Raw genomic sequence first — 113,115 nt, 5'->3', positions numbered from 1 at the left:
GAGGCGATCATCGAGGGCGTGCTCGATGCCTTCACCTTCGCCGCCATCGATCCCTACCGCGCGGCCACGCACAACAAGGGCATCATGAACGGCATCGACCCCGTCATCGTGGCCACGGGCAACGACTGGCGCGCGGTCGAGGCCGGAGCCCATGCCTATGCCAGCCGCAGCGGCCGCTACACCGCGCTGACGCGCTGGGAAAAGGACGGCACGGGCGCCCTGGTCGGCAGCATCGAGCTGCCCATGCCGGTCGGCCTGGTCGGCGGTGCCACCAAGACCCACCCGCTGGCGCGCCTGGCGCTGAAGATGATGCAGGTGCAGTCGGCCGGCGAGCTGGGCGAGATCGCCGCCGCCGTGGGCCTGGCGCAGAACCTGGGCGCCCTGCGCGCCCTGGCCACCGAGGGCATACAGCGCGGCCACATGGCGCTGCATGCGCGCAACATCGCCCTGGTGGCCGGTGCCATCGGGGACGAGGTGGATGCGGTCGCCAAAATGCTGGCCGCCGAGCACGACGTGCGCACCGACCGGGCGCTGGAGATCCTGGCCGCGCTGCGCGCCGCAGGCTGAAGGCGCCCAGCAGCGCAACGGCGCAGCGGCTTGCGGGTAAGCCGGGGTGGGCCATGCGCCGGGCGATGGGTACAGTCTGCGCAGCCTCCTGTGCCTTGCTCGCTGGGCCCGCTACAACGTGCACTGCGTGCAGCACGAGCGCTTTCGCGCGGCGCTCGAAGGACTGCAGGCGCGTTGAGCCGGTGCACGGCCCCCAGGAAAACCCCTGCCGGCCCCGCCACTGTCCTCGCAAACTGTACCCCCTGCGACAGGTACAGCCCACCTACAGTCTGCACAGCGCCCACCGAGGCGCCCGGCCGGGACCGGCCCCGGCCAGGCACGCGACAGGAGACAAGCACATGCGCACATTCATTCTCGGGAAATGCAAGGCCCTGGCCCTGGCCACCGTGCTGGCCGCGGCGGCCTTCCAGGCACGGGCCCAGGACATCAGGATCGGCTTCAATGCCGACCTGTCGGCCAGCGGCGTGGCCGAGCTGGGCCTGGCCGCGCGCTGGGGGTTCGAGGCAGCCATCGAGGACATCAACCAGTCCGGCGGCGTGCTGGGCCGCAAGCTGGTCGCCGTGGTCCGCGACGACCTGGGCACGCCGCCCAAGTCGATCCAGAACATGACCGAGCTGATCGACAACGAAAAGGTCAGCGCCGTCGTGGGTCCGGCCAACTCGGGCAATGCCCTGGCCTGGCTGCACATTCCCCAGCAAAAGAAGATTCCCGTGGTGGTGCCCATCGCCACCGGCACCGAGATCACCACGCGCTATGCCGGCCAGGCGCAGAACTACCTGTTCCGCGTCTCCATGGTGGACCGCGAGCAGGTGGCCCTGCTGGGCGCCTATGCGGTCAAGTCGTCCAAGGCCGGCAAGATCGCCATCCTCGCCGACTCCACGGGCTATGGCCAGGGCGGCATCAAGGACGCCACCGAGGTGCTGGCGCTGCACGGCGTCAAGCCCGTGGCGGTCGAGAAATACGGCCCCAAGGACACGGACATCACCTCGCAGCTGTCCAAGATCAAGGCCGCCGGCGCCGACACGGTCATCGTCTACGGCATCGCCGACGGCACGGCCCAGGTGCTGCGCAGCATGGAAAAGATCAACTACCTGCCCACCACCCTGGGCACCTGGGGCAACCTCAGCGGCCTGCTGCCCAAGATGGCGGGCGCCAGGCTGTCCGAGCACCTGATCCTGGCCGCCTCCACCACCGAGGACACCAATGCCAGGACGCGCGCGCTGGGCGAGCGCGTGCGCAGGAAATTCCCCGAGATGACCACCTTCCCCTGCGCGGCCCAGGCCTATGACGCGGTGATGCTGATCGCCGCCGCCATGAAGCAGGCCAACAGCACCGACGGCGAGAAGGTGGCCGCCGCGCTGGAGAGCGTCAGCGGCGTGCAGGGCGTGATCAAGACCTATGACAGGCCTTTCAGCAAGACCCGGCACGAAGGCCTGTCCGTCTCGGACTTCTACCTGGCGCGCTGGAAGAACGGCGCCCCCGCGCGCTACGAGGATGCGGTGACCCAGGCGCTGACTGCCGCCGACCTCAAGCGCTGAATCCCCGGACCGACAGCACATGACGGCAAGCATTCTCCAGGCGCTGTTCAGCGGACTGGCCCTGGGCAGCATCTATGCGCTGGTGGCCCTGGGCTTCAACATCACGCACAGCACCACGCGCACCTTCAACTTCGGCCAGGGCGAGTTCCTGGTGGCGGGCGCCTTCGTCGGCGTGACGGCCGTGATGCTGCTGGCCGGCAAGGGCCTGGGCGCCACGCTGCAGCCGCAGGACGTGGGCATGGCCCGCTACGTTGCGGCGCTGCTTCTGACGGTGGTGGTGCTCGGCGCGCTGGGCGTGCTGCTGTACCACGCGGCCGTGCGGCCCTTCATCGGCCAGGGCGGGCTGGCCTGGGTGATGAGCACCATCGGCTTCGGCATCATCATCCAGAACACGGCGCTGGCCATCTGGGGGCCCTCGCCGCTGGTCCTGCCTTCGCCGCTGGGCAACGAGGTGATCCGCATCGGCGGCGCGGGCGTGCTGCCGCAGGAGATCCTGGTGCTGTGCGCCAGCATCGCCATCATGGTGGCGCTGGACTGGGTCATGCGCAAAACGCGCCTGGGCAAGGCCGTGCGCGCCGTGGCCCACAGCGGCGCCGCCGCCACGCTGATGGGCATCAACGTCACGGCCATCGTGGTGCTGGCCTTCGTGGTCAGCTCGGCCCTGGCGGGAATGGCGGGCCTGCTGATCGCGCCCATCACCACGGCATCGGTGTTCATGGGCCTGACGCTGGCGCTCAAGGCCTTTTCGGCCGCCATCTTCGGCGGCCTGGGCAGTCCGCGCGGCTGCATGCTGGGCGGCTTCATCCTGGGCCTCATCGAGGCGCTGGTCGGCCTGTGGCATGCGGAGCTGCGCGAGATCAGCATCTTCGTCCTCATCATCCTGGTGCTGGCCATCAAGCCCGAAGGGCTGCTGGGCCGGCGCATCGCCGAGAAGGTGTAAGCCATGGGAATGCGCCATGCACATCTGGCGGGCGTGCTCGCCTGCGCCCTGCTCATCGCCGTGCTGCCGCTGGCCACGGACAACGGCTTCTACCTGAAGATCGTCTTCCTCATCGCCGTCAACTACCTGGCCGCGTCGGGCCTGAACGTGCTGGTGGGCTATACGGGCCAGAAGTCCCTGGGCCATGCGGGACTGTTCGCCGTCGGCGCCTATACCGTGGCCCTGCTCACCACCCGCGCCGGCTGGAACCCCTGGCCGGCCTTCGCGGCGGCGGGCGCCATGGCCGGCCTGTTCGGCGTGGTCATCGCCTTGCCGGCCCTGCGCGCCAAGGGGCCCGCGCTGGCCATGATCACCATCGGCTTCGGCATCGTGGTGGAGAAGGTGGTGTCGGAGTGGCAGGACGTGTTCGCGGGCCAGCAGGGCATCTATGGCGTGGTGCCGCCCTCCATGGCCGGGGCGCCATTCGAGATGCGCCACTGGGTCTGGTTCGCGGGCGCGCTGGGCCTGGCGGCCCACCTCATGCTGCGCGCACTGCTGCGCGGCAAGTTCGGCCGGGCCTTCATGGCGGTGAACACCGGCGAGATCGCCGCCGAGAGCGTGGGCGTGTCGGTCTACCGCTTCAAGCTGCTGGCCTTCGTGATCAGCGCCGTCACCTGCGGCCTGGCGGGAGCGCTGATTGCCCAGCAGAACCAGTACATCAACTCCGACTTCATCCACTTCAACCTGTCCATCTTCTTCCTGCTGATCGTGCTGTTCGGCGGCAGCTCGGTCTACGGCCCCCTGGTGGGCGCCATCGTGCTGACGCTGCTGGACGCCTTCCTGGCACGCTGGCCCGAGGTGCAGCACTTCACCTACGGCGCCTTGCTGCTGTTCGCGCTGTACGCCATGCGCGACGGCCTGGCCGGCGCCCCGGGCCGGGCCGCCCGGGCGCTGCTGCCCGCGCTGCGCCGCAGGCCTGCGCTGTCCGCGCCGGTGGCCGCATGGCGCCTGCAGGCGCAGCAGGCCGCGGTGGCCGACAGCCCGCTGCTGGAGGCACGCCAGCTCTACAAGGCCTTCGGCGGCGTGGTGCCCACCAACGGCGTGGACCTGAGCCTGCGCAGCGGCCATGTGCATTCGCTGATCGGGCCCAATGGCGCGGGCAAGACCACGCTGCTCAACATCCTGTCCGGCGTGATCGCGCCGGACCGGGGCGGCATGGACTTCAACGGCCGCAGCACGGCCGGCATGGCGCCGCACCGCATCTGCCGCCTGGGCATGGGGCGCACCTTCCAGAACCTGCGCCTGTTCGCCGACATGTCGGTGCTGGACAACGTCATGCTGGGCCTGCACACGCGGCTGCGCCAGGGCTTCTTCAGCTGCCTGCTGGGCCTGCCCGGCGCACGGCGCGAGGAAGACGCCGCGCGCGGCGAAGCCTTGCAGATCCTCGCCTTCCTGGGTATGGACGACAAGGCCCATGAGACGGCGGGCAGCCTGCCCTACGGACTGCAGCGCCGCCTGGAGCTGGCACGCGCACTGGCCACCCATCCGCGCCTGCTGCTGCTGGACGAGCCGGCCGCGGGCCTGAACCCGCAGGAGACGCACGACCTGGCCGGCGTGATCCAGCGCATCCGCGACCTGGGCATCACGGTGCTGCTGATCGAGCACCACATGGACCTGGTGATGGCGATTTCCGACCATGTCATCGTGCTGGACTACGGCGAAAAAATCGCGGAAGGCGCGCCACAGGACGTGCAGCGCAACCCCCGCGTCATCGCCGCCTACCTGGGCAGCGATGAGCAAGAAGACGAAACTGCCCTGCCCCTGGAGGCCCGCCATGCATGAGGCCACACCCATGCTGCAGATCGAAGGCCTGCAGGTGCGCTACGGCGCCGTCGAGGCGCTCAAGGGCATCAGCCTGCAGGTGCATGCCGGCGAAGTGGTCACCCTCATCGGGGGCAACGGCGCGGGCAAGAGCACGCTGATGAAGGCCATCTCGGGGCTGGAGCCCGTGGCCGCCGGCCGCATCCTGTTCGAGGGGCAGGACATCACGCGCCTGCCGGGCCACCGCCGCGTGGCCCTGGGCATCGCCCAGTCGCCCGAAGGCCGCCAGGTCTTCGCCGACCAGAGCGTGCGCGACAACCTGGTGCTGGGCGCCTACCACCGCAGCGCAAGCCATGCCGAGATCGAGGCCGATATCGAGGCCCGGTTCCAGGCCTTCCCCCGGCTGCGCGAGCGCCAGCACCAGGCCTCGGGCACGCTGTCCGGCGGCGAGCAGCAGATGCTGGCCATCGCCCGCGCGCTGATGGCCAGGCCCCGGCTGCTGCTGCTGGACGAGCCCTCGCTGGGGCTGGCGCCGCTGATCGTCAAGGAGATCTTCGGCATCGTGCGCGGCCTCAGGCGCCAGGGCATGACCGTGCTGCTGGTCGAGCAGATGGCCAACCAGGCCCTGGCCGTGGCCGACCGTGCCTATGTGCTGGAGACGGGCCGCATCACGCTGCAGGGCGCGGGGGCCGAGCTGCGGCGCGATCCGAAGGTGCGCTCCGCGTATCTTGGGTAGCCCCCTGGGGCGCTGCGCGCCTTCTCCTGTGGCAAGCGATTCGATACTTCATGGATCAGCGCATGGAAAGCTTTGACTACGTCATCATCGGCAGCGGTGCCGGGGGTTCCATCGTGGCCAGCCGGCTGGCGCAGGAGCCGGGGGTCAGCGTGTGCGTGCTGGAGGCGGGGCCACCCGACCGGCATCCGTTCCTGCACCTGCCGGCCGGGTTCATCAAGGTGGTCTTCCACCCGCGCTACGCCTGGCAGTTCAGCAGCGAGCCGACGCCGTGGACCGATGGCCGGCGCATTCCCATTCCCCAGGGGCGCACGCTGGGGGGCTCCACCGCTGTCAACGGCCTGGTCTACAACCGGGGCCAGCCGGCCGACTATGACGGCTGGGCCGCGCGCGGCAATCCGGGCTGGAGCTTTGCCGAGCTGCTGCCCTATTTCCAGCGCACCGAGCGCCGCATCGGCCCGGCCGACGAGGACTTTGCCGGTCGCCACGGGCCGCTGCCGGTGACCCTGCCGGACTGGACGCATGCGCTCAACGAGGCCTTCATCGCGGGCGCGGCGGAACTGGGCATGCCGCGCAATCCCGACTACAACGGAGCCACCCAGGCCGGCGCCGGCTATTTCCAGCGCACCATCCACCAGGGGCGGCGCATGAGCACGGCCACCGCCTTCCTGCACCCCGCGCTGCGGCGCGGCCAGGGCCTGGAGGTGCGCACCGGCGCACGCGCCACGGCCATCCTGCTGGAGGGCCGTCGGGCCACGGGCGTGGCCTATCTGCAAGGCGCAACGCAGCGCACGGTGCGGGCGCGCCGCGAGGTGGTGCTGTGTGCCGGCGCCATCAACACGCCCCACCTGCTGCAACTGTCCGGCATCGGCCCGCCGGCCTTGCTGCAGCGCCACGGCATGGCCGTCGCCCATGCGCTGGCGGGCGTGGGCGAGCATCTCAAGGACCATTTCAGCATCCGCCTGGTGGCCCGCACGCGCGGCACCGTCACCATCAACGAGCTGGCGCGCATGCCGCGCCTGGCCGGGCAGCTCGCGGCCTGGGCCCTGGGACGGCCCAATGTGCTGTCGCTGAGCCCGTCCATGGTGCACTGGTTCTGGCACTCCCGGCCGGGGCTTCAGCGGCCCGACCTGCAGGGGGTCTTCACCCCGGCCAGCTACCGGGCCGGCTACGTGGGGCAGCTGGACCGCTTTCCCGGCATGACCTGCGGCGTCTGGCAGCACCGGCCGCAGAGCATGGGCAGCGTGCGCCTGGCCTCGGCGGACCCGATGCAGGCCCCGCTGATCCAGCCTTGCTACCTGGAGCACGAGGAAGACGGCCGCGTGCTGCTGGACGGCACCCGGCTGGCACGCCGGCTGCTGCAGACCGAGGCCCTGCGGCCCTTCGTCGAGGCCGAAACCCTGCCCGGCGTGGCCGTGCAGCGCGATGACGAGCTGCTGGACTACATCCGCCGCTTCGGCGTCTCGTCCTACCATGTCAACGGCACGGCGCGCATGGGGCCGGCCGATGATGCAGGCGCGGTCGTGGATGCGCGGCTCAGGGTCCATGGCCTGCAGGGCCTGCGCATCGCCGACGCCTCGGTCATGCCCGACATCCCGTCCGCCAACACCTGCGCCGCCACCATGATGATCGGCGAGAAGGCCGCCGATCTCCTCCTCGAAGATGCACGCCGAGCCTCGGCGGCATGACCCCATGACCCAGCGACATGATTGAACTCGACCCCCACACCACCATCGGCCAGGCCCTGGAGCGGGCCGCCGAACGCTATGGCGACCGCCCGCTGCTGGCCGTTCCCGCCCACCCGCAGCGTGACTACGACGGCGAAGGCCGCGAGATCTCGTTCACGCAGGCGGCCGAAACCGTGCGCGCGCTGGCCCGGCGCTATGCCGCCGCAGGCTACGGACTGGGCCACCGCGTCGGCCTGCTGCTGGAAAACCGCCCCGAGCACCTGCTGCACAAGCTGGCGCTCAACAGCCTGGGCGCCTGCTGCGTGCCCATCAACCCCGACTACCGCCCGCCCGAAACCGCCTACCTGGTGGACCACGCCCGGCCCGACCTGCTGCTGGTGCTGCACAGCCGCCGCGCCGATGTGGACGCGGCCCTGCAACTGAGCGCGCACCGCCCTGCCGTGGCCGGGCTGCAGGCGCTGGACACGACCCCCCTGCCCCGCTGCGCCACGCCGGCCCAGGCCGGCGCCGTGCAGGCCGACACGCCGGCCAGCATCCTCTACACCAGCGGCACCACGGGCCGGCCCAAGGGCTGCGTGCTGTCGCACCGCTACGAGCTGGCCTCGGGCCTGGCCTACGCCACGCGCGGCGGCCTGGCCACGCTGCAGGAGGGACAGGAGCGCATCTACAACCCGCTGCCGCTGTTCCACGTCAACGCCTCCATCCTGTCCTTTTTCTGCGTGCTGCTCACGGGCGGCTGCCAGGTGCAGTCCGACCGCTTCCATCCGCTGCGTTTCTGGCAGGAGGTGCGCCAGACACGCGCCACGGTCGTGCACTACCTGGGCGTGATCGTGCAGATGCTGATGGCCCAGCCGCCGTCCGCCCAGGACCGCGCGCATGCGGTGCGCTTCGGCTTCGGCGCCGGGGTCGAGCCGCAGCTGCATGCGGCTTTCGAAGCGCGCTTCGGCTTCCCGCTGCTGGAGCTGTGGGGCATGACCGAGATGGTCCGCGCCCTGGTCGACTGCCATGCGCCGCGCCAGGTGGGCACGCGCGCCTTCGGCCGCCCGCTGCCCGAGGCCGGCGTGCAGGCGATGGTGGTGGACGAGGCCGGCGAGGAGGTGCCGCGCGGCACGGTCGGCGAGCTGGTCATCCGCCACTCGGCCGAGACACCGCGCCAGGACTTCTTCAGCGGCTACCTGGACGACCCCGAGGCCACCGAGGACGCCTGGCGCGGCGGCTGGTTCCACACCGGCGACCTGGTCACGCAGGACGGCGGGGGCATGCTGCATTTCGTGGACCGGCGCAAGAACATCATCCGCCGCTCGGGCGAGAACATCGCCGCCGCCGAGGTCGAGGCCACCCTGCTCACCCACCCCTGGGTGCAGCAGGCCGCCGTGATGGCCGTGCCCGACGACATCCGCGAAGAGGAAGTCCTGGCCTGCGTGGTACTGCAGCCCGGCCTGGACCCGGGCCTGCACGCGGACGCGGCCCGGGCGCTGTTCGCCCACTGCGATTCCCAGCTGGCCTACTACAAGCCGCCGGGCTGGATCTGCTTCGTGGAACGCATCCCGACCACGGGCACGCAGAAGATCCAGAAGCACGCCATCTTCCCTGGTGGCACCGATCCTCGCCAGGCGCCGGGCGCGGTGGATCTGCGCGACCTGAAGAAAAAGCGCCGGTGAGAAGAAGCTGTGCCAAGGTCTCCTGCGGCATGGTGTCGCTGGCCTGCAGTGCCCCAGGGATTCCCTTTCTCCGGCGAACGCAGCCCTCCGGTACCGCGTCAGTACTTCAATCCCGTGTCGCACTTACGTGCCCGCGAAAGCCGGGAAAGGGGCCCGAGACGCCGATGGCGGTCAGAGGCTCTGCGCGGCCCGATGAAGAAGCCGACGATGCGCATGCCCATGGCGACATTCGCGGCGGATGGAACCCGCGCTCAACCGGCCATCTGTCTGATTTTCAGGTCACGAAGGTCAGAATAGTCTGAAATTGAGCGCCGATGCATTTCAAACCGCCAGACCCTGCCCATACTGGCCGATGGGCCGCGACACAGCTTGCGGCCTCTTTGTCTGTCTGCCGTTCCTGCGAGGTGCCCATGGGTCTGGCCCTGGTTCAAAGTCGTGCGCTGCTGGGGCTGGCCGCCCCGCGCGTCACCGTGGAAGTGCATCTGGCCAACGGCCTGCCGTCGTTCACGCTGGTGGGCCTGGCCGATGTCGAGGTCAAGGAGGCACGCGAGCGCGTGCGCTCGGCGCTGCTGAATTCGGGGCTGGAATTCCCGAGCAACAAGCGCATCATCGTCAACCTCGCGCCGGCCGACCTGCCCAAGGACTCGGGGCGCTTCGACCTTCCTATCGCGCTGGGCATCCTCGCGGCCAGCGGCCAGATCGACGGACAGGCCCTGGAGCGCTACGAATTCGCGGGCGAGCTGTCGCTGTCGGGTGCGCTGCGGCCGGTGCGCGGCGCGCTGGCCACGGCCCTGGCCCTGCACCGCCAGCAGGATGGCGCCTGCCTGGTGCTGCCGCCGGGCAGCGCGCAGGAGGCGGCCTTCGTGCCCTCGGCCCAGGTGTTCTGCGCCCACCACCTGCTCGACGTGGTGCGCCGCTTCATCGCACGCGCGGCCCATGCCCCGGAGCCGGCGGCGGAGAGCGAAAACGCCGCAGGCCAGGGCACCGGGGAGGAGCCGGCAGATGAGGCCGCCGCCGGGCCCCCCCGGCCTTGCACGGGACCGGGCTGGCACGCGGTGCAACCGCAGCCCGCCACAGCCGTGCGCAGCGGGCTCGACCTGGCCGAGGTGCGCGGCCAGGCCCAGGCACGGCGCGCGCTGGAGATCGCGGCGGCCGGGGGCCACGGCCTGCTGCTGGTGGGACCGCCGGGCTCGGGCAAGTCCATGCTGGCCCAGCGCTTCGCCGATCTGCTGCCCCCCATGAGCGACGACGAGGCGCTGGAGGCCGCCGCCATCGCCAGCCTGGCCGGCCGCTTCACGCCCGAACGCTGGCGCCAGCGCCCCACGGCCAGCCCGCACCATACGGCCAGCGCCGTGGCCCTGGTGGGCGGAGGCTCTCCGCCGCGCCCCGGCGAGATCTCGCAGTCCCACCATGGCGTGCTCTTCCTCGATGAATTCCCCGAGTTCGCGCGCAGTGCGCTGGAGGCGCTGCGCGAGCCGCTGGAGACGGGCCAGATCACGATCGCCCGGGCAGCCCAGCGCTGCGAGTTTCCCGCGCGCTTCCAGCTCGTGGCGGCCATGAACCCCTGTCCCTGCGGCCACTGGGGTTCGACCGTGCAGCGCTGCCGCTGCACGCCCGACAAGGTGGCGCGCTACCAGGCACGCATCAGCGGCCCGCTGCTGGACCGCATCGACCTGCATGTGGAGGTCGGCGCCCTGCCCCCGCAGGAACTGCTGGCCGCGCGCAGCGGCGAAAGCAGCGAGACCGTGCGCGAGCGCGTGGTCCAGGCCCGCGCGCTGGCCGTGCAGCGCCAGGGCGGCGCCAACCACCAGCTCCAGGGCCAGGCCCTGGACGAGCACCTGGGCCTGTCGCCCGAAGCCCTGGCCTTCGCCCACAAGGCCGCTGCACGCCTGGGCTGGTCGGCACGCAGCACCCACCGCGCGCTCAAGGTGGCGCGCACCATCGCCGACCTGGCCGGCAGCGAGGCCATCGAGGTCGGGCATGTGGCCGAGGCCATGCAGTACCGCAGGGTGTTGCGGTCGCCGTCATGACGTGACTGCGATCTGCTCTTCGGCGCCGGCGCCATCGGCCTGCCCCCCGATCCCCAGCAAGCCCACGCAGGCGTGCAGGGCCGGCGACCAGCCGGTGCGCGCGGGCACGGCGAACCAGGTTTCCACATGGGCCACTTCCCGGGCCAGTGCGCCGGGCAGGGCCGTGATGTGCACGCCGAAGCGGTGCTGCTGGGCCTGGACCACGCTGCGGGGCAGCAGGCCGTAGCCCATGCCGGCGGCCACGCAGCCGAGGATGGCGTCCAGCGATCCCATCTCCATGATGCGCGCCGCCACGCCGCGCGCGGCCAGCAGCAGCTCGATGCGCTGGCGGTAGCTGCAGCCCTGGCGGAAGGCCAGGAAGGGCATGGCGCTGAGCTGGGCGGCATCGGGAAAACGCTGCAGCGCGAAGGCGGTGACCAGGACCAGTTCCTCCTCGAACACCTTCCACCCCTGAAGGCGGGACTGGGGCGGCATGCCCGAGACGAAGGCGCAGTCCAGCCGCCCCGCCAGCAGGTCGGCCAGCAGTTCGGCCGTGGTGGCCGTGCGCAGCTCCAGGTCCAGGCCGGGCTGGGCCTGGTGCAGGCGTGCCAGCAGCGGCGGCAGGCGCAGCGCGGCCGTGGTCTCCATGGAGCCGATGCGCAGCGCGCCGGCCGCCCGGGCGCTGCCCTGCAACAGGGCCAGGGATTCATCATGGTCGGCCAGCATGCGCCGCGCGTAACGCTCCAGCAGGCGCCCGGCGGGCGTGGCATGCACGGGCGCGCTGCGCTCGATCAACTGCACGCCGGCCTCGTCCTCGAGCTTTTTCACATGGGCCGTCACATTGGACTGCACGGTGTGCAACTGCTGGGCGGCGGCGCCGAAGCTGCCGCTGTCGCAGACGGCCAGGAACATGCGCAGGGACTTCAGTTGCATTGCGGCCTCCGGGAACATTGCCATCTTCAATGAAGATCGATCGGATCATTTTGAATCATTGGACATGATGATCCAGCCCGCTTAAGGTATGCCCATTCTTCCGGCATGGCCCGCACTCCCGTGATCCAACGCAACGAACTCTCCCTGCTGCTGACCGGCTTCATGGCCACGCTCAGCGGCGTCGGCCTGGCACGTTTCGCCTATACCGCGCTGATGCCGCAGATGGTGCATGCGGGCTGGTTCAGCGGCGAGCAGGTGGCCTACCTGGGCGCGGCCAACCTGCTGGGCTACCTGATCGGCGCGCTGGCCGCCGCGCCGCTGGCCGAGCGCCTGGGCGCGCTGCGCGTGCTGCGGTGGTGCTGGGCGGCCACGGCGCTGAGCTTCGCGGCCTGCGCCTGGCCGCTGCCCATGCCCTGGTTCTTCACCTGGCGCTGCATCTCGGGCATCGGCGGCGCCATCCTGATGGTGCTGGGCCCGTCGGTGGCCCTGGCGGCCACCCCCTTGCAGCGGCGCGCGGCCCTGGGACCGCTGATGTTCTGCGGCATCGGCGCAGGGGCCCTGCTGTCGGCCACGCTGATCCCGCTGCTGGCGCGCCAGAGCCTGGGCGCCGTCTGGTGGGCGCTGGCCGGCGTCTGCGCCTGGGCAGGCTGGCTGGGCTGGCGACATGTGCGGCGGCTGCCGATAGCCCCCCCCGTCGCCATCACGCCGCATGCCGCGCCGGCGCCCTCCGCCCCCCTGTGGACGCTGCCGGTGGTGCTGGTGATGCTGGCCTACATGACCGACGCCTTCGGTTTCGTTCCGCATACGGTGTTCTGGGTGGACTATCTGGCGCGCGAGCTGCAGCTGGGCGATGCCTACGCCTCCACGCAATGGGCCTTCTTCGGCCTGGGCGCCATCGCCGGGCCGCTGGCGGCCTCGGTGTGCGCCACGCGCTTCGGCTGGTGGGGCACGACCACGGGGGCCTATGCGCTCAAGGCCCTGGCCACTGCCATGCCGCTGTTCTGGGCGGGGTTTGCAGGGCATGCGACCTCGTCCTTCCTGGTGGGCGCACTGTCACCAGGCATGGCAGCCATCACCTCGGGCTATCTGATGCAGCTGATCGGCCCCGCGCAGCACAAGCGCATGTGGGGCTATGCGACGGCGGCCTTCGCGCTGATGCAGGCCGTGTCAGGGTACTTCATGGCCTGGAGCTATGCAGGCCTGGGTTCGTACCAGCGCCTGTTCGTCATCGGCAGCACGTCGCTGCTGCTGGGCACGCTCATGGTGGCCGCCAGCCGTGCCAGCGCGCGCCGGCAGGCCGCCGCATGAGCCACGGGATTCGAGAGCAAGCAAGGAGTCGCATGAGCACCGCAGAAACCGCATGGATGGCCCGCATGGGCATGCGCCATCCCATCATCCAGGCCCCGATGGCCGGCACCTCCACGCCCGCGCTGGCGGCTGCCGTCAGCGATGCGGGCGGCCTGGGCTCGCTGGGCATAGGCGCCAGCACCACGGAACAGGCGCGCCAGCAGATCGTGCAGACGCGCGCGCTGACCTCGGGAGCCTTCAACGTGAACCTGTTCTGCCACCAGCCGGCCCGGACCGATGCGCAGCGCGAGGACGCATGGCTGGCCCGCCTGACGCCCGAGTTCGCGCGCTTCGGTGCCACGCCACCCGCCGCGCTGAACGAGATCTATGCCACCGCCGTCGGCAATGCCGCGCTGCAGGCCATGCTGCTGCAGGAGCGGCCCGCCGTGGTGAGCTTTCATTTCGGGCTGCCGGAGCAAGGCTTCATCGACGCGCTGCGCGCGGCGGGCATCGTGACCCTGGCCAGCGCCACATCGCTGGACGAGGCACGGCAGGTGGAGCAGGCCGGGGTCGATGCCATCGTGGCCCAGGGCGTGGAGGCCGGGGGGCACCGCGGCACGTTCGACCCCGCGCAGGACCGCATGATGGGCACCTTCGCCCTGGTGCGCGTGCTGGCGCGCAACACGGCCCTGCCGGTGATCGCGGCGGGCGGCATCATGGACGGCGAGGGCATTGCGGCCGCGCTGGGCCTGGGCGCCTGCGCGGCGCAGCTGGGCACGGCCTTCATCCTCTGCCCTGAATCGTCCGCCAGCCCGGCCTACCGGGCCGAGCTGCGCAGCGAACGCGCCCACCACACGGGATTGACGGCCGCCATCTCCGGACGGCCTGCGCGCGGCATGGTCAACCGGCTGCATGCGCTGGGCGCCAGCCATGGCCAGCCGCTGCCCGACTATCCGCGTGTGTACGACGCAGGCAAGGCACTGCATCAAGTGGCCTCGGCCCAGGGCTGCTCCGACTACGCGGCGCACTGGGCCGGCCAGGGCGCGCCGCTGGCGCGCGAGATGCCGGCGGCCGCGCTGGTGCGGACGCTGGCCGGCGAACTGGCGCGCGCCCAGGCTGGCCGCTAAAGCGCCGCCAGCCCCTGCTCCAGGTCGGCGATGAGGTCGCGCGGTGACTCCAGGCCGATGTGCAGGCGCACCACGGGGCCCCGCGCGCTCCAGTCGGTGACGCTGCGCGCCTGCGCCATGTGCGCGGCCGTCGCCAGGCTCTCGTAGCCGCCCCAGGAGGCGCCGATGCCGAACAGCCGCAGGCTGTCGATGACGCGGTCCACGGCGGCCTCGGACGTGCCAGGTACAAGCTCCAGCGACACCAGGCCGTTGGTGCCCTGGCAGTCGCGCAGCCACAGCGCATGGCCGGGGTGCGTGGGCAGCGCGGGGCAGAACACGGTAGCCACGGCCGGGTGCTGCTGCAGCCAGCGGGCCACCTCCAGCGCATGGGCCTCGTGCATCCGCAGCCGCGCCGCCAGCGAGCGCATGCCGCGCAGCACCAGCCAGGCATCGTCCGGGCTGACCGCCATGCCCATGGCATCGCAGCGCGCGGCCAGGGGCTCCCAGGCGGCCTCGGTGGTGGACACGGTGCCCATCATCACGTCGGAGTGACCGGCAAGGTACTTGGTGGCCGCCATCACCGAGACATCGGCCCCCAGCGCCAGCGGCCGGTACTGGCAGCCCGAGCCCCAGGTGTTGTCGGCCACCACCAGCGCGCCACGCGCATGGGCCATGGCCGCCAGCGCGGGCAGGTCGCACATCTCGTAGACCAGCGAGCCCGGGCATTCGGCGTAGAGCATGCGGGTGTTGGCGCGCATGCCCGCCTGGGCATCGCTGCCGTCGGCCGCGAAGAAGCTGTACGCGATGCCATAGGGTTCCAGGAACTGGCGCGCCAGGTGTCGCACGGGCTGGTAGGCGCTGTCGGTCAGCAGCACATGGTCGCCGGGACGCAGATAGCTCAGCAGCACCATGGCGATGGCGGCCAGCCCCGTGGGCAGCAGCCGCGTGCGGTGGGCGCCCTCCAGCGCGCTGACGGCATCCTCCAGCGCGAAGCCCGTGGGCGTGCCGCGCGCGCCGTAGCTGAAGATGCGCTCGCCCCCCCGGCGCTCGCGCATCTCGCGCTGCTGGGCCGTGCTCTCGAACAGCACGGTGCTGGCGCGCACCACGGGCGGGTTGACGGCCGTGCCGCCCGCATAGGCCGGGCGCTTGCCCGCATGCAGCAGCCGGGTCTGCAGGTCCAGCGCGGGGGCGCCGGGCTGGGGGGCGTGATCGGCAGCCATCAGTCGATCTTCGCGCCCGAGAGCCTGACCACGCGCGACCAGCGCTCCATGTCCTGGCGCAGCTGGGCGGCGAAGGCCTCGGGGGTGCTGGCCACGACCTCGCTGCCGCCATCGACGATGAGTTTGGTGACCTCGGGCAGGTGCAGGGTGCGCACGATGGCGTCATGCAGGTAGGCCACGCGCTCGGGCGGCGTGCCGGCGGGGGCGAAGAAGCCGTACCAGTCCTCGAAGCGCGCATTGCGCAGGCCCAGTTCCTCCAGCGTGGGCACCTTGCCGAACACGCCGATGCGGCGCGGGCTGGTGACGGCCAGCGCGCGCACCTGGCCCGCCTGGATCATGCCGGCCACGGACGAGGTGGAGGTGATCAGCACATCGACCTGCTGGCCCAGCAGATCGTTGATGGCCGGCCCTGCGCCTTTGTAGGGAACATGGGTCATGGGCACGCCGTTTTCCTTGGACAGCACCACGCCCACCAGATGCGACAGCGTGCCGTTGCCGGGCGTGGCGTAGGTGACGCGGCCCGGCTCGCCCTTGCTGCGCGCCATCAGGTCGGCAAAGCTCTTGAGAGGCGAGGCCGAGGCGACCACGATGGCCAGCGGCGCCGCGTTGATCTGCGTGATGGGCACGAAGTGCTTGAGCGGATCGAAGCCCGGCGCGTTGTACAGCGTGGGGTTGACGGCCATCAGCGAGACCTGGCCCGTGAGCAGGGTGTAGCCGTCGGCCTTGGCGTCGGCCACGGCCTTGGCGCCGATGTTGCCACCCGCACCGCCACGGTTTTCCACCACGGAAGGCTGACCCGTGGCCTCGGTCAGGCGCGTGGTCACCCAGCGCGTGCTGGCGTCATTGCCGCCGCCCGGCGGGAAGGGCGAGATGAAGCGGATCGGCTGGCTGGGGAAGCCGTTGCGCGCAGGCAGCGGCTCGGCCGAGGCCTGCGGGAGCAGGGCCAGGGCCGCGAGGCCGGCGGCCAGCATCCTGGCCAGGCTAGGGATTGCGAACATGTCTTGTCTCCTGTCGTTATGTGTGTTGTGCCGCCAGTGCGCCGATCCGTCAGGACAAGGCGTGCTCCGGAAGGCGGAAGGCGGCCAGTTCCTGCGCATCGAGCTGGGCAACGAGCCCCGTCTCCCAGGCCAGGTAGCGGCGCGCCGCCTCCTTGTTGCCGTCGTGGCGGTCGTGCACGAAGAACAGGTAGTCGATGCACTCGGCATCGGGCGGGCTGTCCGGCGTGGCCTCGGCCGACAGGCGGGCCTCGCGCCAGGCGGCCATGCCGCCGTCGAGCAGCAGCGGTGCCGCCCTGCCCGAAAGCTCCAGCGCGGCCCACTGCGCCATGCCGGGTTCATCCGCGACCAGCACGATCTGGCGCGCCTCGCCCGCGAGGTCCTGCGCCAGGCGCGGACGGATGGACCAGCGCGCGCCGGCGATGTGGCCGGCGCGGTAGGCCATGCCGGCGCGCAGGTCGACCACGGCCACATCGCCCTGGCGCATGCGTTCCTGCAGTTGCGCCACGGAGATGCCGGCCAGCGCAGGGGGCTGCGGCGGCTGCACCGGCTCCAGCGCCAGGCCGCTGTGCAGCCCGCCCTGCAGCACGCTGGCGTCATGGCCCAGCTGGCGCAGCCAGCTCGCCACCACGGGGGCGCGCACGCCGTCGCTGTCGAACAGCACCAGGCGCGCGCCGCGCACGCCCACGTACTGGTCGCCGGCCTGCATGAGCTGGCCGCCCGGCGTGTGCTGGGCGCCGGGCAGGGAGCCGGCCTTGAATTCCTCGGGCGTGCGCACGTCGCACAGGAACAGCGTGCGCGCTGCGTCCTGGCTCCAGGCGCGCACGGTGTCGGCATCGACCTCGGGCACCTCGAAGCGCCGCGCCAGGGCCTGGGCCTGGGCCTTCAGTTGCGTGCTGGCAGAGTCCTCGCCATAGCAGCGCGTGCCGCCGTGCTCCAGCGGCAGGTCGGCCAGGTACCAGCCCTGGGTGCCGTTCTCCAGCGCGTAGACGGGGTTGGGAATGCCCAGGTTGATCAGCGTCTGCGCGCCGATGATGGAGCGCGTGCGGCCCGCGCAGTTGACCACGATGGGCGTGGCCGCGTCGGGCACCAGGCGGCTGACGCGCAGCGCCAGCTCGCCATTGGGGCAGCACAGGGCGCCGGGGATGTTCATCTTGTGGAACTCGGCGACCGGCCGCCCGTCGAGCACGACCAGGGGCAGGCCCGCGGCCTGGCGCGCCGCCAGCTGCCGGGCCGTGATGCGCGGCGTGCCATAGGCGTGCTCGGCCAGTTCGCCGAAGGTCTTGGAAGGCAGGTTCACGCCCGCGAACAAGGTGTAGCCCGCCGCACTCCAGGCCCGGGTGCCACCTTCGAGAACGGCCACCTGGGCGTAGCCCAGGTCCTGCAGGCGCCGGGCGGCGCGTTCGGCCACGCCCGCAGCTTCGCCATCGTCATAGGTCACGACACGCACCTGCCTGCGCGGCACCAGGCGGGGCACGTCCAGCTCCAGCCGGCTGTAGGGCAGGGGCGTGGCGTAGAACAGGTGCGATTCGCCGTACTGGCCGTGCTCGCGCACGTCGAGCAGCGCGATCTCCTGGCCGTCGTGCAGCCAGGATTTGAGGGTGTGGGCGTCAATGAATGCGGTCATTGCAGGGGAGTCCAGGGGAAATTCGGGCAAAGCCTTGCCAGGCGCGCCCGTCGGGCGCGCTGCGGCAGGGATGGAAGAAGCGTCCGGTGGGGGAGCAGGATCAGCGGCGCGTCTGCACGCCGATGGCCATGGTCTGGCAGGTGCCGGTGGCCAGGTCGTAGCTGGTGCGCTCGTTGAGCGTCTCCAGCGCGCGGCCGTACATGTGCAGGTGGCGGATGACCTGCTCGCCCTGGATCTCCACCGAGTGGATGTCCTCGGGCATGAGGGCGATGCCCTGGCCCGGCGCCACGACCACGAGGTCCGTCTCGCGCAGCGTGCCCTTGCCGGGGACCGATCCGTCGTCGGTGCGCTCGTAGACGCGGTTGTGCTCCGTGCCTTCGACGGCGGCGATGCAGGCCCAGGTCGTGTGGTTGTGCGGCACGATGCGCTTGCCGGGGCGCATGACGTTGAGGTACAGCGCATAGCTCTGGTCCGCATCCTCGGCGATCAGGTAGCGCGCCTGGTGCTCGCCCTGCTCGGGGGCCGCGTAGTCGGCCTGCTGCCAGAATTCGCGGCGCGCGGCCAGGCCCAGCAGCTGCTGGAGCACGGTGTCCAGGCTGGCGCGCGTGGCCGGGCCTTCGCCTATCGCCTGCTTCATGGAATCTATGGCGGTCTTGACGGCGGCGCCGCGCTGTTCGGTGGTGGTGTTCAAAGGGGACTCCTTGTCGTCGTTGAGGTCCACTGTAGTCAGGCGCCCTGCCCGCAACAATCCGCGCGGCGCCCGAAAATACTTCAATAAAATTGAAGTATGGAGACGCTGGACCTGGATCTGCTGCGCACGCTGGCCGCCATCGCCAGCCAGGACAGCTTTGCCGCGGCCGCCGTGCAGCTGGGCCGCACGCAGTCGGCCATCACCCAGCAGATGCAGCGGCTGGAAGAGAAGATCGGCCACCCGCTGTTCCAGAAGCAGGGCCGGCAAAAGCGCCTCACCGACCATGGCCAGCGCCTGCTGGGCTATGCGCGCCACATGCTGGCCATCCATGACGAGGCCCTGCGCAACCTGCTGCACCCCCAGGTGCAGGGGCTGGTCCGCATCGGCGCCCCGCACGACGCGGCCGACACCATGCTGCCGCCCGTGCTCCAGGAGATCGCGCTGAACTTCCCCGGCATGCAGATCGACATCCACGTGGGCCGCAGTCCGTTCCTGATGGAGTCGCTGCGCCAGGGCGAACTGGACCTGGCCATCTCCAACCGCGAGGACGAGGGCTTCGAAGGCTTCGCGCTGCGCTCCACGCCCACGGTCTGGCTCTGCGGCGCAGGCTATGCCCACGACCCCGGCAAGCCCGTGCCCCTGGTCATGGCCGACGGCCCCAGCATCTTCCGGCGCCTGGGCTGCGAGGCGCTGGATGCGGCAGGCATTGCCTGGACGCCGCGCCACACCTGCACCAGCCTGGTCGGCATCCGTGCGGCCCTGCGTGCGGGCCTGGGCGTGACGGCGCGCGGCGTGGAGCAGCTGGACCCGGGCCTGCGCGTGCTGGGCGCGGGCGACGGCATGCCGCCGCTGCCGGACCTGGTCTACCGGCTCTGCATCCGCAGCCACGTGGTCAATCCCGTGACACGCCAGGTCTTCGAGAACCTGCGGGCGCGCATGCGGGTGCCGGCCGGCTGACGACAGGGCCTGCCGGCACCTTCTCCGCTTGACAACGTCGCTTGTAATGGGACTTATTCTCAAATAATATGCGACGCCTGCGGCACCCGTGCCCGCAGACCGCCCGGCCCGGGCGGTGTTCTTCCCGAGCCTTTTCCAGGCCCTGCGCCATGCCATCTCCTCACCTTCGCCGCCCCATCGCCTGGGCCCGCAACCATGGTCCGCTGACCTCCCGCATCCTTGCCGCGCTGTTCGGCGGCTACGCCGTGGCCGCGCTGTCCAGCGTGGCCGTGCTGGCCCTGCCCGCGGACCGGGTCCAGGCCGCCATCTCGGGCACCTTGTTGAGCTTTGCCGTCTACGCGGGCGCGGCGGTCTGGGTGTTCGCGGTGCGCAGCGCCTGGCGCGCCTGGGCGGGCCTGCTGGTCGCGGCCCTGGTGCTGGCGCCCGCCGCCTGGTGGACATGGGGCCAGGGGCTGGGAGCGTGACCATGGACAGCAAGAAGAAGGCCAAGGCGCCCGGTATCCGCCAGACCATGTCCGACCTGCACACCTGGGTCGGCCTGCTGCTGGGCTGGTTCCTCTATGCCATGTTCCTCACGGGCACGGTCAGCTATTTCAAGAACGAGATCACGCAGTGGATGCAGCCCGAGCAGCCGCACCATCGCCAGGCCGTCGAGCCTGCCCTGGCGGCCCGGCGTGTGGGCGATGCCATGGCGGCCATGGCGCCGCAAAGCCCGCAGTGGCTGATCAACCTGCCCGATGCGCGCAGCACCACGGCCACGGTGTTCTGGAGTCCGCCGCCAAACGGCGAAGAAGGCCGGCGCCGCTTCGAGACCACCCGCTTCGACCCGGTGACGGGTGCGCGCCTCGAGGGCCCGGTGCGCGAGACGCGCGGCGGCGAATTCTTCTACCGCTTCCATTTCCAGTTCCACTACATGCCGGTGATGTGGGGCCGCTACCTGGCGGGCCTGTGCGCCATGTTCATGCTGGTGGCCATCGTCAGCGGCGTGATCACGCACAAGAAGATCTTTGCGGACTTCTTCACCTTCCGCTGGGGCAAGGGCCAGCGCTCCTGGCTCGATGCCCACAACGCGCTGTCGGTGCTGGGCCTGCCCTTCCATCTGATGATCACGTACACCGGCCTGGTGACCCTGGCCCTGATGTACATGCCCTGGCCCAACATGGCCACCACCATGACGGCCGAGCAGCGCCTGGTGGCCGGCCAGCAGGTCTCGGCCTTCGTCCCGCCGGGCAAGCCCTCGGGCCAGGCCGCGCCGCTGGCCTCGCTGGCCGACATGGTGCGCCAGGCCGAGCAGCGCTGGGGCGCAGGCCAGGTCGCACGCCTGAACGTCAACCTGCCCGGCGACGCCAATGCCCGCGTGACGGCGGTGCGCGGCGAGCAGGGCCGGGTCTCGATCAGCCCGCAGTTCATGCAGTTCGACGGCGTCAGCGGCCAGTTGCTCCAGGCCCAGGACCGCGTGGGCGCGGCGGCCGAGACGCGCGGCGTGCTCTATGCGCTGCACCTGGGCCGCTTCGGCGACCTGGCCACGCGCTGGCTGTACTTTCTCGTCAGCCTGGCGGGCACGGCCATGGTGGGCACGGGCCTGGTGCTGTGGAACGTCAAGCGCCGCGGCAGGCTGCCCGACCCTGACCAGCCCCATTTCGGCTTCCGCCTCGTGGAGCGGCTGAACATCGCCACCATCGCGGGCCTGTCCATCGCCATGGCCGCCATGCTGTGGGCCAACCGCCTGCTGCCCGTGGAGATGGCCCAGCGCGGCGAATGGGAGATCCATGCCATGTTCATCACCTGGGGCGCCACCCTGGTCTGGGCGCTGGGCCGGCCGGCCAGGCGCGCCTGGGTCGAGCTGCTGTGGACCGGCGCCGCCGCGCTGGCCCTGTTGCCGGTGCTCAACGCCGTGACCACGGACCGGGGCCTGGTCGCCAGCCTGCGCGAGGGCGACTGGGTGTTCGCAGGCATGGACCTGATGCTGCTGGCCCTGGCCGCGCTGCACGCCCACCTGGCGCTGCGCACGCAGCGCCACCGGCCCAAGGCCAAGCCGGTGCGCGCGACGCGGCCGGCGCCTTCCTCCACGCAAGAGGCCCAGGCATGAGCGCCGCCCACCTGATCTGCCAGCTCCTGGCCCTGGCCGCCTTCGCCTGCCTGGCCCTGGCCATGGACCGCCACCAGGAAGACGTGCTCGGCAAGGAACTGCCACCCGCACAGACCCGGCGCCTGCGCGCGGGCGGCTGGGCACTGCTGGCGCTGTCGCTGTGGGCCGCACTGCAGGTGCAGCCCTGGTCGCTGGGCCTGGTGGCCTGGTTCGGCCACATCAGCGCCGCCGCCGCCGTGGTGCTGCTGTCCATGGTGGCGCGCGAACGCCTGCGTCGCTGACCCCCCCTCTTTCTCAGAGAAACATTCCGCCCGAGGCCTCGATGCGCTGGCCCTGCACCCAGCCCATGCCGGGCTGCAGCAGCGCCGCCACCACGGGGCCGATGTCATCCGGCCGGCCCACGCGGCCCAGTGCCGTCTGCGCGGCCAGCGCGGCGCCGAGCTGCGCATCGTCGCGCACCCGGCCCCCGCCGAAGTCTGTGGCGATCGCCCCCGGCGCCACCGTGTTGACGCGGATGCCGCGCGGACCCAGCTCCCGCGCCAGATAGCGCGTCAGCACCTCGACCCCGCCTTTCATGGCTGCATAGGCCGCGTACCCGGGCTGGGTGAAGCGTGTCAGCCCGCTGGACAGATGGACGATGCTGCCGCCATCGCGCAGCAGCGGCAGCAGTTGCTGGGTCAGGAAGAACGGCGCCTTCAGGTGGATGGCGAACAGTTCGTCGAGCTGGGCTTCGGTGGTGGTGGCGAACGGTGCATGGATGCCGATGCCCGCGTTGTGCACCAGGGCGTCCAGGCGATCGGCCTGCCAGGCCCCGTCCAGGGCCTGCCGTACGCTGTCGGCGAAATCCGCGAAGCCCGTGCTGCGCGCCACGTCCAGCGGCAGGGCCACCGCCCGCCCGCCCAAGGCCTGGACAGCGCCCACGGCGGCCCGGCCCTCGTCGGCGCGGCTGCGGTAGGTCAGCACCAGATCGAAACCCTGGCGGGCCAGGTGCTCGACGGCATTGCGACCCAGGCCCCGGCTGCCGCCGGTGACCAGGACGATGGGGCGGCGCGCGGCCGATGCGGGAGCGGGTGCAGGGGTGGATGCGGTCATCGGGAACTCCAGGAATGCGGTTGCGATGCCATGCACTGTATTGATCATGATTTCATGGATAAATACGGTATCCGCGATTTATTTGTTCATCACAGGCAAACAATGAAGCTTCTCGAACAGATGCAGATCTTCAGCCGCGTGGCCGAGATGGCCAGCTTCACGCGTGCCGCCGACAGCATGGGCCTGCCCAAGGCGAGCGTCTCCCAGGCCGTGCAGCAACTCGAGGCCCGGCTGGGTACGCGGCTGCTGCACCGCACGACGCGGCGCGTGCAGCTGACCCAGGACGGACAGGCCTGCTACGAACGCTGCCAGGACCTGCTGGCCGAGCTGGACGATTTCCAGGGCCAGTTCCGCCAGGACGCGGACGCACCGCTGCAAGGCAAGGTGCGGCTGGACATGTCCACGGGCCTGGCGCGCCATGTGGTCATGCCGTTGCTGCCGCAATGGCTGCGCAGGCATCCGGGGCTGGAGCTGGAGATCAGCTGCACCGAGCGGCGCGTGGACCTGGTCGGCGAGGGCTTCGACTGCGCGCTGCGCCTGGGCCCGCTGGACGACGACGGCCTGGTCGCCCGTCCTCTGGGCCTGCTGCCCCTGGCCAACTGCGCCAGCCCCGCCTATGCGGCCGCCCACGGCCTGCCCCGGCAACTGGCCGACCTGGGCACCCACCGGCTCGTGCACTACCAGCGCACGCTGGGCACGCGGGCCCAGGGCTTCGAGTACGAGGAAGGTGGCGAGGCGCGCTACCTGCCCATGGCCGGCGCCGTCACGGTGAACAATGCCGAGGCCTACCTGTCGGCCTGCCAGGCCGGCCTGGGCCTGATCCAGGTGCCGCGCCTGGCCGTGCAGCCGCTGCTGGACACGGGCCTGCTGATCGAGGTGCTGCCCGGCCACCCGCCGCCCCCCATGGCCCTGCACCTGGTCTACGCCCACCGTCGCCAGTTGCCGCGGCGCGTGCGCATGCTCATGGACTGGCTGGCCGAGGCCGTGCAACCCTGGGTCCTGGACACTGGCCCGGCCGGGAAGCAATGACCACGGTTTGCGTGGATCGGGCCACCTTCATTCGACTTATCACTAATCCGTATCAAGACAAAGGCCCGGGCCGCACCGTTTTCGGACCATTTACCGGACAATACGCAGCTTGCCCCGGTCACCGGCCGCCACGAAGCAGCGGCATCGCGCCACGCGCCCTGCCCCTGTGCTTCCCCGCCACCGCGTGCCTGCACGGCACGGACCCTCATCGCAACGTCATGGCAGGCCCTGCCTGTCCGAATTCACCGTATTGCCATCATGAGTGCTTTTCTTGAAGAACGCGTGCTGTCCGTCCACCACTGGACCGACCGCCTTTTCTCCTTCACCACCACCCGTGACACCGCGCTGCGCTTTTCCAACGGCCATTTCACGATGATCGGCCTGAAGGTCGACGGCAAGAACCTGCTGCGCGCCTACTCCATCGCCAGCCCCAACTATGAGGAGCACCTCGAGTTCCTGTCGATCAAGGTGCCCGACGGCCCGCTGACCTCGCGCCTGCAGAACATCCAGGTGGGCGACACCATCATCGTCGGCAAGAAGCCCACGGGCACGCTGCTGATCGACTACCTGCTGCCCGGCAAGAATCTGTACCTGATCGGCACCGGCACGGGCCTGGCCCCCTGGCTGGCCGTGGCCCGCGACCCCGAGACCTACGAACGCTTCCAGAAGGTGGTCGTGGTGCACGGCGTGCGCCACGCCAACGAACTGGCCTACCAGGAGCTGTTCGAGAAGGAACTGCCCGAGCACGAGTTCCTGGGCGAGATCGTCAAGGACAAGCTGGTCTACTACCCCACGGTGACGCGCGAGCCCTTCCGCAACCAGGGCCGCATCTCCAACCAGATCACGGCCGGCACCTTCCCGCAGAACATCGGCCTGCCCGAGCTCAATCCCGAGACCGACCGCGTGATGCTGTGCGGCAGCCCCGCCATGCTCAACGAGCTCAAGGAGCTGCTGGAGCACCGCGGCTTCAAGGAAGGCAACACCACCACGCCCGGCGACTTCGTGGTCGAGCGCGCCTTCGTCGAGAAGTAAAGCCCACGACAGCCCGTGGCGGGGCGGCTGCCGATAATCGGCGCATGCCGCCCATCCCCCTCCCCTCAGCCCTGCCCGCCGACGACGACCGCAACTTCATCGTCGCGCTGGCACGCGGGCTGGACGTGCTGTCCTGCTTTCGCTCCGGCGAGAAGCTGCTGGGCAACCAGGACATCGCCAGGCGCTGCGGCCTGCCCAAGTCCACCGTCTCCCGTCTCACCCACACGCTGACCACGCTGGGCTACCTCATCCACGTGCCCGAGGAAGCCAAGTACCGCCTGGGCACGGCCACGCTGGCCCTGGGCAGCGCCATGCTCTCGCGCCTGGACGTGCGCCAGATCGCGCGCCCGCTGATGCGCAAGCTGGCCGCCGCCACCGATGCCGAGGTGGCCCTGGCCGCGCGCGACCGGCACAACATGGTCTACATCGAGCACTGCCCCAGCGCGCGCTTCATGCACCGCGACCTGGACATGGGCTCGCGCATCCCGCTGGCCACCACGGCCGTGGGCCGCGCCTGGCTGGCCGCCAGCCCCGCGCCCGAGCGCCAGCAGGCCCTGGACTACCTGCAGTCCCACGCGCCCGAGCAATGGACCGCCGCCCAGGCCCAGCTGCCGCTGTGGCCCGTGGCCGGCAACCAGCCACAGCCCTGGCTGTCGTGCTCGTTCGGCGACTGGCAGCCCGAGGTCAACGCCATCGCCCTGGCCTTCTCGCCGGGGCGCGGCCTGCCGCTGATGGCGGTCAGCGTGGGCGGGCCTTCGCGCTTCGTCACGGCCGACGCGCTGCGCCAGGATGGCGTGCCCGCGCTGCAGCGCATGGTGCGGCGCCTGCAGCAGGACATCGACCGGGCCTGAGCCCTGCGCGACAGTATCCGAGACGACAGCGCCGGCGCCTGCACCGACCTAGGATGGCGGCCATCGCACCACCACGACAACCAAGGCAGGAGACATTCCATGAGCGTGAAAGCATTGTTCGACCTCGGCGGCAAGACCGCCCTGATCACCGGAGGCTCGCGCGGCCTGGGCCTGCAGATGGCCGAGGCCCTGGGCGAGATGGGCGCCCGGCTGGCCATCACGGCGCGAAAGGCCGACGAGCTGGCCGAGGCCAAGGCCCACCTCCAAGGCCTGGGCTACCAGGTCGAGACCTTCGCCAACGACCTGCAGAAGTTCGACACCATCCCGGCCCTGGTCGACGAGGTGCTGGCACGCTGCGGCGACATCGACATCCTCGTCAACAACGCGGGCGCCACCTGGGGCGCCAAGGCCGAGGAATACCCGGACGAGGCCTGGAACAAGGTCATGAACCTCAATGTCTCGGCCCCCTTCTTCCTGACCCGCGAGGTGGCCCGCCGCGTGATGATCCCCAAGGGCCGGGGCAACGTGATCATCACGGCCTCGGTCGCGGCCTTCAAGGGCACGCCACCCGGCATGAACACCGTGGCCTACAACACCTCCAAGGCGGCAGCCGTGCACCTGGCGCGCACCCTGGCCTCGGAATGGGGCCACTACGGCATCCGCGTCAACTCCATCTGCCCGGGCTTCTTCCCCAGCAAGCTGGCCAACGGCCTGATCGACAAGCTCGGCGACCAGCTCATCGCCCGCGCGCCGCTGCGCCGCATCGGCGGCGAGGAGGACCTCAAGGGCGCCGTGGTCTACCTGGCCTCCGATGCCTCGCGGCACATGACGGGGCAGGCGCTGGTGCTCGATGGGGGGGCAAGCCTCTTGTGAGGCTTCGGTCTCCCAGAAAAAAGGAGCGCTGCCAGCGCTCCTTTTTTCATTAGGCCATACCTGGACCATGACTGCATTGCAGACTACCGCGTCCCCATCGTCTGCACCACCTCGATCTTGCCGTCGCGCACGGCGGCACCGCGTTCGATGGTGAGGGTGCCGCCGCGCTCGTCCACGCCCTTGACGCCGCCGGGGTTCACGTCGGGGCGAAGCGACTTGTAGGCCTCGTCCAGCCTGGCGTGGATGGCCTTGGCGTCGGAGGACGAGCCGGCCAGCTGCATGGCCTTGACGGTGGCGTGCACGGCCGTGTAGTTCCACTGGGCCTCGGAGCCCGGCGTGCGGCCCGGGTAGACCTTGCCGTAGCGCTCGACGAAGGCCTTGTTCTCGGGCTTGGTGTCCTCGGAGACGGGCATCACGCCGATGGCGCCCTCCAGCAGTGCATAGCCGCCGACCACGCGCGCCATCTCGTCGAGCTTGGCCTGGTCCATGACCACGAAGCCGCCCTTGAAACCCAGCTCGCGCGCCTGCTTGACGACCAGGGCCGTGGGCTCGGAGGCCCCGCCCACGAAGAGCACGTCGGGCTTTTCGGCCAGGGCCTTGCTCACGCCGCTGTAGAAGTCGGTGGCGCGGTTGTAGCTCATGGGGTTCTCGGCCACCACGGTGCCGCCCAGCTTTTCCCAGCCCGGCTTGAAGGCCGCCACCCAGGCCTTGGCGTAGTCATGGTCGGCGCCGACCAGGGCCACCCTCTTGCCGAAGCGGCCCATCACGTACTTGGAGAACGGGTCGATGTACGAGGTGAACTCGGGCGGGATGCGCAGCGTCAGCTTGTTGCCCCGGGCCGTGATCTGGGGCACCGAGCTGTAGGCCAGCACGATGAAGTTGCTGCGCTCGTTGGAGGTCTGCAGCGCATAGATGCCGCCCGAATGCGGCACGAGGATGGCGGCTGTCCTGTGCTGCTGCACCAGGCGCTGGGCGTTGATGGCGGTCTCGGACGGGTTGTACTTGTCGTCCAGCGGCACGATCTCGATCTTCACCTTCTTGCCGCCGATCTCGGGCGCTGCGGCATTGATCTCGGAGACGGCCATCTGCATGCCGTCGAGCACGTTCTTGCCGTACTGGGCAGCGCCGCCCGACAGCGGGCCGGAGTAGCCGATCTTGACCACCTCCTGCGCCAGCGCGGGGCCGGCAGCGGCCACGGCGGCGCAGGCCAGGGCCAGCGTGCCCACCCTGCGGCGGGTCAATGGTGCGAATGCTGTCATGTCTGTCTCCTTGGATCGTTGGTGGTGGTGGCTTGGGTAGAGGCAAGAAGCGGCGTCATGCACCGATGTATGCCTTGCGGATGGAGTCGTCGGCCAGCAATTCGGCGGGCCTGCCCTCGCGCACGATGCGGCCGCTTTCCATGACGTAGGCACGGTGCGCGATCTTCAGCGCCGCATAGGCGTTCTGCTCGGCCAGCAGCACGGTGGTGCCGGCCGCGTTGATGCGCTGTATGGCCTCGAACATCTGCTTGATGACCAGGGGCGCCAGGCCCAGCGAGGGCTCGTCCAGCAGCAGGGCCTGGGGCCGGCCCATCATGGCGCGGCCGATGGCCACCATCTGCTGCTGGCCGCCCGACAGCGAGCCGGCCGGGTCGTGCTGCTTCTCGCGCAGGATGGGAAACAGCTCCATCACCTCCTGCAGCGTCTTCTGGCTGGGGCCGGGGTCGCGGCGGTGCACATAGGCGCCCAGCTGCAGGTTGCGCAGCACCGACATCTGGGGGAACAGCTTGCGGCCCTCGGGGCACTGCACCACGCCGGACTGCACGATGGCCGAGGGCTTGCGCCCCGCCAGTTCCTGCCCGTTCCAGACGATGGAGCCGCCCGCAGCCTTGTGGATGCCGCTGGCCGTGAGGAACAGTGAACTCTTGCCCGCGCCGTTGGCGCCCAGCAGCACCACCAGCTCGCCCCGGTCGGCATGCAGGCTGACCCCGTCCAGCGCCAGGAAGCTGCCGTAGCGCAGCGACACGTTCTCAAACTTCAGCATGCTCGCTCCCCAGGTAGGCATCGATGACGGCGGGGTTGCGGCGTATTTCCTCAGGCGTGCCCTCGGCGATCTTCTCGCCGTAGCTGAGCACCAGGATCTTGTCGGCCAGGCTCATGATCATGCCCATCTTGTGCTCGATCAGCGCCACCGTGATGCCGTGGCGCACCAGCTTGCGGATCAGCTCGGCCAGGCCCTCGGTCTCCTCGGGGTTGACGCCGCCGGCGGGCTCGTCGAGCAGCATCAACTTCGGGTCGGTGGCCAGGGCCAGCGCGAAGGCCACGCGCTTGCGTTCCTCCTGCGTGATGTCGCCCGCGATGCGGCCGGCCACATGCGACAGGCCCACGAAGTCCAGCGCGTCGCGCGCCTTCTCGCGGCAGACGCGCTCTTCCTCGCGCAGGCGGCTGGAGCCGCGCAGCACGTCCCACAGGCCTGAGCGCGTGCGCAGCCGGTGGCCCACGATGAGGTTGTCCAGCACCGTGGCGCGGTCGAACAGCGCCGTGGTCTGGAAGGTGCGCGCCACGCCCAGCTTCGCCACCTGGTCGGTGCGCAGCGAGGTCACGTCCTGGCCGTTGAAGGTGATGGTGCCCGAGGTCGGCCGGTGCACGCAGCTGATGAGGTTGAAGAAGGTGGTCTTGCCCGCGCCGTTGGGGCCGATGATGGCGTTGATCCTGCCCTCCTCGATCACGGTGCTGACGTCGTTGACGGCGGCAAGGCCTCCGAATCGCTTGGTCAGGTGGTCAATCTTGAGCATGCGGCTGGCCCTCCCTGGCATTGCGGCGCGCGCGCCATGCGGTGAAGCTGCCCACCACGCCGTAGGGCATGAAGATCACCAGCATCACGAGAATCGGTCCGAAGACGATGAAGCGGTACTCCTGCAGGAATTGCAGGTACTGCGTGATCCAGGGCATGCCGATGGCGCCCAGCAGCGGCCCCAGCACCGTGCCCATGCCACCGACCATGGCGAAGATCATCATGTCGAAGGTGTGGTGCACGCCGGCCATGTCGGGGCCGATGAAGCGCACGAAGCCCGCGTACAGGCCGCCGGCCAGGCCCGCGTAGACCACGCTGAGCATGAAGGCCAGCACCTTGTTGCGCATGAGGTTGATGCCCAGCGCCTCGGCCAGCTCGTCGCTGTTGCGGATAGCGATGAAGGTGCGGCCCAGCAGGGACTTGACGATGCGCCGCATCACCCACACCGACACCACCAGGAAGGCCAGCACCAGGTAGTACAGCGCCAGCGGCGACTCGAAGCTCAGCGAGCCCAGGGCCTCGGGCGCGGGGATGCCCATGATGCCCACGGTGCCGTGGGTCAGGCCCTCCCACTTCTCGATCACCAGGAACATGATGTATCCCACGCACAGCGTGAAGATCGAGAAGTAGTGCCCCTTCAGGCGCAGCGAGACGATGCCGATCAGGTAGCCCAGCACCGCGCACACCACGCCCGACATCACCAGCCCGCCCCAGAACGGCCAGCCATGGTCCACCGTGAGGATGCCCACCGTGTAGGCCCCGGCAGCCATGAAGCCCGCGTGGGCCAGGTTGAGCTGGCCCGTGTAGCCGGTGATCAGGTTCAGGCCCAGCGTGGCGATGGCGAAGATGTAGGCCGTGCTCATCACCGTGAGGTGGTAGTCGTTGCCCGCCAGCCAGGGGAAGGCGATGCCGGCGGCCAAAAGCAGGCCCCAGCCCATGCGCGTATCGATGAATGCCTTCATTCAATGGCCTCTTTTCGCGAACAGGCCTTGCGGGCGCAGCGACAGGATCACCACCAGCAGCACGAAGGCGATGATGTCCTTGTAGTCGGTGGAGAGGTAGTAGGCGCCGAAGCTCTCGGCGAAGCCGATGATCAGCCCGCCCAGCACGGCGCCGGGGATGCTGCCCATGCCGCCCAGGATGATGATCACGAAGGCCTTGGTGATGACCAGGTGGCCCATGGCCGGATAGACCAGGTTGATGGGCGCATACAGCGTGGCTGCCACGGCCGCGAGCACGCCCGAGATGGCGAAGGTCAGCATGGACACGCGGTTGGCGTCGATGCCCACCATGGAGGCGCCCTCGCGGTTCTGGGCCATGGCGATGATGGTCGCGCCCGTGATGGTGCGCGTGAGAAACAGGTGCAGTGCCACCATCAGCGCGAAGGCCGCGGCGATGATGAGCAGGCGCTGCGCGGGCGCCGCGATGCCGCCCATCTCCACGATGGAGGTGTAGGGCGTGGGCATGCGCTGGAAGTCCGCGCCCCACAGCGCCTGCGCACCCGCCTCCAGGAACAGCAGCAGTCCGATGGAGGCGATCTTGGGATGCAGGGGCGAGGCCTTGCGCAGCGGATGGAAGACCAGCCGCTCGCTGGCCACGCCCAGCACGGCCACGGCGATGGCCGCCACCAGCATGGCGGCCCAGTAGCCCCAGCTCCAGGCCACCATGGCCTGGAAGGCCACGAAGGCGCCGATCATGTAGAACCCGCCGTGGGCGAAATTGGGCACATGCAGGATGCCGTACACCAGGGTCAGGCCCAGGGCCACGAGGCCGTAGATGCCGCCCAGGGTCAGGCCGTTGAGCACTTGCTGCAGGAAGACGTCCATTCACGGCCTCCCGCGTGCTGTGGCCGGCGCCCGCCGCCCGGCCAGGATCTGTTCTCGCATTGCCTCGTCTCCTTTGTGCTGTATCGACCCTGCAGCGCATGCAGCGCGCTGCCGGAGGGCCTGGAAACCAGCTTAGGAGCAGGGGTTGAGCGGCATCAACCCGAAGATTCCGCACAGCGGAATTCACCTGGGAAACCCCGAGGCCAGCGCGGCCCCGGCAGTAACCTAGATGACAGGCGCGGGGCGCGGACGGCTAGATCGACAGCGCCGGCAGGTTCGCGGGCAGCCCCTGCATGGAGCGCTGCGTGTGCTCGGCCACGAAGTCCAGGAAGCTGCGCACGCGCGCCGGCATGAACTTGCGCGTGGGCAAGGTGGCGTAAAGCGTGAAGCGGCCCGTGGTCCATTCGGGCAGCACATGGCGCAGCCGGCCCGAGCGCAGGTGGCGCGCGATCAGGTCCAGCGGCTGGGTGCTGATGCCGGCGCCGTCCAGCGTGGCGCGCAGCAGCGTGCCCGTGTGGTTGGCCACCAGCACGGGCTGGACGGCCACCTCGACCTCGCCCGCGTGGCCGTCGAGGCGGCGCATGCGCAGCAGGTCGGAGCGGCCCTGGATGCGCCGGCGCAGCAGGCACTGGTGGCCAGCCAGCTCCTCGGGCACGGCAGGCACGCCATGGGCTTCGAGGTACTCGGGCGAGGCGCAGGCCAGGCCGCAGGTGGTGACGATGGGCCGCGCCACCACGTTGCCGTCATAGCCTTCCTCGGCATTCACGAAGGTGATGTCGTACTCGCCCACGGCCGCCTCGCTGGCCGACTCCACGAAGACCTCGATGCAGATGCGCGGATGCAGGCGGTGGAAATCCGCCACCAGCGGCGCCAGCACATGCTCGGCGAACACCGGCGGCGTGAGCACGCGCACCGGACCCGACAGCTCCAGCGTATGCGCCTGGGCCAGGCTGAAGGCATCCTCCACATCGGCCAGGATGCCGCGCACGCGCTCCAGGTAGGCCTCGCCCGCCTCGGTCAGCGAGACGCTGCGCGTGGTGCGCTGCAACAGGCGCGTGCCCAGGTGCTGCTCCAGGTCGGCCACCAGGCGCGTGACCGTGGGCACGGACAGGTCCAGGCGGCGCGCCGCCGCCGAGAACCCGGCCTCGTCGGCCACGGCCTGGAATACCCGCATGGTCTGCAATCGGTCCATCTTCTTCCCGTTCCTGCGGCCCTTGGCAGCCGCGACTTGTGATGCGTCGGCATCATCACAGGAAACGCAAACGCCAGCACCGCCGTGGGTCAGGCGTCCCTGGGCGGCTGGGCCGCGTCCCAGCGGATGGGATGGGTGAAGCGCACCTTGGCATCGCTGAAGGCCTTGGCCGTTGCGGCCGACAGCAGCAGGATGGCCGACGAGAAATAGATCCACATCAACAGCACCACCAGCGAGCCTGCCGCGCCATAGGCCGAGACCACGGCCGCCGTGGACAGGTACCAAGCCAGGGCCTGCTTGCCCAGCGTGAACAGCAGGGCGCCGACGATGGCGCCGAAGATGAGATAGCGCAGCCGGGGCTTGGGCCCGCCGCCGATGCGCATCAGCCCCACGAAGAGCAGCACGGCGATGCCGAAGGACACGCTTTCGTTGACCAGGCTGATCAACGGCCCCAGCGGCTGCATCTGCAGCCGCGTGCCGGCCCAGTTGGTGATCAGCTGGATGGCGGTGGACAGCGCCATGGACACCAGCAGCAGAAAGCCCAGGGCCAGCACGTAGGTCAGGCCGCGCAGCCGCAGCGCCGCCATGCGCCACCAGACGGCCTTGGGCGGCGGCGGCTCGCCGCCCGAGGTCCACAGCTTCTCCAGCGCCGACTGCAGTTCCACGAACACGCCCGTGGCGCCCGACATCAGCAGGATGAAGCCGAACAGCGAGGCCAGCCGCCCCTCGTCCGGACGCTGGGCGCTTTCCAGCGCGCCGCGCACCACCTGGGCGCCGCGCTCGCCGATCACGTCCTGCACCTGGTCGATCAACTGGTGCTCCACATAGCTGCGGTCCACCCACCAGCCCAGCAGGCCGACCACCAGCAGCAGCAGCGGCGCCAGGCTCAGGATGCCGTAGAAGGACATGGCGGCGCTCATGCGCAGGCCATCGGCGTCCAGCCACAGCTGCACGGCATTCCACATGGCGCGCAGCGGGTTCAGTTCCAGCAGCCGGTGCAGGCGCGCGGACCAGGACGGGGCGGGAGGAGTTTCCGGGGTATCTGAGGGCATGGCCCCCATTGTGCGCAGCGACGCACCGGCGCCCTGTCAGCCTGTGCCGACAGGGGCCTTTGCGCGCCGCGCGCGGCTCAGGTCACGGGCGCTGGATTGAACAGCACCAGGGCGTTGTGCAGCTTCCACTGCTCCGCCCAGGTCTTCTTGCGGCCGCTGGCCACGTCCAGCATCAGGCGGAACATCTCCCAGCCCACGTCCTCGATGCTGGCCTGGCCTTCGGCGATGCGGCCGGCGTTCACGTCCATCAGGTCATGCCAGCGCCGCGCCAGGTCGCTGCGCGTGGCCACCTTGATCACGGGCACCTGGGCCAGGCCGTAGGGCGTGCCCCGGCCCGTGGTGAACACATGCAGGTTCATGCCGGCGGCCAGTTGCAGCGTGCCGCAGATGAAGTCGCTGGCCGGCGTGGCCGCATAGACCAGGCCGCTCTTGATGCCCCGGTCGGCCAGCCGCTGGCCCGGCGACAGCACGCCGGTGATGGGCGCCGTGCCGCTCTTGATGATGGAGCCCATGGCCTTCTCGACGATGTTGGACAGGCCGCCCTTCTTGTTGCCCGGCGTGGTGTTGGCGCTGCGGTCCACGCGGCCCTTGTCCAGGTACGCGTCGTACCAGGCCATCTCCTCGATCATGGCCTCGGCCACCTCGGGGCTGCAGGCGCGCGAGGTGAGCTGGTCGATGCCGTCGCGCACCTCGGTGACCTCGCTGAACATCACCGTGGCGCCTGCGCGCACCAGCAAATCGGTGCAGAAACCCACGGCCGGATTGGCCGTGACGCCGCTGAAGGCATCGCTGCCGCCGCACTGCACGCCCACGACCAGGGCGCTGGCCGGCACGGTCTCGCGCCGGCGCGCATTCAGGCGCTCCAGGTGCGCCCTGGCGCTGTCCATGATGGAGTCCACCATGGACATGAAGCCCACGTGCGCCTCGTCCTGCAGGCAGACCACGTCCAGCGCGGGCTCTCGCTCATCGACGATGGGAAACGAGCCCGGCGGCAGCAGCCGCTCGGGCTGCAGCTTCTCGCAGCCCAGGCTCACCACCATCACCTCGCCGCCGAAATTCGGGTTGTGGCTGATGTTGCGCAGCGTGCGCTGCGGAATCTCGGCGCCCACGGCATCGATGGCCACGCCGCAGCCATAGCTGTGCTCCAGGCCCACCACATCGTCCACGTTCGGATAGCGCGGCAGCAGTTCCGCCTTGATGCGGCCCACCGCGAAATCCAGCACCCCGGCCACGCACTGCACCGTGGTGGTGATGGCCAGGATATTGCGCGTGCCCACCGTGCCATCGGCATTGCGGTAGCCTTCGAAGGTGTAGCCCGTGAGCGGCTCCAGAGCGGGTGGCCTGACCGTGGCCATCGGCAGCCCCTCCAGCGACCGCGCCCCCGGCATGCGCAGCAGCCGCTCATGCACCCAGCTGCCCGCGGCGATGGCCTGCAGCGCATAGCCGATGACCACGTTGTAGCGGCGCACCTCGCCGCCCTCGGCAATGTCCACCAGCGCCACCTTGTGCGCCTGCGGCACCTTGTCGACCAGCACCAGCCCCCCGGGCATCACCGTGCCCGCAGGCAAACCCCCGTCATTGGCCACGATGGCCACGTTATCGGCCGGATGCATGCGGATGGAAAGAGGAAGTGGGGTACTCATGGCAATGTCTTTTCAGTTTCTTGTCGCTGTCTGCTGGGCACAGCCCGCCCAAGCAAGCGGCACAGCCCACGCAACCGGCGCGGCCCAAAGCGAGGGACACCAAGCAAGGGCCGCCCCGCAGCAAGGGTGTCGTCCCCCTCCCTCGCGCAGCGAGTAGAGAGGGGGAAGGCGCGAAGCGCCTCAGGGGGTCAATCAGCTTTTATTCCAGCAGCCTTGATCACCTTCCCCCACTTGACCACCTCGGCCTTCTGGTACTCGCCCAGCTCGGCCGGCGTCATCTGCGAGGGCAGCATGCCGAAGTTCTTCAGCCGCGCCTGCACCTCGGGCGTGGCGACGATCTTCATGATCTCCGCATGCAGCCGGTCCACGATGGGCCCCGGCGTGCCTGCGGGCGCGAACACGGCCTGCCACGATCCCATGTCGAAGCCCTTCTCGCCCGCCTCGGCGATGGTGGGCACATCGGGCAGCGACTCCAGGCGCTTGGCGCTGGTCACGGCAATGGGGCGCAGCTTGCCGGCCTGCACATGGGGGCCGACGACCAGGGCGGTGTCGAACATCATGTCCACCTGGCCGCCGATCACGTCCTGCACGGCCGGGCCGCTGCCCTTGTAGGGCACGTGGGTGAACTTCACGCCCGTCTGGTAGCCCAGCAGTTCCAGCGCCATGTGGTTGGAGGTACCGCTGCCCGGCGAGGCCGAGGTCAGTCCGCCCGCCGCTGCCTTGGCCTTGCTGGCGGCCAGCACATCGGCCAGCGTCTTGTAGGGGCTGGAGGCCGGCACCACCAGCACCAGCGGGCCCGAACCCAGCATGGCGACCGGCGTGAAGGACTTGACCGGGTCGTAGTCCAGCTTGGCGTACAGGCTCACATTGATGGCGTGCGAGCTGATGGTGCCGCCCAGGATGGTGTAGCCATCGGCTGGTGCGCGTGCCGCAATGGCCGAGCCCACGCTGCCGCCCGCGCCGCCCTTGTTCTCGATCACCACGGGCGTGCCCAGGGCCTTGCTCAGCGGTTGGGCGATCACGCGCGCCAGCGTATCGGTATTGCCGCCAGGCGGAAACGGCACCAGGTAGGTGATGGGCTTGCCCGTGGGCCAGTTGCCCTGCGCGGCGGCGGGCATGGCGGTCAGGGCCGTGCCCAGCAGCAGGGCGCTGGCGAGGGAATGCTGGATGAGTGTGCGGCGTTGCATGGTGCTTGTCTCCGGCAAGGGCTTGTCGTTGGAATGGTGTGAAAGCGGGTTCAGAAGCGCGGCTGGTGGCCGGTGAACGCGGGGTCGTACTTGCGCATCTGCCCCAGGTCGTCGCGGTTGCGGATGCCGCAGCGCAGGTAGTTGTCGTGCAGGCGGGCCAGGGCCTCGCGGTCCAGCGTCACACCCAGGCCGGGCGCCGTGGGTACACGCAGGCTGCCCTGCTCGAACTGCAGCCGGCCGCCCTCGACCACTTCCTCGTCCTGCCAGGGGTAGTGCGTGTCGCAGGCATAGGTCAGCAGGGGCACGCTGGCGCACAGGTGCGTCATGGCCACCAAGCTCACGCCCAGGTGGGAATTGCTGTGCATGGACAGGCCCAGGTCGAAGGTGCGGCACAGCGTGGACAGGCGCTGCGTGGCGCGCAGCCCGCCCCAGTAATGGTGGTCGCTGAGCACGATCTTCACGGGGCAGCCCATGTCCGCGTTGCGGCGGAATTCGGCAAAGTCCGTCACCACCATGTTGGTGGCCAGCGGCACATCGCACTCGCGTGCCACGGCGTCCATGCCGTCCAGGCCGGGGGCCGGGTCCTCGTAGTACTCGAGCACGCCCTGCAGCTGCTGCACGATCTTCAGACTGGTCTCCACCGTCCAGTTGCCATTGGGATCGATGCGCAGCGGCGTGCCCGGAAAGGCATCGGCCAGCGCCAGGATGCCGGCCGCCTCCTGCTCGGGCGGCAGCGCGCCGGCTTTGAGCTTGATGCTCTGGAAGCCGTACTGCGCAATCATGCGGCGCGCCTGCTCCACCAGCTGCTGCGGCGCCAGCGCCTCGCCCCAGGCGTCGGGCCCGGAAGATCCATAGGGCTTGTCGATGTGCTCGGCGTACTTGTAGAACAGGTAAGCCGAGAACGGCACGCGATCGCGCGCCGCGCCGCCCAGCAGGTCCACGATGGGCGCCTGCGCCATCTGGCCCTGCAGGTCCAGCATGGCCACCTCGAAGGCGCTGACCACCTTGGCCACGGTCTTGGACACATGGGTGCCCGGCGCCAGCGACACCTGCTGGCCCAGGAACTCGGAAGCCGTCAGCGCAGGCGGAGCCACCAGGGCCGCGACGCGCACCTCCATCTCGTTGAGCGCCCAGGGCGACAGGCCCACCAGGGCGGGCGCGGCCTTGGCCAGCGCATCGAGCATGGGCTGGTCGCCATAGCTTTCGTTGATGCCGACCAGTCCCGAGGCGGTCTCGATCTCGATGATCGAGCGCAGCGCCCAGGGCTCATGGATGCCCGCCGCATTGAGCAGCGGCGGATCGCGGAAGGCAATGGGCGTGATGCGGATGTGGCGGATCGCGTGGGTGGTGCTCATCTGGAAGGCCGGTCTGGGACAGGAAAGGCTGGCTGACTTGGACGTCTTGTGATACGTTGTCGTACAACTTGGAGCGATTATGATCAGCACCATGGAAAGTTCGGCAAAGGGATTTCCCGCATCACCCCCAACGATCGAGCTGCCCCTGCGAGGAAAGTCCGGTCGCAGCGGCCGCAATCTGGCCGCACTGCTATTCGACGAGTTCGCGAGCAAGATCCGCAACGGCCTGCTGGCCGAAGGCGAGAAGCTGCCCACGGAGTCGTCGCTGGTGCAGACCTACGAAGTCAGCCGCACCGTGGTGCGCGAGGCGCTGTCGCGCCTGCAGGCCTCGGGCCTGGTGGAGACGCACCACGGCATAGGCACCTTCGTGCGCGCCGCCCAGCCCGCCTCCACGCTGATGCTCAATGCCGACGAGCTGACGGCCGCCGTGGACGTGATGGCCGTGCTGGAGCTGCGTATCAGCCTGGAGACCGAAAGCGCCGGCCTGGCCGCGCTGCGCCGCAGCCCCGAGCAGTTGCAAGGCATACGCACGGCGCTGCAGGCCTTCGAGATCGCCTTTGCGCGCGGCGAGGACACGGTGGCCCATGACCTGGCCTTCCACACCCAGATCGCCGAGGCCACGGGCAACCGCTACTTCGGCGACATCCTTCGCCACTTCGGCGCACAGCTGATCCCGCGCACGCGCATCGCCTCCATCCACCAGCCCCAGCGCGACCCCGATTACCTGCGCCGCGTCAACCGCGAGCATGAGGAAATCCTCGCCGCCATCGAGCGCCAGGACGCCGACTCGGCCCGCGCGGCCATGCGCATCCACCTGACCAACAGCCGCGAGCGCCTGCGCCTGGCGCAAAAGACCAGCGCCTCCTGAGTGCTCCCACGGGCCTTTCGGGGCCGATGGCGCTGGCCCAGGAATTCAGACAACCAAGGGAAAACCCTTTATCACTGCGTGCAGATCTCGGATAAAAATCGGCTTCAGTTGTACGACAACTGACAACACAAAACCCGGAGACAAGAGCATGACCCTGAGCCGAAAGCAGTTCCTGCGCGCCGCTGGCGCCACCGCCCTCGTGGCCTCCGGCGCCGGTGCGCTGGCCCAGAGCAACTGGCCCACGCGCCCGCTGCGCCTGGTGGTGCCCTACCCGCCGGGCGGCAGCTCGGACATCATTGCGCGCGCCATCGGCCCGCTGCTGTCGGCGGAACTCAAGCAGCCCGTGGTCATCGAGAACAAGCCCGGCGCCAACGGCAACCTGGGCGCAGACATGGTGGCCAAGGCCCAGCCCGACGGTCACACGCTGATGCTGTGCGACCTGGGTGCGCTGGCCATCTCGCCCTCGCTCTACACCAAGCTGTCCTTCGACCTGTCCCGGGACCTGCGCGGCACGGCCATGCTGGCCTACTCGCCCCACCTGCTGGTGGTCCATCCCTCGGTGCCGGCCAACAACCTGCAGGAGCTGGTGGCCCTGTCCAGGAAGGAAGACCTGAGCTTTGCCGTCACCGCCACGGGCAGCGCACCGCACCTGGCCGGCGTGGAACTGGCGCGCGCCACGGGCGCCCGCTGGGAATACGTGCCCTACAAGGGGGGCGTGCAGTCCATCCAGGACACCGTGGCAGGCCAGACCCAGGTGCTGATGAACGGCATGCTGGCCACCTACCCCCATGTGCAAAGCGGCAAGCTCAAGCTGCTGGGCCTGTCCAAGGGCACGCGCATGCCGCTGGCCGCCAACGTGCCCACCATCGCCGAGCAGGGCGTGCCCGGCTTCGAGACCGGCACCTGGCAAGGCGTGGTCGTTCCCGCCAAGACACCCGAGGCCGTGGTCCAGCGCCTGCATGAGGCCCTGATCACCGCCATCCGCTCGCCCGAGGTGCGCGCCCGCCTCACGGGCCAGGGCGCCGAGGTCGTGACCATGAACCCCGCCGAGACCGCGCGCTTCCTGGCCACCGAACGCCAGCGCTGGCAAAAAGTGGTTCAAACAGCCGGCTTGAAGCTCGACTGATTCCACCCTTTTTTCTTTCTTCCCCACCCTTATTCCCTGAGAGCACCATGACCCCCCAAGACCTCAAAGACGTGATGAGTTCCGGCCTGCTGTCCTTCCCCGTGACGGACTTCGACAGCAACGGCAACTTCAATGCCAAGGGCTATGCGGCCCGCCTCGAATGGCTGGCCCCCTACGGCGCCAGCGCGCTGTTCGCGGCAGGCGGCACGGGCGAGTACTTCTCGCTGTACGGCGAGGAATACGGCCAGATCATCCAAACCGCCGTGGACACCTGCCGCGGCAAGGTGCCCATCATCGCGGGCGCCGGAGGCCCCACGCGCACGGCCATCGCCCACGCCCAGGAAGCCGAGCGCCTGGGCGCCCACGGCGTCCTGCTGCTGCCCCACTACCTGACCGAAGCCGGCCAGGAGGGCCTGATCGCCCATGTGGAGCAGGTCTGCAAGAGCGTGAAGTTCGGCGTCATCGTCTACAACCGCGACCGCACCCGCTTCACGCCCGAATCGCTGGCCATCCTGGCCGAGCGCTGCCCCAACCTGGTGGGCTTCAAGGACGGCATGGGCAACATCGAGACCATGTCCTCCATCTTCATGAAGATGGGCGACCGCTTCGCCTACCTGGGCGGCCTGCCCACGGCCGAGGTCTATGCGGCCGCCTACAAGGCCTTGGGCACGCCCGTGTACTCCTCGGCCGTCTTCAACTTCATCCCCAGGACGGCGATGGCGTTCTACGAAGCCGTGCGCACCGACGACATGGCCACGCAGCACAGGCTGCTCAAGGAATTCTTCATGCCCTACCTGAAGATCCGCAACCGCGTCGAAGGCTACGGCGTGAGCATCATCAAGGCCGGCGCCAAGCTGGTGGGCCACGACGCAGGCCCCGTGCGCGCCCCGCTGACGGACCTCAAGCCCTCCGAGCTGGAAGAGCTCAAGGCCCTGATCGACAAGCTCGGCCCCCAATAAGCCGCAAGACCGGGCGCAGGGGCCAGTCCGGCCCTTGCGCCCCCCAGGAGACAAGAACATGAAAAAGATTCTGATCGCGCTGGGTGCCGCACTGGCCCTCACGGCGCAGGCGGCCGGCAGCTTTCCGGACAAGGCCGTCAACATCATCGTGCCCTTCCCGGCTGGCGGCTCCACCGACACCGTGGCGCGCGCCATGGCCCTGAGCATGGGCGAGCAGCTGGGCAAGCCCTTCGTGGTGGAAAACCGCCCTGGCGCCACGGGCACCATCGGCGCAGGCGCCGTCAAGCGCGCTCCGGCCGATGGCTACACACTGCTGGTGGCCTCGCTGGGCCCCTTCGTGGTCACGCCGCACCTGGTCAAGAACGTGCCCTATGACGCGGCCAAGGACTTCGACTACATCACCATCCCCGTGCAGGCGCCCAACGTGCTCGTGGCCAGCCCCGCGCAGAAGGCCCGCACCGTGGCCGAGGTCATCGCCGCGCTCAAGGCCCACCCCGGCAAGATCAGTTTCGCCAGCTCGGGCAACGGCTCCTCGGACCATCTGTCGGCCGAGCTGTTCTGGCAGCAAAGCGGCACCGAAGGCATGCACGTTCCCTACAAGGGCGGCGCCCCGGCCATCACCGACCTGATCGGCGGCCAGGTGGACTTCTCGTTCCAGAACGTCAACGCCGTGCTGCCCCATCTGCGCAGCGGCAAGCTGCATGCGATCGCCGTGACCGGCAGCCAGCGCTCGCCCGTGCTGCCCGATGTGCCCACGCTGGCCGAGGCCGGCGTCAAGGGTGCCGAGGTCTACTCCTGGCAAGGCCTGGCCGCCCCCAAGGGCCTGCCCGCCGATGTGAAGGCCAGGCTGGCCAAGGCCGCCATCGCCTCCGTGCAGCAGCCCGACATCCGCAAGCGCTTCGTGGAGCAGGGCCTGGAGATCGTGGGCAACACGCCCGAGGAATTCACGCGCTACCAGGCCCAGGAATCGGAGCGCTGGAAGCAGCTCATCCAGACAAGAAAGATCACCGCTGATTGAGCTGGAAACAACGGGCCGGCCCCGGGGCCTTTGCCCGCCGGCCTTTGCCCGCTGGCCTGCGCACCGCAGGCCCTTTTCACCGGGGCTTCCAGCCCCTGCAAGTTCCAAGGATTCCAAGGCATGGCGACCTCCCGTCCACGCGTTCTCCAATTCGGCAAGATGCCGCTGCCCCAGCTTGATGCCGAACTGGCCCAGGCCTATGAGGTGACGCTGCTGTCCGAGCAGCCCGACCGCGAGCGCTTCCTCGCCGAGCACGGCGCGCAGTTCGAATACCTGGTCACCTCGGCCGCCATGGGCGTGCCCGCGAGCGTGGTGCAGGCCCTGCCCAGGCTGCGCTTCGTGAGCAGCTTCGGCGTGGGCTTTGACGCGCTTGACCGAGAGTCCCTGCTGCGCCAGGGCGCGCGCGTGGGCTACACGCCCGGTGTGCTGGACGACTGCGTGGCCGACATGGCCTTCGCCCTGCTGCTGGACGCCGCGCGTGGCCTGAGCGAGTCCGATCGCTTCGTGCGCCGGGGCGACTGGAGCAGTGGCCGCTTCGGCATCCGCACGCGTGCCAGCGGCAAGCGCCTGGGCATCTTCGGCATGGGCCGCATCGGCTCCACCGTGGCGCGCCGCGCGGCCGGCTTCGACATGGAGGTGGCCTATCACAACCGCCGCCCGGTCGAGGGATCGCCCCACCTCTACCAGCCCTCGCTGCTGGAGCTGGCGCGCTGGGCCGACTTCCTCGTCATCACGGCCGCAGGCGGCGACGGCACGCAGCACCTGGTCAACGCCGAGGTGCTGGACGCACTGGGCCCGCAGGGCTTTCTGATCAACGTGGCGCGCGGTAGCGTGGTCGATGAGGCCGCCCTGGTCCAGGCCCTGCAGCAGGGCCGCATCGCGGGCGCGGGCCTGGATGTGTTCGAGGACGAGCCCCGCCCCCATGCCGGGCTGCTGTCGCTGGACAACGTGGTGCTTGCGCCCCACATCGCCAGCGGCACGCACGAAACCCGCCGCGCCATGGCCGACCTCGTGCTGCGCAACCTGGCGCAGTTCATCGCCACGGGCCGGCCCGAGGCCGAGGTGCCGTGGTCCGCCGCGCAGCAGGCGGCAGCCGTGCCCGCCTAGTCCTTTTCTTCCGACACCGTTCCAAGAGACCGCCATGTCCTCCACCCCGACCATCACCGAGATCGAAGTCATTCCCGTCGCCGGCCGCGACGGCATGCTCATGAACCTCAGCGGCGCGCATGCGCCCTACTTCACGCGCAACATCGTGCTCGTCCACGACAGCGCGGGCCACACCGGTGTGGGCGAAGTGCCTGGCGGCGAAGGCATACGCCAGGCGCTGGAGGACAGCCGGGCGCTGCTCATCGGCCAGTCCGTGGGCAACCACCTGAAGCTGCTGCAGAACCTGCAGCAGGCCCTGGCCGGCCGCGACACGGGCGGGCGCGGCCTGCAGACCTTCGATCTGCGCATTGCCGTGCATGCCGTCACTGCCGTGGAATCGGCCCTGCTGGACCTGCTGGGCCAGCACCTGGGCGTGCCCGTGGCGGCCCTGCTGGGCGAAGGCCAGCAGCGCGACCGCGTGGAGATGCTCGGCTACCTGTTCTTCACCGGCCCCACCGACAGGACCGACCTGCCCTACGTCCAGCCCGGCGAAGACCAAAGCGGCAACGACGACTGGACCCAGGTGCGCCACATGACCGCCATGGACCCGGCCGCCATCGTGCGCCAGGCCGAGGCGGCGCACGCGCGCTACGGCTTCAACGACTTCAAGCTCAAGGGCGGCGTGCTGGCCGGCGAGCAGGAAGTGGAGGCCGTCACCGCGCTGGCCAGGCGCTTCCCGCAGGCGCGCGTCACGCTGGACCCCAACGGTGGCTGGCTGCTGAAGGATGCCATCCGCCTCATGCGCGACATGCACGGCGTGCTGGCCTATGCCGAAGACCCCTGCGGCGCCGAGAACGGCTTCTCGGGCCGCGAAGTCATGGCCGAATTCCGCCGCGCCACCGGCCTGCCCACGGCCACCAACATGATCGCCACCGACTGGCGCCAGATGGTGCATGCGCTGTCGCTGCAGTCCGTGGACATCCCCCTGGCCGACCCGCATTTCTGGACCATGGCCGGCTCGGTGCGCGTGGGCCAGACCTGCCGCGACTGGGGCCTGACCTGGGGCTCGCACTCCAACAACCACTTCGACATCTCGCTGGCCATGTTCACCCACGTGGCCGCCGCCGTGCCCGGCAAGGTCACGGCCATCGACACGCACTGGATCTGGCAGGACGGCCAGTACCTCACCCGGAACCCGCTGCAGATCAGGGGCGGCTTCGTCGAAGTGCCCAAGACCCCGGGCCTGGGCATCACCGTGGACCGCGCCGCGCTGCAGCGCGCCAATGCCCTGTACCTGGAGCACGGCCTGGGAGCGCGCAATGACGCCATGGCCATGCAGTACCTGATACCCGGCTGGACCTTCGACAACAAGCGCCCCTGCATGGTCAGGTAAGGCTCCCCCTGAGCGGCTGCGCCGCTTCCCCCAAAGGGGGACGGCGCCATCGCCGCGAGGCGGCTCTTGCTCGGCGCCCCTGAGCTGGGCTGCGCCGGTTTCCAACGTCCACCCCCTGAGCGATTGCTCTCGGATTCCCCTTCTCTTTCGGAGCACCTCATGTCCCGCTACGACAACCTCATCAACGGCCAATGGAAGGCCGCCGACGGCTACAGCGCCAACACCAACCCCAGCGACCTGTCCGATGTGATCGGCGAGTACGCCCAGGGCAATGCCGACGATGTGCAAGCCGCCATCGCCGCGGCGGCCGCGGCCTTTCCCGCCTGGAGCACTTCGGGCATCCAGGCCCGCCACGACGCCCTGGACAGGATCGGCAACGAAATCCTGGCCCGCAAGGAAGAGCTGGGCGACCTGCTGGCGCGCGAGGAAGGCAAGACCCGCCCCGAAGCCATTGGCGAAGTCGGCCGCGCAGGCCAGATCTTCAAGTTCTTCGCGGGTGAATGCCTGCGCCTGGCCGGCGAGACCCTGCCCTCCGTGCGCCCCGGCATCGGCGTGGAAATCACGCGCGAGCCTGTCGGCGTGGTGGGACTGATCACGCCGTGGAACTTCCCCATCGCCATTCCCGCCTGGAAGATCGCCCCGGCCCTGGCCTTCGGCAATTGCGTGGTCTTGAAGCCCGCCGACCTCGTGCCCGGCAGCGCCTGGGCGCTGGCCGACATCATCCACCGCAGCGGCATCCCGGCCGGCGTGTTCAACCTGGTCATGGGTCCGGGCCGCGTCATCGGCGAAGCCCTGGTGCGCCACCCCGACATCGCCGCCATCAGCTTCACCGGCTCCGTCGGCGTGGGCCGCGGCATCGCCCAGGCCTGCGTGGAAACCGGCAAGAAGGTGCAGCTGGAGATGGGCGGCAAGAACCCGCAGATCGTGCTGGACGACGCCGACCTCGCCCAGGCGGTGGAGCTGTCCGCGCAAAGCGGCTTCTACTCCACCGGCCAGCGCTGCACGGCATCGAGCCGCCTCATCGTCACCGACAGGATCTACCCCGCCTTCATCGAGGCCCTGCAGGCCCGCATGGCCAGGATCAAGGTGGGCGATGCCCGCGCCGCAGGCACCGACATGGGCCCCGTGGTCAGCCAGGCCCAGCTGGAGCAGGACCTGAGCTACGTGGAAATAGCCAAGGCCGAAGGCGCCGTGCTGGCGGCGGGCGGTGCAGCGGCCGCCTGCCACACCGGCAGCGGCAACCAGGGCTACTACATGGCGCCCACCCTGTTCGTTGACACCCAGGCCGGCATGCGCATCAACCGCGAGGAAGTCTTCGGCCCCGTGGCCAGCGTCATCCGCGTCAAGGACTACGAAGAAGCCCTGGCCGTGGCCAATGACACGCCCTTCGGCCTGGCCGCAGGCATTGCCACCACCAGCCTCAGGCACGCCACCCACTTCAAGCGCCACAGCCAGGCCGGCATGGTCATGGTCAACCTGCCCACGGCCGGCGTGGACTACCACGTGCCCTTCGGCGGCCGCAAGGGCAGCAGCTACGGCCCGCGCGAGCAGGGCCGCTACGCGCAGGAGTTCTATACGACGGTGAAGACGGCGTATACGCTGGCCTGAACGGCATCCGGCTGACGGGGAAAAGCACCTTTCGAGGTGCTTTTTCATTGGGCGAATGCCGGACCGACGAATCAGCGCAGGAACGCCATCGACAAAGCCTCCTGCCGCCGCATCCGCGCCGAATCATCATCCTTGCCATGAAAGACGGGCATGAACAGCGCCCATGCCGGGGTGAGAAGGCCCGGGCAACCTCCCCGCAACCGCCACGGCGCAGGTGGCCCCGTAGCGAAGCGAAGGGGTCGCGGACATCCGGGTCGCCTTCTTTGATCTGACCTTTCTTGGCGAATCAAGAAAGGGCTGTCGGCTGCCGGTCCGAGACCCGGCCTCGAAAAACAACCACCCGGCAGGGTCAAAAAAAGCACCCAGCCCAATACACGCCAGGAGCCCCACGCCCCACACCAACGACAATCACCAGGCCCATGCACCCCAGAAACCGCCCCCCTCTACGCCCGGCCCTGCGCGCCCGGCCCGCCTTCGCCGACCGGCCAGACACCGGCCCCTCACGCCTGCTGTGCTTCAACAAGCCCTACGGCGTGCTCAGCCAGTTCACGTCCGAAGGCCGCTGGCGCGGGCTCAAGGAGTACATCGACGTGCCGGGCGTGCACGCGGCAGGCCGGCTCGATGCCGACAGCGAAGGCCTGCTGCTGCTGACCAACGACGGGCCGCTGCAGGCACGCATCGCCGATCCGCGCTTCAAGATGGAGAAGACCTACTGGGTCCAGGTGGAGGGACTGCCCGACCAGGCCGCGCTGCAGGCGCTGCGCCAGGGCGTGCAGCTCAATGACGGCATGACGCTGCCGGCGCGTGCCCGGCTGCTGGAGCCGCCACCCGCGCTGTGGCCACGCGACCCGCCGATCCGCGTGCGGCAGACCATTCCCGACTGCTGGATCGAGCTGGTCATCCGCGAAGGCCGCAACCGCCAGGTGCGCCGCATGACTGCGGCAGTGGGCTACCCCACGCTGCGCCTGGTACGCGCGGCCATCGGGCCCTACACGCTGGACGGCCTGGAGCCCGGCCAGTGGAAGGACGTGGAGCCTGCCTAGGACTCCTGGTTCTCGGGCGCTGCCGCAGCCTTCCAGCGCTGCAGGCCCAGCCACGGATGAAAGCGCCGCGCCTCGCCCACTTCCACGCGCTCCACACAGCCGGCCAGCAGCGGCCACAGGCGCTGCAATTGCGCCGAGCGTTGCTGCGTGCAGCGCCGCGCGCGGGCCAGCAGCTCGCTGCCCTGGCCCAGCAGGCGCGACAGCTCGCGCCGGTGCGGCGGCGGCAGGCATTGGGCGCTGGCCAGCATCAGCCAGGACGAGGATTGGCCGGCCTGGGCCGGGCCGCTGGCGGCGAATTGCTCCAGCAGTGCCCGCTGGGCGCTCAGCAAAGGTGCGGGCGGCGGGTCGGCCAGCATGATGTGCAGCACGCTGCCTTCGAAGCGGTAGCGGGCCGGCACCAGCGCCTGCTGGACCGAATTGCCGAAGCGCGTGCTCTGGCGATGGCGGACGGCGCGGCCACCCTGCTCCAGCAAGGGCTGCAGCAGGTCGACCAGGGCCTGCTCGCGCTGCGGCGTGGGCGCCTCGTGGAGCACGATGCGCAGCGGCACGGCCTCGTAGCCGCGCAACTGGTCGCGCCAGGCCATCCAGCCCGCCGTGTCGGGGCCACCCAGCAGCACGGCCAGCAGGGCCGCGATCGCACCCACGCCAGCGCCCGCCCACCAGGCCTCGGCCACCGGTCGGCATCCGCACGCCAGCCAACCCGTGCACCACAGCAGCGCCCCGGTCCATGCGGCTGCCAGCAGGCCCAGCCCCAGGGGCAGGAAGGGCGCGCCATCCAGGCGCTCGGGCAGCAGGACCAGCACGGCCACGCAGACCATGCCCGCGCAGACCAGCACGGCCCACCAGCCGGCGACCGGCAAGGGCCGGCCGGCATGCCGCTGCCACAGCCACTGTCCCGCACGGCCCAGCGGCAGGGCCACCAAGGCTGCGGCCACCAGGGCGATGAACAGCGGCGCGAACACCCACAGCGCCAGCAGCCCCAGGACCGCCGAAAACGCGAGCCCCAGCGCCAGCATGCTCAGGCCTTCTTGAGGAACTCCGACTTGAGCAGCATGGAGCCCAGTTCGGTCTTGCAGTCCACGTTGTGGCCATCGGCGCCATCGACCAGGCGGATGCCCTTGATCTTGCTGCCCTTCTTGAGCACCGAGGACGAGCCCTTGACCTTGAGGTCCTTGACCAGGATCACCGCGTCGCCATCGGCCAGCGCATTGCCGTTGGCATCGCGCACGATGCCGTCGCCGGCTTCGCCCGCTTCTTCCTCGGCCTGCATGGGCCATTCGAAGGCGCAATCGGGGCAGATGTAGCTGGCGGCGTCGGGATAGGTGTTTTCAAGGCCGCACTGGGGGCAGGCGGGTGTGGTCTGGGGCATGGGATTGAACAGATTCGGTGAAGACAAAAGGGGCGCGGCGGGCGCGCCGTACCTGGCGATTGTCGCCCCTGCCCCCGCAGGCATGCCCCGGCAAACCCGAGCGGCCTGCTACGCTGCACGCCACTCTTTGCCTTTTCCCCATGGATACGCTGACCCCCTTGCGCGCCTTCCGGCGCATCGTAGAACTGGGCTCCATCGCCAAGGCGGCCGACGCGCTGGACCTGTCCTCGGCCGCGCTGAGCAAGCAGCTGCGCGCGCTCGAAGCCCATCTGGGCGCCGTGCTGATCCAGCGCACCACGCGCCGCATGAGCCTGACCGACACGGGCCAGGCCTATTACGCCGAGTGCTGTCGGCTGCTCGATGAGTTCGATGCGCTGGAGCAGTCGGTGCGCGCGCAGTCGCAGCAGGTGGCCGGGCGGCTGCGCGTGAACGCGCCGCTGTCGTTTGCGCTGAGCACGCTGTCGCCGCTGCTGGCGCGCTTCATGCAGCGCCATCCTCAGCTGCAGATCGACCTGTCCATGGAAGACCGGCTGGTGGATGCGGTGGGCCAGGGCTTCGATGTGTCCATCCGCCTGAGCGCGGAGCTGGCGGACTCCTCGCTGATCGCGCGGCGCCTGGCCTCGCTGTCGCAGGTGCTGTGCGCGGCCCCGTCCTATCTGCAGGCGCATGGCCGCCCGGCCAGTGCCGCCGGGCTGCGCGGCCATGCGCTGCTGAACTACAGCCTGGCGCATGCGCCCCGCGAAGGGGGCGAGAGTCCCCAGGCGCCGTCCGAGGCACGCGCCAACGTCAACAACAGCCTGATGCTGCGCGACCTGCTGGTGGCGGGCCTGGGCATTGGCGCCCTGCCCTCGTTCCTGGCGCGGCCGGCGATTGCGGCAGGCCAGCTGGTCGCGCTGGACCTTGCGGACCAGGCCGCGCAGGCGCGCCATGTCTACGCGGTCTATCCCACGCAGCGCCACCTGCTGCCCAAGGTGCGCGCCTTCGTGGACTTCCTGGCCGAGGAGCTGCCTGCCGCCATGGGCGAGGATTGTTGACGCCGCGTTAAGAGTTCCTCAAGCGCACGCCCCTTTTTCGCGCCGGGCCTGCGGCCTACGCTTGCCGTCCATCACAGCCATGAAGGACACAAGCATGACGCAATGCAATGATCTTTCCTGCGCCCTGCCCGCGCAGGATGCGGCGGCCCTCTCGCCGCAGCAGGCCCTGCAGGCGGCGCCTGCTGCGGCGCCCGCCGTCGCCCCCGCCATCGACTTCTTCCATGACGTGGTCTGCGGCTGGTGCTACGTGATGTCGCCACGCCTGCGCCAGGTGGCGCGCGAGCTGGGCCTGCGCGTGCGCCACCGCAGCTTCGTGCTGCAGGCCTCGCGCGCCGAGATGGTGGCGGCCTTCGGCTCCATGGAGCGCGCCAAGCAGGTCATCCTGGAGCACTGGCAGGCCTGCGCGGAGCATGACGACGAGGACCGCATCGACATCGAGGGCATGCGCCGCGAGTCCTTCGAGTACCCCAGCGGCATGGCCGGCGCACTGGCCTGCCAGGCAGCCCAGATCCTGGGCGGCGATGACGCGCACTGGGATCTGTTCGACGCCATCCAGCACGCCCACATGAGCGAGCACCGCAACATCGGCGACGCCGAAGTGCTGCTGGACATCGCCACGCGCACGGGCTTCGAGCGCAATGCCTTCGCGGGCTGCATGGAAGGCGCCCAGGCGCTGGAGCAGGTGCGCCAGGACCGCGCGCTGGCGCAGCGCATGGGCCTGCGCTCCATTCCCACGCTGATCGCGCCGCGCCTGCCGCCGCTGCAGACCCAGTCGCTGGCTGCGCTGCGCGAACGGCTGCACTTTCTGGCGGCCTGAGCGCCCCCGTCTTTGCTTTTTTCATCGGCGTTTTTTCGCCTTCCCTCGCGCGCGGCATGCGCGCCCTCTTTCAGCAGACCAAGGACTCTTGCATGACTCTCCAACGCTTCGCTCGCCGCATGGCGCTGCCCTCTCTCGTGATCGCCCTGGCCGCCGCCTTCGCTGGCACCGCGGCCCAGGCCCATGGCGGCCACGAGCCCCCGGCCGGCGCACGCCAGGACGTGGGCACCAGCCCCTGGGGGCCGGCCGACGAGATCGGCCGCCTGAACCTGATCACGCCGGCCTCGCGCGCGGCCATCCTGCAGCGCATCACGGGCGGGCAGGTCTATGACCTGGCCACCGAGTACTACGTGGGCATGCCCAGCTGGCAGGATGCGGGCGATCCGCACTACCAGTTCTGGATGACGCACACGCCGCGCGGCACCGTGGTGGACGACCCCATGAACGTGGGCAAGGACATGAACGCCACGCGCAGCTACACGGGCACGGCGTTCTCCATGTACAGCCACACGGGCACGCACATCGACGCGCTCAACCACTTCGGCATCCGTGGCCGCATCTGGAACGGCTTCAGCGCCGACGAGCACCTGGGCGACCGGGGCTGGCAGCGCACGGGCATCGAGAAATTCCCGCCGCTGGTGGCACGCGGCGTGCTGATCGACGTGGCCGCCGCCAAGGGCATGGACATGCTGCCCGACCAGTACCGCATCACGCGCCAGGACCTGAAGGACGCGCTCCAGCGCCAGGGCGTGACCCTGCAAAAGGGCGACATCGTGCTGATCCGCACGGGCCGCATGAAGCTCTACGGCCAGCCCCAGGCCTACATGGCCAGGCCTCCGGGCCTGGGCCTGGACGCAGCACGCTTCCTGGCCGAGGACGGCGGCGCCATGGTCGTCGGCGCCGACAACCTGAGCCTGGAGACCTTCCCCTCGGAGGTGGATGACGACTACGTGCCCCTGCACTCCTACCTGCTGGCCCAGCAGGGCATCCCCATCATGGAGCTGGTGGCGCTGGACGAGCTGTCGCGCGACAAGGTCTACGAGTTCGCCTTCATCGGCGGCCCGCTGAAGATCCGCGGCGGCGACGCCGCGCCGCTGCGGCCGATCGCTATCCCCGTGCGCTGAGCGCCAGCACCCCGCCAAGGTCTCAGAGCGACTGCCCCATCTTGCGCAGAAAGCGTTCGCAGGCCTGCAGTTGCGCCAGCTCGACGAACTCGTCGGGCTTGTGCGCCTGCTCGATGGAGCCGGGGCCGCAGACCACGGTGGGGATGCCGGCGTTGTGGAACAGGCCGGCCTCGGTGCCGTAGGCCACCTTGCGCTTTTCCTGGTCGGCGGTCAAAGCGCGCACCAGTTGGGTGATGGCGGCCTCTTCCGAGGCCTCGAGCGCAGGGGCGCTGGCGCCGGTCTCGATCTCGATGCGGGCGTCGGCGAACTCGGCGCGCATGCGCGGCAGCAGCTCGTCGCGCACATAGGCCTCGACCTGGCTCTGGATGCCGTCCACCGACATGCCGGGCAGGTTGCGGAATTCATAGGCGAACTCGCACAGCTCGGGAATGGTGTTGACCGCGATGCCGCCCTGGATCTGGTTGGTGGTCATGGTGGTGAAGGGCACGTCGAAGAACTCGTCGTAGGGGCCGTGCGCCTTGAAATGGTCGGCGATGTCGCGGATGCGGCAGATCAGCCGCGCCGCGTATTCGATGGCATTGCTGCCGCGCGGCGTGAGCGACGAGTGCGCGGCCTTGCCGTGCACGCGGCAGCGGTAGAGGTTGATGCCCTTGTGCGCCACCACGACCTGCATGCTGGTGGGCTCGCCGACCACGCAGCCATCAAAGCGCGCGCCCTGGGCCTTGAGCTGGTTGATCATCACGGGCGCGCCCGCGCAGCCGATTTCCTCGTCGTACGAGAAGGCCAGGTGCACGGGCCTGGCACGCTCCATGGCCAGGAACTCGGGCACCAGGGCCAGCGAGGCGGCGATGAAGCCCTTCATGTCGCAGCTGCCGCGACCGTAGAGGCGCCCGCCCTTTTCGGTGAGTGCAAAGGGATGGGTGCTCCACTGCTGGCCATCGACCGGCACCACGTCGGTATGGCCGGACAGCACGATGCCGCCCTGCGTTTCGCCGTTGCCGCCCGGCAAAGTGGCGAACAGATTGGCCTTGGCACCGTCCGGAGAGTGGAACAATCGGGCACTCACGCCCAGCGTGGCCAACTCATCGCGTACACACTCGATCAGGGCCAGGTTGGAATTGCGGCTGGTGGTGTCGAATGCGACCAGCGTTTCCAGCCAGTCGCGGGTGTTTTTCCAGGTAGTCATGTGGTTTGATCTGCGCCATGGCCTGCGCCGCCCCCAGGGACGACGCAGGCCATGGCATAGGCATTGCGTATGGCGAAGCAGTGTACGCCCGGGTTGCGGCCCGGGCAGGCACGCCGGCCCATGCCCCGGGCGTGACTGCCGCCTTTTCAATCCTTTCACGGAAATGGACCTGCCTTGACCAAGCAAACCGTCTCGACCCGCAACATCGTGGCCGCCGTCATCGGCAACGCGCTGGAGTGGTATGACTTCCTGGTGTTCGCCTTCATGACGCCCATCGTCGCCAAGCTGTTCTTCCCCAGCAATCCCGACAATCCGGACGACAACATCAACCGCATCCTGATGACCACGGCCGTCTTCGGCGTGGGCTTTTTCATGCGGCCCGTGGGCGGCATCCTGCTGGGCCTGTACGGCGACCGCAAGGGCCGCAAGGCGGCCATGGTGATGGTGACGGGCCTGATGGCGGTGGCGATCGCGCTGATCACGCTGGCGCCCACCTATGCGGCGGTGGGCATCCTGGCACCGCTGTTCATCGTGCTGGCGCGTCTGCTGCAGGGCTTTGCGGCCGGCGGCGAGTTCGGCACCTCCACGGCGCTGCTGATCGAGCTGGCACCGCCCGGCAAGCGCGGCTTCTATGGCTCCTGGCAGATGGCCGGCCAGATGCTGGCCCTGCTGATCGGCGCGGCCACGGGCACGCTGATCACCGAGATCTTCACCGAGGCGGAACTCATGGCCTGGGCCTGGCGCCTGCCCTTCGCCGTGGGCCTGCTGATCGTTCCCGTGGCGCTGTACATCCGCCGCCATGTGGAAGAGCCCGAGGTCTTCAAGGAAATGCAGGCCGCGCAGGAAAGCGGCAAGGCGCGCCAGATCGGCATCATGGAGATGCTGCGCACGCATGCGCGCGAAACCCTGGTGGGCATGGGCCTGGTGGTCACGGCCACGGTGTCCATCTACATCACCTTCACCTACCTGGTGACCTATGCCACGGTGACGCTGAAGCTGCCCATGCGCGATGCCTTCATGGTGCAGATGGCCGGCGCCGCGCTGATGGTGGTGATCATGCCGTTCTTCGGCGCCCTGTCCGACCGCGTGGGCCGCCGTGTGCTGACCATCGGCTCGCTGATCGGCTACCTGGTGGTGCTCTACCCGCTGTACGCCTGGCTGACCGACGGCCCCACGGTCCAGAAGCTGCTGATCACCCAACTGGTGGTCTGCGTGTTCGTGGCCGTATTCTTCGGCGTGTTCAGCACGGTGATGGCCGAGCTGTTCCCGCCCCAGGTGCGTTCGGCCGGCATGTCCATGGCCTACAACGTGGCGGTGATGATCTTCGGCGGCTTTGCGCAGTTCATCGTGACCTGGCTGATCCGCTCCACGGGCTCGCCCATGGCGCCGGCCTTCTACGTCATGTTCGGCGTGACGCTGGGCCTGCTGGCGGCCTTCTTCATCAAGGACCGCGCGCTGCGCTGACCTGCCGGGGCGGTGTGCAACGCACCGCTGCCTCGCACGCCCCGGCAAGGGGCCTGCGAACCGCCCGCGCACCATGCCCGGGCATGCCGGCCACCCGCCCTGCACCACGGCGGGGAGGCCCGCCCGGACATCCCGATTTCATGCAGGAAAAGTCAGGGCTGATGCGCTCGGGAGTGCTGCAAACCTGCAGGGAATACCCTCTGCTGGCACGTCTTTCGCTTGTCTACATTCTTGCATGCAAGTTGTAAATCCACTTGCATACAAGATTCCACAACTTGCGAAAGACGACTATGCGCCGCTTTGCCAGATCCCTGTTCGGACAGGTGGTGATCGCACTCATCCTGGGTGTGCTCGCTGGATTGCTGGCCCCTGAATGGGCCGTGAAACTCAAACCCCTGGGCGATGGCTTCATCAAGCTCATCAAGATGATCATCCCCGTGCTGGTGTTCTGCGTCGTGGTGCACGGCATCGCGGGCGCGGGCGATCTCAGGCGCGTGGGCCGGGTCGGCGTCAAGGCGCTGATCTACTTCGAGGTGCTGACCACCATCGCCCTGGTGCTGGGACTGGTGCTGGCCTTCGTGTTCCAGCCCGGCGCGGGCATGAACGTGGACCCGAGCAAGCTCGACGCCTCGGCCATGAGCGCCTACGCCAGCAACGCCGACAAGCTGACCAGCGGCGGCACGGTGGACTTCCTGATGAAGCTCATCCCCACCACCGTGGTCCAGGCCTTCGCCACGGGCGACGTGCTGCAGGTGCTGCTGTTCGCCGTGCTGTTCGGCTGCGCGCTGACCATGCTGGGCGAGCGCGGCGCGCCCGTGCACGCGCTGATCGACACGCTGTCCAACGTGCTGTTCAAGATCATGGGCATCCTCATCAAGCTGGCGCCGCTTGGCGTGCTGGGCGCGATTTCCTTCACCGTGGGGCAGTACGGCATCGGCTCGCTCAAGCAGTTGGGCATGCTGGTGCTGCTGTTCTACGCGGCGGTGATCTTCTTCGTCTTCGTGGTGCTGGGCCTGGTGATGCGCTTTTCGGGCTTCAGCCTGATCAAGCTGCTGCGCTACCTGCGCGAGGAGCTGATGGTGGTCTTCGCCACCACCTCGTCGGACAGCGTGCTGCCCCAGATCATGGCCAAGCTGCGCAACATGGGCGTGCGCGATTCCACCGTGGGCCTGGTGATTCCCACGGGCTACTCGTTCAACCTGGACGCCTTTTCGATCTACATCACGCTGGCCGCCGTGTTCATCGCCCAGGCCACGAACACGCCCATCGGCATGGCCGACCTGCTGACCATTCTGGCCATCGCGCTGGTGACCTCCAAGGGCGCCCACGGCGTGCCGGGCTCGGCCATCGTGGTGCTGGCGGCCACGCTGCACGCGATTCCCGCCATCCCTGCCATCGGCCTGGTGCTGGTGCTGTCGGTGGACTGGTTCATGGGCATTGCCCGCGCCCTGGGCAACCTGATCGGCAACTGCGTGGCCACCGTGGCCATCGCCGCCTGGGAAGGTGACATCGACCGTGAGCGCGCCCATGCCGTGCTCGACGGCCTGGCCGACAATCGGGAGTCCGCCGCAGCCGCCACCACCCCCGTCCACACACCCCACCAGACCCCGCAATGACACCTGTAAGCCCCCAGCACATCGCCGAGCGCGTCGTCGAAGCCATCCTGGCCCAGAAGCTGGCGCCCGGCGAACGGCTGGGGGAGCAGGAGCTGGCCGACAACTTCGCGGTCAGCCGCACCATGGTGCGCGAGGCGCTGATGCAGCTGCAGGCGCGCGGCTTCGTGCAGGTCCAGCCTCGGCGCGGCTGGTACGTGGTCCAGCCCTCGGCCGAGGAGGCGCAGGACGCCTTCGCGGCGCGCCGCATCATCGAGACCGGCATCCTGGGCGAAGCCGGACGCCCCCTGCAAAGCGTGATCGGCCAACTGCGCCGCCACATCGCCCAGGAGCAGGACGCCATTGCCGGCGCCGACGCGGCCACGCGCGCCTTCCTGCTGGCCGACTTCCATGTCTGCCTGGCCGAGCAGATGGGCCATCGCCTGCTGGCGCAGACGCTGCGCGACCTCACGGCCCGCACCACGCTGGCGGCCACGCTCTACCAGTCCACGCACAGCGCCAGCCAGTCCTGCGCCGAGCACGAGCGCATCGTCGCCGCCCTGGAGGCCGGCGACACCGAGGGCGCCAAGACCCTGCTGCTGGAGCACATCGGCACGGTGGAACGCTCGCTGGAGATCCGCCCGCCCGAGGCGGCGGACGCCGGCGACCGCCTGCGCGCCACGCTGGCACCCGTGCTCAAGGGATAACCCTGTGTCGGAGCGGGCGCAAATGCCCGCCATCCGTGGCGAAAACGCCAATCCGGCCCCTGCGGCATGCACTGTCATGGTGCCGACACGAACCACTGGATAACCTGCTGGGCTGGCGCATTGCGCCGTTCATCAACCCACCAGTGCCTCGGATATGACCCAACGTCCTATGTCCTTCTCCCGTTCTCCCCTCCTCGCGTCCCTGTGCGCGGCCATGGCCCTTTCGGCCTGCGGCGGTGACGGCGGCTCGTTCTACCTCACCCTGGACGGCAAGCCGCCCCAGGTGATCGCCCACCGCGGCTTCTCGGGCAAGTTCCCCGAGCAGACGCGCATGGCCTACGAGGCCGCCGCCGACGCGGGCGCGGACATGCTCGAGCTGGACATGCACATGACCAAGGACTGCCAGCTGGTGGCCCGCCACAACGCCTGGCTCAGCGACAGCACCAACGTCGCCGAGGTGGCCAAGACCAACGCCGAGGTGGCGCGCCGCCAGCGCACCACGGCCGGCGTGCTGGTCAACGTGAAGTACCCGGCCATTCCCGCCAACGGCCCCTCGCAATACCTGAGCGACCAGCTCGACCCCAGCGATCCCAAGTCCGTGCTCAAGGCCCTGGTGGTCGACGGCGAGGACCACCGCAACGACTGGTCCATCAGCGACTTCACGATGCAGGAGCTGCGCAGCTGGCTGGGCGGCACCATCCTGGACAACCGCAACGAGCGCCCCACCCAGTGGAACGGCAAGCTGCCCCTGATCAGCGCCCAGGACGTGATCGACATCGCCGCCGCCAAGGGCAAGTCCCAGGGCCGCACCATCCCCGTCTACGCCGAGACCAAGAACCCCTACTGGAACAACCAGCAGGCGATTGCCAACGGCTGCGGCGCACCGGGTTCACGCCCCTTCGAGGACGCGGTCATCAAGCTGCTTGACCAGAACAAGCTCAATGCCAAGGACTCGCCCATCTACATCCAGAGCTTCGACCCGGCCAGCCTCAAGTACCTGCGCCAGGCCGGCATGAAGGCCAAGGGCGTGCAGCTGATCGACGGCAACGACTTCAACCTGCGCGACGGCTCCATGGTCTACATCACCAACGACGAGTGGACCTTCATCAGCGGCCGCCCCTACAGCTGGACCCTGGCCGGCGACGCGCGCACCTTCGCCACCATGCTCACGCCCGCGGGCCTGGCCGAGATCAAGACCTACGCCGACGGCATCGGCCCCTGGAAGCCCCAGGTCCTGGCCCACTCGGTCGTGCCCTACAAGGACGGCGCCGGCCTCAAGGACGTGAACACGGTCAAGGACACGGGCCTGATCCGCGAGGCGCACAAGGCCGGCCTGATCGTGCACAGCTTCACCTTCCGCAACGAGCCGGGCCGCCTGGCCGGCCTGTACAAGGGTGACCCCGTGCAGGAATACCTGACCTACTACCGCCTGGGCATCGACGGCGTGTTCACCGACTTCACGGACACGGCCGTGGCCGCGCGCAAGGCGTACAACAAGGAAATCGGGCTCTGACACCGTCTTTGCCGCCATGAAACAAGGCGCCTCGGGCGCCTTGTTTTTTGTGGAGCCATGGTCGAATGGCGGCTGCGATTGCGGCGCGATACGGCAGGCATGGAAAACCATGGGAATGCGGCATGCATCCAAAACATCCAATGATGTTCATTTAGTTACAATTGCCACTCCACTCCTTTTCCATTCCCATGTTCCAAAAGATTGCCATTGTTCTGGCATGCACCTCCGTGGTCGGCTGCGCCTCCGTCATCAATGACACCACCCACCCGGTGAAGGTCGAGACAAAGAACGAAAACAATACGCTGATCACCAACGCCGAATGCAAGCTCACCAATGACTACGGCACGGTGTCGGTGAAATCTGGAGAGACAGTGCAAGTGCGCCGCTCCAGCAAGGATCTCGATATCGTCTGCAAGCAGACGGACAATCCGGATGCCACGGCCCGCGCCATTTCCCGGGCCAATGGCGGCATGTTCGGCAACATCATTCTGGGCGGCGGCATTGGCGCCATCATCGACCACAACAAGGGAACGGCATACACCTATCCGACCTGGGTCCAATTGGTGTTTGGCAAGAGCCTGGTGTTCGACCGCACGACCGAAAAGGAAGGCCTGCCCACTCCGCCCGCCGAACTGCCGGTGAAGTCTGCGGAGAAATGATTCCCTCTTGAGTCGGGCCGACACAGCGGCCCGGCCTTGTGCCGGGAGGCCGCCCGACCGGCTCACCTCAGCAGATACCGCTCGGCATAGATCTGCCGCGCCCGCCCCATGTGGCGCAGCGCCAGGTCGTGCAGCACGTCGCGCTCGCCGGCCTGCAGCGCGGCCACCATCTGCGCATGCTCCTGGCGCGCCACCACCAGCGCCTCCTGGTCGGCGATGGCATAGGCCCGCGCGGGAAAGCTCAGCCAGTCGTGCAGGCGGATCGACTCCTCCAGATAGGGGTTGTCGCACAGGCCGTAGAACAGGCGGTGGAAGGCCATGTTGGTGCGGTGGATGGCGATCAGGTCGCCCGACTCCACGGCCAGCGCGTGCGCCTGCGCGGCCTGGGCGACGGGCTCCAGGCGTTCGGGCGGCACGGGCAGGCGCATGGCCTGCACGGCAGCCGCGTGCAGCACGCTGCGCAGGTGGTACAGGTCCTCCAGGCTTTGCGCATCGAAGCGCCGGATGCGCGCGCCCAGGTGGGGCGGCTTGACCACCACGCCCAGGCGCTGCAGCTCGGTCAGCGCGGCGCGCACCACGTGGCGCTTGGCCTCGTAGTCCTCCATCAGATGGTCTTCGATCAGCCGCGTCCTGGGCAGGATGCGGCCCCGGATGATGTCCGTCTCTATGGCGGCGATCACGGCCGCCACCTGCGGCGGCAGCGCCGCATGCGGAAAAGCGGCGTCCTTTTCCCGGCCTGATCGCTGTTGCTTGCTCATGTCTCTTCGTTCTTTCCGGCGGTGCGCCAGGCCTGCATCTTATTGATAGTTTCATCGCCTTTCTTGGTGACAACGTGCTCGTTGAGTTTCGCGCCACGCACTCCTAGACTGCGCCGCAAGTCAACTCAGGAACCCGCTCCATGGCCTCCCCGCACGCCGCCGACATCATCAGCATCGATCCCGCCAACGGGCAGGAGATCGCACGCATCGCCACCACCACGCCCGAACAGCTGGACGCCACCGTGGCCCGGGCCTGGCAGGCCTATCACCACAGCGGCTGGAAGTCGCTGCTGCCGCACAGACGCGCCCTGGTGCTGCAGGCCATCGCCGACGGACTGGCGGCCGAGAAGGAGTCGCTGGCCCGGCTGCAGATGCGCGACAACGGCAAGCCCCTGGGCGAATGCCGGGGCATGGTGGAGTCGGCCATCGGCACCTTCCGCTACTACGCCGGTGTCTGCGAAACGCTGGAGACCGACGTGACGCCCGCGCGCGGCGACTATGTGTCCTTCACCGTGCTGGAGCCCTTTGGCGTGGTGGCGGCCATCACGCCCTGGAACTCGCCCATCATGAATGACGCGACCAAGGTCGCGCCCGCGCTGGCGGCGGGCAATGCCGTCATCCTGAAGCCCTCGGAGGACTCGCCCTTGCTGGCGCCCGAGCTGGCGCGCATCGCGCTGGCGGCCGGCCTGCCGCAGGACCTGCTGCAGGTGGTGCAGGGCCGGGGTGCCGATGTGGGCGCGGCCCTGGTGGCGCATCCGGGCGTGCGCATGATCTCCTTCACGGGCGGCACGGCCTCGGGCCGGGCCATCGCCCGCGTGGCCGGCGACCGGCTGGTGCCCACGGCGCTGGAGCTGGGCGGCAAGTCGCCGCACGTGGTGTTCGCCGATGCCAACCGCGCGCATGCCGTGGCGGCCGTGGTGGCCGGCATCTTCGGCTCGGCAGGCCAGTCCTGCGTAGCCGGTTCGCGCCTGTTCATCGAACAGGACATCTATGACGAGGTGCTGGAGCAGGTGGTGGCGCGCGCCAAAAGCCTGCGCCTGGCCCTGCCCGATGCCGAAGGCGTGGAGATGGGTCCGCTGGCCTCCTTCCACCACCGCGAGCGCGTGGCCGCCTTCGTGGACCGCGCGCGCGCCGAGGGCGGCCGCGTGCTGTGCGGCGGTGCGGCGCCCACGGGCACGGACTTCGACGGCGGGGCCTTCTACCTGCCCACGGTGATCGACGGCCTGCCGGCCAGCGCTGCAGCCTGCCAGGAGGAGGCCTTCGGCCCCGTGCTCGTGGCCCTGCCCTTCCAGGACGAGGCCGACCTGATCGCCCAGGCCAACGGCACGGCCTTCGGCCTGGCCTGCGGCATCTGGACCGAGAACTTCCAGCGCGCCTGGCGCATCGGCCGCGCGCTGGAGGCCGGTTCGGTCTGGATCAACACCTACAAGCAGTCCGTGACCAGCACGCCCTTCGGCGGTTTCAAGAACAGCGGCATCGGCCGCGAAAAGGGCATAGCCGGGCTGCGCCTGTACGCCCAGGTCAAGAGCATGTACTTCGGGCTGCATGCGCAACCGCTGTCCGTCGCCAAGTGAAGCCCTGTCCCACCGCATCGGAGAACACCGTCATGAACCAGAACACACCCGTCGCCATCTACGGCCTGGGCAACATGGGCTACCCGCTGGCCGAGCGCATCGGCCGGCATTTCGCCACCCAGGTCTTCGACCTCGATGCCGTGCAGCTGCAACGCGCGCAGGACAGCTTCGGCGCCATGCCCATCCAGGCCCCCGAGGATCTGTCGGCCACGCAGACCGTGGTGCTGTGCCTGCCCTCGCCGGCCATCTCGCTGTCCGTGCTCGCGCAGATCGCGCCCCGGCTGCCGCGCGGCGCCGTGGTGGTGGAGACCAGCACGGTCAATCCCGAGCACATCCATGCGCAGCAGAAACTGCTGGCGCCGTACGGGGTGGACCTCATCGACGCCTCCATCATGGCCGGCGTGGGCCAGATGGTGGCCGGCACGGCATCACTGGCGCTGGGCGGGTCGCAGGAAGCCATTGCACGCGTGCAGCCGGTGCTGGACGCCATCGCGGGCCGCCAGACCTGGTTCGGCGCGCTGGGCGCGGGCGCGGCGGCCAAGGTCATCAACAACGCCGTGGCCCATGCCGTGATGGTCGTCGTGGCCGAGGCCGGCGCCATGGCCACGGCCGCGGGCGTGCAGTGCGACAAGCTGATCGCCCTGCTGTCGGATGCGCAGATGGGCCTGCACCGCCCGCTGACCTACCGCTATGCCGAGCGCATCGTCCAGGGCGACTACGCGGGCGGCATGCCGCTGGATGCGGCCCGCAAGGACTCGGTGCTGGCCCTGCAATTGGCCCAGACACTGGGCGTGCCGCTGTTCGCCATACAAGGCTCGCACAGCGTCTACGACATGGCCGCTGCTGCCGGCTACGGCCGCGAAGACTATGCCGCCGTGGCCAAGCTCTGGGCCGACTGGGGCTGCCCCACCGTTCCCGCCGCCTGAGCCCCCTGCGCGCACGACCATCCATTCCAACAAGGAGACATATGACCATCCGCAACCACCCCACCCGCCGCCACGCGCTGGGCCTGTGCTTCGCCACGCTGGCCCTGGCGGCCGGCCCGGCCCTGGCCGCCTGGCCCGAAAAACCCATCGAACTTGTCGTGGGCTTTGCCGCCGGCGGCGGCACCGACATCACGGCGCGCACGCTGGCCGTGCACCTGGGCAAACATCTTGGCACCCAGGTCGTGGTGTCCAACAAGCTGGGCGCCTCGGGCGAGCTGGGCCTGGCCTATGTGGCCAAGGCCGCGCCCGACGGCCATGTGATCGGCATGACCAACATGCCGGGCCTGGTCACGCTGCCGATCGAGCGCCGCACCCAATTCAAGCCGGCGGACTTCACCTATATCGCCAACCTGGTGCGCGACCCCAGCGCCTTCAGCGTGCTGGCCGACAGCAAGTACAAAAGCCTGGCTGACCTGATCGCCGATGCCAGGGCACGGCCCGGCGAGATCAGCTACGGCTCCACGGGCGTGGGCACCGACGACCACCTGGCCATGGTGCTGTTCGAGCGCCTGACGGGCACGCGCCTGAACCACGTGCCCTACAACGGCGCGGGCCCGCTGCGCACGGCCGTGCTGGGCGGCCATGTGACCATCGGCGGCATGAACCTGGGCGAGGTCATGCCCTTCGAGAGCAAGGTGCGCATCCTGGCCCAGGCCAGTCCCGCGCGCTCCGGCCTGGCGCCCAACGTGCCCAGCTTCAACGAGCAGGGCGTGAAGCTGGTGTTCAACTCGGAGCGCGGCATCGTGGCCCCGGCCGGCCTGCCAGCCGCCGTGCAGCAGCGCCTGACCGACGCCCTGCGCACCATCGCCGCCGACCCCGAGTTCCACAAGCAGATGCGCCAGCAGTTCACCGAGATGGACTATGTGGAGGGCGCTGCCTGGAAGACGCGCCTGGACAAGGCCACGGCGGATTTCACCGCGCTGTGGAAGTCGGCGCCCTGGACGGACAAGTAGCAGGGCAGTCGGCCTGGACGATCACCCCAGATTCGGCGCCAGCAGCCGGCGCAGTGCCTCGATGTCCATGCCCCGGCGCGCGGCCATGTCGGCCAGCTGGTCCTCGCCGATTTCGCCGACGTTGAAGTAGACGGCCTCGGGGTGGCCGATGTAGAAGCCGCTGACGCTGGAGGCCGGGTTCATGGCCAGGCTTTCGGTCAGCGTCATGCCGATCTCATCGGCCTTGAGCACGGCGAACAGGTCGGTCTTGGCGCTGTGGTCGGGGCAGGCCGGGTAGCCGGGCGCGGGGCGGATGCCCTGGTACTGTTCCTTGATGAGCTGCTCGTTGCCCAGCTGCTCGTCGGGCGCGTAGCCCCACAGGTCCTTGCGCACGCGCTGGTGCAGGCATTCGGCGAAGGCCTCGGCCAGGCGGTCGGCCAGGGCCTTGAACATGATGCCGGAGTAGTCGTCCAGCGCGTCCTGGAACTCCTTGTCCTTCTTCTCGGCGCCGATGCCGGCCGTGACGGCGAACAGGCCCGCGTAGTCCTGGATGCCCGATTCCCTGGTGGCCACGAAGTCGGACAGGCAGCGGCTGGGACGCATGATGGGCCGGCCATCCGGGCCGTCCACGGCCTGTTTTTCGGTCTGCTGGCGCATGCCGTACCAGGTCATCAGCACCTCGCTGCGCGACTCGTCGGTGTAGAACTCGATGTCGTCGCCCACGCGGTTGGCGGGGAACAGGCCGATGGCGCCGTTGGCCTGCAGCCAGCGGCCTTCGATGATCTTCCTGAGCATGGCCTGGCCATCGGCCAGCACCTTGCGCGCCTCGACACCGACGATCTCATCGTCGAGGATGGCCGGATAGGGGCCGGCCAGGTCCCAGGTCTGGAAGAACGGGCCCCAGTCGATGTATTCGGCGATCTCGGCCAGGTCGAAGTTGCGGAACACGCGGCGGCCCAGGGCGCGCGGCACCACGGGCGGCTGGCCGAAGTCCACGGGCGTGGCGTTGGCGCGGGCCTGCTCCAGGGTCCACAGCGGCGTCTTCCTCTTGTTGGCGTGCTGGGTGCGGACCTTGTCGTAGTCGGCCAGGACCTCGTCCAGGTACTGCTGCCGGTTCTCGCCCAGCAGGCTCTGGGCCACGCTGACGCTGCGCGAGGCATCGGGCACGTAGACCACGGGGCCTTCGTACCTGGGCGCGATCTTGACGGCCGTGTGCACGCGCGAGCAGGTGGCACCGCCGATCAGGAGCGGAATCTTCTTGACGCGGAAGTAGTCGTCCTTGTGCATCTCGCCGGCGACGTACTGCATTTCCTCCAGGCTGGGCGTGATCAGGCCCGACAGGCCGATGATGTCCGCGCCCTCGGCCTTGGCCCTGGCCAGGATCTCGTGGCAGGGCACCATCACGCCCATGTTGATGACCTCGAAGTTGTTGCACTGCAGGACCACGGTGACGATGTTCTTGCCGATGTCGTGCACGTCGCCCTTGACGGTGGCGATGACGATCTTGCCCTTGCTGGACACATCGAGGCCCGCCGCCTCCTGCTGGCGCTTTTCCTCTTCGATGTAGGGCACCAGGTGGGCCACGGCCTGCTTCATCACGCGGGCCGACTTGACCACCTGGGGCAGGAACATCTTGCCGGCGCCGAACAGGTCGCCCACGATGTTCATGCCGTCCATCAGCGGGCCTTCGATCACATGCAGCGGGCGGCCGCCGCCCTGCACCACGATCTGCTGGTAGGCCTCTTCGGTGTCGGCGACGATGAAGTCGGTGATGCCGTGCACCAGGGCATGCGAGAGGCGCTCGCCCACGGTCCTGGGATGCTCGGGCGTGCCGCGCCATTCGAGCTTCTTGCTGTCGTCCTTGGCCGCGCCCTTGGCGGCGTCGGCGATCTCCAGCAGGCGCTCGGCCGCATCCGGGCGGCGATTGAGAACCACGTCCTCCACGCGCTGGCGCAGCTCGGGCTCCAGGTCGTCATAGACGCCGACCATGCCCGCGTTGACGATGCCCATGTCCATGCCGGCGGCGATGGCGTGGTAGAGGAACACGGTGTGGATGGCCTCGCGCACGGGGTCGTTGCCGCGGAAGCTGAAGCTCACGTTGGAGACGCCGCCCGAGACCTTGGCGCCGGGCAGGTTCTGCTTGATCCAGCGCACGGCCTCGATGAAGTCCACGGCGTAGTTGTCGTGCTCCTCGATGCCCGTGGCCACGGCGAAGATGTTGGGGTCGAAGACGATGTCCTCGGGCGGGAAGCCCACTTCGTCCACCAGGATGCGGTAGGCGCGCTCGCAGATCTCGATCTTGCGCTCGTAGGTGTCGGCCTGGCCCTTCTCGTCGAAGGCCATGACCACGGCGGCCGCGCCGTAGCGCTTGATCAGCCGGGCCTGGCGCTTGAACTCGTCGAGCCCCTCCTTCATGGAGATGGAGTTGACGATGCCCTTGCCCTGCAGGCAGCGCAGGCCGGCCTCGATGACCTCCCACTTGGAGCTGTCCACCATGACCGGCACCTTGGCGATGTCGGGCTCGGAGGCGATGAGGTTCAGGAAGCGCACCATGGCGGCCTTGCTGTCGAGCATGGCCTCGTCCATGTTGACGTCGATGACCTGGGCGCCGTTCTCCACCTGCTGGCGCGCCACGGACAGGGCCTCCTCGTACTGCTCGTTGAGGATCATGCGCGCAAAGGCCTTGGAGCCCGTGACGTTGGTGCGCTCGCCCACGTTGACGAACAGCGTGCCCTCGCCGATGGTCACCGGCTCCAGGCCGGACAGTTTCATGGGGGGAACGGAAATGACGGACATAGGCTCACCTGCGCGGCACAAGGGGTTCAGGTGAGCGTCGTTGGCATCGTGGGCGCGGTCCGGCGCCTGGCCCAAGCCTGACGCGGCCCGCCATCCATCCACGGGATGGGCGTCGGCCGCGCTGCAACGCTCCTCGGACCAAAGCCCGGCATTTTAAGGCGGCTCGCAATGGCCTGCAGCGCGGGCGGCACGCCCGTTCTGCGGGCATGGCCGCACCAGGCCATGCGGCACTGCACCAAATCGCGGCAACGCGGCCGCCCGCCAGGCCTGGACCGGGGTAAATCTTGCGGTGCCGCGCAGGGATTTCACGACAGGCTCTGGAAGGTCTGCTCCTTTTCTTGAATCTGGCACGCAATTCGCTAGAGGGTCTGGCATGCGGTCTGACCAGTCAGGCCAAAACCTTCGAAACGCGCCGCCCCCAATGCAAAGCATTCCGACATCGATAGCCCAGACGCTGCAGCAGCACATCCTGAGCGGCCACTACGCCAGCGGAAGCCAGTTGCCGCCGCAGCGCGAGCTGGCGCAGCAGCTGGGCATCAGCCGGGCTTCACTGCGCGAGGCGCTGTCCATGCTGGAGACCCTGGGCCTGGTGGAGATCCAGCCGGGCAGGGGCGTGCGCGTCAACGGCCCGCACAGCGGCAGCGCGCGCATGCACCGCGCCTATGCCACGCCCGCGCTGGGCCAGCTGTCCCCACGCCAGCTGATCGAGCTGCGCCTGGTGCTGGAGCCCGGCTGGACCGCGCTGGCCGCCGCACGCGCCGATGACGGCGGCCGGCGCCAGCTGCAATGGACCCAGGACCAGCTGGCGCATGCCCTGGCCCGCAAGGACCTGCTGGCCGCCGCCGAGGCCGACCTGCAATTTCACCTGCTGCTGGCCCGGCTGTCGGGCAATCCGGGCCTGGTGGCCATGGCGCGCCAGCTGGAGCACGCCATCGGCCACAGCCTGCGCCTGCCGTTCGCCTGGTCCGGCGCCGACGACCAGCCCGCGCTGGAGCATGGAGCCATCGCCAGGGCCGTCTGCGACGGCGATGCGCAGGCCGCGGCCGACGCCATGCGCGCCCACCTGCTTTCGGCCGCCCGGCGCAGCGGCGTCGTCCTCGATGCGCCGGCGCCCGCCACCTCCGTTTCCTTTCGTCTCACCCCCCCTCCCGAAGGAGCTTTCGCATGACTTCCTCTTCTCCCGCCCGCCGCGCCTTCATCCGCACCGCCATGGCGGCCGCCGCACTGGCCACCGCCGCACTGGGCACCGCCGCCCATGCCGACATGCTGGCCAACATCCAGAAGGCCGGTGTGCTGCGCGTGGCGATCCCGCAGGATTTCCCGCCGTTCGGTGCGCTGGGCACCGACCTGAAGCTGCAGGGCTACGACATCGACATGGCCTCCCTGGTCGCCCAGGAACTGGGCGTGAAGGTGGAACTGGTGCCCGTGACCAGTACCAACCGCATTCCCTTCCTGACCACGGGCAAGGCCGACATCGTCATCTCCAGCCTGGGCAAGAACGCCGAGCGCGCCAAGGTGATCGACTTCACCCAGGCCTATGCGCCGTTTCCCAAGAGCGTCTACGGACCCAAGGACGTGAGCATCAAGTCGCCCGCGGACCTGGCCGGCAAGACCGTGGGCGTGACGCGCGGCTCCACGGAGGACCTGGCCCTGACGAAGGTGGCACCGGCCTCGGCCACCATCAAGCGCTATGAGGACAACAACGCCACCGCGCAAAGCTATCTGACGGGCCAGGTGCAGCTGGTGACGCTGGGCAACATCGTGGCCAATGCCGTCAACGAACGCACCCGGCTGCGCCAGCTGGACATGAAGTTCGCGGTCGAGGACACGCCCTGCTACATCGGCGTCGCCAAGGGCGAGGAGGCGCTGCTGCACAAGGTGGACGGCATCATCACCCGGCTCAAGGCCGATGGCCGCCTGAGCGCCCTGTCCCAGCGCTGGATGAAGATGCCCCTGCCCGCCACCCTCTGATCGCCCCGCCCGCCGCACCCGACCTCTTTTGCCCGGAAATTCCTCCATGGCCTATCAATTCGACTTCGGCGCCGTGTTCGACTACGGCGGCATGCTGGCGCAGGGCGCGGGCTTCACGCTCGCCCTGACGGCGGCGGGCGCCGTGCTGGGCGGCGCCATCGGCGTGGCCGGCGGCGCCATCCGTGCCTGGCGCATCGCGCCGCTGCACTGGCTGTTCAAGGTATACGTGGAGGCGATACGCAACACCCCCTTCCTGGTGCAGCTGATGTTCGTGTTCTTCGGCCTGCCGTCGCTGGGCGTGCAGATCAACGAATGGCAGGCCTGCCTGCTGACCACGGTGGTCAACCTGGGCGCCTACCTCACCGAGATCGTGCGCGCCGGCATCCAGGAGACGCCGCGCGGCCAGCTCGAGGCCGCCAGCGCGCTGGGCATGGGCCGCTGGGCTGCCTTGCGGCATGTGGTGCTGCGGCCCGCGCTGCAAAGGGTCTGGCCCTCGCTGAGCAGCCAGATCGTGATCGTGATGCTGGGCACCTCGGTGGTCTCGCAGATCGCGGCCCAGGATCTGACCTTCGCCGCCAACTTCATCCAGTCGCGCAACTTCCGCGCCTTCGAAACCTACCTGGTGGTGACGGCGCTGTACTTCGCGCTGGCACTGGCGCTGCGCCAGCTGCTGGCCTGGATCGGCCGGCGCTTCGTGGTGGCGCGCCGCACGCCGCCTGTGCCGCTGGCCACGTCCCTGCCCGCCACCGCCGGAGGTGCCGCATGATCGCCGACATTCCCCTGTGGCCCATCCTGGCCAAGCTGGCCGAGGGCCTGCTGGCCACGCTGGCGCTGTCACTGCTGGCCTTCGTGCTGGGCGGCGCCGCCGGCCTGCTGGTGCTGTTCGCCCGCGTGGGCCGCAGCCTGAACCTGCGCCGCCTGGCACGGGCCTATATCCAGGCCTTCCAGAACACGCCGCTGCTGATGCAGATGTTCATCGTCTTCTTCGGCGCCTCCATGGCCGGACTGGACATCTCGCCCTGGACCGCCGCCGCCATCGGCCTGACGCTGTACACCAGCGCCTACCTGGCCGAGGTCTGGCGCGGCTGCGTGGAGGCGATCCCGCGCGGCCAGTGGGAGGCATCCTCCAGCCTGGCCATGGGCTACCTGCAGCAGATGCGCCACGTGGTGCTGCCGCAGGCGCTGCGCCTGTCGATAGCGCCCACCGTGGGCTTTTCGGTGCAGATCATCAAGGGCACGGCCGTGGCATCGATCATCGGCTTCAGCGAACTGACCAAGCTCGGCTCCATGCTGGCCAACGCCACTTTCCAGCCCTTCCTCATCTACGGCCTGGTCGCCGCAGGCTACTTCCTGCTGTGCTGGCCCCTGTCCCTCTACGCTTCCCACCTGGAGAAAAAGCTCTATGCCGCTCGTTGATGTCCGCGCCGTACACAAGCATTACGGCCCCAACCATGTGCTCAAGGGCGTGGACCTGAGCGTGGACAGCGGCCAGGTGGTCGCCATCATCGGCCGCAGCGGCTCGGGCAAGAGCACGCTGCTGCGCTCGATCAACGGGCTGGAGTCCATCGACTCCGGCCAGATCGCCGTGGACGACGCGGTACTGCAGGGCGAGCAGGGCAGCGCGCCCTCTGCGGCCCAGCTGCGCGCGCTGCGACTGAACGTGGGCATGGTGTTCCAGCAGTTCAACCTGTTCCCGCACCTGACGGCCGGCGAGAACGTGGCCCTGTCGCCCGTGGTGGTCAAGGGCGCGAAGAAGGCCGATGCCGCGGCACTGGCGCGCCAGATGCTGGCCAAGGTCGGCCTGGGCGACAAGTACGACAGCTACCCCGACCAGCTCAGCGGCGGCCAGCAGCAGCGCGTGGCGATTGCACGCGCGCTGGCCATGCAGCCCAAGGTGCTGCTGTGCGACGAGATCACCTCGGCCCTGGACCCGGAGCTGGTCAACGAGGTGCTGGCCGTGGTCAAGCAGCTGGCCGCCGAGGGCATGACGCTGATCATGGTCACGCACGAGATGCGCTTTGCCCGCGACGTGGGCGACCAGCTGGTGTTCATGCACCGGGGTGTGATCCACGAAAGCGGCCCGGCCAAGGCGCTGTTCGCCAACCCGCAGACGCCGGAGCTGGCGGGCTTCATCGGCGCGGTGCATTGAGCGGGACGGCCAGACAGGACAAAGGCCCGCGTCGCGGGCCTTTTTTCATCGCCGGGCCGCCCCAAGATGAAAACGCCCCCTCGGGGGGCAGCGGACCTTGCGCAGCAAGGGGAGCGTGGGGGCCTTTTTTCATCGCCGGGCCGCCCCAAGATGAAAAACGCCCCCATGGGGGGCAGCGGACCTTGCGCAGCAAGGGGAGCGTGGGGGCCTTTTTTCATCGCCGGGCCGCCCCAAGATGAAAAACGCCCCCATGGGGGGCAGCGGACCTTGCGCAGCAAGGGGAGCGTGGGGGCCTTTTTTTGCATTGGTGCGGCGCAGGGGCCGCTGTCAGTGGCTGATCATCCACGGCCGCTTGGTCGGAAAGGTCTTGGCGCCGTTGGGCGCCGTGACGGTGGAGCCACGCTTGCTGGTGCCGCTGCAGCAGCCGCAGCCCGAAGGGTGGCGCATGCGCGCGTAGCTGCCCTCGGCCACATCGCGCGAGCGCCTGGGCTCATGCCGGGCGCGCTCGTTGGTGTCGTGGGCGCGGCGCTGCTCGGGGCTGGTGCAGGCCAGGCGCGGGGCGCTGACGAAGACGCGGGGCGAGGCCGCCTCGCAGGTGGGGCAGGGCGCGGGCTCGTTGCGCTGCGCGAGGCTGCGCAGCGCGTCGAACCCGCCACAGGCGGCGCAATGGTAGTCATAGGTGGGCATGGGCGGCCTTTGGCGGGTGACGGGCTTACTTGTCCTGGGCGATGGGCAGGTCCACGCCGCCCGTGATGATCTTCTGCGGCCCCTCGGCCGTGGGGTTGATGTCGAAGTCGAAGATCTCCGTGGGCAGCCACAGCGTGGCGCAGGCATTGGGCACGTCCACCACGCCGCTGATGTGGCCCTGCACGGGCGCCGTGCCCAGCAGCGAGTAGGCCTGGGCGCCGCTGTAGCCGAACTTCTTCAGGTACTCGATGGCGTTCAGGCAGGCCTGGCGGTAGGCCACGGTCACGTCCAGGTAGTGCTGCTTGCCCTTTTCGTCCACCGAGATGCCTTCGAAGATCAGGTAGTCCTTGTAGTTGGGCGTGACGGGGCTGGGCTTGAAGATGGGGTTCTTGATGCCGTACTTGGCCATGCCGCCCTTGATGAGGTTGACGCGCATGTGCACCCAGCCGGCCATCTCGATGGCGCCGCAGAAGGTGATCTCGCCGTCGCCCTGGCTGAAGTGCAGGTCGCCCACGCTCAGGCCCGCGCCGTCCACGTAGACCGGGAAATACACCTTGGAGCCGCGCGACAGGTCCTTGATGTCGCAGTTGCCGCCATGCTCGCGCGGCGGCACGGTGCGCGCGCCCTCGGCCGCGGCCTTGTCGCGCGCCTCGCCCTGCATCCGGCCCATGTGGGCGGTGTCGGCCTTGGGGGGATTGGCCAGGCCGGGGATGCGGTGCGGGTCGGTGGCGATCAGGCCGGTCTCGCGCTCGTTCCAGGCGGCCAGCATCTTGGGGTCGGGCAGGCAGCCGATCAGGCCCGGGTGGATGAGACCGGCGAAGTTCACGCCGGGGATGTGGCGGCTCTTGGTGAACATGCCGTGGAAGTCCCAGATGGACTTCTGGGCCAGCGGGAAATGCTCGTCCAGGAAGCCGCCGCCGTTCTGCTTGGAGAAAAAGCCGTTGAAGCCCCAGAGGCTGTCGTCGCGCGCGCCGATGTCCAGCAGGTCCACCACCAGCAGGTCGCCGGGCTCGGCGCCCTTGACGCCCACGGGGCCGGACAGGAAGTGGACGGTGGACAGGTCCACATCGCGCACGTCCTCGGCGCTGTCGTCGTTCTTGATGGCGCCGCCGGTCCAGTCGTAGGTCTCCAGCTTGAACTCCGCGCCCGGCTCCACCCAGACCGCCATGGGGATGTCGGGATGCCAGCGGTTGTGCACCTGCGGGTTGTCGTAGGGGGACTGGTTGAGATCGACCTTGATCAGGGTTTCGGCCATGGTGTGCTCCTTGCGATGGCAGTGGGAAAAAACGGATCAGACGGAGAGGTAGGACTTGATGCGCTGCTCGTCGGTATCTGCTCTGGCCGTCTCATGGACCAGGCGGCCGCCCTCGATGACGAACAGCCGGTCGGCCACATCCATTGCGAAGGAAAGCACCTGCTCGCTGACCACGATGGTGATGCGGCGCAGCTTGCGGATCTCGTTGAGCGCCTTGGCGATGTCCTTGATGATGGAAGGCTGTATGCCTTCGGTGGGCTCGTCCAGCAGCAGCACCTTGGGGTCGGTGACCAGGGCGCGCGCAATGGCCAGCTGCTGCTGCTGGCCGCCCGAGAGGTTGCCGCCCTTGCGCCGGCGCATGTCCCACAGCACGGGGAACAGGGCGTAGATGTCGTCGGGCACCTGGCGCGTCTTCGCGTTCTCCAGGCCCGTCTGTATGTTCTCTTCCACGGTCAGCGTGGGGAAGATCATGCGGCCCTGGGGCACGTAGGCAATGCCCTTGGCCACGCGCCGGAAGCTCTCGTCCTTGGTGACGTCCTGGCCGGCCACGGTGATCTGGCCGCTCTTGGCGGGCATGACGCCCATCAGGCTTTTGAACAGCGTGGTCTTGCCCATGCCGTTGCGGCCCATGATGGCCACGGTCTCGTTCTCGCGGCCCTCGAAGCTGATGCCGTGCAGCGCCTCGCTCTGGCCATAGGCCACGTACAGATCCTTGACTTGCAGCATGTGAGCTCCTTGTGCGTGCCTCAGTGGCCGAGGTAGACGTCGATGACCTTGGGATCGGCCTGCACCTTGTCCATGGGGCCCTCGGCGAGGATCTTTCCCTGGTGCATGACGGTGACCTTGTGGGCGATGCGCGCCACGAACTCCATGTCGTGCTCGATGACGATGACGGAGCGGTTCTTGCAGATGCGCTGCAGCAGCTCGGCCGTCAGTTCGCGCTCGCGGGCGCTCATGCCGGCGATGGGCTCGTCCAGCATCAGCAGCTCGGGCTCCTGCATGAGCAGCATGCCGATCTCCAGCCACTGCTTCTGGCCATGGCTGAGCAGGCCGGCCTCGGTGTCCAGCCGGTCGCCCAGGCCGATGTCGGCGGCCACGGCCTGCACGCGCTCGCGCACGGCATCGGTGCACTTGAAGGCCAGGGCGCCGAGCACGGAGCGGCCCTCGGGGTAGGACACCTCCAGGTTCTGGAAGACGGACAGGTTCTCGTAGATGGACGGTGTCTGGAACTTGCGCCCTATTCCCAGGCGCACGCGCTGGTACTCGGCCATGCGCGTCAGCTCCTCGTTCTTGAATTTGATGCTGCCGGCGGTGGCGCGCGTCTTGCCGCAGATCAGGTCCAGCAGCGTGGTCTTGCCCGCGCCGTTGGGGCCGATGATGACGCGCAGCTCGTCGCGGTCGATGTACAGGTTCAGCGCGTCGATGGCCTTGAAGCCGTCGAAGGAGACCGTCAGGTCTTCCACGGCCAGCGTGAAGTCGGTATTGCTCATGGTGTGCTCCGGCGTGGGGTTCAGGCGCCCTGGCGGCCCATGCCTTCGGTCCGGGCGGACGCGGGCTTGGCTGCTGCGGGCAGGGATGCGGGCACTGCGGCGGGCGCGGCCACCTTCGGCGCACCGCCCTTGCGGCGGCCGTTCCACCAGGGAACGATGCGGCTTTCCCACAGCCCGGCCAGGCCCATGGGGAAGGCCATGGTCACGCCGATGAACAGGCCCGCCATGAGGAACAGCCACAGGTCGGGGAAGCTCTCCGAGAAGTAGGTCTTGCCGGCGTTGACCAGCAGCGTGCCGTAGACGGCGCCCACCAGGCTCATGCGCCCGCCCACGGCGGCGTAGATGACCATCTCGATGGAGGGCACGATGCCCACGAAGCTGGGCGACATGAAGCCCACCTGCAGCGTGAACAGCGCACCGCCGATACCCGACAGCGCGGCCGCCAGGCAGAACACGAAGACCTTGAAGTTGGCCACGTCGTAGCCCGAAAAGCGCACGCGGTCTTCCTTGTCGCGCATGGCCAGCAGCAGGGTGCCTACCTTGCCCTTCTGGATCCAGCGGCACAGCAGGATGGCTCCCACCAGCAGGGCCACGCAGACGTAGTAGAGGACGTACTTGGCGCTGTCGGTGCGCGTGTCCCAGCCCCACAGGGTCTTGAGGTCGGTCATGCCGTTGACGCCGCCCGTATAGCCCTGCTGGCCGATGATGAGCACGGTGAGGATCAGCGCCACGGCCTGCGTGATGATGGCGAAGTACACCCCGCCCACGCGGCGCTTGAACATGGCGTAGCTGACCACCCAGGCCAGCAGCGTGGGCACGACGATGACGGCCGCCAGCGAGAACGGCAGGCTCTTGAACGGGATCCAGAACGAGGGCAGTTCGGTCAGCTGGTTCCAGTCCATGAAGTCGGGAATGCCCGGCGTGGACTGGATCTTGGTGCTGACGGGGTCGGACGCCTCCAGCTTGAGGAACATGGCCATGGCGTAGCCGCCCAGGCCGAAGAACACGCCCTGGCCCAGGCTGAGCACGCCGCCATAGCCCCAGACCATGACCAGGCCGATGGCGACGAAGGCATAGGTCAGGTACTTGCCGACCAGGTTGAGGCGGAAGATGTCCAGCGCCAGGGGCAGCACCACCGCCAGCAGGACGGTGAGCAGCACCAGGCTGGCGAGCTGGTAGCGCTGTATCCAGGCTTTGAGGGCTTGCATGGAAAGACTCCGGTGAACTCTGGGGAAATCGAGGGGCGGCGCCGGATCAGCGGCGGACCTTGGAAGCGAACAGCCCTTGCGGACGCACCATCAGGATGAGCACGATCAGGGACAGCGTGATCACCTTGGCCATGGAGCCGGCCATGAAGAACTCGGTGATGGACTGGGTCTGGGCGATGCCGAAGGCCGAGACCACGGTGCCCAGCAGGCTGGCCGCGCCGCCGAAGGTGACGACCAGGAAGGCGTCCACGATGTACAGCGAGCCCGAGGTGGGGCCGGTGGAGCCGATGGTGGTGAAGGCCGCGCCCGCCACGCCTGCGATGCCGCAGCCGATGGCAAAGGTCAGGCGGTCGGTTTTCTTGGTGTCGATGCCGATGGCATTGGCCATCACGCGGTTGCTGACCGTGGCACGCACGCGCAGGCCCCAGCGGCTCTTGTGCAGCGCGATCAGCACGCCGGCCGTGACCACCACGGTCAGCGCCAGCACGAACAGGCCGTTGATGGGGATGTCCAGCCCCTCGGCCGGCGCCCACGAGCCCATCAGCCAGTCCGGCAGGGTGGGGCTGACTTCCTTGGGGCCGATGAAGGTGCGAAAGCACTGCTGCAGCGCCAGGCTCACGCCCCAGGTGGCCAGCAGCGTGTCCAGCGGGCGCTTGTAGAGGTGGCGGATCAGCCCCCACTCCACCAGCCAGCCGGCCGCGAAGGCGAACAGGAAGGCGGCCACGATGGCCAGCGGGAAGTAGTAGGGCATGAACTCGGGCGCGTGCTGCGCCGTGAGCGTGGAGCCCAGGTAGATGGTGTAGGCGCCGATGGTCATGAACTCGCCATGCGCCATGTTGATCACGCCCATCTGGCCAAAGATGATGGCCAGGCCCAGGCCCATCAGCAGCAGCACGGCAAACAGGCTCAGCCCCGCGAAGCCCTGCATCAGGCCGATGTTCATCATGTCGGAAAAACTCATGGTGCTGCTCCTGCGCGCAAGCCAGTCGGGGAAGGGAAAAACGGTCCATGCGGCGGCCCGCCCACCAGGCGGCGGGCCGCTGCGCATCACCGGCCTGGAGGCCAGGCCTTATTGGTAGCCTTTGGGGAAGGGATCGGGTTTGATGAGTTCGGGGGACTCGGAAACCACCTTGAACGTGCCGTCCGGCTGCCCCACGGCGATGCGCGACTTGCTCCACAGGTGGTGGTTGGCATCCACCTTCACGTAGCCTTCGGGCGCGGTCTTGAGCTCCAGCCCCGGCGAGGCGGCGACCACCTTGTCCACGTCGAAGCTCTTGGCCTTTTCCACGGCTGCCTTCCACAGCCAGGGGCCCAGGTAGCCGGCCTGGGTCACGTCGCCGATGACGGCATTGGGGCCGTACTTGGCCTTGAAGGCGGCCACGAACTTCTTGTTGTTCTCGTTGTCCAGCGTCTGGAAGTACTTCATCGAGGAATAGAAGCCCGCGAAGTTCTCGCCGCCCACGCCGGTCATCTCGTCCTCGGTGACCGACAGCGTGACCAGCAATTGCTTGTCGCCCGTGATGCCCGCGGCCTTGAGCGCCTTGTAGAAGGCCACGTTGGAGCCGCCCACCACGGCCACGAAGATGCAGTCCGGCTTTTGCAGCTTGATCTTGTTGACCAGCGAGCCGAAGTTGGTGCTGCCCAGCGGGTAGTACTCCTCGCCGACGACCTTGCCGTTCTGGAAGTTCTCGATGTGCTTGCGCGCGATCTTCATCGAGGTGCGCGGCCAGATGTAGTCCGAGCCGATCAGGAAGAAGGTCTTGGCCTTCTTCTCGGCCTTGGCCCAGTCCAGGCTGTACAGGATCTGCTGGGTGGCTTCCTGGCCCGTGTAGATCACGTTCTTGGACTGCTCCAGGCCCTCGTAGAAGGTGGGGTAGTACAGCAGGCCGTTTTCCTTCTCGAACACCGGCAGCACGGCCTTGCGCGAGGCGCTGGTCCAGCAGCCGAAGACGGCGGCGCAGCGGTCGTTGATCAGCAGCTTCTTGGACTTCTCCGCGAAGGTGGGCCAGTCGGAGGCGCCGTCTTCCTTGATCACGCGGATCTTGCGGCCCAGCACACCGCCCATGGCATTGATCTGGTCGATGGCCAGCTGCTCGGCCTGGATGGAGCCGGTCTCGGAAATCGCCATGGTGCCCGTGGCCGAATGCAGCTGGCCGACGACGACCTCGGTGTCGGTCACGGCCAGCTTGGTGGTGTTGACCTGGGCCGTGGGCTGGGCGAAGGACCAGGCGGGCAGGCCCGCCACCGAGGCGGCGCCAAGCGCCTGCAGGACGCGGCGGCGGCCCAGCTCCGGGGTGGCGGAACCGGGGGCGGGGGTCGGAGGGGTGGCTCATGGTGACTCTCCTGTCAGGATGGCGTTGGGTGATCGGGAAGGGGTCGCTGCGGTTACGGCTTGTTTCCGCCATGGGGTGAAGATTAGGAACAACCCTTGCCGCCGCCCATACGTCAATTGACGTAGCACCCTGCGTACGCACACCGGGCAGCGGGCCCGCAGGCCTCGCCACCATTGGCCCTGCACGTTTCTTGCTAGTGCTGGGCATGCACTCCTCCAGCCCCGCCGACACCCCGACCGCGCCGCAGACCATCTTCCGGTTCAGGCGCGAATACAACGCCTGGGTGGCCGACGAATCCATGGAGGACTACGCGCTGCGCTACACCCCCAGGAGCTTTCGGCGCTGGAGCGAGTGGCGCGTGGCCAACACGGCCTTCGGCTCGCTGTCCTTCCTGGCGCTGGAGGCCATCGGCGGCGCCATCGCGCTGAACTACGGCTTCGCCAACGCCATGTGGGCCATCCTGGCCGTGGGCCTGGTGATCTTTCTCACGGGGCTGCCCATCGCCGTGTGCGCGGCACGCTACGGGCTGGACATGGACCTGCTCACGCGCGGCGCGGGCTTCGGCTACCTGGGCTCGACCATCACCTCGCTGATCTACGCGGTGTTCACCTTCATCCTGTTCGCGCTGGAGGCGGCCATCATGGCGCTGGCCCTGCAGCTGGTGGTGGACTGGCCGCTGGAATGGTGCTACGTGCTGTCGGCGCTGATCATCATCCCGCTGGCCATGCGCGGCATCACGCTGATCTCGCGCCTGCAGGCCTGGACCCAGCCGCTGTGGCTGTTCCTGCTGGTGCTGCCCTTCGTCTGGTTCGCGCTGGCCCAGCCCCAGCTGTACCGCGACTTCGCGGGGCTGTCGGGCCTGCGCTCGGGCAGCAGCCAGTTCGACCCGCTGATGTTCGGCGCGGCGGCGGCCGTGATCTTCGCCCTGGTGGTGCAGATCGGCGAGCAGGTGGATTTCCTGCGCTTTCTGCCGCCGCGCACGCGCGCCAACCGGCTGCGCTGGTGGGGCGCGGTGCTGGTGGCGGGTCCGGGCTGGATCGTCATGGGCATGCTCAAGATGGCCGCGGGCGCCTTCCTGGCCTTCGCGGCCATGCAGCTGGAGGCCGTGGACGCCACGCGCGCGGCCGAGCCCACGCAGATGTTCCTGGCCGGATTTCGCCAGCTGCTGCAGGCCGTGGGCCTGCCGGGCATGGCCGTGGCGGTCACCGTGGTCTTCGTCGTGGTCTCGCAGATCAAGATCAACCTGACCAATGCCTACGCGGGCTCGCTGGCCTGGTCCAACTTCTTCGCGCGCATCACGCGCAGCCATCCGGGCCGCGTGGTCTGGCTGGTGTTCAACGTGGTGATCGCAACCTTGCTGATGAGCCTGGGCGTTTTCGGCGCCCTGGAGAAGGTGCTGGCCATCTACAGCAACGTGGCCATCGCCTGGGTGGGCGCCCTGGTGGCCGACCTGGTCATCAACAAGCCGCTGGGCCTGAGCCCGCCCGGCATCGAGTTCCGCCGCGCCCACCTCTACGACTTCAACCCGGTGGGCCTGGGCGCCATGCTGCTGGCAGCCGTCGTGGCCAGCTGCGCCTACGCGGGCCTGCTGGGGGAGGTGGCGGCCGCCTTCTCGCCCTTCATCGCGCTGGCCCTGTCCCTGCTGCTGTCGCCGCTGCTGGCCTGGGCCACGCGGGGCCGCTACTACATCGCCCGGCCCGCCCACGCGGGCTGGCAGCCTGGCGAGATGGTGCAGTGCGCGGTCTGCCAGAAGCGCTTCGAGTCCGAGGACATGGCGCGCTGCCCGGCCTATGGCGCGCCCATCTGCTCGCTGTGCTGCACGCTGGAGTCGCGCTGCCACGACCGCTGCAAGAGCGGCTCGCGCGCGGGCGAGCAGCTGCGCGCCCTGGCCTCGGCCCTGCTGCCGCCGCGCTGGGCCACCAAGGTCAATTTCCGCATCGGCCAGTACCTGGTGGTGATGCTGTCGCTGTGCGCCGTGATGGCCTTCATGGTGGGCGTGGTCTACATGCAGGAAAGCCTGCACGCCCAGGGCAATGCGCTGCAGCTGCCCTTCCTGAAGGTCTTCGCGCTGCTGGCCCTGCTGTGCGCCGTGGCCGCCTGGTGGGTGGTGCTGAGCACCGACAGCCGCCGCATGGCCCAGGACGAGTCCGAGCGGCAGACCCAGCTGCTGCTCCAGGAAATCGCCGCGCACAAGCGCACCGATGCCGAGCTGCAGGCCGCCAAGGACCATGCCGAGCAGGCCAGCCAGGCCAAGACGCGCTATGTGGCGGGCATGACGCATGAGCTGCGCTCGCCGCTCAACAGCATCCTGGGCTACACCCAGATCCTGCTCAAGAGCCCCGAGGTCGATGGCCGCGTGCGCGAGACCCTGTCCACCATGCAGCACAGCGGCCAGCACCTGCGCGCGCTGATCGACGACTCGCTGGAACTGGCCAGCATCGAGGCCGGACGCCTGCGCCTGGACCTGGCCCCCCTGCCCCTGCCGGAGCTGATCGACAGCATCGAGGCCATGATGCGCCAGCAGGCCCAGGCCAAGGGCCTGCGGTTCGCGGTCGAGACCCTGGGCAGCATGCCGCGCTGGGTGCGTGCCGACGCCAAGCGGCTGCGCCAGATCCTCATCAACCTGCTGTCCAACGCCGTGCGCTTCACACAACAGGGCGAGGTACGGCTGCGCATGGACTTTCGCCCCCATGTCTCGCGCATCGAGGTCATCGACACCGGCATCGGCATCGAGCCCCAGGACCTGGAGCGCATCTTCGTTCCCTTCGAGCGCGGCGCCGCGGGACGCCGCGTCAGCGAGACCGGCACGGGCCTGGGCCTGACCATCACCCACCTGCTGACCGAGCTGATGGGCGGGCAGCTCACGCTCAGCAGCACGCCCGGCCAGGGCAGCTGCTTCACCGTGCGCCTGTACCTGCCCGACATGGCGCCCGATCCCGCCTGGCTGGCGCCCGGCGCGGCCTCCACGCTGCACAGCGTCATCGGCTACCTGGCGCCCCGGCGCACCCTGCTCGTGGTGGACGACCAGCCCTTGCAGCGCCAGTTGCTGGCCGGCCTGCTGCTGCCGCTGGGCTTCGAGATCAGGGAAGCGGCCAGTGGCCGCGAATGCCTGGAGATCGTGGAGCAGGGCCTGCCCGACCTGGTGCTGCTGGACATCAGCATGGACGACCTGGACGGCTGGCAGACCGCAAGCCTGTTGCGCGCGCGCTGGAGCGCGCAGCAACTTCCCGTGGTCTTCGTCTCGGCCAACCTGTTCGACAACGAACCGCCGCGCCTGGCCGATGCGCAGTGCCAGGGCTTCGTGGCCAAGCCGGTGATCGAGTCCGAGCTGCTGCAGGCCCTGGGGCGCGTGCTGCAGCTCGAATGGGTGCGCGACAACCGTCCGCCCCCCCTGCTGCCGCGGCCCGCGCCGCACGCCACGCAGCCCCGGGCCGCGCCCGAGCCCCTCGCCGCCGAGCTGCGCGCAGACCTGGTGCGGCTTGCACGCTCGGGCCAGGCCACGGCCCTGCGCGAACGCCTGCGCCAGGCCCGCCAGCAGGCGCCCGCACAGGCCGCGCTGATCGATGCGCTGCAGGCCTGCGCCGACCGCTTCGATTTCGATGCACTGGCGCGCCTGCTGCCCCAGCCCGAGGAGGAAGATGCCGATGAATGAGAACCCAGAGAGACCGGAGATGACGACAGACACCCCCAACGCCCACGTGATCCTGGTCGTGGACGACGCGCTGGACAGCCTGCGCATGCTGTGCGAGGCCCTGGCCGCCGAGGGCTACACCGTGCTCGCGGCCCGCGACGCCGACGAGGCGCTGCAGCGCTTCGCGCTGACCGTGCCCGATGGCGTGCTGCTGGACGCCGTGATGCCGGGCATGGACGGCTTCACGCTGTGCCGCCGCATCAAGGCCACGCCGGCCTGGTCCCATGTGCCCGTGGTCTTCATGACCGGGCTGTCCGATACCGAGCAGATCGTCGAGGGCTTTGCCAGCGGCGGCGTGGACTACGTGGTCAAGCCCCTGCGCATTCCCGAGGTGCTGGTGCGCCTGGCCACCCATGTGCGCAATGCCCGCGCCACGCGCCAGGCGCAGGAGGCCGTGGACGTGGCCGGGCTGGGGGTGGTGATGCTCGACGGCCAGGACCGCATTGCCTGGCGCTCGCCCCAGGCCTCGCGCTGGCTGGAGGAGGCCTTTGCCCAGGCCTCGGCCGGCGCCTGGCTGGCCCGTGCCCGGCGGGAGGGCCAGCAGGCGCTGGACCTGGCCGATGGCCGCCAGCTGCTGGCCCGCCACATGGGCGCGGGCGGCCTGGGCGAATCCATGCTGCTGCTCAGCCATGCCGCGCCCCAGGCCCGGGCCTCGCGCACGCTGCAGCAGGTGGCGCTCACCCCGCGCGAGACCGAGGTGCTGTCATGGCTGAGCAAGGGCAAGACCAACCGCGACATCGCCGACATCCTGGGCATGAGCCCGCGCACGGTGAACAAGCACCTGGAGCACATCTTCGAGAAACTGGGGGTGGAGACACGCACGGCCGCCGCCGCCGTGGCCGGTCAGCTGCTGCAGGCCGACGCCCCCTGAACGCCCTGGCCGGTGGCCACGGCGGGGCCGGCCGCCGAAGCCGGCAGGCCGAACACATGGTCGAAGCACCAGTTGAAGACGTAGGTGTAGACCAGGAAGAACACCAGCAGGCCGGCCTCCATCACCGTGGCCTCCCACAGCGAGACGCCGAACCACCACGCCATCAGCGGGATCAGCACCAGCGCCAGCCCGCCCTCGAAGCCCAGCGCATGCACGACGCGGCGCAGCACCGAGCGGCCCTTGACGCGCTGGCGCGCCTCCCATTGCTCGAACAGCCAGTTGAAGCCCAGGTTCCAGGCGATGGCCAGCGTGGAGGCCGCGACCGCCATGCCGCCCGAATGCCCGGCGCCCTGGCCCAGGGCCATGAACAGCAGGCTGGAGGCGAGGATGGCGATCAGCTCGTACAGGGTCACGAAGACCACTCTGCGCTTGGGGCCCTGCAGGCCCATTTTTGTTGTTTGCAAGGTCATAGGTGGCGCAGTCTATTTGCCTCGAATTGAACGTTAAAGTCAGAATCTTTCAATAAAACTGACAGGTCATCGCCATGCCCTTTCCCGCCGAGCAGGTGCCGTTGTTCCTCGCCGTGCTGGACCACGGCTCGTTTTCCGCCGCTGCGCGCCACCTGGGCCGCGTGCCCTCGGCCGTGAGCATGGCCATTGCCCAGCTCGAGGCCGAACTGGACCTGCAACTGTTCGACCGCGGCGGCCGCGAACCGCAGCCCACGGCCGCCGCCCGCGCGCTGGAGCCCCAGGCCCGGCTGCTGGCGGCCCAGCTGCAGCAGCTCAACCAGCAGGCCCTGGCCCTGCACCAGGGCCTGGAGGAGCGGCTGACCCTGGTGATCGCGCCCGAGCTGCTGTCCACCGCCTGGGCCGCTCCGTTGCAGCCCCTGGTCGAGGAGTTTCCCGGCCTGGAGGTGGAGGTGCTGGTCGCCGCCCAGGTCGATGCGCTCAAGGAACTGCACACGGGGCGCGCCCACCTGGCCCTGGTCTTCGAGCGCCCGGCCATCGACGGGCGCGAGGATTTCCAGGAAATGGGCCAGGAGACCATGGTCGCCGTGATGTCGGCCCGCCATCCGCTGGCACAGCAACTGGGCGCGGATGGCCAGCAGCGCCTGGACATGGAGCTACTGGCCGGCACGCGCCAGATCCTGCTGGCCAGTCGCGACCTGGCGCACACGGACCCGCGCTTCGTTTTCTCGCACCAGTTGTGGCGCACCGACAGCCACCTGGCCGCTCTGTCACTGATCTCGGCCGGCCTGGGCTGGGGATGGCTGCCGTTCAGCGTGGTCGAGCCCATGCTGCAATCGGGCGGGCTGCTGCGCATTCCGCTGTGCAACATCAGCAACGGCACGCAGCTGTTCGTGGACTGGGTCTGGTCCAAGGAACGGCCTTTGGGGCTGGCGGCGCGGCGCTTCGTCGCCCAGCTGCAGATGCCGGCGCCATTTGCACACACCCGTTAGGGCCCGGCCACGTCGACCTGGAGTCACGGCACAGGCAAGCGCTGCGCCTACAGGCACAGGTCGGGCAGGTGCTTGCCGCGGGCGAGCAGGCCTGGGATAGTTGCGCCATCGTCCGGCTGCCCGGCCGGACATGGACCATCAAGAGGAATTGCATGCTTGTAGACCATTTGTGGGCCAAGGCCCTTGCTGTACTGGCGCTGGGGACGGGCCTGGCCGGATGCGGCGGCGGGGGTGGAGGCGCATCGCCCGGCGACTCCGTCAGCACGCAGCTGGCAGTTGCCTGCGCGGGGGCCTCATGCGGCGCCACCGACGCCACCACCTATGCCGGCCAGGGCGTCGGCGTCTGGAGCTACACCAACACGACCACGGCGGAGCAGCCCGTGGCCGTGGGCTTGCGCAACCTGGGCACCAGGCCCGTGACACTGATCTACACCAACACGGGCGATGCCGCGGTGGCCATGCCCCCGATCACGCTCACGGCGCCCACCCCCTCGACCCGGACCATCGAGGCGCAGCAGTCGCTGGGCGCCGAGCAACTGGTCAACCGGATCCCCCAGCGCGTACGGGATTTCAAGCCCGACCTGCCAGCACCCGCAGCCGGCCAGAGCGTGCAACCCTCGCGTGCCCTGGCAGCCGCCGTGCTGCCGGTGGGCAGCCAGCGCAACTGGTACGTCAACACCGAAAGCCCCGTGATGGAGATGCGCAGCGCCACGCTGCGGCGCCAGGCCACGGCGGCCACGCCTGGCGGAACCCGCACGATCAACCTGTGGCTGGAAGACAGCGAGTACGGCAGCACCAAGGTCAGTGATGCCTTGCTGGACACCGTCATCCAGCGCTTTGCCAACGGGCCCGATTCCGTGCACACCCTGGTCACGGGACTGGCCGGCCAGCCCTGGGGCGCCCACACCCACGGCGAGCTGATCGCGGCAGACCAGCCCATCGACATCGTTTTCGTGAACTTCACGCCCGACAACCAGCCCTATGGCCTGCTGGGCTACTTCTGGGCCGTGAACAACTTCAAGCGCCAGCCCGGTGATGCGCAATTCCAGTACAGCAACGAGTCCCTGTCGTTCTACATGGACACGGAAACGCTGTACCTGGGTGGCGCCAACGGGCTGACGACGCAGATCAGCACGCTGTCCCACGAGTTCATCCACATGATCAACTTCTACCAGCGCGGCGCACTCAAGGGAGCGAACTACATGTTCGACACCTTCCTGGAGGAGATGTCGGCGCTGATGTCGGAAGACATCCTTGCAGACCGGCTCACGCCCGGCACCAACCCCATGCGTGACGGCCGGATCACCGGCTGGATGTCCAAGCCCGGCTTCAATTGCGACCTGGCCAGCTGGTCCGGCGACGTGAATGCCACCTGCTTCGGCTACAACATCACGGGCAGCCTGGGTGCCTATCTGCTGCGCCAGCATGGCGTGGGCTTCTACCAGCAACTGCTGAGGAACACCTCGTCCACGGACTCGCTGCAGGTGCTCGGCAATGCCATCGCGCAGGCCGGCGGCCCCTCGCTGCCCGTCACGCTGCAGCGCTGGGGCTCCAACATCGCCCTGCTGCCATCGAGCGGTCCTGCCGGCTATGGCTGGCCCGCACGCACGGACCAGGGCTTCTCGCTGGTGGCCATCGAAGGCCAGCGGTATGCCGCCACGCGCCGCCTGCCCACCACCGTGCCCTCGCAGCTCGCGGCCCGCGGCCATTTCCCCTTCGTGCGCCAGCCCGATGCCCAGGGCCTGTACCAGGAGCAGCTGCGCGTCCCCGCAGGCACCACCCTCACCGCCATCGTGCAATGACGACCATGATCCCAATGACCCCCTCGGGCCCCGCACACCGGGCCACGCCTTTGCTGCTGGCAGCCAGCCTCGCGCTGCTGGCCAGCGCCTGTGCCGCCCCGCAGCACCCGTCCGGGCCCGCAGCGCCCCCGGCCGCTGCCGGCGTCCAGCAGCCACAGGCCGGCCAGCCTCTGACCCTCCAGGGCCGGCTGGTGCTGCGCGGCAATGCCCCCCATGAGCAGCCCGTGCTGCAGACCGCCTCGGGCCAGGCCTGGCAATTGCACGGCCTGAGCGCCGAGCAGATCGCGCAGTGGCAGCGGCAGAACGTGGAGGTGCAGGGCCTGCCCGGCCCCGCACCGGCCGCGGGTGCGGCGTCCTCGATGGCACCCGCGACACTGCAGGTGCAATCCATACGCGCCCAGCCCTGAAGTCTCCAACCCTCCAGCCTCGACCCTCATGGACGCCTCCACGCCTTTCACCAGCCGCGATGCGGCATTGCAAAAACTGTGGGAACAGTGGCAGCCCCGCGGCGCCAGGTCCGACAAGGACAAACCCATCGCCCTGTCCGACTTCGACCCGGGCGCCAAGCCCTTTTCCAATGGCAACGGCAAGGCCGAGGACAAGGCGGCCGTCGAGGCGCTGGCCGAAGAGCTGGATGCGCTGCAGAACCTGCTGTACGCCGACCGGCGCTTCAAGCTGCTGGTCGTGCTCCAGGGCACGGACACGGCGGGCAAGGACGGCACCATCCGAGGTGTCTTCGGCCGCATGAGCGCGCTGGGCGTGAACGCCGTGGGCTGGAAGGCGCCCACCGAGGCAGAACGCGCGCATGACTACCTGTGGCGCATCCACCAGCGCGTGCCCGGCGCGGGCGAGATCACGGTATTCAACCGCAGCCACTACGAGGATGTGCTCGTTCCCGTGGTCAACGGCTGGATCACGCCCGAACAGCAGCGCCAGCGCTTTGCCCACATCAACGACTTCGAGCGCATGCTCGCCGAGACCGGCACCGTGGTCGTCAAGTTCCTGCTGCACATCAGTTCGGACGAGCAGCGCGCGCGCCTGCAGGAACGCCTGGACGACCCGGCCAAGCACTGGAAGTTCGATGAGAACGACATGAAGGTGCGCGCGCAGTGGAAGGACTACCAGCAGGCCTACAGCCAGTTGCTGGGCGCCACGCACACGCCCTGGGCGCCCTGGACCATCGTTCCGGCCGACTCCAAGACGCACCGCAACCTCATGATCGCCACCTTGCTGCGCGAGGTGCTGCGCAACCTGGACCTGCGCTTTCCGGCCGGCGACCCCGCGCTCAAGGATTACAGGATCAGTTGATGCCTCACAGCTGGAGGCTGGCCTCGGCAATCCCCTCCAGTTGCGCCACCACCAGGTCTCCCGCCTGGGCGAATGCCAGTCCATTCCAGGTGCCCGTGGTCACCACCGTGCCAGCGGGCACGCTGCCGTAGCGGCGCACCAGCTCCTGCAGCCAGCCGGCCAGCGGCCACAGCGGATCGCCCAGCGGGTGCGTTCCCGTGAAGACCTGCTCGGGCCCCGCGCCCACGCGCAGCCGGCAGACCTGGGAAGACCAGTCCCGGGGTTGCGTGCTCGGCAACAGCCGCGCGGCATCCTGCCAGGGCCCCAGCACCAGCGCCCCATGGCACAGGCCATCGGCGGCCAGCAGCAGCGGCGGCGCCTTCAGATGCTGGCGCCAGCGCGTATCCACCACCTCGATGGCGGCCGTGATGCCGTCGATCAATGCCAGGCCCTCGCCCGGCTGCAGCGCGGCCGCCGTCTCGGCCGTCACATCCCGGCCCAGGCGCAGCGCGATCTCGGCCTCGATGCCGCGCAGGTGCAGCGGCACGCCGCCGGCCACCGAAGGGCTGGCCCACACGCCATCCTCGGGCAGCGGCGCATGGGCCAGGGCTGCGTCACGGCGCGGTGCGCCGGATTTCCAGTAGCCGGGCACGCGACCCGGGGCATGCTCCCGGCCGGCCACACGCCAGCCCAGCGCAGGGGCCATGGCCGCCTGCACGGCCGCGGCGTCGGCCGATGTGCGCACGGCATCCGCCCAATCATCGGCGTCGAGCAATTCTCCGCCGTGGCGGGCCTGCAGCAGCGCATGGGCCAGAGCTATGGGGGTGCGGGGCGGGGTCGTCATGGGACTTTTCTCGTCGATTCGTGGGTTGGGAAACGGCCCCGATTGTGCGTCGGACAAGGCGATCCCATGGTTATGCAACAAATGCATAAGGCACTCGCGCATAAGGCGTTGGACAGCAAAAAGCCGCAGGAATAAGCTGAAACCCTCAGATCAACTTTGTATGGATTCACCATGCAGCAAGCCGCTTCGGCCGGAATTCCCCAACACGCCATCCCATCCTACCTGCAGGCCGACCACCTCGGCCCCTGGGGCAACTACCTGCAGCAGGTCGACCGCGTCACGCCCTACCTGGGCCACCTGGCCCGCTGGGTCGAGACCCTCAAGCGCCCCAAGCGCATCCTCATCGTCGACGTGCCGATCGAGCTGGACAACGGCACCATCGCCCACTACGAAGGCTACCGCGTGCAGCACAACCTGAGCCGTGGCCCCGGCAAGGGCGGCGTGCGCTTCCACCAGGACGTGACCCTGTCCGAAGTGATGGCCCTGTCGGCCTGGATGTCGGTGAAGAACGCCGCCGTCAACGTGCCCTACGGCGGCGCCAAGGGCGGCATCCGCGTCGACCCCAAGACGCTGTCGCGCGGTGAACTGGAGCGCCTGACGCGCCGCTATACCAGCGAGATCGGCCTGCTGATCGGCCCCTCCAAGGACATCCCCGCGCCGGACGTGAACACGAACGGCCAGATCATGTCCTGGATGATGGACACCTACTCCATGAACACCGGCGCCACCGCCACCGGCGTGGTCACCGGCAAGCCCGTGGACCTGGGCGGCTCGCTGGGCCGCGTCGAGGCCACCGGCCGCGGCGTGTTCACCGTGGGCGTGGAAGCGGCCAAGCTGACCGGACTGGCGGTCGAAGGCGCGCGCATCGCCGTGCAGGGCTTCGGCAACGTGGGCGGCACGGCCGGCAAGCTGTTCGCCGACGCGGGCGCCAAGGTCGTGGCCGTGCAGGACCACACCGGCACCATCCACAACGCCAGCGGCCTGGACGTGCCGGCCCTGCTGGCCCATGTGGCCGCCAAGGGCGGGGTGGGCGGCTTCGCCGGCGCCGAGGCCATGGACGCGGCCGACTTCTGGGCCGTGGACTGCGACATCCTGATCCCCGCGGCCCTGGAAGGCCAGATCACCAAGGACAACGCCGGCAAGATCAAGGCCAAGATGGTGATCGAGGGCGCCAACGGCCCGACCACCACCGAGGCCGACGACATCCTGACCGACAAGGGCGTGCTGGTGCTGCCCGACGTGCTGGCCAATGCCGGCGGCGTGACGGTGAGCTACTTCGAATGGGTGCAGGACTTCTCCAGCTTCTTCTGGAGCGAGGACGAGATCAACGCCCGCCTGGTGCGCATCATGCAGGACGCCTTCGCGGCAATCTGGCAGGTGGCCCAGCAGCACGGCGTGACGCTGCGCACCGCCACCTTCATCGTGGCCTGCCAGCGCATCCTGCATGCCCGCGAGATGCGCGGACTGTATCCTTGATCACCCCCTGAGGCGCTGACGCGCCTTCCCCCTCTCTGCTTGCTTCGCAAGGGAGGGGGACGACACCCTCGCGGCGGGGCGGCGCGGCCGGCGTAGGCCCTTGCTCGGTGTCCCTGACTTGGGCCGCGCCAGCTTTTGGCGCTGTGCACTACGCAGATGATGAAAGGCGCCTCGGCGCCTTTTTTCTTGTGACTGCTTTTTCGGCAACGGGTTAGCACGCGTTCCAGGGGGCCTAAGCACGGGTTTGCGAATGGCGAAGCGGCTCTCCAGTCAAACCCTGGTGCCCTGGGGCGCCGGGGTTTCTATCGTTGGGGGCAGTGAAACGGAGACTGCCCATGACTGTCCGCCGCAGCCTGCTGGCCCTGCTGGCCGCCCTGACTTGCGCCCCCTGCGCCACGCTGGCGGCTGCCTGGCCTGAACGGCCGATCACCCTCATCGTGCCGGCCGCTGCGGGCGGCACCACGGACATCGCGGCGCGCGTGCTGGCCGAGAAGATGGGCAAGGATCTGGGCACTTCGGTGGTGGTGGAGAACAAGGGCGGGGGCGGGGGCTCCATCGGCACGGCGCAGGTGGCGCGCGCCAGGCCCGATGGCTACACGCTGCTGATGGGCAACATCGGCCCGGTGGCCATCAATTTCAGCCTGTACAGGCAGCTCAGCTACAAGGAAAACGATCTTCGCGGCATCACCAACGTGATTTCCGTGCCCAACATCCTCGTGGTCCATGCGGACTCGCCCGTGCGCAGCGTGGGCGAGCTGGTGGCGCTGGCGAAGACACGTCGCCTGAATGTCTCCACCTCGGGCGTGGGCCAGTCGCCCCACATGTCTTCGGAGATGTTCCGCCAGAAGGCCGGCATCGAGGTCACGCTCGTGCCTTTTCCCGGCGCCGCGCCCGCCGTGACCGCGCTGCTGGGCCAGCAGGTGGACTACATGATCGACAACCTGCCCAGCTCCATGCCCCACATCAAGGCCGGCAAGTTCCGCGCGCTGGCCATCACCAGCGCCACGCGCTCGGCCCAGCTGCCCGAGGTGCCGACCATGGCCGAGTCCGGCGTGCCCATGCAGGTCACGGCCTGGTTCGGACTGCTGGCGCCGGCCGGCACGCCCGATGCCGTGGTCGAGCGCATCCAGCAGTCCGCCCGCCGCGCCATGCAGACGCACGACGTGCGCCAGCGCTTCGCCGACCTCGGCGGCGTGCCCGGCGGCGAGACGCCGGCAGAGTACGACGCCTTCATCGCCCAGGAGCGCCAGCGCTGGGCCCAGATCGTGAAGGCCGCCGGCCTGTCGCTCGAATAGGCACGGTCGCCCCCCCCCCGCCCTCTCCTCTTCATCCACCGCGAGCACGCCATGCCCCTGTCCACACGCCGCCGCATGCTGACCTGCCTGGCCCTGGCCGCCAGCGCCCTTTGCGCAGCCACCCTGCCCGCGGCCCGGGCCGCCGAGGCCTGGCCCGCCAAGCCCATACAGCTGGTCATCCCCTATCCGCCCGGCGGCAGCGCCGACCTGCTGGGCCGCCCGCTGGCCGTGCAATTGCAGCAGCAGCTGGGCCAGCCCGTGGTGCTCGAGTACAAGCCGGGCGCGGGCGGCACGCTGGCCTCGCAGTACGTGGCGCGCGCCAGGCCCGACGGCTACACCGTGCTCATGGTGCTGGCCGCCCACGCCATCAACGACAGCCTCTACCCCAAGCTTCCCTATGACACGCGCCGCGACTTCGCCCCCGTGTCCCTGGTGGCCAACCTGCCCATGGTCGTCGCGGCCAGCGGCAAGCTGCCCGCGAAGAACATCCAGGAGCTCATACAGGCCGCCAAGGCCAGCCCCGGCAAGCTCACCTTCGGATCGGCGGGCAACGGCAACACCGGCCACCTGGCGGCCGAGTACTTCGCCAGCATGGCGGGCGTGCGCATGACCCATGTGCCCTACAAGGGCAGCGCGGGCGTGGTCAACGCCATGCTGGCCGCCGACATCGACCTGACCTTCGACAGCATCTCCACCTCCATGCCGCACATCCGCAGCGGGCGCATGCAGGCGCTGGCCGTCACCAGCCCCCGGCGCTCGGCACTGGCGCCCGAGGTGGCCACCATCCAGGAGCAGGGCATCGCAGGCTTCGACGTGACCGGCTGGTACGCGCTGATCGCGCCGGCAGGCACGCCACCCGAAGTCACCGGGCGCCTGAGCCGCGAGATCGCCGCCGCCCTGCGCCAGCCCGCGCTGCAGGCCCAGCTGGCCGCCGGCGGCTACGAGCCCGTGGGCTCCACGCCCGAGGCGCTGCAGGCGCATATCGACAAGGAAATCACGCGCTGGGCCGCTGTCGTCAAATCGACCGGAGCCCGTGTGGATTGAGCGCTGCCGATGCGATGATTGCCCGCATGAACACACCTCTCCAAGAACACCCGACCAACCCCTTCGCGGGCGAAGCGCCCGGCATCCTGTTCGGCCTGCCCATGCCCATGGCGCGGGCCATGAAGCTCAGCGGCGAACGCATCGGCGAAGACCGCGCCCAGATCCGCATGGGCTTCCAGGCGGACCAGGCCAACAGCCGCGGCGATGTGCACGGCGGCGCCATCGCCTCGCTGCTGGACTGCGCGCTGGCCTCGGCCTGCCGATCGCACGACCCCACGGCCTTCGGCGTGGCCACCATCGACCTGACGCTGCACTATGTCTCGGCCGCCAGCGGCGACCTGATCGCCACGGCGCATTGCGAGCGGCGCGGCCGATCGATCAGCTTTGCGCGCGGCGAGGTGCGCGCCGAGGACGGCACGCTCGTGGCCCTGGCCACGGGCACGTTCAAGCTGATGGCGCGCAGCCCGGCGCAGGCCTGAGCACCGGGCCGCCAGGGCGGGCGGCACGCGCGTGCCGCCGCCGGGTCAGAGCCGCTTTTCCTTGGCCTCGATCAGCTTTTGCATCAGCTCGCACACCTGGCGGGCCTGCTCCTGCGTGATGTCCAGGTTCTCGATCACCGAGCGCTTGAACTGGATGCCGTTGACCACGCCGCTGTTTTCGATGAAGCCCAGCGTCAGCGTGCGGTTCAGGAAGTAGATCAGGGCGGCGATGGCCCAGCCGATCAGCATGACCACCAGGCCGGCGGAGAAGCTGCGGGCCATCATGGACGAACCCATGAACAGGGAAAGGGCGCCAATGCCCAGGGCGGCCTTCCAGGGCTTGTGGTAGCCGTAGTAGGTCGAGCAGATGCCCTGCAGCGGAATCAGCCGGGACTGGGTGCCCGACAGCGAGGCGCTGCTGAACTCCAGGCGCTCGGCGCCCACCCGGATGGTGGTGGTGGGATCGATGTTCACCTTGGACAGGATCCAGGCGATCAGGCCGCCCTCCCGCCCCGTGATGGCGATGTGGTTGCCCTTGTCGTCTATGGGTTGCTCGCCGACCTTCCAGGCCTTGATGACCAATGCGCTCACTGTGATGCCCTCTCTTGGATGTTGGAGAAACCCTCGGCGGCCTCTTCCTGGGCTTGCACCATCAGGGTGCCCCGAGGTGCCGCGATTACAGCACAGCGCACGGATGCGCCTTCGCGCGGCCCGGGATCAGGGCGATGCCAGCGGCGCCAGGCATCAACCGGGCTGCACGCCCGCCGCCTGCAGCAGGCGGCCCCATACCGGACCTTCCTGCGCCCAGACCTCGCCGAAGCGCTGGGGCGTGTCGTCGTCCACGGGCACGAAGCCGGCGGCGATGATGCGCGCCGTGCCCTCCCGGCTGGCCACGGCGCGGTTGGCGATCCCACCCCACTGGCGCGACAGGTCGGCCGGCAGACCCCTGGGTCCGGCGATGGCCAGCCAGCCCGACAGCTCCATGGCCTCGTGGCGTTGGCCGGCCTCGGCGAAGGTCGGCACATCGGGCAGCAAAGGCACGCGCCGCGCGCCCGTGACAGCCAGGGCGCGCAGCTTGCCGGCATCGATGTGGGGCTTGAGGGTGAGCAGGCTGCCCATGCCGACGGGAATGCGCCCGCCCAGCATGTCCTGCAGCATCAGCGCCTCGCCCCGGTAGGCCACATGCGCCATGCCGGCGCCCGCCATCTCGCTGAGCACGGCGCAGACCAGGTGGGCATGCGAGCCTATGCCATAGGAGCCGTAGGAAAGCCTGCCCGCATTGGCCTTGATCCACGCCATGAACGCCTGGAGATTGCCGGCGGGCACATCGGCGTTCACCACCAGCACGATGGGCGCCATGCACACGCGCGACAGCGGCGTGAGCTCGGTCAGCGGGTCGTAGGGCGTCTTCCTGTAGAGGTATTTGTTGGTGAGCATGGTGGAGGTGGTGCCCAGCAGCAGGGTCAGCCCGTCGGGCGCGGCCTTGGACACCAGCTCGCCGCCGATCAGGCCCGCCGCGCCCGGCTTGTTGTCCACCACCACGGCCTGTCCCAGGCCCTGGGCCATGCGCTCGCCCAGGATGCGCGCGATCACGTCGGTGGCCCCGCCCGCCGCGAACGGCACGACGATGCGCACGGGCCGCGCGGCCAGGCCAGCCTGCGCGAGCACGGCGCCGGGCCCGGCGGCCACGGTGCCTGCCGCCAGGGCCAGCACCTGGCGCCTGCTCCATCGGCCATTGAATCCACGGTTCGCTGCCATCACACGCTCCTTTGCCAGGGTGCCACCGCAGGGTGGAGACACCGGATCAAGAAACCGCTGTCTCGAAATCAATCGATCAAGCCAAGCGTATTCGAGGCAAAGAGAATCATCATCAGGGAAATCATCGGACTCCTGAACCCAGGAATCAGAAAACTCCTAGCGCAAAACGGATTGGCAGTCTCGTTTCAATCCATCACCGTGCCGCTGCCCGCCGCTGTGCCCAGGCATGGCGCAGCAGCACCTGTTCGGCCTGCTTGAGCACGGGCGCATCGACCATGCGGCCGTCGAGCACGCAGACGCCGCCGCCCGCGTCGCGCAGGGCCTGCCGCACCTGCCGGGCCCGCTCCACGGCAGCGGCATCGGGGTCGAAGACCGCATGCAGCGGCTGCACCTGGGCCGGGTGGATGCACAGCTTGCCGCCAAAGCCCATGCGCCGGGCCCGCACCGCATCCCGGGCCAGTCGCTCGGGGTCGCGTGTGTCCACGGTCACGCCATCCACGGCAGGTCCGAGGCCAGCGCGGCGCGTGGCCAGCACCAGGGCCATGCGCATGGGCAGCAGTTCCTCCTCGTCCGGACCACAGGCCATGCCCGCATCCACCTGGAAGTCCAGGTGGCCGAAGGCCAGCCGCACCACCTGGGGTGCGGCGGCCAACACGTCGGCGGCGTCCAGCCCGGCCACGCTTTCGATGAGGGGCAGCAAGGCCGCCCGCGGCCCCGCTGCCTGTGCCACCGCATGCAGGGTCCGGGCGCTTTCGGCCTTGGAGACCATGGCGCCGGCCACGCCCTGCTCCACCAGCTGCGCCAGCACGCGCAGGTCATCCGCATGCCAGGGCGTGCCCTCGGCGTTGATGCGCACCAGCAGGCGCGCACGCGCCGCGCCTTCCAGCGCGCCCACTGCCTGGGCCAGCGCCTGGCGCGCACCCGCCTTGTCGGCCGGGGCCACGGCGTCCTCCCAGTCGGCGACGACCATGTCGGCCCCGCTGTCCAGGGCCTTGCCCAGGCGCTCGGGCCGCGTGGCGGGGACGAAGAGAAAGGAGGTGGCCTGTCGCGCCAGATCGTGCATGCGGATGTCCTTGTGGAAGTGCTTATTCGGCCGAGACGCCGGCCGCCTTGATGACCTTGTCCCAGCGCGCCACCTCGGCCTGCAGGTGGGTGCGCAGGCCTTCGGGCGTGGCCTTGTCGGGCGTGACCAGGTCGGAGCTGAGTTCGGCGATGCGCTTTTTGACGTTCTCGTCCTTGATGGCCACGTTCAGCGCCTTGTTGATGGCCATGACCACGTCCTTGGGCGTGCCCTTGGGCGCGTACATGCCGTGCCAGACCTTGACGTCGAAGCCCTTGAGGCCCTGCTCGTCCAGCGTGGGAATGTCGGGCAGCGAGGACAGGCGCCTGGGCGTGGTCACGCCGAAGACCTTGGCGCGCTGGCCGTCCTTGATCACGGGCACGGTCTGCGTGGTCTGGTCGCACAGCAGGTCCACCTGGCCGCCCATGAGGTCGTTCATGGCCGGGCCTGCGCCCTTGTAGGGCACGGTGGTGAGCTTGACGCCCGCCTGGTGCATGAACAGCATGCCGCACAGCTGGGAGACGGCGCCGATGCCGGCATTGGCCAGCGAGACCTTCTCCTGGTTCTTCTTCACGTAGTCCAGCAGCTCGGCGAAGTTGCTGGCCGGGAAGTCCTTGCGCGACAGCAGGGTCATGGGCACGTCCAGCACCTGGCCGATGTACTCGAAGTCCTTGAGCGGGTCATAGGGCAGCTTCTTGTACAGGGCGGGCGCCGTGGCCATGCCCATGTGGTGGATGAGGATGGTGTAGCCATCAGGCCGCGCCTTGGCCACGCGGTTGGGCGCGATGGTGCCGCCGGCGCCCACGGTGTTCTCGACCAGAACGCTCTGGCCCAGCACCTGCCCCATGGGGATAGCCAGCAGGCGCGCCACCACGTCGGTGGGGCCGCCCGCGCTGTAGGGAACGACCAGTACCACGGGTTTCTCGGGCCAGGCATTGGCCTGGGCGCCGGTGGTGGCGGCCAGCGCGCAGGCGGCGGCCGCCGCGACAACGAGGCGGCGGCGGAAAGAGGGGGTGCTTTGCATGGTTTGTCTCCTGTGCACGGTGGTGGAAGCGGCAGGCGCTCTTGGGGTGGCACCTTTCCCTGTGATTCGCCGGCCGGGGCCGGCGCGAAAACTCAGTCCAGCAGGCGCTGCACGCGCGGCCACTGCGCGACCTGCCACAGCCGCCCCACGGCAGCCTGCGCGCTGGCCTCCTGCAGGGCGCCGCCATAGGCGATCAGGCGCAGCGCCTTGGCCGTGATCTCCTCGCGCGACAGCGTGTTGCCGGGGTCGCCCTTGGGCTCCTCGACGCGACCGTGCAGCGTGCGGCCATCGGTGGTCTGCACGGTGACCTTGCCGATCCAGCGGCGCGGATAGGCGGCGTCGACTTCGGGGTCCAGCACCATGGAGACCTTCTCGCGCAGGGCCACCGTGGTGGCGGCCAGGTACTCGCTGTCGAACGCATCGAGGCCCGCATGGCCGTGGCGCGCCGCCAGCGCCAGCACCGTGCCCATGGAGAACTTGCTCTGGTGCACGGTGGTCGGATCGACCACGGGGCCCAGCACGTCGATGGCGCCCTGGTGCACATGGCAGGTGACCCGGGCCAGGTCGGCAGGGGCCAGGCCGTGCTGCTGCATGACCTGCAGCAGCGCATCGGCAGCCGGGTGCGTGTGGCGGCAGGAGGCATGCCATTTGAACGAGGTCTCGGCCGTGGCCCAGCGTGTGCCGATGCCATCCGTGAGGCGCGTGGGATCGGCGTCCGTGGACATGCCTGCCGCCAGGCCCTGCGGCCCGGTGAAGATGTCCTGCGCACCGGTGAATCCGTCCCGGGCCAGGTAGGCCGACATCAGGCCCGCAGCGGCCGCATGCGCCGTGTGCAGCTGCTTGCTGTCGGCGCCCGTGCGCAGGAACTCCCACAGCCCTGCCGATTGCGTGCCGGCCGAGCCGAAGGCATGCTGCATCTGCGCGGGCGTAAGGCCCAGCAGCCGGCCCACGGCGGCCGCGGCGGCCAGGGTGCCGGCCGTGGCCGTGGTGTGGAAGATGCGGTAGTGGCTGCGGCCCAGGAACTCGCCCACGCGGATGCCGACCTCGTAGCCTGCCACGCAGGCGGCCATGAGTTCGGCGCCGCTGGCGCCGATGCTCTGCGCCACGGCCAGCGCGGGCGGGAAGACCACGGCTGCGGGGTGGAAGACCGAGCCGTTGTGCACATCGTCCTGCTCGGCCACATGCGAGGCCGCGGCATTGGCCAGGGCCGCCATCATGGGCGAGCTGGTGTCGGCACTGCCCAGGATCTCGCAAGGCCCCTGCGCCGGCCCCTGGGACAGCGCAAAGCGCGTGATGCTCTGCACAGGGCGCGCACCCTGGCCCGCGAGCACGGAGCCGAACCAGTCCACCCACAGGTCTTCGGCGCGGCGCTGCACATCCTGCGGGACATCGTCCCAGCGCAGCGTGGCGGCGAACCGGGCCAGCGGATGGATGCTCACTTGGGTCTCGTTCTTCATGGGGTCACTCCCGCGCATACGGTGCGCACAGGTTTCACAAGGCCGGTTCGTCTGCGTAGAGGGCGCTGATGCGCTCGGCCGGCCAGCCCAGGCCGGCCAGGATGGCCGCGCTGTGCTCGCCGACGGCCGGGACGGCATCCATGCGGTAGTCGAAGGCACTGTTGGCCCCCGGCGGCAGCAGCGCCCGGACCGGCCCGGCCGGCGTGGCCACGCTGCGCCAGCGCTGGCGCGCCGCCAGCTGCGGATGGGCCCACAGGCCCGCCATGTCGTTGACGCGGGCGTTGGCGATGCCGGCCTGCTCCAGCCGCTCGACCACCTGGGCCGCGTCCAGCGCCGCGAACACGGCCAGGATCAGGGCCGCCAGCTCGTCGCGGTGGGCGTTGCGCCGCGCGTTGCTGTCGAAGCGCGGGTCGGTGGCCAGCGCGGGCTGCTGCAGCACGTGGTCGCAGAAGGCCTTCCACTCGCGCTCGTTCTGCAGGCCCAGCATGACCGTGCCGCCGTCGCCGGCTTCGAACGGCCCGTAGGGGTAGATGCTGGCGTGCGAGGCACCCGTGCGCGGCGGCGGCGGCGCGCCGTCGAAGGCGTAGTACATGGGGTAGCCCATCCACTCGCCCAGCGCCTCCAGCATGGACACGTCGATGTGGCTGCCCTCGCCTGTGCGCGCGCGCAGCAGCAGGGCCGACAGGATGTTGGTATAGGCGTACATGCCGGCCGCGATGTCGGCCACCGAGATGCCGGCCTTGGACGGCGCCTGCTCCGTGCCCGTGACCGAGAGAAAGCCCGCCTCGCTCTGGATCAGCAGGTCGTAGGCCTTCTTGTCGCGGTAGGGACCGTCGGCGCCGTAGCCGCTGATGTCGCAGACGATGAGGCGTGGAAAGCGCTCGCGCAGCGCCGCATAGGACAGGCCCATGCGCGCGGCCGCACCGGGCGCAAGGTTCTGCACCAGCACGTCGGCGCCCTCCAGCAGTTGCATCAGCGCCTGCATGGCCTCGTCCTGCTTGAGGTCCAGCGCCAGGCTTTCCTTGCTGCGGTTGATCCAGGTGAAGTGCGAGGACTGACCGTTGACGCGCTGGTCATAGCCGCGCGCGAAGTCGCCGCTGCCGGGCCGCTCCACCTTGATCACGCGCGCGCCCAGGTCGGCCAGCTGGCGCGTGCAAAAGGGCGCGGCCACCGCATGTTCGAGCGAGACGACGGTGGTGCCGTCCAGGGGCCTCAGGCGTTGCTGTGTCATGCGCAGTGCCTTCAGAACGAGCGGGGGAGACCGAGGATGTGCTCGGCCACGTAGGAGTAAATGAGATTGGTCGAGATCGGCGCCACCTGGTACAGCCGCGTCTCGCGGAACTTGCGCTCCACGTCGTATTCGCAGGCGAAGCCGAAGCCGCCGTGGAACTGGATGCAGGCATTGGCCGCCTCCCAGCTGGCCTTGGCCGCCAGGTACTTGGCCATGTTGGCCTGGGCGCCCATGGCCTGGTGGGCATCGAACAGCTCGCAGGCCTTCCAGCGCATGAGGTTGGCGGCCTCGACCTCGATGAAGGCGTCGGCGATGGGAAACTGCACGCCCTGGTTCTGGCCGATGGGGCGGCCGAAGACGTTGCGGTCGCGCACATAGTTGGTCACGCGGTCCAGGAACCAGTAGCCGTCGCCTATGCACTCGGCCGCGATCAGCGTGCGCTCGGCATTGAGGCCATCGAGGATGTACTTGAAGCCCTTGCCTTCCTCGCCGATCAGGTTCTCCTCGGGGATTTCGAGATCCTCGAAGAACAGCTCGTTGGTCTCGTGGTTGACCATGTTGGGGATGGGGCGCACGGTCAGGCCGCTCTTGGGCTGCCGGGCCGCCCCAAGGCCCAAAGCGGCCCCCTCGGGGGGCAGCGACCCTTGCGCAGCAGGGGAGCGTGGGGGCAATCCTTGCGCTTCGGCCAGGTCCACCATGAAGATGGACATGCCTTCGCTCTTCTTCTTCACGTCGGCCAGCGGCGTGGTGCGCGCCAGCAGGATCATCCAGTCGCTGTGCTGCACGCGGCTGATCCAGACCTTCTGGCCGTTGACCACGTAGCGGCCGTCCTTCTTCACGGCGCTGGTCTTGATCTTGGTGGTATCCGTGCCCGTGGTGGGCTCGGTCACGCCCATGGACTGCAGACGCCATTCGCCCGAGGCGATGCGCGGCAGGTACTTCTCCTTTTGCGCCTGCGAGCCGTGGCGCAGCAGCGTGCCCATGTTGTACATCTGGCCGTGGCAGGCGCCCGAGTTGCCGCCGCAGCGGTTGATCTCTTCCATGATCACGCTGGCCTCGGTCAGGCCCAGGCCCGAGCCGCCGTACTCCTGCGGGATCAGCGCGGCCAGCCAGCCGGCCTGGGTCAGCGCGTTGACGAAGGCCTCGGGATAGGCGCGCTGCTCGTCGATCTTGCGGAAGTATTCGTCGGGAAACTCGGCGCACAGCGCGCGGATGGCGTCGCGGATCTCGGGGAAGTTGTTGGAGAGCGTGTTTTCGATCATGGTGGTCTCAAGGCGGGGTGTTCAGGGCTCTCAGGCCAGGGTGGCTTTTCCAGTCATGGTCAGCCAGCCTTCGTGGTCCTGTGCCCAGAGTTCAATGGTCTTGCCATCTGCGCAAGGCCTGCCGTGCACGCTGAAGGCATGCAGGTCGAAGGTGGGGCGCACGGCCTTGAAGTCGAAGGACAGCACCTGCGCCTGGGGCAGCTCGCGGCGCAGCAGGTCCAGCAGCAGGGTGGCGATCAGCGGGCCGTGCACGATCAGGCCCGGATAGCCCTCGACCCCCGTCACATAGCGGCGGTCGTAGTGGATGCGGTGGCCGTTGAAGGTCAGGGCCGAGTAGCGGAACAGCAGCACGTCGTCGGGAACGATGGTCCGGGACCAGGCCTGCTGGCCGTCCAGCGGCGGCTTCTGGGGAACGGGCGCCGGATCGCCCGGCTGGGCCGCTGCGCGGTAGACGATGTCGTGCTCCTCGGTCAGCGCCAGGCCCTGGGCGTTGCTGAACGCATGCTCGACCAGCACGAACAGCAACTCGCCCGAGCGGCCGCTCTTGTGGCTGACCGAGCGGATGGTGGAGCGGCGCTCGACCTTCTGGCCCACCTGCAATGGGTTGCCGGCCTGCCAGCGCAGGCGGCCACCGGCCCACATGCGGCGCGGCAGTGGCACGGGCGGCAGGAAGCCGCCCCGGCGCGGATGGCCGTCCGGGCCGATCTCGCTTTGGCGCGCATGGGGCAGGAAGTACAGCCAGTGCCACAGCGGTGGCAGCGCCGTGCCTTCGCCGGGCTCGGGGTCTTGCCTGTCCAGCGTGGCCGACAGTGCCGCCACGGGCGCGGCCGTGAAGGTGTCCTTCAGGGTCTCGCTGCGGCCCTGCCAGGACTGCAGATGCGCCACCTCCGCAGGAGTCAGCGCATGGGTGGGGGTGATGTGTTCGGATGGCATGGCAGGCATGCTCGCAGGCAATGCCGGTGCGCACAATCCGGCAAATTGGAATGCACCCTTCGGCGCCCGCAAAGGGTGCAGGCCATGGCCATCCCCCCAGGCACTAGGACAACCCTGGATGCGCCAAGAACCCGACTGTCGTATCAATACATACACATACGCTCGCCCCGCGTCGGCCCCACGGGGCGGGGTTCCCGGGGCAAGTCCTTTGCACCTCGCAGGCCACGGTTTCTGCGTCCGGAAAGCCATGACCACCGATTACTGCACCACGGACATAGACGCGGCACATCGCTTTGACTATTGGAGCGATGTGGTGCGCCAGCACTGTCTTCCGGCCTCCAGCCGCCTGCTGGCACAGGATGCCTTTGACGGCCGGCTGTCGTTCAGCCTCGCAGGGACGGTGGGCATCAGCACGATGGTCGCCCCGCTCCTGCATCGCTGGTCGCGCCAGGCCAGCCATATCCGCCAGAGGGACGATGACGACCTGTGGATCGGCTACATGCGTGCGGGCCAGGGGGCACTCGATCAAAAAGGCCGGCACGCCAGGCTGAACAGCGGCGACCTCTTTCTCTACGATTCGGCACGGCCCTTCGATTGCGCGCTGACGGCGCAATGCCTCCATCTGTGCCGCATCCCCCGCCACGCGCTGCTGCAGCGCTACCCCGATGCCGAGCAAATGACGGTGCGCATCTTCGACAGCAGCAAGCCCACGCTGCTGCAGCTGCGCACCATGATCGAGCAGGCCGTCTGCATCGACTTCGACCAGATCCGCCCTGCCGCCGCCGCGCAGTTCGGCACCACCTTGCTCGACCTGCTGGGCCTGATGCTGGAGTTCCAGCAGGAAAGGCAGGAGTGTGCGTCGGAGCGTGGTCTGCATGGCCGCATCGCCGCCTACATCCGGCGCCATTTCCTGGATCCGGAGCTCACCCTGCAGACGCTGGCCCAGGCCCATGGCATCTCCGTCAGGACGGTGACGCGGGCCTTCGCCCGGCAACCGCAGGGCGCCATGGGGCTGGTATGGCAGCTGCGGCTGCAGGCCAGCCGGCAGGCATTGATGGAGGGCCGGGCACGCAACGTGACCGAGGCGGCGTTCGACCACGGCTTCGCGGACCTTTCCCACTTCAGCCACGCCTTCCACAAGGCCTTTGGCGTGCGCCCCAGCGCCTTGCTGCGGCAACGCTGACCCCGAACGGGGCACATGTCCTTGCCAGCCAAGACATCTGTCCTTCACACACCAGCAGGAAATTGCGCCTTGGCTACCTTTGAAGGCCTGGGGCACGCAAGTGCCAACCCATGGACGACTGGCCTGGAAAACAGGCCGCAAGGAGCACCAACATGCGCAGCCAGATTCCCGGGACGGTTCCACTTTGGCGTCCAGATGGCAGGTCCCCCGTGGCCGGCTGAACACCTCGACTTTGCACGAGCCATCAACCAGCGAGTACCCATATGACAGAACTTTGGAAACAATCTGCGGGACAGTTGGCCAACGCCATCGCCGCACGCCGTGTATCTTCCCGCGAAGTGGTGCAAGCGCATCTTGAGCGCATTTCGGCCGTCAACCCGAAGCTCAACGCAGTGGTCCATGTCCTGCGCGACGAGGCGCTTGCTGCAGCAGATGCCGCCGACCGCGCTGTGGCAAGCGGCGAGCCCCTCGGCCCACTGCATGGAGTTCCGGTTTCCATCAAGTGCAACATCGATCTGAAAGGTGTCGCGAGCACGTGGGGCGTTCCCGCCCTCAAGGAGGCCGTCGCGCGGCAGGACTCGCCATTGGTCGAGAGGGTCCGCGCGGCCGGAGCCATCCCGATCGCAAGCACAAACTGCCCCGACCTTGCCATGCGTGTGCACACGGATAGCACTTTGCACGGATTGACGAAAAACCCGTGGAACGCGTCCAGAACGGCGTCGGGAAGCAGTGGTGGGGATGCAGCCGCGATCGCAAGCGGGATGAGCCCTCTGGGCTTTGGCAATGACATCGGTGGCTCGCTGCGCAACCCCGCAAACGCGTGCGGAATCGCCTCAATCAGGCCGTCTGCGGGCCGTGTGCCCGATGCAAGCCAGCCTCCGTTCGAGAATCGCCCCATCGCGTGGCAGATGATGGCGGTGCAAGGGCCGATGGCACGTACGATTTCGGATGTCAGACTCGGCCTGAAAGTGATCTCGGGTGCTCACCCGCTGGACCCGCAAGCTGTCGATGCCCCTTTCTCCGTTGCGCATTCGCGCCGACCGCGTGTCGCCGTGGTCGGCGCCCCTCCAGGCGGGTCCTGCGCTTCGTCCATCAGCCACGCGGTCCTGGCGGCCGCTGACGCGCTGTCCAATGCCGGATACGAAGTGGCACAGGTCACTCCTCCCCGGTATGAAGAGGTCGTTCGCGTCTGGGGAGAGTTCGTGATGGGGGACTACGCGTCCTTGTGGGAGACGATGGCCCCGCTCATGGGCGAAGACGGGCGCTACTTCTTCAATGGCCTCTTCCAGATGTTCAAGATGCCCGCCAAATCTGCAGACATGTCTGCGCTGCTGCAAACGCGTGACGGACTGGCGCGCGACTGGTCCACGTTCATGAACGACTACGAGCTTGTCCTGACACCGACGTGGACGCAATTGCCTTTCGACATTGGATTCGATGTTTCGTCCCAGGACGGGGTGGAGAAAACAGTGGAAATGATGAGGCCCGTCGTCCCGGCAAACTTGCTCGGGCTGCCAAGCGCCTGCGTGCCGGCCGCTCGCGATCTTGAGACTGGAATGCCTATCGGCGTTCTGCTGACCGGTCGACGATTCCGCGATGACCAGTGCCTGGATGCAGCCGAAGCAGTGGAAGGCCTTCGCGCGCTGCAAACCCCGATCGATCCTGTCTGGTGAGTTGCGTCCATGTGAAAGGCACCTGCTCTTGCCTGGAAGCAAGGGGGGCCGGCCCTGTCTTGACGCCACCAGCCACGGCCCTTGTCCTTCGTTCCCGACGAAGCTGCATCAACACTGACTGACTTGCAAATCATGGCCCTGCCCGCCCCCTCTGCCCCGGTCCGCACCCTCGAAGACCTGCAGCGATACGAGTCGCACATGCCGTTGGACCAGCGGATACCGCCCACGATCTACCGCCTCTTCGAGCAACTGGCGCAGACCCACGGCAGCCGCACCGCCCTGTCCATGGTGCTGACGGGCGCCGACGACGAGCGGCCCCAGCGCCTGAGCTACGCAGGCCTGCATGCGCGCATCACGCAGGCGGCCAACCTCTTTGCCAGCCTGGGCGGACCCGGCGTGGGCGTCGCCTTCATGCTGCCATCGCTGTTCGATACGCATGCCGTGCTCTGGGGCGCCGAAAGCGCCGGCTATGCCGTGCCCCTGAACCCGCTGCTGCTGCCTGAACAGCTCGCGCAGCTGATCGCCGCGTCCCGCGCGCGCATCCTGGTCACCTGCGGCCCGGGCATGGCGCCCGGGCTCTGGGACAAGTGCCAGGCCATCCGCGCGCGCCTTCCCGATCTGCAGGTGCTGTGCATCGGCGGCCTGCCCTCGGCCGAAGAAGGCGGCGGCAGTGGCGGCGGCGCCCTGCCGGCGCTGGACTTCGCCTCCGCGCTCCAGCCCCATGGCCGGGAGCGGCTCGGCTTTCAGCGCGCGGACCATGCCGACGAGGTCATCGCCTACTTCCACACCGGCGGCACGACAGGCACGCCCAAGCTCGTGGCGCACACCCACCGCAACCAGCTGACGGCCGCGCTGGGCGGGGGCGTGCTGATGGACCTGCGTTGCGACGACGTGATGACGAACGGCATGCCGCTGTTCCACGTGGGCGGGGCCATTGCCTGCAGCCTGGCCCTGTTCATGCGGGGCGCCCACGTCCTGATGCTGTCCCCGCAGGGCCTGAGAAACGCGCAGATGGTGCAGCGCTACTGGCGCATCGTGGAAAACCATGGCGTCACGCTGGTCTGCGCCGTGCCGACGGCGCTCAGTGCCATCCTGGCGCAGCCGGTGGACGGCCGCCTGGACACCGTGCGCTGCGGCCTGACCGGCTCCGCCCCCACGCCGCGCAGCCAGACCGAGAAATTCGCGGCGCTGACGGGAAGGCCCCTGCACGAGATCCTCGGCATGACGGAGAGCGGCGGCGTGACGGCCATCGATCCGGTGGCGGGCTCGGCCACGCCCGGGTCCGTGGGCCTGCGGCTGCCCTATACCCAGTTGCAGGTCCTGCGCCGGCTGGAGGGCGGGCAATTGGGTGCGCCCTGCGAGCCGCACGAGATCGGAGCCCTGGTGGTCAGCGGCCCCAATGTCTCCCCCGGATACCTGAATGCGGCACACAACGCGGGGGTTTTCGACGCGTCCAGCGTCCATTCGGGCGATCTGGCCTACCTCGACGAAGAAGGCAAGCTCTTCATCGCCGGGCGGGCCAAGGACCTCATCATCCGCAGCGGCCACAACATCGACCCGGCCATGATCGAAGCGGCCTTCACCGCGCATCCCCAGGTGGCGCTGGCAGCCGCCGTGGGCCAGCCCGACGCCTACGCCGGCGAGCTGCCGGTCTGCTATGTCTGCCTGGTTCCCGGCGCATCCGTGACACAGGACGAACTGGCGGCCTTTGCCCGCGAGCGGATCGCCGAGCGGCCCGCCTGGCCCAGGCAGGTGTACATCCTGGACAGCCTGCCCCTGACCGGCGTGGGCAAGATCTTCAAGCCCGCCCTGCGCGCGGATGCGGCCGAACAGGTGCTGCGCCCGCTGCTGCAGGCGGCGGCGGGCGCGCGGCTGCGGGAGGTGGCGGCATCGGAAGGCGGACCGCGCGGCCTGCGGGTGCGGGTCACGCTCACCCAGGAAGATGCGCAGGCCAGCGCCGCCATCGCGTTGGCGCTGGGCGCCTTCGTGCTCGACTACACCATCGAGGCCGGGTAAAAGCCCCCCTGAGGCGATGCCGCGCCTGCCCATGGCACGGCGCTTTCACATTGACGAACACCATCCTTGCCAATCGCTAATAGGCAAGCGACTGCTGCGGCGGCATCCTTGGGCAAGCACTGTGCAACACGCTCTTCCAAGGACAAATCATGAGCAAAATGCTTGAAGGCAAAGTGGTCGTGGTGACCGGCGCCGGCGGCGGCATCGGGCGCGACATGGCGCTGGCCATGGCGGCCGAGGGCGCCAAGGTGGTGGTCAACGACATCGGCACCTCCACCTCGGGCGAGGGCACGGACGCCGGCCCCGCCCAGAAGGTGGTCGACGAGATCCAGGCCGCCGGCGGCCAGGCCGTGGCCAACACCGACAGCGTGGCCGAGGCCGCCGCCGCGGGCCGCATCGTGCAATGCGCCGTGGACCACTTCGGCCGCATCGACGGCGTGGTCAACAACGCCGGCATCCTGCGCGACCGGTTCTTCCACAAGATGAGCCTGGACGAGTGGGACGCCGTCATCAAGGTCCACCTGTACGGCAGCTACTACATGGCCCGCGCCGCCGCCAACCATTTCAAGGAGCAGGAAAGCGGCGCCTTCGTGCACATGACCTCGACCTCGGGCCTGATCGGCAACCTGGGCCAGGCCAACTACAGCGCCGCCAAGCTGGGGCTGACGGCCCTGTCCAAGTCCATCGCGCTGGACATGCAGAAGTTCAACGTGCGCTCCAACTGCATCGCGCCGTTCGCCTGGAGCCGCATGATCGGCTCCATCCCCACCGACACGCCCGAGCAGCAGGCGCGCGTGGCCAAGATCCAGCAGATGACGCCCAACAAGATCGCGCCGCTGGCCGTCTACCTGCTCTCCGACGCGGCCCGCGACGTGAACGCCCAGGTCTTCGCCGTGCGCAACAACGAGATCTTCCTCATGAGCCAGCCGCGCCCGCTGCGCTCGGTGCACCGCAGCGAGGGCTGGTCGCCGCAATTCATTGCAGAGCACGGCATGCCGGCGCTCAAGGCATCGTTCGTCCCGCTGGACCGCTCGGCCGATGTCTTCAGCTGGGACCCTGTCTAGAAAAGCACCCCCTGAGCGGCTGCGCCGCTTCCCCCTCTCTCGCTTCGCGGGAGGGGGACGGCGCCCTCGCCGCGAGGCGGCTCTTGCTCGGCGCCCCTGGGTTGGGGTGCGCCGGTTTTGAAGGCTGTTGGTCTTGCGCCAGCGCAATCAAGTACCGAGATGACCCGTTCCATGACCATTCGCTACGACCACCTGAAACAGCGCCCCTTCGAGCCCGTGCGCCAGCACTATGGCGAGCGCGACACCCTGCTCTATGCGCTGAGCCTGGGCCTGGGCAATGACCCGCTGGACCCTGGCGCCCTGCCCTTTGTCTACGAAGGCGCGCCGGGCGGGCTGCGCGCCCTGCCCTCGCAGGCCGTGGTGCTGGGCTACCCGGGCTTCTGGGCGCGCGAGGCCGATACCGGCATCGACTGGGTCAGGCTGCTGCACGGCGAGCAGCGCATGCGGCTGCACCGGCCGCTGCCGGCCAGCGCCGAGGTCGTGGGGCGCAACCGCATCACCCACCTGACGGACAAGGGCGAAGGCAAGGGAGCCATCCTGGTCACCGAGCGGCAGCTGGAGACGGCCCAGGGCGAGCTGCTGGCCACCGTGCAGCAGGTCAGCTTCCTGCGCGGCGACGGCGGCTACAGCCTGCTGGACGGCGGCCAGCCCAGCGACGCGCCCCTGGCGCCGCTGCGCCCCACGCCGGAGGACCGCGCGCCCGACTTCACCGACACCCAGGCCATACGCCCCGAGGCCGCGCTGCTGTACCGCCTGATGGGCGACACCAACCCGCTGCATGCCGACCCGGCCGTGGCGCGCAAGGCCGGTTTCGACCGCCCCATCCTCCATGGACTGGCCAGCTACGGCCTGGTCGCCCATGCCGTGCTGCGCCAGTGCGGCGACCGCAATCCCGCGCGGCTGAAGGCGCTGGACATCCGCTTTGCCGCGCCCGTCCATCCGGGAGAGACCCTGGTGACCGAGATCTGGCGCGTGCCCGGTCAGCCCTCGCAGCTGCAGCTGCGCGCCCGCGTGCTGGAGCGTGACAAGATCGTCCTGAGCCACGGCTACGCCGAACTGGCCTGACTCCACAGCGGCCCCCGCAGGGGCCGCTTTCCGCATTTCACCCCAGTCCCATCATGAGCACTTCCCCCGTATTGACCACCATCCAGGACGGCATAGGCACGATCACGCTGAACCGGCCCGAGGCCCGCAATGCGCTGAACCAGGCGATGCGCCCGGCCCTGGCCGCCGCCGTGGCCCGGATGCGCGACGATGCACAGGTCCACACCGTCATCCTCACCGGCGCGGGCGGTGCCTTCTGCTCGGGCGGCGACATCGGCCAGATGATGGATGCCGGCCAGGCGGGCCTGCCCTGGCGCGAACGCATCCGCAGCCTGCACCAGTGGTTCCCCGAACTGGTCAACCTCGAAAAGCCCGTGATCGCCGCCGTGGATGGCCCGGCCTTCGGCGCGGGCCTGAGCCTGGCGCTGGCCGCCGACTTCGTGCTGTGCACCCGCCGCGCCAAATTCTGCGCCGTGTTCGGCCGCATCGGCCTCATCCCCGACCTGGGCGCCATGCAGCTTCTGCCACGCATCGTGGGCCAGCAAAAGGCCAAGGAGCTGGTCTTCACCGCGCGCACCGTGGAGGCCGAGGAGGCCCGGGCGCTGGGCATGGTCTACGACATCGTCGAGGACGGCGAGGCACTGCAGCGGGCCGCCCTGGCGCTGGCGCGCCGCTTCGGCGAAGCCTCCACGGCCGCCATCGGCATGGCCAAGACCATCATGAACCAGGCCTTCGAGCTGGATGCGCGCGCCATGGCCGAGCTGGAGGCCTATGCCCAGACGATGTGCCGCGGCTCCGACTACCACCAGGAGGCGGTGCAGCGCTTCAAGGACAAGCAGCCGCTGCGCTTCGACTGGGACCGCCAGCCATGAGCCAGGGTGTGCTGGCGCAACGGCTGCTGGCCCTGATCCGCCCCGGCGACACGCTGTGGTGGGGCCAGGCCACGGCCGAGCCGCTGACGCTCACGCGCGCCCTGGTGGCGCAGCGCCATGCACTGGCCCGGGGCTGCCGGCTGCGCGTCTTCGTGGGCATGGGCGCATCGGACACGCTGCAACCGGCGCATGCCGATGCCATCGACTTCTTCGGCTATGCCGCTGGCGGCCCGCACCGCGCGCTGGCCCAGGCCGGCGCGCTGGACATCCTGCCCAGCCACTACTCCCACCTGCCCGGCCTGATCGACGAGGGCCTGCTGCCTGCCGACGTGGTGCTGCTGCAGCTGTCCCCGCCCGACGCACAGGGCCGCTACAGCCTGGGCCTGGTGCATGAATACCTGCCGGCCGCCATACGCAAGGCACGCGTGCTGATCGGCGAGGTCAACCCCGCCATTCCCTGGACGCACGGCAGCATGCACCTGCAGGCCGGCGACTTCGCGCTGCTGGTCGATGCCGAACACCCTCCGCTGGACCAGGCGCGCAGCGCGCCCGGCCCTGCCGAACAGGCCATTGCCGGCCATGTGGCCGCCCTCATCGAAGACGGCGCCACGCTGCAGGTGGGCGTGGGCAACCTGCCCGAGGCCGTGCTCGCCGCCCTGCACGGCCACCGCGACCTGGGCCTGCACAGCGGCGCCGTGGGCGACGGCATCGCGGCCCTGGCGCAGGCAGGCGCGCTGACCAACGCACGCAAGAGCATGGACAAGGGCGTGGGCATCGGCGGCATCCTCATGGGGGGCGACCAACTCAGGCGCTGGGCTCACCGCAACCCGGCGCTGCAGCTGCGCGAGACCGGCTACACCCACCACCCCGAGGTGCTCGCGGCCAGCCACCGCCTGGCGGCCATCAACTCGGCCGTGGAGGTGGATCTCACGGGCCAGATCAATTCCGAGGTCGCGGGCGGCGTCTATGTCGGCGCCGTGGGCGGGGCCGTGGACTTCCTGCGCGGGGCCGCGCGCAGCCGGGGCGGCCTGCCCATCGTGGCGCTGCCGGCCACGGCCCGGGGCGCCTCGCGCATCGTGGCCCGGCTGTCGGGGCCCGTCAGCACGCCGCGCTCCGATGCAGGCCTGATCGTCACCGAACATGGCGTGGCCGACCTGCGCGGCCAGACGCTGTCGCGGCGCGTGCGGCGGCTGATCGACATCGCCGCGCCCGAACACCGCGAGGACCTGGAACGCCAGGCCCACGACCTGCTGCGCCAGCAAGGCTGCAGTTTCCCCTCGATTTTTTGATTCCCCAGGAGACAACACCATGCGCAGAGCCGCCATCGTCACCCCCCTTCGCACACCCGTGGGCAGCTTCGGCGGCAGCCTGCGGCCCGTATCGGTCGAGGAACTCGCGGCCACCACGGTGCGCGCCGTGGTCGAGAAAAGCGGCATCGATCCCGCACGCATCGACGACGTGGTCTTCGCCCAGTCCTATGCCAGCAGCGAGACGCCCTGCGTGGGCCGCTGGGCCGCGCTGCAGGCGGGCCTGCCCGTGGAAGTGCCCGGCATGCAGCTGGACCGGCGCTGCGGCGGCGGCCTGCAGGCCGTGGTCACGGCGGCCATGATGGTGCAAAGCGGCGCCGCCGACGTGGTCATCGCGGGCGGCGTGGAAAGCATGAGCAACATCGAGTACTACAGCACCGACATGCGCTGGGGCGCTCGCTCGGGCAACGTGCGCTTCTACGACCGCCTGGACCGGGGCCGCGAGCGCTCCCAGCCCGTGGAACGCTTCGGCAAGATCTCGGGAATGATCGAGACGGCCGAGAACCTGGCGCGCGACTGGGGCATCACCCGCGAGGCCGCCGACGCCTACGCCGTGCGCAGCCACCAGCGCGCCGCCGCCGCCTGGGAGGCCGGCCGCTTCGCCGACGAGATCGTCCCCGTCAAGGTGCCCCAGCGCAAGGGCGACCCCGTGCTGTTCACGCGCGACGAAGGCTTTCGCGCCGACGCCACCACCGACAGCATGGGCAAGCTGCGCGTGCTCATGCCCAATGGAACGGTCACGGCCGGCAACGCCAGCCAGCAGAACGACGCCAGCGCCGCCTGCCTGATCGTGGCCGAGGACAAGCTGGCCGAACTGGGCCTCACCCCCATGGCCACCCTGGTGGGCTGGGCCGCCGCAGGCTGCGAGCCCTCGCACATGGGCATAGGCCCCGTGCCCGCCGTCAAGAAACTGCTGGCGCGCCTGAACCTCACGCTGGACCAGATGGACCTGGTCGAACTCAACGAAGCCTTTGCCTGCCAGGTGCTGTCCGTGCTCAAGGGTTGGGAGTGGAACGACCAGGCCGCCATCGATCACAAGCTCAACGTCAACGGCTCCGGCATCTCCCTGGGCCACCCCATCGGCGCCACGGGCGTGCGCATCCTGGCCACGCTGCTGCACGAGCTGGAGCGCCGCAAGGGCCGCTATGGGCTGGAGACCATGTGCATCGGCGGTGGCCAGGGGATCGCGGCGGTGTTCGAGCGGGTGTGAGGTCGGGGGAGTATCCGCTGGATGCTCCCAAGGATTGGCATACTATGCCAATCCTTCTAGACTGAAGCCCTATTCACCGCAGGAGCAGACGACCATGCCGACACGCAATGTGGTGCTCAGCGACCACCAGCACGAACTTGTCGAAGAACTGGTGCAGTCAGGCCGCTATCAGAACGCCAGCGAGGTGCTGCGTGAAGGCCTTCGCTTGGTCGAGCAGCGAGAGTCCCTCGAAGCTGCAAAGCTCAAGGCCCTTCAGGAGGCGGCACGGCAAGGCTGGACCGATATCGCCGCTGGCCGCTACATCGATCTGTCGGACAACCAACTCGACAGCTTCATCGCAAGCCTGGGACAGGAAGCTTCCAGCCGCACCCAGACGAAGGCCTGATGGCGCAATACCGCCTTTCCACGGCAGCGCAAGCAGACCTTGTCGACATCCTCGCTTGGTCTCAACAGCGCTTTGGCGTGCCAGCCCGCATGCGCTATCAAGCCCTGATTGCGACTGCATTGCGCGATCTTGCTGCCCAGCCCTGCCGAGCGGGCAGCATGGAGCGGCCCGAGTTGGGAGACGGCGTGCGCTCATGGCATTTGCGTCTGAGCCGTGACCGGGCACGCACAGCCACCGGCATCGTGCGCCACCCCAGGCATTTCCTGATCTACCGAATGCATGGCGAAAAACTGGTCATCAGCCGCGTGCTGCACGATGCCATGGAGCTGGAGCGGCACTTGGCCTCCGACTCGCCATGGGACGAGGATTGAAGCCAGTCACGCTCCCGCCTCAATCCGCCCGCGCCCCCGAAGCCTTCACGATCTCCTCCCACTTGCGGGCCTCGGCCTGGATGTAGCGCGCGAACTCGGCGGGCGTGGAGCCCACGGGCTCGGCGCCCAGGCGGCGGTACTGGGCGGCGACCTGCGGTTCGTCCAGCACCTTGCGGGCTTCGCTCCAGAGTTTTCGCACCACGTCCTCGGGCGTGCTCCGGGGTGCCCACAGGCCGTACCAGGTGCTGGTGTGAAAGCCGGGCATGCCGGCCTCCTCCATGGTGGGCACATCGGGCAGGGAGGGCGAGCGCCGTGCCGAGGTGACGGCCAGCGCGCGCAGCCGGCCCGAGGCGATGAAGGGCATGGCCGAGGGCATGGAATCGAACATCAGCTGGATCTGCCCGCCCATCAGGTCGGTCAGGGCCGGCGAGCTGCCCTTGTAGGGCACATGCTGCATCTGTGCGCCGGTCTTCAAGCGGAACAGCTCGCCCGACAGGTGCTGTGACGACGCATTGCCGGCCGAGCCGAAGTTGACCTGGCCCGGATGGGCCCTGGCATGGGCGATCAGCTCCTGCAGGCTCCTGGCGGGCAGCGCATTCCCTACCACCAGCACCAGGGGCACATCGACCAGTTGGGTGACCGGCTCGAAATCGCGGAAGGCGTCGTAGGGGGCACTGGCGTAGACATAGGGGTTGATGACGTGGATGGAGGCGTTGACCAGCAGCGTGTAGCCGTCGGCCGGCGCCTTGGCGACCATGGCCGCCCCCACCATGCCGCTGGCACCCGCCTTGTTGTCCACCACGATGGGCTGGCCCAGGGCCTCGCCCAGCCGGGCCGTGACCACGCGCCCCACGACATCGGTGGGACCGCCCGGCGGATAGGGCACGACGACGCGGATGGGCGACTTGGGAAAGCCCTGGACGGCCCCTGGCGATGACGCGTAGGCCCTGGAACCGCCAAAGGTCGCAGCCATGGCGGCGGCGCCCAGCAGGGAACGGCGTGAAACGAAGGTGCTGCGGCTGTACCGGGTCATATCTTGTCTCCTTGAATGGCGAGTGCGAGTTTTCCGGTCACGCTGCGGCCATGCAGTGCCCGCAGCGCATCCGCCAGCTGGTGCATCTCGAAAACCTGGCTGACATGGGGATGGATGCGCCCTTCGACGGCCCAGCCGAACAAGGTGGCGATGGCCGCCTGCAGCCGCGCGGCAAAGGCTTCGCGTTCGTCGGCCGGCGTCCAACCGATATAGCGGCCATAGAAGAAGCCGTGCAGCGTGAGGTTCTTGACCAGGGCCAGGTTCATGGGCACCTGCGGGATGCCGCCGCTGGCAAAGCCCACGCTGAGGATCTGCGCGTTCTGCGCGGCTGCCCTGAGGGCCTGCAGCAGCAGATCGCCGCCCACGGGATCGAACACCACCGAGGCGCCGTGCCCCCCTGTCAACGCCTTGACCCGGGCGGCCAGGTCGGCGGGCTCCACGGCATGGTGGGCGCCCCGGCGCAGCGCATCGTTGCGCTTGTCTTCGGTGCTGGCGCAGGCGATGACATGCACACCGGGCGTCTGGCGCGCCACCTCCACGGCGGCAGCGCCCACGCCTGATCCCGCGCCCAGCACCAGCACCGCGTCGCCGGACTGCAGTTGCATGCGCCAATGCAAGGCCGTATAGGCCGTGCCATAGGACAGGGCGATGGGCAAGGCCTTGAGCCACGGCAGCTGCCCAGGGATGCGGTACACGGTATGGGCCCGCAGCACCACCTGCTGCGCGAAGGCGCCCCAGTCGGCGATGAAGGCCACGGCATCGCCGACCTGCAGATGCTCCACCGCGCTGCCGCACTCCAGCACCCGCCCCACACCCTCGGTGCCGGGCACGAAGGGCAGTGGCGGCCTGCGCTGGTACTTTCCCTCGATCAACAGCCCCGTGGCATGGCTGACATTGGCATAGGCCACGGCGATCCGGACTTGCGAGGGCGCCAGGCCCGGACCGGGGCTGGCGATTTGCTGCATCTGTACCACGTCCTGTGGTGGACCAAAGGCGCGGCACACCAGGGCCTGCATCGTGTGTGCCGTGTTCATGCCGCCTCCTCGGATTGCCGCACGACGCCGCTGGCGATCAACGCCTGTACCTGCTGCGCGTCAAAGCCAGCTTCGGCCAGGATCTGTGCCGAATGCTCGCCGGTACGCGGTGCAACGCCCGGCCGCCTGCCCAGCGGCGACCAGGGCGAGGCCGCATAGAGCAGGCTGCCGAAGCCCGGCTGCTCCAGCTGCGCAAACGATTGCAGGTGTGCGGCCTGGGGGTGACTCACCACATCGCACAGGTTTTGCACACTGGCATGCAGGGCGCCCTGCGCGTCCAGGCGCTGCTCCCACCAGGCACGCGGGTGGCGGGCGATCAGGGCATCAAGCTCGGCATGCAGCTCCCGCTTGTGGGCCAGACGCAGCGCATTGCTGGCAAAGCGCGCGTCCTGCAGCCAGTGCGGCAGGTCCAGCGCACGGCACAGGCGTTCGAACTGGTCGTTGTTGAGCGCCAGCAGGGTGATGAAGCCATCGGCGGCGGCGAAGACGCCGTTGGGCGC

General features: G+C 69.1%; 103 protein-coding genes and 1 riboswitch (2 of these 104 only partly in view). Of the genes, 62 read left to right on the top strand and 41 right to left on the bottom strand.

Translation table 11 applies throughout. From position 1 onward, the window contains the following. From L1Z78_RS01500 to L1Z78_RS01465, 8 genes are all read left to right on the top strand, one after another. A protein-coding gene (locus L1Z78_RS01500) for a hydroxymethylglutaryl-CoA reductase, degradative (RefSeq protein ID WP_234639819.1) crosses the window boundary here: on the top strand, positions 1-567 show its final stretch. Its footprint begins 723 nt before the window's first position; 567 of the gene's 1,290 nt are visible here — the last part of the coding sequence; its start codon lies beyond the left edge, outside the window; the stop codon is at positions 565-567. 338 nt (positions 568-905) lie between these two features. Next, positions 906-2,105, top strand: a complete 1,200-nt coding sequence (locus L1Z78_RS01495; protein WP_234639818.1) for an ABC transporter substrate-binding protein — start codon at positions 906-908, stop codon at positions 2,103-2,105. A 19-nt stretch (positions 2,106-2,124) separates the two neighbouring features. Further along, entirely contained in the window at positions 2,125-3,045 is a 921-nt protein-coding gene (locus L1Z78_RS01490; RefSeq protein WP_234639817.1) for a branched-chain amino acid ABC transporter permease, read from the top strand. A 9-nt stretch (positions 3,046-3,054) separates the two neighbouring features. Next, the gene (locus L1Z78_RS01485; RefSeq protein WP_418921703.1) at positions 3,055-4,866 is read left to right on the top strand and encodes an ABC transporter permease subunit; all 1,812 of its coding nucleotides are present in this window, start codon (positions 3,055-3,057) and stop codon (positions 4,864-4,866) included. Positions 4,867-4,876: 10 nt separating this feature from the next. Beyond that, a complete protein-coding gene (locus L1Z78_RS01480; protein WP_234642068.1) occupies positions 4,877-5,581 on the top strand; it encodes an ABC transporter ATP-binding protein in 705 nt (234 codons plus the stop codon). A gap of 62 nt (positions 5,582-5,643) precedes the next feature. Further along, positions 5,644-7,266 (top strand): GMC family oxidoreductase, encoded by a 1,623-nt coding sequence (locus L1Z78_RS01475; RefSeq protein WP_234639815.1) that lies wholly within the window; start codon positions 5,644-5,646, stop codon positions 7,264-7,266. 17 nt (positions 7,267-7,283) lie between these two features. Beyond that, positions 7,284-8,927 carry an AMP-binding protein gene (locus L1Z78_RS01470; RefSeq protein WP_234639814.1) on the top strand — a complete coding sequence of 548 codons (1,644 nt, stop codon included), beginning with the start codon at positions 7,284-7,286 and terminating at the stop codon, positions 8,925-8,927. Between the two features lie 410 nt (positions 8,928-9,337). After that, on the top strand, positions 9,338-10,957 hold the full coding sequence (locus L1Z78_RS01465) for a YifB family Mg chelatase-like AAA ATPase (RefSeq protein WP_234639813.1): 1,620 nt from the start codon (positions 9,338-9,340) through the stop codon (positions 10,955-10,957). On the opposite strand, the gene L1Z78_RS01460 is transcribed toward L1Z78_RS01465, so the two are convergent. Further along, positions 10,952-11,869 carry a LysR family transcriptional regulator gene (locus tag L1Z78_RS01460; protein WP_234639812.1) on the bottom strand — a complete coding sequence of 306 codons (918 nt, stop codon included), beginning with the start codon at positions 11,867-11,869 and terminating at the stop codon, positions 10,952-10,954. The genes L1Z78_RS01465 and L1Z78_RS01460 overlap by 6 nt on opposite strands. Positions 11,870-11,974: 105 nt before the next feature. On the opposite strand from L1Z78_RS01460, the gene L1Z78_RS01455 reads away from it, so the two are divergent. Together L1Z78_RS01455 and L1Z78_RS01450 are read left to right on the top strand one after the other, a co-directional pair. Continuing rightward, entirely contained in the window at positions 11,975-13,177 is a 1,203-nt protein-coding gene (locus L1Z78_RS01455; RefSeq protein ID WP_326491963.1) for a YbfB/YjiJ family MFS transporter, read from the top strand. 32 nt (positions 13,178-13,209) lie between these two features. Next, the gene (locus L1Z78_RS01450; RefSeq protein ID WP_234639810.1) at positions 13,210-14,283 is read left to right on the top strand and encodes an NAD(P)H-dependent flavin oxidoreductase; all 1,074 of its coding nucleotides are present in this window, start codon (positions 13,210-13,212) and stop codon (positions 14,281-14,283) included. Here L1Z78_RS01450 and metC read toward each other — a convergent pair. The 4 genes from metC to L1Z78_RS01430 all read right to left on the bottom strand — a co-directional run bounded on the left by metC (position 14,280) and on the right by L1Z78_RS01430 (position 18,795). Next, the gene (metC, locus tag L1Z78_RS01445; protein ID WP_234639809.1) at positions 14,280-15,482 is read right to left on the bottom strand and encodes a cystathionine beta-lyase; all 1,203 of its coding nucleotides are present in this window, start codon (positions 15,480-15,482) and stop codon (positions 14,280-14,282) included. The genes L1Z78_RS01450 and metC overlap by 4 nt on opposite strands. Further along, complete coding sequence (locus tag L1Z78_RS01440; RefSeq protein ID WP_234639808.1) at positions 15,482-16,480, bottom strand: Bug family tripartite tricarboxylate transporter substrate binding protein; 999 nt, start codon at positions 16,478-16,480, stop codon at positions 15,482-15,484. The genes metC and L1Z78_RS01440 overlap by 1 nt, the downstream gene beginning before the upstream one ends. Before the next feature lie 49 nt (positions 16,481-16,529). Then, complete coding sequence (locus tag L1Z78_RS01435) at positions 16,530-18,104, bottom strand: rhodanese-like domain-containing protein (protein ID WP_234639807.1); 1,575 nt, start codon at positions 18,102-18,104, stop codon at positions 16,530-16,532. 100 nt (positions 18,105-18,204) lie between these two features. Continuing rightward, a complete protein-coding gene (locus L1Z78_RS01430) occupies positions 18,205-18,795 on the bottom strand; it encodes a cysteine dioxygenase family protein (RefSeq protein WP_234639806.1) in 591 nt (196 codons plus the stop codon). A gap of 96 nt (positions 18,796-18,891) precedes the next feature. On the opposite strand from L1Z78_RS01430, the gene L1Z78_RS01425 reads away from it, so the two are divergent. From L1Z78_RS01425 to L1Z78_RS01410, 4 genes are all read left to right on the top strand, one after another. After that, positions 18,892-19,752, top strand: coding sequence for a LysR substrate-binding domain-containing protein (locus L1Z78_RS01425; RefSeq protein ID WP_234639805.1), 861 nt, complete (start codon positions 18,892-18,894; stop codon positions 19,750-19,752). 149 nt (positions 19,753-19,901) lie between these two features. Continuing rightward, a complete protein-coding gene (locus tag L1Z78_RS01420; RefSeq protein WP_234642067.1) occupies positions 19,902-20,216 on the top strand; it encodes a DUF3649 domain-containing protein in 315 nt (104 codons plus the stop codon). Between the two features lie 2 nt (positions 20,217-20,218). Then, positions 20,219-21,841, top strand: coding sequence for a PepSY-associated TM helix domain-containing protein (locus tag L1Z78_RS01415; protein ID WP_418921664.1), 1,623 nt, complete (start codon positions 20,219-20,221; stop codon positions 21,839-21,841). Beyond that, positions 21,838-22,122 carry a DUF3325 domain-containing protein gene (locus L1Z78_RS01410; RefSeq protein ID WP_234639804.1) on the top strand — a complete coding sequence of 95 codons (285 nt, stop codon included), beginning with the start codon at positions 21,838-21,840 and terminating at the stop codon, positions 22,120-22,122. The genes L1Z78_RS01415 and L1Z78_RS01410 overlap by 4 nt, the downstream gene beginning before the upstream one ends. A gap of 13 nt (positions 22,123-22,135) precedes the next feature. Here the strand turns inward: L1Z78_RS01410 and L1Z78_RS01405 are convergent, their stop codons facing one another. Then, positions 22,136-22,933: an SDR family NAD(P)-dependent oxidoreductase gene (locus L1Z78_RS01405; protein WP_234639803.1), complete on the bottom strand. Its 798-nt coding sequence runs from the start codon at positions 22,931-22,933 to the stop codon at positions 22,136-22,138. A 102-nt stretch (positions 22,934-23,035) separates the two neighbouring features. On the opposite strand from L1Z78_RS01405, the gene L1Z78_RS01400 reads away from it, so the two are divergent. The 4 genes from L1Z78_RS01400 to L1Z78_RS01385 all read left to right on the top strand — a co-directional run bounded on the left by L1Z78_RS01400 (position 23,036) and on the right by L1Z78_RS01385 (position 26,718). Beyond that, positions 23,036-23,962: a LysR family transcriptional regulator gene (locus L1Z78_RS01400; RefSeq protein WP_234639802.1), complete on the top strand. Its 927-nt coding sequence runs from the start codon at positions 23,036-23,038 to the stop codon at positions 23,960-23,962. 258 nt (positions 23,963-24,220) lie between these two features. Further along, positions 24,221-24,994, top strand: a complete 774-nt coding sequence (locus tag L1Z78_RS01395; RefSeq protein ID WP_234639801.1) for a ferredoxin--NADP reductase — start codon at positions 24,221-24,223, stop codon at positions 24,992-24,994. A gap of 44 nt (positions 24,995-25,038) precedes the next feature. Further along, complete coding sequence (locus L1Z78_RS01390) at positions 25,039-25,845, top strand: IclR family transcriptional regulator (RefSeq protein ID WP_234639800.1); 807 nt, start codon at positions 25,039-25,041, stop codon at positions 25,843-25,845. A 99-nt stretch (positions 25,846-25,944) separates the two neighbouring features. Beyond that, entirely contained in the window at positions 25,945-26,718 is a 774-nt protein-coding gene (locus L1Z78_RS01385; RefSeq protein ID WP_234639799.1) for an SDR family oxidoreductase, read from the top strand. 83 nt (positions 26,719-26,801) lie between these two features. Here L1Z78_RS01385 and L1Z78_RS01380 read toward each other — a convergent pair whose 3' ends face one another. The 10 genes from L1Z78_RS01380 to L1Z78_RS01335 all read right to left on the bottom strand — a co-directional run bounded on the left by L1Z78_RS01380 (position 26,802) and on the right by L1Z78_RS01335 (position 37,745). Further along, positions 26,802-27,977: an ABC transporter substrate-binding protein gene (locus L1Z78_RS01380; RefSeq protein ID WP_234639798.1), complete on the bottom strand. Its 1,176-nt coding sequence runs from the start codon at positions 27,975-27,977 to the stop codon at positions 26,802-26,804. Between the two features lie 55 nt (positions 27,978-28,032). After that, a complete protein-coding gene (locus L1Z78_RS01375) occupies positions 28,033-28,740 on the bottom strand; it encodes an ABC transporter ATP-binding protein (protein ID WP_016448672.1) in 708 nt (235 codons plus the stop codon). Then, entirely contained in the window at positions 28,727-29,491 is a 765-nt protein-coding gene (locus L1Z78_RS01370) for an ABC transporter ATP-binding protein (protein WP_234639797.1), read from the bottom strand. Before L1Z78_RS01370 ends, L1Z78_RS01375 begins: the two co-directional genes overlap by 14 nt. Continuing rightward, positions 29,478-30,452, bottom strand: coding sequence for a branched-chain amino acid ABC transporter permease (locus tag L1Z78_RS01365; RefSeq protein WP_234639796.1), 975 nt, complete (start codon positions 30,450-30,452; stop codon positions 29,478-29,480). Before L1Z78_RS01365 ends, L1Z78_RS01370 begins: the two co-directional genes overlap by 14 nt. Next, on the bottom strand, positions 30,453-31,316 hold the full coding sequence (locus L1Z78_RS01360; RefSeq protein WP_234639795.1) for a branched-chain amino acid ABC transporter permease: 864 nt from the start codon (positions 31,314-31,316) through the stop codon (positions 30,453-30,455). Between the two features lie 253 nt (positions 31,317-31,569). Continuing rightward, positions 31,570-32,508, bottom strand: a complete 939-nt coding sequence (locus tag L1Z78_RS01355) for a LysR family transcriptional regulator (RefSeq protein ID WP_234639794.1) — start codon at positions 32,506-32,508, stop codon at positions 31,570-31,572. An 89-nt stretch (positions 32,509-32,597) separates the two neighbouring features. Next, positions 32,598-33,560, bottom strand: coding sequence for a YihY/virulence factor BrkB family protein (locus L1Z78_RS01350; RefSeq protein WP_234639793.1), 963 nt, complete (start codon positions 33,558-33,560; stop codon positions 32,598-32,600). Between the two features lie 77 nt (positions 33,561-33,637). Continuing rightward, on the bottom strand, positions 33,638-35,203 hold the full coding sequence (garD, locus tag L1Z78_RS01345; protein ID WP_234639792.1) for a galactarate dehydratase: 1,566 nt from the start codon (positions 35,201-35,203) through the stop codon (positions 33,638-33,640). 188 nt (positions 35,204-35,391) lie between these two features. Beyond that, the gene (locus tag L1Z78_RS01340) at positions 35,392-36,390 is read right to left on the bottom strand and encodes a Bug family tripartite tricarboxylate transporter substrate binding protein (RefSeq protein ID WP_234639791.1); all 999 of its coding nucleotides are present in this window, start codon (positions 36,388-36,390) and stop codon (positions 35,392-35,394) included. Positions 36,391-36,440: 50 nt separating this feature from the next. After that, entirely contained in the window at positions 36,441-37,745 is a 1,305-nt protein-coding gene (locus L1Z78_RS01335) for a glucarate dehydratase family protein (RefSeq protein WP_234639790.1), read from the bottom strand. Positions 37,746-37,824: 79 nt separating this feature from the next. Between L1Z78_RS01335 and L1Z78_RS01330 the strand changes: the two genes are divergently transcribed. The 8 genes from L1Z78_RS01330 to L1Z78_RS01295 all read left to right on the top strand — a co-directional run bounded on the left by L1Z78_RS01330 (position 37,825) and on the right by L1Z78_RS01295 (position 46,846). Continuing rightward, a complete protein-coding gene (locus tag L1Z78_RS01330) occupies positions 37,825-38,613 on the top strand; it encodes a FadR/GntR family transcriptional regulator (protein WP_418921663.1) in 789 nt (262 codons plus the stop codon). Between the two features lie 148 nt (positions 38,614-38,761). Next, positions 38,762-39,739, top strand: a complete 978-nt coding sequence (locus L1Z78_RS01325) for a Bug family tripartite tricarboxylate transporter substrate binding protein (RefSeq protein ID WP_234639788.1) — start codon at positions 38,762-38,764, stop codon at positions 39,737-39,739. Between the two features lie 47 nt (positions 39,740-39,786). Continuing rightward, a complete protein-coding gene (gene kdgD / locus L1Z78_RS01320) occupies positions 39,787-40,698 on the top strand; it encodes a 5-dehydro-4-deoxyglucarate dehydratase (protein WP_234639787.1) in 912 nt (303 codons plus the stop codon). A 58-nt stretch (positions 40,699-40,756) separates the two neighbouring features. Next, positions 40,757-41,716, top strand: coding sequence for a Bug family tripartite tricarboxylate transporter substrate binding protein (locus L1Z78_RS01315; protein ID WP_234639786.1), 960 nt, complete (start codon positions 40,757-40,759; stop codon positions 41,714-41,716). Positions 41,717-41,836: 120 nt separating this feature from the next. After that, positions 41,837-42,823 (top strand): 2-hydroxyacid dehydrogenase, encoded by a 987-nt coding sequence (locus tag L1Z78_RS01310; protein ID WP_234639785.1) that lies wholly within the window; start codon positions 41,837-41,839, stop codon positions 42,821-42,823. Between the two features lie 34 nt (positions 42,824-42,857). After that, on the top strand, positions 42,858-44,195 hold the full coding sequence (locus L1Z78_RS01305) for an enolase C-terminal domain-like protein (RefSeq protein WP_234639784.1): 1,338 nt from the start codon (positions 42,858-42,860) through the stop codon (positions 44,193-44,195). Between the two features lie 159 nt (positions 44,196-44,354). After that, entirely contained in the window at positions 44,355-45,803 is a 1,449-nt protein-coding gene (locus L1Z78_RS01300) for an aldehyde dehydrogenase family protein (protein ID WP_234639783.1), read from the top strand. Positions 45,804-46,222: 419 nt separating this feature from the next. Next, a complete protein-coding gene (locus L1Z78_RS01295; protein WP_234639782.1) occupies positions 46,223-46,846 on the top strand; it encodes a pseudouridine synthase in 624 nt (207 codons plus the stop codon). Here the strand turns inward: L1Z78_RS01295 and L1Z78_RS01290 are convergent. Continuing rightward, positions 46,843-47,862: a hypothetical protein gene (locus tag L1Z78_RS01290; protein ID WP_234639781.1), complete on the bottom strand. Its 1,020-nt coding sequence runs from the start codon at positions 47,860-47,862 to the stop codon at positions 46,843-46,845. The two genes, L1Z78_RS01295 and L1Z78_RS01290, sit on opposite strands and share 4 nt — an antisense overlap. Before the next feature lie 2 nt (positions 47,863-47,864). Further along, positions 47,865-48,215, bottom strand: a complete 351-nt coding sequence (locus tag L1Z78_RS01285; protein ID WP_234639780.1) for a zinc ribbon domain-containing protein YjdM — start codon at positions 48,213-48,215, stop codon at positions 47,865-47,867. Positions 48,216-48,355: 140 nt separating this feature from the next. Here L1Z78_RS01285 and L1Z78_RS01280 point away from each other — a divergent pair, with 140 nt between their 5' ends. From L1Z78_RS01280 to L1Z78_RS01270, 3 genes are all read left to right on the top strand, one after another. Beyond that, a complete protein-coding gene (locus L1Z78_RS01280) occupies positions 48,356-49,249 on the top strand; it encodes a LysR family transcriptional regulator (protein WP_234639779.1) in 894 nt (297 codons plus the stop codon). A 94-nt stretch (positions 49,250-49,343) separates the two neighbouring features. Continuing rightward, complete coding sequence (locus tag L1Z78_RS01275) at positions 49,344-50,066, top strand: DsbA family oxidoreductase (RefSeq protein ID WP_234639778.1); 723 nt, start codon at positions 49,344-49,346, stop codon at positions 50,064-50,066. 92 nt (positions 50,067-50,158) lie between these two features. Then, positions 50,159-51,190 (top strand): cyclase family protein, encoded by a 1,032-nt coding sequence (locus tag L1Z78_RS01270; protein WP_234639777.1) that lies wholly within the window; start codon positions 50,159-50,161, stop codon positions 51,188-51,190. Positions 51,191-51,212: 22 nt separating this feature from the next. On the opposite strand, the gene argE is transcribed toward L1Z78_RS01270, so the two are convergent. Then, positions 51,213-52,376: an acetylornithine deacetylase gene (argE, locus tag L1Z78_RS01265; RefSeq protein WP_234639776.1), complete on the bottom strand. Its 1,164-nt coding sequence runs from the start codon at positions 52,374-52,376 to the stop codon at positions 51,213-51,215. Positions 52,377-52,550: 174 nt separating this feature from the next. Here argE and L1Z78_RS01260 point away from each other — a divergent pair, with 174 nt between their 5' ends. From L1Z78_RS01260 to L1Z78_RS01240, 5 genes are all read left to right on the top strand, one after another. Then, positions 52,551-53,840 (top strand): MFS transporter, encoded by a 1,290-nt coding sequence (locus tag L1Z78_RS01260; protein ID WP_234639775.1) that lies wholly within the window; start codon positions 52,551-52,553, stop codon positions 53,838-53,840. Between the two features lie 290 nt (positions 53,841-54,130). Further along, positions 54,131-55,456, top strand: a complete 1,326-nt coding sequence (locus L1Z78_RS01255; RefSeq protein ID WP_234642065.1) for a C4-dicarboxylate transporter DctA — start codon at positions 54,131-54,133, stop codon at positions 55,454-55,456. Beyond that, positions 55,453-56,139 (top strand): GntR family transcriptional regulator, encoded by a 687-nt coding sequence (locus L1Z78_RS01250; protein WP_234639774.1) that lies wholly within the window; start codon positions 55,453-55,455, stop codon positions 56,137-56,139. Before L1Z78_RS01255 ends, L1Z78_RS01250 begins: the two co-directional genes overlap by 4 nt. 169 nt (positions 56,140-56,308) lie before the next feature. Continuing rightward, the gene (locus L1Z78_RS01245) at positions 56,309-57,652 is read left to right on the top strand and encodes a glycerophosphodiester phosphodiesterase family protein (RefSeq protein ID WP_234642064.1); all 1,344 of its coding nucleotides are present in this window, start codon (positions 56,309-56,311) and stop codon (positions 57,650-57,652) included. 188 nt (positions 57,653-57,840) lie between these two features. After that, a complete protein-coding gene (locus L1Z78_RS01240; RefSeq protein ID WP_234639773.1) occupies positions 57,841-58,311 on the top strand; it encodes a hypothetical protein in 471 nt (156 codons plus the stop codon). Between the two features lie 62 nt (positions 58,312-58,373). On the opposite strand, the gene L1Z78_RS01235 is transcribed toward L1Z78_RS01240, so the two are convergent. Continuing rightward, on the bottom strand, positions 58,374-59,069 hold the full coding sequence (locus tag L1Z78_RS01235) for a GntR family transcriptional regulator (RefSeq protein ID WP_234639772.1): 696 nt from the start codon (positions 59,067-59,069) through the stop codon (positions 58,374-58,376). Positions 59,070-59,209: 140 nt separating this feature from the next. Between L1Z78_RS01235 and L1Z78_RS01230 the strand changes: the two genes are divergently transcribed. The 3 genes from L1Z78_RS01230 to L1Z78_RS01220 are packed head-to-tail and all read left to right on the top strand — an operon-like array spanning position 59,210 to position 62,582. Continuing rightward, positions 59,210-60,643 (top strand): aldehyde dehydrogenase, encoded by a 1,434-nt coding sequence (locus L1Z78_RS01230; RefSeq protein WP_234639771.1) that lies wholly within the window; start codon positions 59,210-59,212, stop codon positions 60,641-60,643. 32 nt (positions 60,644-60,675) lie between these two features. Then, the gene (locus L1Z78_RS01225) at positions 60,676-61,569 is read left to right on the top strand and encodes an NAD(P)-dependent oxidoreductase (protein ID WP_234639770.1); all 894 of its coding nucleotides are present in this window, start codon (positions 60,676-60,678) and stop codon (positions 61,567-61,569) included. 41 nt (positions 61,570-61,610) lie between these two features. Further along, entirely contained in the window at positions 61,611-62,582 is a 972-nt protein-coding gene (locus tag L1Z78_RS01220) for a tripartite tricarboxylate transporter substrate binding protein (protein ID WP_234639769.1), read from the top strand. Positions 62,583-62,603: 21 nt separating this feature from the next. On the opposite strand, the gene metH is transcribed toward L1Z78_RS01220, so the two are convergent. Beyond that, positions 62,604-65,357 (bottom strand): methionine synthase, encoded by a 2,754-nt coding sequence (metH, locus tag L1Z78_RS01215; protein ID WP_234639768.1) that lies wholly within the window; start codon positions 65,355-65,357, stop codon positions 62,604-62,606. A 25-nt stretch (positions 65,358-65,382) separates the two neighbouring features. After that, positions 65,383-65,498, bottom strand: a riboswitch (S-adenosyl-L-homocysteine riboswitch). Positions 65,499-65,778: 280 nt separating this feature from the next. Between metH and L1Z78_RS01210 the strand changes: the two genes are divergently transcribed. Genes L1Z78_RS01210 through L1Z78_RS01190 form a run of 5 tightly spaced genes read left to right on the top strand, consistent with a single transcriptional unit; the run spans position 65,779 to position 69,477 of the window. Next, positions 65,779-66,525 carry a FadR/GntR family transcriptional regulator gene (locus L1Z78_RS01210; protein ID WP_234639767.1) on the top strand — a complete coding sequence of 249 codons (747 nt, stop codon included), beginning with the start codon at positions 65,779-65,781 and terminating at the stop codon, positions 66,523-66,525. Continuing rightward, positions 66,522-67,328 carry a transporter substrate-binding domain-containing protein gene (locus tag L1Z78_RS01205; RefSeq protein ID WP_234639766.1) on the top strand — a complete coding sequence of 269 codons (807 nt, stop codon included), beginning with the start codon at positions 66,522-66,524 and terminating at the stop codon, positions 67,326-67,328. Before L1Z78_RS01210 ends, L1Z78_RS01205 begins: the two co-directional genes overlap by 4 nt. Before the next feature lie 46 nt (positions 67,329-67,374). After that, positions 67,375-68,094 (top strand): amino acid ABC transporter permease, encoded by a 720-nt coding sequence (locus L1Z78_RS01200; protein WP_234639765.1) that lies wholly within the window; start codon positions 67,375-67,377, stop codon positions 68,092-68,094. Beyond that, a complete protein-coding gene (locus L1Z78_RS01195) occupies positions 68,091-68,744 on the top strand; it encodes an amino acid ABC transporter permease (protein ID WP_234639764.1) in 654 nt (217 codons plus the stop codon). Before L1Z78_RS01200 ends, L1Z78_RS01195 begins: the two co-directional genes overlap by 4 nt. Further along, a complete protein-coding gene (locus L1Z78_RS01190; RefSeq protein ID WP_234639763.1) occupies positions 68,731-69,477 on the top strand; it encodes an amino acid ABC transporter ATP-binding protein in 747 nt (248 codons plus the stop codon). The genes L1Z78_RS01195 and L1Z78_RS01190 overlap by 14 nt, the downstream gene beginning before the upstream one ends. Positions 69,478-69,804: 327 nt before the next feature. Here L1Z78_RS01190 and L1Z78_RS01185 read toward each other — a convergent pair whose 3' ends face one another. From L1Z78_RS01185 to urtA, 7 genes are all read right to left on the bottom strand, one after another. Next, a complete protein-coding gene (locus tag L1Z78_RS01185; RefSeq protein ID WP_234639762.1) occupies positions 69,805-70,164 on the bottom strand; it encodes an FmdB family zinc ribbon protein in 360 nt (119 codons plus the stop codon). A 25-nt stretch (positions 70,165-70,189) separates the two neighbouring features. After that, on the bottom strand, positions 70,190-71,419 hold the full coding sequence (fmdA, locus tag L1Z78_RS01180; RefSeq protein WP_234639761.1) for a formamidase: 1,230 nt from the start codon (positions 71,417-71,419) through the stop codon (positions 70,190-70,192). A 36-nt stretch (positions 71,420-71,455) separates the two neighbouring features. Continuing rightward, the gene (urtE, locus tag L1Z78_RS01175) at positions 71,456-72,145 is read right to left on the bottom strand and encodes an urea ABC transporter ATP-binding subunit UrtE (protein WP_012202163.1); all 690 of its coding nucleotides are present in this window, start codon (positions 72,143-72,145) and stop codon (positions 71,456-71,458) included. Between the two features lie 20 nt (positions 72,146-72,165). Continuing rightward, complete coding sequence (gene urtD, locus L1Z78_RS01170; RefSeq protein WP_234639760.1) at positions 72,166-72,909, bottom strand: urea ABC transporter ATP-binding protein UrtD; 744 nt, start codon at positions 72,907-72,909, stop codon at positions 72,166-72,168. Positions 72,910-72,929: 20 nt separating this feature from the next. After that, positions 72,930-74,117 (bottom strand): urea ABC transporter permease subunit UrtC, encoded by a 1,188-nt coding sequence (urtC, locus tag L1Z78_RS01165; protein ID WP_234639759.1) that lies wholly within the window; start codon positions 74,115-74,117, stop codon positions 72,930-72,932. A gap of 46 nt (positions 74,118-74,163) precedes the next feature. Next, on the bottom strand, positions 74,164-75,078 hold the full coding sequence (gene urtB / locus L1Z78_RS01160) for an urea ABC transporter permease subunit UrtB (protein ID WP_234639758.1): 915 nt from the start codon (positions 75,076-75,078) through the stop codon (positions 74,164-74,166). Positions 75,079-75,186: 108 nt separating this feature from the next. Next, positions 75,187-76,404 (bottom strand): urea ABC transporter substrate-binding protein, encoded by a 1,218-nt coding sequence (gene urtA, locus L1Z78_RS01155; protein ID WP_234642302.1) that lies wholly within the window; start codon positions 76,402-76,404, stop codon positions 75,187-75,189. Between the two features lie 251 nt (positions 76,405-76,655). On the opposite strand from urtA, the gene L1Z78_RS01150 reads away from it, so the two are divergent. Together L1Z78_RS01150 and L1Z78_RS01145 are read left to right on the top strand one after the other, a co-directional pair. Further along, positions 76,656-80,102: an ATP-binding protein gene (locus L1Z78_RS01150; protein ID WP_234639757.1), complete on the top strand. Its 3,447-nt coding sequence runs from the start codon at positions 76,656-76,658 to the stop codon at positions 80,100-80,102. Continuing rightward, entirely contained in the window at positions 80,095-81,012 is a 918-nt protein-coding gene (locus L1Z78_RS01145) for a response regulator (protein WP_234639756.1), read from the top strand. The genes L1Z78_RS01150 and L1Z78_RS01145 overlap by 8 nt, the downstream gene beginning before the upstream one ends. Here the strand turns inward: L1Z78_RS01145 and L1Z78_RS01140 are convergent. Then, positions 80,985-81,482, bottom strand: a complete 498-nt coding sequence (locus tag L1Z78_RS01140; RefSeq protein WP_234639755.1) for a PACE efflux transporter — start codon at positions 81,480-81,482, stop codon at positions 80,985-80,987. The genes L1Z78_RS01145 and L1Z78_RS01140 overlap by 28 nt on opposite strands. A 74-nt stretch (positions 81,483-81,556) precedes the next feature. Between L1Z78_RS01140 and L1Z78_RS01135 the strand changes: the two genes are divergently transcribed. The 4 genes from L1Z78_RS01135 (at position 81,557) to L1Z78_RS01120 (ending at position 85,581) form a co-directional block, all read left to right on the top strand. Continuing rightward, positions 81,557-82,471: a LysR family transcriptional regulator gene (locus L1Z78_RS01135; protein WP_234639754.1), complete on the top strand. Its 915-nt coding sequence runs from the start codon at positions 81,557-81,559 to the stop codon at positions 82,469-82,471. A 152-nt stretch (positions 82,472-82,623) separates the two neighbouring features. Then, positions 82,624-84,273 carry a M30 family zinc metallopeptidase gene (locus L1Z78_RS01130; RefSeq protein WP_234639753.1) on the top strand — a complete coding sequence of 550 codons (1,650 nt, stop codon included), beginning with the start codon at positions 82,624-82,626 and terminating at the stop codon, positions 84,271-84,273. Between the two features lie 5 nt (positions 84,274-84,278). Next, on the top strand, positions 84,279-84,680 hold the full coding sequence (locus tag L1Z78_RS01125; protein ID WP_234639752.1) for a hypothetical protein: 402 nt from the start codon (positions 84,279-84,281) through the stop codon (positions 84,678-84,680). A 28-nt stretch (positions 84,681-84,708) separates the two neighbouring features. Continuing rightward, positions 84,709-85,581: a PPK2 family polyphosphate kinase gene (locus L1Z78_RS01120; RefSeq protein ID WP_234639751.1), complete on the top strand. Its 873-nt coding sequence runs from the start codon at positions 84,709-84,711 to the stop codon at positions 85,579-85,581. Between the two features lie 4 nt (positions 85,582-85,585). Here the strand turns inward: L1Z78_RS01120 and L1Z78_RS01115 are convergent, their stop codons facing one another. Further along, complete coding sequence (locus tag L1Z78_RS01115; protein WP_234639750.1) at positions 85,586-86,404, bottom strand: fumarylacetoacetate hydrolase family protein; 819 nt, start codon at positions 86,402-86,404, stop codon at positions 85,586-85,588. 171 nt (positions 86,405-86,575) lie between these two features. Here L1Z78_RS01115 and L1Z78_RS01110 point away from each other — a divergent pair, with 171 nt between their 5' ends. From L1Z78_RS01110 to L1Z78_RS01095, 4 genes are all read left to right on the top strand, one after another. After that, positions 86,576-87,880, top strand: a complete 1,305-nt coding sequence (locus tag L1Z78_RS01110) for a Glu/Leu/Phe/Val family dehydrogenase (RefSeq protein ID WP_234639749.1) — start codon at positions 86,576-86,578, stop codon at positions 87,878-87,880. 335 nt (positions 87,881-88,215) lie between these two features. Then, entirely contained in the window at positions 88,216-89,175 is a 960-nt protein-coding gene (locus tag L1Z78_RS01105; RefSeq protein WP_234639748.1) for a Bug family tripartite tricarboxylate transporter substrate binding protein, read from the top strand. Positions 89,176-89,226: 51 nt separating this feature from the next. After that, entirely contained in the window at positions 89,227-90,219 is a 993-nt protein-coding gene (locus L1Z78_RS01100) for a tripartite tricarboxylate transporter substrate binding protein (protein ID WP_234639747.1), read from the top strand. A 26-nt stretch (positions 90,220-90,245) separates the two neighbouring features. Next, entirely contained in the window at positions 90,246-90,698 is a 453-nt protein-coding gene (locus tag L1Z78_RS01095; RefSeq protein WP_234639746.1) for a PaaI family thioesterase, read from the top strand. Positions 90,699-90,743: 45 nt separating this feature from the next. Here the strand turns inward: L1Z78_RS01095 and L1Z78_RS01090 are convergent, their stop codons facing one another. The 8 genes from L1Z78_RS01090 to L1Z78_RS01055 all read right to left on the bottom strand — a co-directional run bounded on the left by L1Z78_RS01090 (position 90,744) and on the right by L1Z78_RS01055 (position 99,423). Then, a complete protein-coding gene (locus L1Z78_RS01090) occupies positions 90,744-91,289 on the bottom strand; it encodes a hypothetical protein (protein WP_234639745.1) in 546 nt (181 codons plus the stop codon). Positions 91,290-91,442: 153 nt separating this feature from the next. Next, on the bottom strand, positions 91,443-92,456 hold the full coding sequence (locus L1Z78_RS01085) for a Bug family tripartite tricarboxylate transporter substrate binding protein (RefSeq protein ID WP_234639744.1): 1,014 nt from the start codon (positions 92,454-92,456) through the stop codon (positions 91,443-91,445). Between the two features lie 193 nt (positions 92,457-92,649). Continuing rightward, a complete protein-coding gene (locus L1Z78_RS01080) occupies positions 92,650-93,519 on the bottom strand; it encodes an HpcH/HpaI aldolase/citrate lyase family protein (protein WP_234639743.1) in 870 nt (289 codons plus the stop codon). A gap of 22 nt (positions 93,520-93,541) precedes the next feature. After that, the gene (locus L1Z78_RS01075; RefSeq protein WP_234639742.1) at positions 93,542-94,540 is read right to left on the bottom strand and encodes a tripartite tricarboxylate transporter substrate binding protein BugD; all 999 of its coding nucleotides are present in this window, start codon (positions 94,538-94,540) and stop codon (positions 93,542-93,544) included. A 92-nt stretch (positions 94,541-94,632) separates the two neighbouring features. Then, the gene (locus L1Z78_RS01070; RefSeq protein ID WP_234639741.1) at positions 94,633-95,997 is read right to left on the bottom strand and encodes an MmgE/PrpD family protein; all 1,365 of its coding nucleotides are present in this window, start codon (positions 95,995-95,997) and stop codon (positions 94,633-94,635) included. 34 nt (positions 95,998-96,031) lie between these two features. Further along, complete coding sequence (locus tag L1Z78_RS01065) at positions 96,032-97,228, bottom strand: CaiB/BaiF CoA transferase family protein (protein WP_234639740.1); 1,197 nt, start codon at positions 97,226-97,228, stop codon at positions 96,032-96,034. 11 nt (positions 97,229-97,239) lie between these two features. Then, complete coding sequence (locus L1Z78_RS01060) at positions 97,240-98,490, bottom strand: acyl-CoA dehydrogenase family protein (protein WP_234639739.1); 1,251 nt, start codon at positions 98,488-98,490, stop codon at positions 97,240-97,242. 30 nt (positions 98,491-98,520) lie between these two features. Continuing rightward, entirely contained in the window at positions 98,521-99,423 is a 903-nt protein-coding gene (locus L1Z78_RS01055; RefSeq protein ID WP_234639738.1) for an FAS1-like dehydratase domain-containing protein, read from the bottom strand. A gap of 247 nt (positions 99,424-99,670) precedes the next feature. Between L1Z78_RS01055 and L1Z78_RS01050 the strand changes: the two genes are divergently transcribed. From L1Z78_RS01050 to L1Z78_RS01005, 10 genes are all read left to right on the top strand, one after another. Beyond that, positions 99,671-100,606, top strand: coding sequence for a helix-turn-helix domain-containing protein (locus tag L1Z78_RS01050; RefSeq protein ID WP_234639737.1), 936 nt, complete (start codon positions 99,671-99,673; stop codon positions 100,604-100,606). A 263-nt stretch (positions 100,607-100,869) separates the two neighbouring features. Next, entirely contained in the window at positions 100,870-102,279 is a 1,410-nt protein-coding gene (locus tag L1Z78_RS01045; RefSeq protein ID WP_234639736.1) for an amidase, read from the top strand. A gap of 198 nt (positions 102,280-102,477) precedes the next feature. Next, on the top strand, positions 102,478-104,295 hold the full coding sequence (locus tag L1Z78_RS01040; protein WP_234639735.1) for an AMP-binding protein: 1,818 nt from the start codon (positions 102,478-102,480) through the stop codon (positions 104,293-104,295). Between the two features lie 158 nt (positions 104,296-104,453). Next, positions 104,454-105,359 carry an SDR family NAD(P)-dependent oxidoreductase gene (locus L1Z78_RS01035; RefSeq protein ID WP_234642301.1) on the top strand — a complete coding sequence of 302 codons (906 nt, stop codon included), beginning with the start codon at positions 104,454-104,456 and terminating at the stop codon, positions 105,357-105,359. A 171-nt stretch (positions 105,360-105,530) separates the two neighbouring features. Beyond that, positions 105,531-106,424, top strand: coding sequence for a MaoC/PaaZ C-terminal domain-containing protein (locus L1Z78_RS01030; RefSeq protein WP_234639734.1), 894 nt, complete (start codon positions 105,531-105,533; stop codon positions 106,422-106,424). A 53-nt stretch (positions 106,425-106,477) separates the two neighbouring features. Then, a complete protein-coding gene (locus L1Z78_RS01025; protein ID WP_234639733.1) occupies positions 106,478-107,275 on the top strand; it encodes an enoyl-CoA hydratase/isomerase family protein in 798 nt (265 codons plus the stop codon). Beyond that, complete coding sequence (locus tag L1Z78_RS01020; RefSeq protein ID WP_234639732.1) at positions 107,272-108,564, top strand: acetyl-CoA hydrolase/transferase family protein; 1,293 nt, start codon at positions 107,272-107,274, stop codon at positions 108,562-108,564. Before L1Z78_RS01025 ends, L1Z78_RS01020 begins: the two co-directional genes overlap by 4 nt. A gap of 19 nt (positions 108,565-108,583) precedes the next feature. Continuing rightward, positions 108,584-109,792, top strand: coding sequence for an acetyl-CoA C-acetyltransferase (locus L1Z78_RS01015; RefSeq protein ID WP_234639731.1), 1,209 nt, complete (start codon positions 108,584-108,586; stop codon positions 109,790-109,792). Positions 109,793-109,886: 94 nt separating this feature from the next. Further along, positions 109,887-110,177 carry a type II toxin-antitoxin system ParD family antitoxin gene (locus tag L1Z78_RS01010; protein ID WP_016452191.1) on the top strand — a complete coding sequence of 97 codons (291 nt, stop codon included), beginning with the start codon at positions 109,887-109,889 and terminating at the stop codon, positions 110,175-110,177. Continuing rightward, a complete protein-coding gene (locus L1Z78_RS01005) occupies positions 110,177-110,548 on the top strand; it encodes a type II toxin-antitoxin system RelE/ParE family toxin (RefSeq protein ID WP_234639730.1) in 372 nt (123 codons plus the stop codon). The genes L1Z78_RS01010 and L1Z78_RS01005 overlap by 1 nt, the downstream gene beginning before the upstream one ends. A gap of 19 nt (positions 110,549-110,567) precedes the next feature. Here L1Z78_RS01005 and L1Z78_RS01000 read toward each other — a convergent pair whose 3' ends face one another. The 3 genes in view from L1Z78_RS01000 to L1Z78_RS00990 are tightly spaced (at most 14 nt apart) and all read right to left on the bottom strand, a layout consistent with a single transcriptional unit that may run on beyond the window. Continuing rightward, entirely contained in the window at positions 110,568-111,581 is a 1,014-nt protein-coding gene (locus L1Z78_RS01000; RefSeq protein WP_234639729.1) for a Bug family tripartite tricarboxylate transporter substrate binding protein, read from the bottom strand. Then, positions 111,578-112,597 carry an NADPH:quinone oxidoreductase family protein gene (locus L1Z78_RS00995; RefSeq protein ID WP_234642300.1) on the bottom strand — a complete coding sequence of 340 codons (1,020 nt, stop codon included), beginning with the start codon at positions 112,595-112,597 and terminating at the stop codon, positions 111,578-111,580. Before L1Z78_RS00995 ends, L1Z78_RS01000 begins: the two co-directional genes overlap by 4 nt. Positions 112,598-112,611: 14 nt before the next feature. Next, positions 112,612-113,115, bottom strand: partial view of a CaiB/BaiF CoA transferase family protein gene (locus L1Z78_RS00990; protein ID WP_234639728.1) — the 3' portion only. Its footprint extends 693 nt past the window's final position; only the last 504 of its 1,197 coding nucleotides appear in the window; its start codon lies beyond the right edge, outside the window; its stop codon occupies positions 112,612-112,614.

Source organism: Delftia tsuruhatensis (assembly GCF_903815225.1).
Lineage (GTDB): Bacteria > Pseudomonadota > Gammaproteobacteria > Burkholderiales > Burkholderiaceae_C > Comamonas > Comamonas tsuruhatensis_A.
The sequence above is the reverse complement of the archived record's forward strand: the minus strand, read 5'-3'. Positions and strand labels throughout refer to the sequence as shown.

Coding starts and splice junctions, on each gene's coding strand:
- L1Z78_RS01230 (WP_234639771.1), top strand. CDS start 59,210: ATGGCCTCCCCGCACGCCGCCGACATCATCAGCATCGATCCCGCCAAC.
- L1Z78_RS01400 (WP_234639802.1), top strand. CDS start 23,036: ATGAAGCTTCTCGAACAGATGCAGATCTTCAGCCGCGTGGCCGAGATG.
- L1Z78_RS01425 (WP_234639805.1), top strand. CDS start 18,892: ATGGAGACGCTGGACCTGGATCTGCTGCGCACGCTGGCCGCCATCGCC.
- L1Z78_RS01490 (WP_234639817.1), top strand. CDS start 2,125: ATGACGGCAAGCATTCTCCAGGCGCTGTTCAGCGGACTGGCCCTGGGC.
- L1Z78_RS01130 (WP_234639753.1), top strand. CDS start 82,624: ATGCTTGTAGACCATTTGTGGGCCAAGGCCCTTGCTGTACTGGCGCTG.
- L1Z78_RS01010 (WP_016452191.1), top strand. CDS start 109,887: ATGCCGACACGCAATGTGGTGCTCAGCGACCACCAGCACGAACTTGTC.
- garD (WP_234639792.1), bottom strand. CDS start 35,203: ATGAGTACCCCACTTCCTCTTTCCATCCGCATGCATCCGGCCGATAAC.
- L1Z78_RS01450 (WP_234639810.1), top strand. CDS start 13,210: ATGAGCACCGCAGAAACCGCATGGATGGCCCGCATGGGCATGCGCCAT.
- L1Z78_RS01385 (WP_234639799.1), top strand. CDS start 25,945: ATGAGCGTGAAAGCATTGTTCGACCTCGGCGGCAAGACCGCCCTGATC.
- L1Z78_RS01220 (WP_234639769.1), top strand. CDS start 61,611: ATGACCATCCGCAACCACCCCACCCGCCGCCACGCGCTGGGCCTGTGC.
- L1Z78_RS01095 (WP_234639746.1), top strand. CDS start 90,246: ATGAACACACCTCTCCAAGAACACCCGACCAACCCCTTCGCGGGCGAA.
- L1Z78_RS01275 (WP_234639778.1), top strand. CDS start 49,344: ATGACGCAATGCAATGATCTTTCCTGCGCCCTGCCCGCGCAGGATGCG.
- urtB (WP_234639758.1), bottom strand. CDS start 75,078: ATGAGTTTTTCCGACATGATGAACATCGGCCTGATGCAGGGCTTCGCG.
- L1Z78_RS01440 (WP_234639808.1), bottom strand. CDS start 16,480: ATGTTCGCAATCCCTAGCCTGGCCAGGATGCTGGCCGCCGGCCTCGCG.
- fmdA (WP_234639761.1), bottom strand. CDS start 71,419: ATGGCCGAAACCCTGATCAAGGTCGATCTCAACCAGTCCCCCTACGAC.
- L1Z78_RS01290 (WP_234639781.1), bottom strand. CDS start 47,862: ATGCTGGCGCTGGGGCTCGCGTTTTCGGCGGTCCTGGGGCTGCTGGCG.
- L1Z78_RS01295 (WP_234639782.1), top strand. CDS start 46,223: ATGCACCCCAGAAACCGCCCCCCTCTACGCCCGGCCCTGCGCGCCCGG.
- L1Z78_RS01140 (WP_234639755.1), bottom strand. CDS start 81,482: ATGACCTTGCAAACAACAAAAATGGGCCTGCAGGGCCCCAAGCGCAGA.
- L1Z78_RS01285 (WP_234639780.1), bottom strand. CDS start 48,215: ATGCCCCAGACCACACCCGCCTGCCCCCAGTGCGGCCTTGAAAACACC.
- urtD (WP_234639760.1), bottom strand. CDS start 72,909: ATGAGCAATACCGACTTCACGCTGGCCGTGGAAGACCTGACGGTCTCC.
- L1Z78_RS01025 (WP_234639733.1), top strand. CDS start 106,478: ATGAGCACTTCCCCCGTATTGACCACCATCCAGGACGGCATAGGCACG.
- L1Z78_RS01310 (WP_234639785.1), top strand. CDS start 41,837: ATGGCGACCTCCCGTCCACGCGTTCTCCAATTCGGCAAGATGCCGCTG.
- L1Z78_RS01065 (WP_234639740.1), bottom strand. CDS start 97,228: ATGACACAGCAACGCCTGAGGCCCCTGGACGGCACCACCGTCGTCTCG.
- L1Z78_RS01475 (WP_234639815.1), top strand. CDS start 5,644: ATGGAAAGCTTTGACTACGTCATCATCGGCAGCGGTGCCGGGGGTTCC.
- L1Z78_RS01135 (WP_234639754.1), top strand. CDS start 81,557: ATGCCCTTTCCCGCCGAGCAGGTGCCGTTGTTCCTCGCCGTGCTGGAC.
- L1Z78_RS01360 (WP_234639795.1), bottom strand. CDS start 31,316: ATGGACGTCTTCCTGCAGCAAGTGCTCAACGGCCTGACCCTGGGCGGC.
- L1Z78_RS01410 (WP_234639804.1), top strand. CDS start 21,838: ATGAGCGCCGCCCACCTGATCTGCCAGCTCCTGGCCCTGGCCGCCTTC.
- L1Z78_RS01435 (WP_234639807.1), bottom strand. CDS start 18,104: ATGACCGCATTCATTGACGCCCACACCCTCAAATCCTGGCTGCACGAC.
- L1Z78_RS01190 (WP_234639763.1), top strand. CDS start 68,731: ATGCCGCTCGTTGATGTCCGCGCCGTACACAAGCATTACGGCCCCAAC.
- L1Z78_RS01045 (WP_234639736.1), top strand. CDS start 100,870: ATGACAGAACTTTGGAAACAATCTGCGGGACAGTTGGCCAACGCCATC.
- L1Z78_RS01330 (WP_418921663.1), top strand. CDS start 37,825: ATGATCAGCACCATGGAAAGTTCGGCAAAGGGATTTCCCGCATCACCC.
- L1Z78_RS01460 (WP_234639812.1), bottom strand. CDS start 11,869: ATGCAACTGAAGTCCCTGCGCATGTTCCTGGCCGTCTGCGACAGCGGC.
- L1Z78_RS01005 (WP_234639730.1), top strand. CDS start 110,177: ATGGCGCAATACCGCCTTTCCACGGCAGCGCAAGCAGACCTTGTCGAC.
- L1Z78_RS01085 (WP_234639744.1), bottom strand. CDS start 92,456: ATGGCAGCGAACCGTGGATTCAATGGCCGATGGAGCAGGCGCCAGGTG.
- L1Z78_RS01235 (WP_234639772.1), bottom strand. CDS start 59,069: ATGAGCAAGCAACAGCGATCAGGCCGGGAAAAGGACGCCGCTTTTCCG.
- L1Z78_RS01340 (WP_234639791.1), bottom strand. CDS start 36,390: ATGCAACGCCGCACACTCATCCAGCATTCCCTCGCCAGCGCCCTGCTG.
- L1Z78_RS01305 (WP_234639784.1), top strand. CDS start 42,858: ATGTCCTCCACCCCGACCATCACCGAGATCGAAGTCATTCCCGTCGCC.
- L1Z78_RS01200 (WP_234639765.1), top strand. CDS start 67,375: ATGGCCTATCAATTCGACTTCGGCGCCGTGTTCGACTACGGCGGCATG.
- L1Z78_RS01480 (WP_234642068.1), top strand. CDS start 4,877: ATGCTGCAGATCGAAGGCCTGCAGGTGCGCTACGGCGCCGTCGAGGCG.
- kdgD (WP_234639787.1), top strand. CDS start 39,787: ATGACCCCCCAAGACCTCAAAGACGTGATGAGTTCCGGCCTGCTGTCC.
- L1Z78_RS01370 (WP_234639797.1), bottom strand. CDS start 29,491: ATGCTCAAGATTGACCACCTGACCAAGCGATTCGGAGGCCTTGCCGCC.
- L1Z78_RS01040 (WP_234639735.1), top strand. CDS start 102,478: ATGCCGTTGGACCAGCGGATACCGCCCACGATCTACCGCCTCTTCGAG.
- urtE (WP_012202163.1), bottom strand. CDS start 72,145: ATGCTGCAAGTCAAGGATCTGTACGTGGCCTATGGCCAGAGCGAGGCG.
- L1Z78_RS01355 (WP_234639794.1), bottom strand. CDS start 32,508: ATGGACCGATTGCAGACCATGCGGGTATTCCAGGCCGTGGCCGACGAG.
- L1Z78_RS01280 (WP_234639779.1), top strand. CDS start 48,356: ATGGATACGCTGACCCCCTTGCGCGCCTTCCGGCGCATCGTAGAACTG.
- L1Z78_RS01125 (WP_234639752.1), top strand. CDS start 84,279: ATGATCCCAATGACCCCCTCGGGCCCCGCACACCGGGCCACGCCTTTG.
- L1Z78_RS01110 (WP_234639749.1), top strand. CDS start 86,576: ATGCAGCAAGCCGCTTCGGCCGGAATTCCCCAACACGCCATCCCATCC.
- L1Z78_RS01225 (WP_234639770.1), top strand. CDS start 60,676: ATGAACCAGAACACACCCGTCGCCATCTACGGCCTGGGCAACATGGGC.
- L1Z78_RS01405 (WP_234639803.1), bottom strand. CDS start 22,933: ATGACCGCATCCACCCCTGCACCCGCTCCCGCATCGGCCGCGCGCCGC.
- L1Z78_RS01455 (WP_326491963.1), top strand. CDS start 11,975: ATGGCCCGCACTCCCGTGATCCAACGCAACGAACTCTCCCTGCTGCTG.
- L1Z78_RS01415 (WP_418921664.1), top strand. CDS start 20,219: ATGGACAGCAAGAAGAAGGCCAAGGCGCCCGGTATCCGCCAGACCATG.
- L1Z78_RS01395 (WP_234639801.1), top strand. CDS start 24,221: ATGAGTGCTTTTCTTGAAGAACGCGTGCTGTCCGTCCACCACTGGACC.
- L1Z78_RS01060 (WP_234639739.1), bottom strand. CDS start 98,490: ATGATCGAAAACACGCTCTCCAACAACTTCCCCGAGATCCGCGACGCC.
- L1Z78_RS01030 (WP_234639734.1), top strand. CDS start 105,531: ATGACCATTCGCTACGACCACCTGAAACAGCGCCCCTTCGAGCCCGTG.
- metH (WP_234639768.1), bottom strand. CDS start 65,357: ATGTCCGTCATTTCCGTTCCCCCCATGAAACTGTCCGGCCTGGAGCCG.
- L1Z78_RS01210 (WP_234639767.1), top strand. CDS start 65,779: ATGCAAAGCATTCCGACATCGATAGCCCAGACGCTGCAGCAGCACATC.
- L1Z78_RS01205 (WP_234639766.1), top strand. CDS start 66,522: ATGACTTCCTCTTCTCCCGCCCGCCGCGCCTTCATCCGCACCGCCATG.
- L1Z78_RS01055 (WP_234639738.1), bottom strand. CDS start 99,423: ATGCCATCCGAACACATCACCCCCACCCATGCGCTGACTCCTGCGGAG.
- L1Z78_RS01380 (WP_234639798.1), bottom strand. CDS start 27,977: ATGACAGCATTCGCACCATTGACCCGCCGCAGGGTGGGCACGCTGGCC.
- L1Z78_RS01255 (WP_234642065.1), top strand. CDS start 54,131: ATGCGCCGCTTTGCCAGATCCCTGTTCGGACAGGTGGTGATCGCACTC.
- L1Z78_RS01195 (WP_234639764.1), top strand. CDS start 68,091: ATGATCGCCGACATTCCCCTGTGGCCCATCCTGGCCAAGCTGGCCGAG.
- L1Z78_RS01270 (WP_234639777.1), top strand. CDS start 50,159: ATGACTCTCCAACGCTTCGCTCGCCGCATGGCGCTGCCCTCTCTCGTG.
- metC (WP_234639809.1), bottom strand. CDS start 15,482: ATGGCTGCCGATCACGCCCCCCAGCCCGGCGCCCCCGCGCTGGACCTG.
- L1Z78_RS01485 (WP_418921703.1), top strand. CDS start 3,055: ATGCGCCATGCACATCTGGCGGGCGTGCTCGCCTGCGCCCTGCTCATC.
- L1Z78_RS01300 (WP_234639783.1), top strand. CDS start 44,355: ATGTCCCGCTACGACAACCTCATCAACGGCCAATGGAAGGCCGCCGAC.
- L1Z78_RS01100 (WP_234639747.1), top strand. CDS start 89,227: ATGCCCCTGTCCACACGCCGCCGCATGCTGACCTGCCTGGCCCTGGCC.
- L1Z78_RS01365 (WP_234639796.1), bottom strand. CDS start 30,452: ATGAAGGCATTCATCGATACGCGCATGGGCTGGGGCCTGCTTTTGGCC.
- L1Z78_RS01335 (WP_234639790.1), bottom strand. CDS start 37,745: ATGAGCACCACCCACGCGATCCGCCACATCCGCATCACGCCCATTGCC.
- L1Z78_RS01495 (WP_234639818.1), top strand. CDS start 906: ATGCGCACATTCATTCTCGGGAAATGCAAGGCCCTGGCCCTGGCCACC.
- L1Z78_RS00995 (WP_234642300.1), bottom strand. CDS start 112,597: ATGCAGGCCCTGGTGTGCCGCGCCTTTGGTCCACCACAGGACGTGGTA.
- L1Z78_RS01020 (WP_234639732.1), top strand. CDS start 107,272: ATGAGCCAGGGTGTGCTGGCGCAACGGCTGCTGGCCCTGATCCGCCCC.
- L1Z78_RS01315 (WP_234639786.1), top strand. CDS start 40,757: ATGAAAAAGATTCTGATCGCGCTGGGTGCCGCACTGGCCCTCACGGCG.
- L1Z78_RS01240 (WP_234639773.1), top strand. CDS start 57,841: ATGTTCCAAAAGATTGCCATTGTTCTGGCATGCACCTCCGTGGTCGGC.
- L1Z78_RS01185 (WP_234639762.1), bottom strand. CDS start 70,164: ATGCCCACCTATGACTACCATTGCGCCGCCTGTGGCGGGTTCGACGCG.
- L1Z78_RS01070 (WP_234639741.1), bottom strand. CDS start 95,997: ATGAAGAACGAGACCCAAGTGAGCATCCATCCGCTGGCCCGGTTCGCC.
- L1Z78_RS01245 (WP_234642064.1), top strand. CDS start 56,309: ATGTCCTTCTCCCGTTCTCCCCTCCTCGCGTCCCTGTGCGCGGCCATG.
- L1Z78_RS01120 (WP_234639751.1), top strand. CDS start 84,709: ATGGACGCCTCCACGCCTTTCACCAGCCGCGATGCGGCATTGCAAAAA.
- L1Z78_RS01470 (WP_234639814.1), top strand. CDS start 7,284: ATGATTGAACTCGACCCCCACACCACCATCGGCCAGGCCCTGGAGCGG.
- argE (WP_234639776.1), bottom strand. CDS start 52,376: ATGACTACCTGGAAAAACACCCGCGACTGGCTGGAAACGCTGGTCGCA.
- L1Z78_RS01115 (WP_234639750.1), bottom strand. CDS start 86,404: ATGACGACCCCGCCCCGCACCCCCATAGCTCTGGCCCATGCGCTGCTG.
- L1Z78_RS01150 (WP_234639757.1), top strand. CDS start 76,656: ATGCACTCCTCCAGCCCCGCCGACACCCCGACCGCGCCGCAGACCATC.
- L1Z78_RS01145 (WP_234639756.1), top strand. CDS start 80,095: ATGAATGAGAACCCAGAGAGACCGGAGATGACGACAGACACCCCCAAC.
- L1Z78_RS01035 (WP_234642301.1), top strand. CDS start 104,454: ATGCTTGAAGGCAAAGTGGTCGTGGTGACCGGCGCCGGCGGCGGCATC.
- L1Z78_RS01105 (WP_234639748.1), top strand. CDS start 88,216: ATGACTGTCCGCCGCAGCCTGCTGGCCCTGCTGGCCGCCCTGACTTGC.
- L1Z78_RS01250 (WP_234639774.1), top strand. CDS start 55,453: ATGACACCTGTAAGCCCCCAGCACATCGCCGAGCGCGTCGTCGAAGCC.
- L1Z78_RS01325 (WP_234639788.1), top strand. CDS start 38,762: ATGACCCTGAGCCGAAAGCAGTTCCTGCGCGCCGCTGGCGCCACCGCC.
- L1Z78_RS01050 (WP_234639737.1), top strand. CDS start 99,671: ATGACCACCGATTACTGCACCACGGACATAGACGCGGCACATCGCTTT.
- urtC (WP_234639759.1), bottom strand. CDS start 74,117: ATGCAAGCCCTCAAAGCCTGGATACAGCGCTACCAGCTCGCCAGCCTG.
- L1Z78_RS01390 (WP_234639800.1), top strand. CDS start 25,039: ATGCCGCCCATCCCCCTCCCCTCAGCCCTGCCCGCCGACGACGACCGC.
- L1Z78_RS01075 (WP_234639742.1), bottom strand. CDS start 94,540: ATGCAAAGCACCCCCTCTTTCCGCCGCCGCCTCGTTGTCGCGGCGGCC.
- L1Z78_RS01080 (WP_234639743.1), bottom strand. CDS start 93,519: ATGCACGATCTGGCGCGACAGGCCACCTCCTTTCTCTTCGTCCCCGCC.
- L1Z78_RS01420 (WP_234642067.1), top strand. CDS start 19,902: ATGCCATCTCCTCACCTTCGCCGCCCCATCGCCTGGGCCCGCAACCAT.
- L1Z78_RS01350 (WP_234639793.1), bottom strand. CDS start 33,560: ATGCCCTCAGATACCCCGGAAACTCCTCCCGCCCCGTCCTGGTCCGCG.
- L1Z78_RS01375 (WP_016448672.1), bottom strand. CDS start 28,740: ATGCTGAAGTTTGAGAACGTGTCGCTGCGCTACGGCAGCTTCCTGGCG.
- L1Z78_RS01465 (WP_234639813.1), top strand. CDS start 9,338: ATGGGTCTGGCCCTGGTTCAAAGTCGTGCGCTGCTGGGGCTGGCCGCC.
- L1Z78_RS01000 (WP_234639729.1), bottom strand. CDS start 111,581: ATGACCCGGTACAGCCGCAGCACCTTCGTTTCACGCCGTTCCCTGCTG.
- L1Z78_RS01015 (WP_234639731.1), top strand. CDS start 108,584: ATGCGCAGAGCCGCCATCGTCACCCCCCTTCGCACACCCGTGGGCAGC.